This window comes from Aminobacter aminovorans (genome assembly GCF_900445235.1).
Taxonomy (GTDB): domain Bacteria; phylum Pseudomonadota; class Alphaproteobacteria; order Rhizobiales; family Rhizobiaceae; genus Aminobacter; species Aminobacter aminovorans.
The window spans coordinates 3319673-3433425 of sequence record NZ_UFSM01000001.1 but is presented as its reverse complement, the minus strand read 5'-3'; the positions used below and the strand labels follow the sequence as shown (position 1 = coordinate 3433425).

Here is a 113753-nt window from a genome sequence, read left to right as displayed (position 1 = left end):
TGCGCGAGCGCGACCAGTAATGGGCAATGCCGGTTTCGATGGTCAGGGCCAGCGCCTCGGCGTTCATGTGCGCGACCATCAGCAGCAGGCCATCGGCCGCATCGGTCACCACGGCGGTGACAAGGCCGTTGACGTCGAAACGCGGCGAGAACAACTCGCCCTCTTCGAGGGCGCGCTTGTCGTTGGAAGCTTCGGGAAACTGCAAGGTCATCGCCGGGGTCCTAAGTCGGGGCTCCGGCGAAGCGGGATCAGATCCCGCCGCCGCCGGCTCGCACCATGGTCACGAACCGGACCTGTTCTTCGGGGGTATCCCGGAAAACGCCGGTGAAAGTGGAGGTCAGGGTTGTCGAACCCTGCTTGCGGATGCCGCGCATGGCCATACACATATGCTCGGCCTCGATCATCACGGCGACACCGCGCGGATTTAGCACGTCCTGGATGACACCGGCAATCTGCGCCGTCATCGCTTCCTGCGTCTGCAGGCGGTGGGCGAAGATGTCGACGACGCGGGCGATCTTGGAAAGTCCGACAACCTTGCCATCCGGCAGATAGCCGACATGGGCCTTGCCGATGATCGGCACCATATGGTGCTCGCAATGGGAATGGAACTTGATGTCGCGAACGATGACCATATCGTCGTAGCCGGCTACTTCCTCGAACGTACGGCCAAGCTCGTCGGCCGGGCACATGTCGTAGCCATTGAACATTTCGCGGAAAGCCTTGGTCACGCGTTTGGGCGTGTCGATCAGGCCTTCGCGCTGTGGATCGTCGCCGGTCCAGCGCAGGAGGACCTTCACAGCGGCTTCGACCTCCGCTTCGGTCGGGCGGTCGGTCGCAGGCTTATCCATATAGGCTGATTGCGGCATCAGCTTCTTGGCAACGGCATCCATATCAGGCGTCTCCAGTAGTCCCTGTCAGAGCAGGGACGAGTTGAACGGACACAGCCACTTTAGGGACCACCGGAACGAGTGCCGTACCCAAAGCTGCTTATCTTGCTCTTCTCCCGATGTCTGTTCATCTGCCTTGTCGGGAGGCGAGCGCCCCCATTATATATGGGGGAAGACGACGATTGAAAGATGCGTCAGCGACAAGAGTTGTTCATCACATGCACTCAGAGTGAAAAAAGTTGATCGACGACATCTACAACACGAAAATTCTCGGTTTCGCCGGCAATATCGGCCGGCTCGGCCGGCTCGATCACCCCGATGCGACGGCCACGGCGCACTCGAAGTTGTGCGGGTCGACTGTCACGATCGACCTGGCGATGAAGGACGGCATCGTCACCGACTTCGCCCATGAGGTGAAAGCCTGCGCGCTGGGCCAGGCGTCATCGTCGATCATGGCCGAGCACGTCGTCGGTGCCAGCGCCGACGAATTGCGGGCCGTGCGTGACGCCATGCTGCGCATGCTAAAGGAAGGCGGGACGCCGCCGGAGGGCCGGTTCGGCGACCTGAAGTATCTCGAGCCGGTTCGCGACTACAAGGCGCGGCACGCCTCGACGATGCTGACTTTCGATGCCGTGGTCGATGCGATCGGTCAGATCGAGCGCAGGTAGGCGGCAGCGAGGCAATTGTCCAGGATATCAAGGCTTTCGGCGAACTCTGCCTTGATCCACTCAGCGAAACACTGCGCCGGCTCTGACAGCTTGGCCAGGTTCTTTGCCACCAGCCAGTAGCCTCCGCACACGACGTTGGTCTCGAACGGCTTGACCAGCGTTCCCGCCTGAAGCTCCTCATAGACCAGCAACAGGTCGCCAAGGGCGACGCCGTGGCCGAGCATCGCCGCCTGTTTCGACAATGCGGCATCCGCCAGTAATGGCCCTCGCTCCGGAACCGGAGCTTCGCCGGCACCCGCTGCTTCGAACCAGCGTGCCCAACCCTGACGATTTTCCTCATGCAGCAGCGTGTAGCGACGCAGATCGGCGGGGGATTGCAGGGGCGGGCCTGACGCCAGCAGCGCCGGTGACAAAACAGGTGAATCGACGACCATCCCCAACAGCTCCGACTCACTGCGTGGCCACGCGCTGTTGTGCGCGCTGAAGCGCAATGCGAGCTCGGCCTGGTCGCTGCGGAAGTCGATCAAACGCGGGTCGACATCGAGCGCGATTTCGATGTCGGGCCGCATCTCGCGAAACTTATTGAGACGCGGCAGAAGCCAGCTGGCGGCAAGCGCCGGTTCGGCGCTGACACTGACCATCGAAAGGGAGGGCCTTGTCGCCAGTTCAGAAAGCCGTCGGTCGATGTCGTCGAAGCTCTTGACCAGTTGTTGCAGCAGCTTCTGTCCCGGCTCGGTCAATTCGACGCGGCGGTGGTAGCGCACGAACAGCGGCTGGCGCAGGAAGCTCTCCAACTCGCGTATCTGGCGGCTGATGGCGGCCTGGGTGACGAACAGCTCGTCGGCTGCGCGGCTGAAACTCAGGTGCCGCCCGGCAGCCTCGAAACTTCTCAATGCCGTCAGCGGAAGCCGCCCGCGGTTCATTCGCATAATCTCAAGTTATCCAAACTGGACGTTATACTCGTTTGAAGGGGACGGCTAGAGGCGGTCTAATCCTCCCATCCAAGGAGGCAAGACCATGCCAACGCTCTTCAACGCATACGCCGAGATGTTCCGCATCGCGACCTTCCAGGCCGACCATGCCACCCAAAGAACAAAGCGCTGCGACGCCGACCGGCTTCAACTCGACGCTCCGCAACGGCGGTGCCCCCACCGCAGGACGAAGCTTGGCTGGCATGCGTGACACGGCGCCGCAGCGGCGAGGTCCTAGATGTCGAACATTGCGTCTGCATGGCGGAATGGACATCTATAGCGAATAGATTCCGATCCGGCGGAGATGATGGATCACGGACACGACCATCCACACGGCACAGCAGCGCGCAGCCGCAACTGGGCCGGACAGTGGCGCAAGACGCCGGGCCGACTGCTTGGTACATCCCTGGTCCGGCTCTACCAACTGACGCTTTCCGGCTTCATCGGCAATTCCTGCCGGCATATGCCGACCTGCTCGGAATATGCGCATGAGGCTATCGCGCGTCATGGCTTGTGGGCCGGTGGCTGGATGGGGCTGTTTCGCGTCCTGCGCTGCGGCCCATGGGGCACCCATGGCATCGACAGGGTGCCGGAGAGCCTTGGCGCAACTTATGTCTGGTACGTGCCGTGGCGCTATTGGCTGATCGGTCGCCGGCCATCGGGGCAATGAGCGGACGCGGTCCGTCTCGCCCAATGCGGCATATCAGTTAATGCCGATATTTTCCGGTTTACCGTTTGATCAGGCTAAGACAGCTCAGTCCAATTTGAGCCATATTCGAGACAATTGCCGTCCATAGTCCTTTGGCGCCAACCGACAGAGGATGTCATGACAGTGTTTGCTTCGTTTCGTCGATCTTCGATCTTCGCCATCTTTTCTTTGCTTGCCGCAACACCCTTTGCCCAGGCGCAGAGGGCCGCCAATGTTCCGGCACTTAAGCCGGTGTTCGAATGCACGCTGATCATCGATGCCCAGAGTGGCGCCACGCTGCGCCGAGACGGCACTTGCGACCGGCGTGTCAGCCCGGCATCGACCTTCAAGGTGCCGTTGGCGCTGATGGGCTACGATGCCGGCATCCTGACCGACGCGCACACGCCGCGCTGGGACTACAAGCCCGAGTTCAACGCCGTCAAGCGCGACCACAGGCCCGTCGACCCGACGATCTGGGAGAAGGATTCAGTCGTCTGGTATTCGCAGGAAATCACACGCAAGCTCGGCAACGAGCGTTTTGCCGGTTATGTCCAAGGCTTCGCCTATGGCAATGGCGACATTACGGGCAATCCGGGCAAGAAGGATGGTCTGACCCACTCCTGGCTGAGCTCGTCGCTGAAGATTTCCCCTGACGAGCAGGCCGCGTTCATCAAGCGTATTCTCGACCGCAAGCTGCCGCTTTCCACCAGGGCAAATGAGATGACCGGCGCGATCCTGCCGGCGTTCGACGCCGGCGACTGGAAGGTCCAGGGCAAGACCGGCACAGGTTGGTTGACCAACAAGGCCGGCGCCCAAAATCGCAACAGGCCGTTCGGCTGGTTCGTCGGCTGGGCCGAAAAGGACGGACGAAAGGTCATCTTTGCCCGGCTGTTCGTCAACGAGGGTAAGAGCCCGGTACTCCTCGGGCCCAAGGTACGCGCCAACTTCCTCGTCGACCTGCCGGGGCTGATTAAGCTAGCCAACTAGGCCCTACGCTGCTCTGATATGACAACAGCGGCGCTCGAAGCGCCGCTGTTTGGCTTTACGAGCCCGAAAACTCCCCCTAAAAGACCCCTCGCTGCCGGACGCTTCCGGTTTTTAACCACCCGCGCTCGTTTGCGGGACTGGATAGGAGAAGAGCTTTGTCGAATTCCGTTTCCCTGACATTTCCCGATGGTTCCGTCCGCGACTACGACGCGGCGATGACCGGTGCTGCACTCGCCGAGTCGATCTCGAAGTCGCTGGCCAAGAAGGCCGTGGCCTATGCCGTCGACGGCACCGTGCGCGACCTTTCCGACCCGCTCGGCAAGTCCGGCAAGGTCGAGATCGTGACCCGCGACGACCCGCGCGCGCTCGAGCTGATCCGCCACGACACCGCGCATGTGCTGGCGGAAGCCGTGCAGGAGCTGTGGCCCGGAACCCAGGTCACCATCGGCCCTGTCATTGACAACGGCTTTTATTACGATTTCGCCCGCAACGAGCCTTTCACGCCCGAGGATTTTCCGGCGATCGAAAAGAAGATGCGCGAGATCATCGGCCGCAACAAGCCGTTCACCAAACAGGTCTGGTCCCGCGACAAGGCCAAGCAGGTGTTCCGCGACAAGGGCGAGGCCTACAAGCTCGAACTGATCGATGCGATCCCTGAGGATCAGAACCTCAACATCTACGCCCAGGGCGATTGGTTCGATTTGTGCCGTGGCCCGCACATGGCCTCGACCGGCCAGATCGGCAGCGCCTTCAAGCTGATGAAGGTCGCCGGTGCCTATTGGCGTGGCGATTCCAACAACCCGATGCTGACGCGCATCTACGGCACGGCCTGGGCTGACCAGGCGCAGCTCGACCAGTATCTCCATATGCTGGAAGAGGCTGAGAAGCGCGACCACCGCCGCCTCGGCCGTGAGATGGACCTGTTCCACTTCCAGGAGGAAGGTCCGGGCGTCGTTTTCTGGCATGCCAAGGGCTGGAAGATGTTCCAGAACCTCGTCAGCTACATGCGCCGCCGGCTCGACCAGCAGGGCTATCAGGAGGTCAATGCGCCGCAGGTGCTCGACAAGAGCCTGTGGGAGACCTCGGGCCACTGGGGCTGGTATCGCGACGCGATGTTCAAGGTGACGGTTGCCGGTGACGACACCGACGACGACCGCGTTTTTGCGCTGAAGCCGATGAACTGCCCGGGCCACGTGCAGATATTCAAGCATGGGCTGAAGTCGTATCGCGACCTGCCGGTCAAGCTTGCCGAATTCGGCAATGTCCATCGCTATGAGCCGTCGGGCGCGCTGCACGGGCTGATGCGTGTGCGCGGCTTCACCCAGGACGACGCGCATATCTTCTGCACCGAGGAACAACTCGCCGCTGAGTGCCTGCGCATCAACGACCTGATCCTGTCGACCTATGCCGATTTCGGTTTCAACGAGATTTCGGTGAAGCTGTCGACAAGGCCCGACAAACGCGTCGGCTCCGACGAGGCATGGGATCACGCAGAAGAGATCATGGGCAACGTGCTCAAGACCATCGAAGCGCAGTCCGGCAACCGCATCAAGACGTCGATCAATCCGGGCGAGGGTGCCTTCTACGGCCCCAAGTTTGAATACGTCCTGCGTGATGCGATCGGCCGCGAATGGCAGTGCGGAACGACCCAGGTCGATTTCAACCTGCCCGAACGCTTCGGCGCCTTCTACATCGGCTCGGATTCCGAGAAGAAGCAGCCGGTCATGGTCCACCGCGCCATCTGTGGTTCGATGGAACGTTTCCTCGGCATCCTGATCGAGAACTATTCGGGCCACTTCCCGCTGTGGTTCGCGCCGCAGCAGGTGGTGGTGACGACGATCACCTCTGACGCCGACGACTATGCGCGTTCGGTCGCGGCCAAGCTCAAGGCTGCCGGCCTGTCGGCGGAGGTCGATCTGCGCAATGAGAAGATCAACTACAAGGTCCGCGAGCATTCGCTGGCCAAGGTCCCGGTCATTCTCGTCTGCGGAAAGCGCGAGGCTGAGGAGGCGACAGTCAATGTCCGCCGTCTCGGTTCGCGCGACCAGGTGTCGATGGGCCTCGACGAAGCCGTCGCAGCCCTCGTTGACGAGGCGATGACGCCGGACAGGCGCCGCGCGCTTACCGCCTGAGATAAACGGGCCTACAGCCTGAGACTAGCAAGAAGGGCGGCTCGATGCCGCCCTTTTCGGTTCAGAGGTCCGGAAGTCAGACGACTTGCTGAAGCCTAGTCGGCGCCTTCGTTGGGGTCGATCGCGGCATCTTCGGAGGCGACGACTTCGACGTCCTGGTTGCGGCCGGCAACGACGGTGAAGTCGCGCTGGTAGATGCGGTCGCGGTTCTTGGCGATGATGGTGTAGTCGCCTTCCGAGAGCACCATCGAGGCAAACGCGCCCACCGCTTCGCGCAGCGGGTCGCCGGATTCTGTCAGTACCGACCAGGATGTGTCGGCAATGGCCTCGCCGCCGGCTTCGCGCACCAGCTTGAAGGTCACGTCGGCGGCGCGGTGCTCGACCGTCGCTTCGGTCAGCTTGCCGGCTTCGACACGGATGTCGGAGCGGATGACGGCGTTGACGCTGCCATAGGTCGAGACGACGTGATAGGTGCCGGAATTGAGCCGTACCACCGAATTCGGCGCGACGTTGGGGATGATCAGCGCACGTTCGCCATCGCTGCCAGCGTCGGCCTCGAAGATCGAGAATTTGAGCTTGGCCGGCGGGATTCGAACGCCGCCGGAAAGGACAGCGTCGAGTTTGAGGCCGCCGGCATCGAGCACGAGGCTCTCGCGCTTGCCCTGCTTGCCGACGGTGATGCGCTTGGTGGCGCCGGCACGGCCGTAGGAGGCATGGACGAGGTAGCTGCCGGGCGGCAGTTGGAACATGCTGGTGCCGCCTTGGGCCGAGGCCACCAGAGGCAGCTTGCCGTCAGGTCCAGCCTCGGGGCTGAACACGCGCCAGACCAGGCCACGGCCGATGTCGCTGCCCTTGTCGGTCAGTTGCGCGGTCAGCGTGATTTCGCCAAGCGCACCCGTCGCCAGCGGCTCGTCGCCGCGCGGCGAGGCAAAACTCGATATGCCGGGAAGGCTCAGGCCATCGATGGCCGCGGCTCCGTCCTGCGCGAAAACGGCCGCAGGCTGCACTGTAAACAGCGCGGCAACCAGAATCGGCGCGAAAAAGCGGAAGCGTCCCCTAGACATCCCTTGTTTGAAGCCCAAGGCGGTGGCAATTTCAAGGCTATTCCGGCGCGATGGATTCTCAACCGCACTGCGCCGATGCCAGAGCAGCCACCATTTACGGACAGGCGCTTCAGCCCAACATTCAAGGAGTGCCCGCGCCGTGACATCGCCGATCATCGACTTCCTGCTCAACCGCAATTCCGCGCCGATCCCCGAACTGCGTGCACCGGCACCGTCCGACGCCGAGATCGCGATCATTCTGGCCGCCGCAAGCCGCGTGCCGGACCACGGCCGGCTGGAGCCCTGGCGCTTCATCCTCTATCGCGGCGATGCACGCATCGAGATCGGCCAGAAGCTGGCTGACTTGGCCGAGCGTCGGGAAGGGCCGCTGCCGGAAGGCCGGCGCAACCAGGAACTCGCCCGCTTTTCGCGCGCGCCGCTGGTCATCGGAGTCGTGTCGAGCCCCAAGGAGCATCCCAAGATCCCCGGGTGGGAAATGTTCCTGTCGGGTGGCATGGCCGCGATGAACCTGATCACTGCCGCCAACGCTCTGGGCTATGGCACCAACATGATCACCAACTGGTACTCGGATTGCGACGAGGGGCGGGCGCTGCTCGGGCTCGCGCCGCATGAGCGCGTCATTGGCTTCATCCACATCGGCTCTTATGACGGCGCCGGACAGGAGCGCCCGCGTCCTGACGTGGCGAAACTCACTTCCGACTATTCCGGGCCGTGGGAGGGCTAGCCCAGGTGTTCTACGAGCCGTCGAATGGCCACGGCCTGCCGCATGATCCATTCAAGGCGCTGGTGTCGCCGCGGCCGATAGGCTGGATTTCGACAATCGCGAAGGATGGGGCGGTCAACCTCGCCCCTTATTCGTTCTTCAATGCGCTGTCCGGCAAGCCGCCGCTGGTCTGGTTCTCCTCCGAGGGACAAAAGGACAGTGCAACCTTTGCCGGCGAAACCAGGGAGTTCGTCGCCAATCTCGTCGGGCGCGACCTTGCGGAGAAGATGAACAAGAGCTCGGTCAACGCGCCGCGCGGTGTCAACGAGTTCGACTATGCCGGGCTGACACCGGCGCCATCGCAGCTTGTCGCCCCGCCGCGCGTTGCTGAAGCGCCCGCGGCACTGGAATGCAAAGTCACCGAGATCTTCCGGCCCAAGGGCCTGAATGGCCAGGAGACCGGCGCCATCGTCGTCATAGGCGAGGTCGTCGGCATCCATATCGACGAAGCCTATCTGACCGACGGACTGTTCGATGTCGTCAGGGCCGGCAACGTCTCGCGCCTCGGCTACATGGATTATTCGACGATCGACGCTATCTTCTCGATGCGGCGGCCGCGGTGGGAAGACTGAGCCTCAGCCAATGACACCGGCGGCGCGCGCCCGGGCCAGCAGGCGCTGGGCGAGCCTCAGATGCGGCCTGTCGTACATCTTGCCGTTGATGCCGACCACGCCCGGATTGCCTGCCTCCTCGAAAGCGCTGACGACGGAAGCTGCACGGGTCACCGCCTCGGCGGTCGGCGTGAACGCCTCGTTGATGACCGCGACCTGGTCGGGGTGGATCGCCATCTTGGCGGTGAAGCCGTCACGTTCGGCGTCGAGGCACTCGGCGCGCAGGCCTTCGCCATCCCTGAAATTGACGAAGACGGTATCAATGGCGGCAACGTCGGCCGCTGCCGCACCCAGCACGGTCATGGCCCGCGCCAGTCGGAACACGTCGGTGTAGCGGCCGTCGCTGTCACGCGCTGCGCGCGCGCCGATGGCCGCCGAAAGGTCCTCCGCGCCCCAGGTCAGTCCGGCGACCCGGGCGCTCGCTCCGACGTAGCTTGCGGTCGCCAGCACGCCGCTTGCTGTTTCCGTGATGATCGGGATGATTCTGATGGCACCGTCCGGCAGGCCGTTTTCCGCCTCGTGCACACGAAGTTTGGTGGAGAGATGCTGGACGTCGGCGCCTGAATTCGATTTCGGCAGCATGATGCCGTCGGGTGCGATCGGCACGATCGCCCTGAGGTCGTCATCGGTGAGCCCGGTCGTGAGGTCGTTGACGCGAACGTAGATCGACGCTTGGGTCTCGTTGCGCTTGCTGGCGATGAAGTTGGCGGCGACGCCGCGCGCATGCGCCTTGTTGTCAGGTGAGACCGAATCCTCGAGATCGACGATGACGACGTCGGCGCCGGACGAAAAACCGCGTTCGAGCTTTTTTTCGGAATCGCCAGGAACGAACAGCAGCGAGCGCATCAGGCCGCCTTCTTCTTCATCATCGCCTGGCGCTGGCATTTGGCAACGAGCGCGCCGTCCTGATTATAGGCGCGATGCAGGAATTCGACGATCCCGCGATCGGTTTTCGATTTCGATTCGCGCACCGAAAGCACCTCCGTCTCGACGCGGATCGTGTCGCCGTGAAAGACCGGGTGCGGGAAGGTGGTCTCGGTCATGCCGAGATTGCCGATGGTGGTGCCGAGCGTGGTGTCGTGCACGGAAATGCCGATCATCAGGCCGAGCGTGAACAGCGAGTTGACCAGCGGCTTGCCCCATTCGCTCCGGGCGGCGAAATCGAAGTCGATATGCAGCGGCTGCGGGTTGAGCGTCATCGTCGAGAAGAACATGTTGTCGCTCTCGGTAACGGTCTTGGTAAGCTGATGCCGGATCACCTGGCCGACGACGAATTCTTCGAGATACAGTCCAGCCATCGGCAACTCCTCCTGTTGTGCGGATTTGATAGGCGCTGCCTCGCTGCCCGGCAAGCGGGTTAACGAACATGGTGAACCGTTCGTAAACCTTTTCTTCCTAGGGTCGTCACTGGGTTTGGGCGCTTGTGGCCAGGGGCGAAGAAGAGCGGATGGTCGTTTCGCATTTTCTGAAATGGATAGACACAGCCAAGGTGGGTGAACGGGCAGCCGCGGCTAGGGCCCTGGCGAGCGCCTATGTCAATCGCGAGATGCCGTTCGAAGATCGTTGTGCCGCCGAAGCGGCACTTACGCTGCTGCTCGATGATCCATCGTCGAAGGTGCGCCAGGCGTTGGCCGAGGCGCTTTCGATGAGCATCCACGCACCGCTCCAGATCATCGCAGCCTTGGCCGCCGACCAGCCGGACGTCGCGGGCGTGGTTCTTGCGCGTTCGCCCTTGCTGACCGACGCCGATCTCATCGACCGCGTCGCGTCGGGCTCAAGCGCCATCCAGAAACTCGTTGCCGACCGGTCGGTCGTGTCGATGTCGCTTTCGGCCGCGATCGCCGAAGTCGGCGAGGCGGAAGCCTGCGTCGTCCTCCTGCACAACTATGGCGCCGACATCGCCTCGTTGAGCTTCCGCCGCATGGCCGAGCGCTTTGGTCACGATCCCCGCGTGCGCGAAGCTCTGGTCGCCGATCCGCGCCTGCCGTCCGATTGCCGGCACCTGCTGCTGGTCAAGCTCGGCGAAGCCTTGAAGGCCTCGCCCTTTGTCATGGCATTGATGGGGGCCGCACGCGCCGAAAAGGTGACGCGCGACGCCTGCGTCAAGTCTTCGCTGACGCTGATCGAAGGTACCCGAGCCAACGAACATTTGGCGCTGGTAGAGCACCTCAGGCTGCGCGGTGACCTGACCGCGAGCTTCATCATCCGCATTCTTGCCCACGGCAAGGTCGATTTCTTCGGCGCGGCGCTGGTCGTCTTGACCGGTCGCGATGAGCCACGGGTGAGGGCGCTGCTGTCTGCCGGCCAGGATGTCGCGCTGACCGCCCTGTTCCGCTCCGCCGGCCTTGCCGATGCGACGCACGCGATCATCCTGCGGGCGCTGAAGATCTGGCGGGAGGTTGCCAATGGCCGCCGTGTTGCCGGCGCCCAGGAAGTCAGCTGGCTGATGCTCAAGGAACTGGGCGGCCAGGCAGCCGAAGGCGAGATGGCTGGGCTGGTGAAGTCGATCCACCTCGAAGCCCTGCGTGAAAACGCCCGCGGCCATGCTCTGGCGATAGCGGCAGCCTGAGGGGGGGCCGGTCTCGATCAAGAATTCGGATCAGATGTCGAGCGCGTCCGCAGTGGCGAATTCGGCGCGTTCCTGGATGAAGCGGAAGCGCAGCTCCGGCTTGGTGCCCATCAGCGCGTCGACGGCACTCTTGGTGTCATCTTCGCTCTCATTGACCTCGACACGCAGCAGCGTGCGCTTCTTCGGGTCCATCGTGGTTTCCTTGAGCTGCGCGGCCATCATCTCGCCAAGGCCCTTGAAGCGGCCGATCTCGATCTTGCCGCGCCCGGTGAATTCGCTCTTCAGCAACTCGTCCTTGTGGGCGTCGTCGCGGGCGTAAGCCACCTTGCCGCCTTGCCGGATCGAATAAAGCGGCGGCACCGCCATATAGAGGTGGCCGCCTCTAACGAGCGCCGGCATCTCCTGGTAGAAGAAGGTGATCAGCAGAGAGGCGATGTGGGCACCGTCGACGTCGGCGTCGGTCATGATGATGACGCGGTCGTAGCGAAGGTCTTCCTCACGGTATTTCGAGCGCGTACCGCAGCCGAGCGCCTGGATCAGGTCGCCGATCAGCTGGTTGGACGCCAGCTTGTCGTTGCCGGCGCTGGCAACGTTGAGAATCTTGCCGCGCAGCGGCAGGATCGCCTGCATCGAGCGGTCGCGTGCCTGCTTGGCCGAGCCACCTGCCGAGTCGCCCTCGACGATGAACAGTTCGGCACCTGCTGCCGCATTCTGCGTGCAGTCGGCCAGCTTGCCGGGAAGGCGCAGCTTGCGCACCGCGCTCTTGCGCGACACTTCCTTTTCCTGGCGGCGGCGCACACGCTCGTCGGCGCGGGCGATTACCCAGTCGAGCAGCTTGGAAGCTTCCTGTGGATTGTCGGCGAGCCAGTGATCAAACGGATCGCGGATCGCCGTTTCGACGATGCGCATCGCCTCGACGGTCGCCAGCTTGTCCTTGGTCTGGCCGACGAACTCCGGCTCGCGGATGAACACCGACAGCATGCCGGCAGCGGAGATCATCACGTCTTCGCTGGTGACGATCGAGGCGCGCTTGTTGCCGACGAGATCGGCATAGGCGCGCAGGCCGCGGGTCAGAATATTGCGGAAACCCATCTCATGGGTGCCGCCGTCACCGGTCGGGATGGTGTTGCAATAGGAATTGATGAAGCCGTCGCCGCCGAACCAGGTGACAGCCCATTCGACCGATCCGTGGCCGCTCTGCTTCTCGCTTTTGCCCGAGAAGATTTCGCGGGTGACCTGCATCTCGTTGCCGAGAGAGGCCTTGAGATAGTCGCCGAGACCGCCAGGGAAATGGAACACGGCCTTTGCAGGCGTTTCACCCTTTTCCTTGATGAGTGCCGGATCGCAGCTCCACCGGATTTCGACGCCGCCGAACAGATAGGCCTTGGAGCGCGCCATCTTGTAGATGCGGGCCGGCAGGAAATGCGCGCCCTTGCCGAAGATGTCGGGGTCGGGATGGAACCGCACTTTGGTGCCGCGCCTGTTTTGGACGTCGCCGAGGCTTTCCAGTCCGCCCTGCGGGACGCCGCGTGAAAAACGCTGACGGAACAGTTTGCGATTGCGCGCGACCTCGACTTCGAGCTGGTCGGAGAGCGCGTTGACGACGGAGACACCGACACCGTGCAGACCGCCCGAGGTCTCGTAGACCTTGGAGTCGAACTTGCCGCCGGCATGCAGCGTGGTCATGATGACCTCGAGCGCCGACTTGTTCTTGAACTTGGGGTGCGGATCGATCGGAATGCCGCGGCCGTTGTCGGTGACAGTGAGAAAACCCTCGGCGTCGAGCTCGACCTCGATAAAAGTCGCATGGCCGGCCACCGCCTCATCCATCGAGTTGTCGATGACTTCGGCGAAGAGATGGTGCAGCGCCTTTTCGTCGGTGCCGCCGATATACATACCTGGACGACGGCGGACGGGCTCCAGGCCTTCGAGAACCTCGATGTCGGACGCATTATAACTGTCGCTGGCGTCCTTTGTCGGAGCAGGCCGCTTCGCTGCCGCGGCCGCCGCGACCAGCGGGTCGACAGGGCGTGAAACGGGGCGCGCAGGCTGACTGCCGAGATTGCCGAAAAGGTCGCTGTTGTCGTCCATGCTCAATACGGTTTTTCCGCGCTGCGAATCACTTTGTCGAGTTTGCCAGTTTTGCCGGTCCGGCAACAGTTCCTGATCTGTTCGTACACTGCCAGTTCGATATGCCCGAATTGGCAGGGTTGGCGCAACCATTCGTAAACGCTATCCGAAGTCGCAGCGCTCAGGCGGCGATGGCGGCGGCTATGTAAGGTTGCGGCTAACCCGGAATGTCCAATATCTGCTGCCCGAACATTCGGACATCAGGAAGGCCGCGCCCCCGTGCTTGACTTCGGTTCCTTGTTGCTCGCCACGGCCCTGTCGGGTGCGTGTCTGAGCGGAACGCTCGTCGCGATCTGGCTGACGGCGCGTCAGTCCCGTTTCGTGCTCACGATGGCGGTGGGGATACTACTTCTCGTCAGCCATGTCATCGCCTTTTGGCTCTACGGCCAATATGCCTCGCCATGGCTTGGGCAGGGCATGCTGGCGCTGCTCGTCGCCGGCTTCTTCGTCGTCTTTACCTCCGCCGACCAGTATATCGAGCGTGGCTGGTCGAAACCGGCAGCCCTGCCAATTATCGCGATCATCGCCCTGACAGTCGTGGTCACCGCCGCCGGGTTCGACGGCGTCGGCTTCGTCATCGCCTATTCGGCAGTAACAGCCATCCTCGTCATGACCGCGACCGCGTTCTGGACAAGCACGGAGGTCGACCGCCGCGTGCTGGCCCCGGTCTCGCTGCTCACCGGCAGCAGCGCAATTTCCTTTGCCCTGTGTGCCTTCGTCATCGTGCAGCAGAAGCAGTGGGTGCTCGGCACGGTACCCAGGAACTGGGCCGAGGACGTCAACACGGTGGTCGTTGTTGCCTGCATGACGGCGCTTGGCGCGCTCACCATCTCGTTCCACCATTTGAGAACGCAAAGCAGGCTGACCGAGGAAACGCTTACCGACCCGCTGACGGGGCTGATGAACCGGCGCGCGCTCAGTTCCCTCCACGATGGCACCCGCTTCAGCCCTGGCATGGCACTGGCCATGGTCGACCTCGACCATTTCAAGCGCACCAACGACGTCTTCGGCCATGCCGTGGGCGACCGGGTGCTGCAGCGCTTTGCAGATGTCGTGCGGCGCCAGTCCCGGCACGGCGTCGAGGGCTTTCGCCTCGGCGGCGAGGAGTTCGCCATCGTCATGTCGGGAATGAGTGCGCTGGAGGTCTACGAGACACTGCGCAAGATCGGCGCGTCCTTTGGCGCCGAGGTCGTCGGCACCAAGCTTGGCCCGCTGAGGAGCACCGTCAGCGTCGGTGTCTGTTTCGGAGACGACGAGGCCAGAAGCCTGGAGCAACTGCTGCTCGGCGCCGACGCGGCTCTCTATGTGGCCAAGCGTGCAGGCCGCAACCGCGTCGCCACAGCCGAGACCGCCGACAACGGGGCCTACCGCGAGCCTGAGCTGCTGTTCGCCTGACCGAGTTGGCGACGCTTCGACCGCTTTACGATCTTGCAGATGCGAGTATATATTGTATCTTCCAGTAAGATTAGTGGTGATGGGTTTTTATTTATTGCGCACAATGGCATAGGAATTTTTATTGGTTTTCAATTGTTGCTTGTCGAGCCGGTAGAGTTGTCTTTGTGTATCTGTACGATGTAATTTGAGGGCCAGCTTGCACGTGGTACTAAAACGGCGAATCTGGCTGGCAATTATGCTGGCACCAGCAGCTGCACCAGTTCTTTACGGCGTCTGCATGCTTCTCGGCTCGGGCTATCCCTATTCCGGCCCCGGACACATGGAAAAGCATCTGCTCAGCATTCTGGTGCTGATGGTGATGAACTACCCCACAAGCATTGGCATCGGTATGCCGATCGTTGCTGTTCTTTACTTCAGACAAAAACTGACGGGGCTGAACTGCATCGCTTGGGCGCTGGTTGCGGGAGCGGCTGCCGGCGTCATTTTTCCCTGGGTCGTTGACCCAGCAGACCATGTGCCCGTGCTGTCGGTAAGTGTTGTGTTCTCCGCGATTTTCGCGGTGATAGGCGGTTTGACCGCATTGGTCTTTTGCCTGATCGCTGGCCTAGGAATAAGGCCGTCTCCGAGAGAAGCGTAGGGCACAGTCGCACAAACTAAATGCTATCGGCGGCGCCCGTGAGGTGCGCCGCCGAGGAAGGTGTTCGCCGGTCAGTTTACTCGGCGGCGCCGAGGTACTCGCTCAGCGGCGGGCAGGCGCAGACCAGGTTGCGGTCGCCCGCGACGTTGTCGATGCGCGACACCGGCGGCCAGTACTTGGCGACAGTGTCGGGATCGCCGCCGGGATAGGCCGCTTCCAGACGGGAGTAGGGATGCTTCCACTCGCCGGCCAGCGTCTCGGTCGCCGTGTGCGGCGCATTGACCAGCGGATTGTCGTCCTTCGGCCACTCGCCCTTTTCGACCTTTGCCGCTTCGTTGGCGATGGCGATCATCGCTTCGCAGAAACGGTCGATCTCGTGCTTCGGCTCGGACTCGGTCGGCTCGACCATCAGCGTCCCGGCCACCGGCCACGACATGGTCGGTGCATGGAAGCCGTAGTCGATCAGGCGCTTGGCGATGTCCTCGACCGATATGCCGGCACGCTCCTTGAGCACGCGGGTGTCGAGGATGCACTCATGCGCCACACGGCCGTTCTTGCCCTTGAACAGCACGGGATAGTGCGCCTCGAGTTTGCTGACGATGTAGTTTGCATTGAGGATCGCCGTTTCCGTCGCCTGCTTGAGGCCCGAAGCGCCCATCATCCGGATGTACATCCAGGTGATCGGCAGGATCGAGGCGCTGCCGAAGGGGGCCGCAGAGACAGCATGCGCGCTGCCGATTTCGACGTGGCCGGGCAGGAATGGCGCGAGGTGCGACTTGACGCCGATCGGGCCGATGCCGGGGCCGCCGCCGCCATGCGGAATGCAGAAGGTCTTGTGCAGGTTCATGTGGCAAACGTCGGCACCGATGTCAGCCGGCCGCGAAAGCGCGACCATAGCGTTCAGGTTGGCACCGTCGAAATAGACCTGGCCACCATGGGCATGCACGATCTCGCAGATGTCGCGTGCGCCTTCCTCGAACACGCCATGCGTCGACGGGTAGGTGAACATCAGCGCCGCGAGCTTGTCGGCGTGCTGCTCGGCCTTCACCTTGAGATCGGTGACGTCGATGTCGCCGTCTTCGAGGCAGTGCACGACTACCACGTCCATGCCGGCCATCGCCGCACTGGCCGGGTTGGTGCCATGCGCCGAGGACGGGATGAGGCAGATGTTGCGCTGCGTCTCGCCACGCGAATGGTGATAGCGGCGTATGGCGAGCAAGCCCGCATATTCACCCTGGCTGCCGGCATTCGGCTGCAGGCTGACCGCGTCGAAGCCGGTGATCTCGCACAGCCATGCCTCGAGGTCGTCGGTCATCGCGCGATAGCCGAGCGAATGGCTGGTCGGCGCGAACGGATGCAGGTTGGCGACCGACGGCCAACTGACCGGCATCATCTCGGCAGCTGCATTGAGCTTCATGGTGCAGGAGCCGAGCGGGATCATCGCGCGGTCGAGCGCCAGGTCCTTGTCAGCCAGCCTGCGCAGGAAACGCATCATGTCGGTTTCCGAGCGGTTCTGGTGGAACACCGGCTGCGTCAGGAAATCCTTGCCGCGCGGATTGCCCGGAAGTGAGCGCTTGGCTTCGGGTACGACCTTTGCGCCAAACAGGGCAGCGATTGCTTCGAGATCTGCAGCGGTCGAGGTCTCGTCGAAGGCGACCGAGACATGGTCGGCGTCGATGACACGCAGCAGGCGTCCGGTTTTCTCGGCCTCGGCGGCAAAGGTCTCTGCCTTGCCCTTGGCTGCGATGGTGACGGTGTCGAAGCGCTTGTCGCCAAGCACTGACAGGCCGGCGGCCTTCAGGCTCTCGGCAAGACGGCTGGCCAGCGCGTGGACCCGCTCGGCGATCGCCTGCAGGCCGACCGAGCCGTGCCAGATGGCATAGGATGCCGCCATGTTAGCGAGCAGGGCCTGTGCGGTGCAGATGTTCGACGTCGCCTTGTCACGGCGGATATGCTGCTCGCGGGTCTGCAGTGCGAGGCGGTAGCCGGGGCGACCCTTGCTGTCGACCGACTGGCCGACGAGGCGGCCCGGCATCAAGCGGGTCAGCTTGTCGGAGACGGCGCAGTAAGCTGCGTGCGGACCGCCAAAGCCCATCGGCACGCCAAAGCGCTGCATCGACCCTGCGGCGATGTCGGCGCCAAGGCTCGCAGGCGTATCGGTGACGGTCAGGCTGAGCGGATCCGAGACGAAGATGACGATGGCGCCGACGGCCTTGGCCTTCTCGATCGCCGCGGTGTGGTCGCCATAGACGCCGTTGGTGTCGGGCCAGGAAACGATCAGCGCTGCCGTGTTGTCGTCGATGGTCTCGCCGTCGATCTCGGTGCCAAGCGGCTCGGCGCGGGTACGAACGACGTCGAGGACCTGCGGATGTGCGGCACCGGCAATGGCGACGCGGCTGCGCTTGTCGCGGTGATGGCGCAGCGCGATGCCGACAGCTTCGGCAACGGCGGTTGCTTCGTCGAGCAGCGAGGCGGAGGCGACCGGCAGGCCGGTCAGTTCGGCGACCAGCGTCTGGAAGTGGAACAGGAGCTCCAGGCGGCCCTGGCTGATTTCGGCCTGGTAAGGCGTGTAAGCGGTGTACCAGGCCGGGTTCTCGAACAGGTTGCGCTGGATGACCGGAGGCACGTTGACGCCGTGATAGCCGGCACCAATGAAGCTCTTCAGCACCTTGTTGCGGCCCATCTTCTCGCCGAGCTCGGCAAGCGCTTCATGTTCGCTCGCCGGCGCCGGCAGGTTGAGCGGGCGGTCGAGCCGGATCGACTTCGGCACGGCCTGCGAAATCAGCGTTTCCACGGAGGGTACGCCGATGGCCGTGAGCATGGCGCGGGTTTGTTTTGGGCCAGGCCCGATGTGGCGGGCCGAAAAGGGATAGGGTGCGGTGGTCATCTCAGGCGATCCTGTCAACCGATATGGGCTTTGTAGCCCGCTTCATCCATAAGGCCGTCGAGCTGGCCCGCATTGGCGATCTTCATCTTCCAAAGCCAGCCGTCGCCGGTGGCAGCCGAATTGACGAGCGCCGGGTCGGATGAGAGCGTTGCATTGGCTTCGGTGATGTCGCCGTCGATCGGCGCATAGACGTCCGAGGCGGCCTTGACCGACTCGACGACCACGGCGACGTCGCCCTTGGCGAGCTTGCGGCCGGCTTCCGGCAGGTCGACGAAGACCAGGTCGCCAAGCTGTTCCTGGGCGTAGTCGGTAATGCCGACGGTAGCGATGTCGCCTTCAACGCGGATCCACTCGTGGTCTTCGGTGAAATAGGTCTTGGTCATGGAAATTATCCTTTGCGGTAGCGATGCTGCGTGAAGGGAAGAGAATGGACGTCGACGGGGACCTTGGTACCGCGGACGTCGGCGAAGACACGGGTGCCGGCCTTGGCCAGCGACGCGGAGACATAGCCCATGGCGACCGGGAAGCCGGCCGACGGGCCAAAGCCGCCCGAGGTGACGCGGCCGATCAGCTTGCCGTCGGCATCGAACAACTCAGCGCCGGCGCGCACCGGCTGGCGGCCTTCAGGCTTCAGGCCGACGCGCTTTTCAACAGCACCGTCGGCGAGGATCGCGGCAAGTGCCGCGCGGCCGATAAAGCCGCCGTCTGCGCGCAGGTCCTTGGGGATCGCCCACATCAGGCCGGCACTTGCAGGGTCGTTGTCGGGGGTGATGTCGTTGCCATGCAGGCAGAGCCCGGCTTCGAGGCGCAGGCTGTCGCGGGCGGCAAGGCCGATCCACATGGCGCGCTCGTCTGCCAGAATCTTGCCCAGCAGTTCGCGTGCGTCGGCCTCCGGCAGGCCGATCTCGAAACCGTCCTCTCCGGTGTAGCCCGAGCGGCTCATGAACCAGTTTGCGCGAGGTTCGAAGCCCTGCATGAAGAGCAGTTCATCGGTGGCGATACCGGCCTTGCCAAGCACTGCGGCTGCTTCCGGACCCTGGATCGCGATGAAAACGCGGTCGAGCGGCTCGATGGTCGCGTCGAAATCCGTGGCGAGCGCGCGCAGATGCGCCTCGTCGGTTACGGCGTTGCCGGCGTTGGCCACCACCATGAAGCGCTCATCGCCGAGGCGGGTGATGATCAGGTCGTCGATGATGCCGGCGGTCTCGGTCAGGAAGAAGGTGTACTTCGACTGCCTGATATCGAGCGCGCGCGCATCGAGCGGGCAGGCACGGTTGATGAGGTCGGCGGCCCCCGATCCCGTGACCAGGAACAGCTTCATATGGGAGATGTCGAACAGGCCGACATGCTCGCGGGTGTGAAGGTGCTCCTTCATCACGCCGGCGGGATAGGTCAGCGGCATGTTCCACCCGGCGAATGCGCCAAAGCGCGCGCCAGCAGCGGTATGCAGATCTGCAAGGGGTAGTCGATTTGTATGGTCGCCCGTCATGTCTTCTCCAGAGTCGCACGTGTCCAGCCGCTGTGGCGGCCATTCCGTGCCCCTCTGTCTGAAGCCTGAGAGACTCGCGCTCCGGAACTCTGTCGGCAGCGCTTACACCTTCGGCGCGGGACCAGGTCCCGACTTTCCAGAGTGTCCTTCCTGTTTACGGTTCTTTTGCCTGAGAGATTTCGGGCGATTTCCCCTTCGGCGTCAGCTTTCGCTGCTCTCTCCCGCAAACAGGTGGAGCCCGCAAAGGCCCCAGACGAGTCGTCAATATCCCACCGACGACACTTTGTCACCTGTCCGCGCAGTGCTTATTCACCGGATGGATAGTCCCAACCAATACTTCCGGGTGGTCCGCCTCAGGTCCCGGCACTTTGCAGCTTGCGGAGGTCGCGCTCGAGCTGGCCAATCAGATTGCCGGTCTGGCGGTGCAACCGTCGCAGTCGTTCCATCTGCAGCGAGACCGACGCAGCGGACAGGTCGTCTTCGTGCGGAGCGGGACCGACGCCGTGCAGGATCCAGGAAATGCTGGTGGCGAGTAGGCCTGCCAGCTTGGCTATGCGATGTGCGCCGGGCTCGGAGCGGTCGCGCTCCCAGGCGCTGATTGTGGCGGTCTTGACCCCAAGGCGCCAGGCAAGTTCGGAAGCGCTCAAGCCGCTCGCTTCGCGGGCCCGTGACAGGCGTCCGCCAATGGTGTCGAGATCGGGCGACTGTTCATAGATATTCGTGGTGTCGGACACCAGAAGGGCCTCCTGTCGTGTGTTGGATTGGGCCGCAAGCTGTCTGGCGGCAGGGGGGCGAGCATCGGCCAGCGAGCCCAGATGTGCAATCGCAAGATCCGGAAATTCGGCCAAGCTACTGAAAAGATGTGATCATAAATGGCGCTGACGGCTTTCGGTCAGATGCCGCCATACCAGTCGTAGCCGCGGTCTTCCCAATAGCCGCCCTTGCCGAGGCCCATCGCATCGAAGCCGTCGACCAGTTCGATCTTGTGGATGTATTTCGGCATCTTGTAGCCGAGCTGTCGTTCGACACGCACCCTAAGCGGTGCGCCGTTTTCGACCGGCAGCGGCATGCCGTTCATGCCATAGGCGAGGATCGTCTGCGGGTGTCGCGCGTCGACCAGGTCGATCGAGCCGTAATATTTGACTTCGCCCGACAAGCTGCGCTCGATCGTGTCGAGGCAGTGGAACACCACATAGCGTGCATTGGCCTTGACCACGGCGGCGTCGAGCACCAGCGCCATCGGCACGCCTGTCCATTTGGCGATGCAGCTCCAGCCCTCGACGCAATCATGGCGCGTGATCTGGGTGCGGGACGGCATGTTCATCAGTTGCTGGCGCGATATCGACAACGGCTTTTCGACCAGCCCTGTCACTTCCAGCCGCCAGTCGGCGAAATCGCCCGCCTGAAGGGCCTTGTAGACACCGTCATCGGGCGCGGTGATGCCGTTGGGACGTTGCGGCTGGCGAATGTCCGATTCGGTGAATTCCTGGGCCAGCGAGTCGCGGCCGGCGAGCAGCCGCTGGACGCGGTAGGTCAGGTCGTTGGCGCCCTCGAGGACATTGCGCACGCCATTGTCGCGATCGGCGAGAAAGTCGAAGGCGTCGCAACCTGAGAGCGCGAGCGTCGATGCACCGAGCGTAGCTGTGGTGAGGAAGCGCCGGCGGTTGAGCTGGAACTTGGGCATCTCAGGCGCTCCCTTCGCGAGGGTCGCCTTGCGGCGGATCGGTGCGATACCAGCCGGTGACGATCGAGCGCAGTTCGTTTATCGGGCCAGCCGCGAGGATCATCAGCATGTGGATGACGAAGAAGCCGACAAGCAGCACCATGGTGACGAAATGGATGGTGCGCGCGGTCTGGCGTCCTCCAAGCAGGTCGGCGAGGAAGGGCGCGGCCGCATTTATGCTTGGCGACATGGCGAGGCCGGTGATGATCATCAGCGGCAGAAGCACGAACAGCACGCCGCCATAAGCCAGCTTCTGCAGCGTGTTGTAGTCACGGCTATGGTGGAACCTCAGCCTGGCGTGGTCGGCGATGTCCTTGGGCAGCCGGCGCAGATCTTCGACGCTGGGTACCAGGTCGCGTCGCAGATGGCCGTTGAACAGGCTGGCGATGAGCCAGACGAGCAGCGTTCCTGAGAGCACCCAGGCGAAGAAGAAGTGTACGACGCGGCCGGTGGCGAGATCCTGGCCGGACGGAATCGTTGCCCATGCCGGAAAGGCGCGCGCGCTTGGATTGGCGGTCGGCCCCGACAGGCCAAGCACGCCCGTCGTGTCGAACCTGTTCCCGAGGAGTGTCGTGTAACCGACTGGACCCGTTGCACTATTTTCGGCGCCAATAACAAGGACGTCGTTGCTGAAAGCGAAGCCGGACTGCTTGCCGATGTAGAGCGCGGGGTGGGCGTTAAAGATCTGCAGGCCGCTCAGCAGGAGGAAAAACAGTGCCAGCGCCCAGATCCAGTGGGTAAGGCGCGTCCAGCGTGTCTGCCGGTAGACAAGCGCGCCGTTAGTGATCGACGCAGGCCCATCATCCGCCTGCTGCACTTTGCGTGCATGGCTTTCCATCTCGCCTGATCTCCCGTGGCATCGGCCATCGCGGGACGCCATTTTACGCCCCTTCGCTGAGGATTACGCTTGGGTGCCTGGAATTGTTTCGCTGCCGCGATGATATTCGCGTGAACCGCTTCAGCTTGCGAGCGAGACTACCAGGTTGACGGCGGCGGCGACGATGATGGTGTTGAAGAAGAACGACAGGACCGAATGGACCAGCGCTGCCTGGCGCATGTGCGTCGATGAGATGTTGGTATCGGCTGTCTGCGCCGTCATGCCGATGACCACGGCGAAATAGAGGAAGTCCCAGCCGCAGGGACGTTCGGTGCCGGGAAAGATCAGGCCGCCGACAGGTTTGCGGCTGCGTGTCGACGGGGTATCGGCCTTGCTATCGCCTTTCCAGTAGAGACGGGCGTAGTGCAGGGCCGCCATGGCGTGGATGGTCAGCCAGCCGAGCGGCAGCGACAGCAGCGAAAACGCCAGCCAATAGGGGTGCGGGACCTGCTTGGCGTTCATCAGGACGAACAGCGAGCCGACAGCCACCGCGACGATGCCGATGGTCACCAGGAAGATGATCCAGATCGGCTCATCGGCCTGCTGGGCGCGCCGGCTGAGGAAGTCCGCCGTCAGCCTCGGCATTTCACGCAGGACAAGCAGTATGTAAGTGGCGAAGAACGCATTGGCGGCGATGCTGTAGCTGAGCGGATGCTGGAACAGCTTTGCCACGGCGAGCGCAACGACCCCCACACCGACGCTTGCCAGGAAGATGAAGTGGCGGCCGAAAGGCTTCATGTCGCCTGCACCGACTTCACCGCGCGCCGCGCCATCTGGTCCAGGGCACCGAGAAAGCGCGACCGATCTTGGGGTGAGAAGGTGGCGTTGTAGCCCTTGCTCTCACCTGTCTCGCGCAGGTGCTGCTTGAGATCACGCATGGCGACCGCCATGCCGATTGTCTCCGGCGTGAACGGCTTGCCTGTCGGACCGAGCACATGGGCGCCGAGGGCTACGGTGCGCGCGGCAAGCGGAATGTCTGCCGTGATGACGATGTCGTTGGTGCGCGCGTTATCGACGATCCAGTCGTCGGCGGCATCGGCACCCTTTGACACCACGACATTGCGGATCATCGGATCGCGCGACGGGCGCAGGCCGCCGTTGGACACGAAGGTCACGACAAGATCCAGCCGTTCGGCGACCTTCACCACTTCGTCCTTCACCGGGCAGGCGTCGGCATCGACGTAGATGATCGGGGCGTTTTCGGTCATTTCAGGCGCTGTTCCGGGAAAGGATATCTTTGGCTATGGTCTGGTGCGTCGAACGGAGCCCGACCATGGCACATCTGATCAATCGCGAACAATGGGCTGAAATGCCCGATGTCTGGCACGGTGAATTCCAGGGCGCTGCCTACGGGGCGGACGTTTCTGTCGTGTTCTTCAGTAGTGACAAGGTCGGCGGCGGACCGAAACTTCACACGCATCCTTATCCGGAAGTCTTCATCGTCCGTGTCGGCCGGGCGTTGTTCACCGTTGGCGACGAGACGATCGAAGCGGAGGCGGGGCAAATCCTGGTCGCGCCGGCGAACACGCCGCACAAATTCGCCAATCTCGGGCCCGGACGGCTGGAAACGACCGACCTGCATGTCGCCGGCGCCTTCGACACGACCTGGCTGGAATGAACCCTTGAACCCGTCAGTCGTTAACGCGTGAGACTGGCCTGAGCATGTCGATATGCGGGATGTCGTCTTCCAGGTATTCCTCCGACACCGTATCGAAGCCGAACGACGCGTAGAATCGTTCGAGATGGCTCTGCGCCGACAAGGCAATCGGCCGGCCCGGGAACAGCCGCTCACAGGCGGCGATCGATTCCACCATCAGCTTGTCGCCGAGCCGCTTGCCGCGATGATCAGGCGAGACCACGACCCGGCCAATATAGGCCGGATCGTCATAGCCGGACGGGGCTATGATGCGCGTGCTTGCCAGCAACTCTTTGCCGGCGAGCAGCCTGAGGTGGAGCGCCTCAGGATCCTTGCCGTCCATTTCGGGGAAGGCGCATTTCTGCTCGACGACAAAGACGTCGAGCCGCATCTTCAGCATCGCATAGAGGTCGCGCGGGGACAGGTCGTCGAGCCCCCTGACGTCGACCTCATATGCGATCCCGCTCATCAGTAGACGACCACGCTGCGGATGCTTTCGCCCGCATGCATCAGGTCGAAGCCCTTGTTGATGTCTTCGAGCTTGAGCGTGTGCGTGATCATCGGGTCGATCAGGATCTTGCCCTCCATGTACCAGTCGACGATCTTCGGCACATCGGTGCGGCCACGCGCGCCGCCGAAGGCGGTGCCCTTCCAGGTCCGGCCGGTGACCAGCTGGAACGGACGGGTCGCGATCTCCTGGCCGGCACCGGCGACACCGATAACGATCGACTCGCCCCAGCCGCGATGGCTGGCTTCAAGTGCCTGGCGCATCACCTTGACGTTGCCGGTGCAGTCGAAGGTGTAGTCGGCACCACCGATCTGGTCGGCACCACGCTTGGTCATGTTGACGAGATAGGGAACGATGTCGCCCTCGACCTCCTTCGGATTGACGAAATGCGTCATGCCGAACTTTTCGCCCCAGGCCTTGCGGTCATTGTTGATGTCGACACCGATGATCATGTCGGCACCGGCAAGGCGCAGGCCCTGCAGCACGTTGAGGCCGATGCCGCCGAGGCCAAAGACGATGGCCGTCGAACCGATCTCGACTTTGGCGGTGTTGATCACGGCACCGATGCCGGTCGTCACGCCGCAGCCGATGTAGCAGATCTTGTCGAACGGGGCGTCCGGGTTGACCTTGGCCAGCGCGATCTCGGGCAGCACGGTGAAGTTCGAGAATGTCGAGCAGCCCATGTAATGGAAAATCTTGTCCTTGCCGATCGAGAAGCGGCTCGAACCATCAGGCATCAGGCCTTGGCCCTGCGTCGCGCGGATCGCGGTGCACAGATTGGTTTTCCGCGACAAACATGACGGGCATGAGCGGCATTCCGGCGTATAGAGCGGAATGACGTGGTCGCCCTTCTTCAGCGAGGTCACACCCTTGCCGACGTCGACGACGACACCGGCACCCTCATGGCCCAGAATGGCCGGGAAGATGCCTTCGGGGTCGGCACCCGACAAAGTGAACTCGTCAGTATGGCAGATGCCGGTCGCCTTGATCTCGACCAGCACCTCGCCCTCGCGCGGCCCTTCGAGGTCGACCTCCATGATCTCGAGTGGCTTTCCGGCTCCAACAGCTACGGCGGCGCGGGTTTTCATGGCGATGTTCCTTCAAGCAAACAGGGGGCAAATGTCGGCGGCAAGGTTTCAGGTTTTGCCAATGCATTCAACCGCCAAGGCGACGCACGGCGGTCGCAAAGCGGCGGTTGCGATGATACTCCACAAGCGGTTTCCAGCGCGACCCCTTGCGGGATGGACATGGTGGCTGGCGTGGCCGAACATGGCACCGAAATTTCCAGGTAAATGGCAGACGATTCGATGTCGAGTGACAGGCTCCCACGCGATCCCCTGAAGCGTGAAGCGCTCATAAGGGCTGAAAAGCCAGACACTTCCGAGCGGATGTTCATTCATCTGCGCGTTCACTCTGCCTATTCGCTGCTCGAAGGCGCCCTCAAGCTCGACAAGGTCGTCGCTCACGCTGCCAAGGACGAGGCGCCGGCCATCGCCGTTGCCGACACCAACAATCTGTTCGGGGCGCTCGAATTTGCCCAGAAGGCGACCAAGGACGGCGTGCAGCCATTGATCGCCTGCCAGGTCGACGTCGACTTCGCCGACGGCGGCGACAGCACCCAGCGCGGCCAGGGCTGGAAACAGGCACTCGACCTGTTTCCAGTCGTTCTGATTGCCGCGACCGAAACCGGCTATGCGAACCTCGTCAGGCTGGTCAGTCGGCTCTACCTCGAAACCCCGAACGGCGAGCCGGTTCATGCCAAGCTTGATTGGGTTGCCGGGCTGGCTGAAGGGATCATCTGCCTGACCGGTGGCCCGCGCGGTCCGATCGGTGCTGCGATCAAGAGCGACCACACGGCAATTGCCGAAAGCCGCCTGCTGACCATGAAACAGATGTTCGGCGACCGGCTTTACGTCGAACTCGAGCGTCTGGCCGGCTACGACCGGATGATCGAGGCGGCAACGATCGAGCTCGCCTATCGCCACTATCTGCCTCTGGTCGCCACCAACGAGGCGTTTTTCGCCAAGCGTGCCGACTTCGAGGCCCATGATGCGCTCATCGCCATTGCCGAGGGTTCGGTCGTCGCCGAGGACAATCGTCGCAGGTTGACGCCGGACAATTTCCTCAAGTCGCAGAAGGAGATGGGCGAGCTTTTTGCCGATCTGCCTGAAGCAATCGACAACACGGTCGAGATCGCCAGGCGCTGTTCCTACTACCCCAAGAACCGCAATCCGATCCTGCCACGCTTCACCGGTGGCGATATCGCTGATGCCGACGCGGCCGTTGCCGCCGAGGCTGCGGAACTGTCCCGTCAGGCCCGTGAAGGCCTTGCCATGCGGCTGGAGACGCGTGGCCTGTCGACGGGCTATACGCCCGAACAGTACCAGGAACGCCTGGAGTACGAGCTCGGCATCATCGAGCGCATGAAGTTCCCAGGCTACTTCCTGATCGTTGCCGACTTCATCAAATGGGGCAAGCAGCAAGGCATCCCGGTAGGACCCGGCCGTGGTTCGGGTGCCGGCTCGCTGGTGGCCTACGCGCTCACCATCACCGACGTCGACCCTCTGCGCTTCTCGCTACTGTTCGAGCGTTTTCTCAATCCCGACCGCGTGTCGATGCCCGACTTCGACATCGACTTCTGCCAGGATCGGCGCGAAGAGGTCATTCGCTACGTGCAGGGCAAATATGGCCGCGACCAGGTCGGCCAGATCATCACTTTTGGTACGCTGCAGGCCCGCGCGGTGTTGCGCGACGTCGGCCGCGTGCTGCAGATGCCTTACGGCCAGGTCGACAAGCTGTGCAAGATGGTGCCGCAGAACCCGGCCAATCCGGTGACGCTCGGACAGGCGATCGAGGGCGAACCGCGTTTTGCCGAAGAGGCCGAGCGCGAGCCTATCGTCCAGACGCTGCTCGACATGGCGCAGAAGCTCGAAGGCCTCTATCGCCACGCCTCGACGCACGCCGCTGGTATCGTCATCGGCGACCGTCCGCTGTCCGAACTCGTGCCGATGTATCGAGACCCGCGTTCCGACATGCCGGTCACCCAGTTCAACATGAAATATGTCGAACAGGCCGGTCTGGTGAAGTTCGACTTCCTTGGCCTGAAGACGCTGACCGTCCTGCAGAAGGCCGTTCATTTCATCAGCCGCCGCGGCGTCGACATCGATCTCGCATTGATCCCGCTCGACGATCCCTTGACCTATGCCATGCTGTCGCGCGGCGAGACCGTCGGCATCTTCCAGGTTGAAAGTGCCGGCATGCGCAAGGCGCTGATCGGCATGAAGCCTGACCAGGTCGAGGATATCATCGCGCTGGTGGCACTGTATCGCCCTGGTCCGATGGAGAACATCCCGACCTACAACGCCCGCAAGCATGGTGAGGAGGAGATCGCTTCGATCCATCCGATGATCGACTATCTGGTGAAGGAGACCCAAGGGGTTATCGTTTACCAGGAACAGGTCATGCAGATTGCGCAGGTGCTGTCGGGCTATTCGCTCGGTGAAGCCGATCTGCTGCGACGCGCCATGGGCAAGAAGATCCGCGCCGAGATGGACAAGCAGCGCGAGCGCTTTGTCACTGGCGCCATGGACAAGAAGGTCAGCAAGCCGCAGGCCAATGCGATCTTCGATCTGCTCGCCAAATTCGCCGACTACGGCTTCAACAAGTCGCACGCCGCAGCCTACGCTATCGTGTCCTACCAGACGGCATATCTGAAGGCGCATTACCCGGTCGAGTTCCTCGCGGCCTCGATGACCTACGATATGTCCAATACGGACAAGCTGAACGATTTCCGTCAGGACGCCATGCGCCTTGGCATCGATGTCGTGCCGCCATCGGTCATGACGAGTTTCCGTGACTTCGAGGTCGGTGAAAAGAAGATCTTCTACTCGCTTGCGGCGATCAAGGGCGTGGGCGAGGCCGCGGTGCAGCACATCGTTGCCAAGCGCGAGGAAAAGCCGTTTGCCAGCCTCGCCGACTTCTGCGAGCGCATCGATCCGAAGCTTGTCGGCAAGCGTGTCTTTGAAAGCCTGATCATGGCCGGCGCGCTCGACTGTTTCGGTCACGAGCGCGCAGCGATGATGGCGGGCATAGAGCGGATGATGGGCCTTGCTTCGCGTGCCCATGAGAACGCCACGCTCGGCCAGTCCGACATCTTCGGCAGTGCTGCTTCAGGACAGGCGCCGTCGCTGCATCTTCCGGTCGCCGATGCGTGGCTTCCCGCCGACCGGCTCCATCGCGAGTTCCAGGTCGTCGGCTTTTATCTCTCGGCGCATCCGCTCGACGAATACAAGGCAGCGCTCGAAAAGATGCGTGTCCAGAACTGGGGTGACTTTGCCGCTGCCGTGAAACGTGGTGCGACTGCCGGCCGTCTGGCCGGCACCGTCACCACCAAGCAGGAGCGCAAGACCAAGACCGGCAACAAGATGGGCATCGTCCAGTTCTCGGATGTTTCAGGCCAGTATGAAGCGGTGATGTTCTCGGAGACGCTGGCGCAGTACCGTGACTTGTGCGAGCCCGGCAAATCCGTGGTCGTCACCGTCGCCGCCGAGGATCGCCCGGAAGGCGTGAGCCTGCGCATTCAGACGGTGCAGTCGCTCGAGGACGAAGCGAGCCGGGTGCAGAAGACGTTGCGCATCTTCGTGCGCGACGCAGCGCCCCTCAACATGCTGTCCAACCAGCTGACCGTGCGCGGCGAAGGCGAGGTCAGCTTCATCGTGCTCAAGGGCGAGGCCGAGGGCGAGATCGAAATCGAGCTGCGTGAGCGCTATCGCATCACGCCGTCGATCGCGTCGGCCATGCGGGCAGTGCCGGGGGTGGTCGAGGTCGAACTGGTTTAGCCGGTCAGATTGTCTTCGCTGTCGGTCACCTCTTCTTTCCCGCCGGCTCGTTCCGGCAGGCCTGCGCCGCTCCATAAGCATGACCCGCTCGCGTTCGTTCTGCGTTAGCGCAGTTGCTCGTTCGAACTCGCCAAGTGCCGCCGCGAAGCGGTCGAGTTTCATCAGCAGGTCGGCACGCACGCTTGGCAGCAGGTGATGGTTGCGCAGGGCTGGTTCGTGCATCAGTTGGTCGGCGAGCTCCAGTCCCGCTGCTGGACCGAATGCCATCGCCAGTGCCATGGCCCGGTTCAGTTCGATCACGGGCGAGGGCGCGAGTGCTGAAAGTGCCGCGTAGAGAGCAGCTATGCGCGGCCAGTCAGTCTGTTCGGCCGTGCGCGCCCGGCCGTGGCAGGCGGCGATTGCCGCCTGGAGCGTGTACGGCCCTCGGCGGTGCAGGGTTTCTGCCTTGGCAAGCGCTGCAAGACCACATTTGATCAGCAGATGGTCCCAGCGGGACCGCCGATCAGCCTCAAGGTGAGTGCTGCACGTGCGTCGGCCGAAAGCACCGGATGACAGGACACGAACATCAGCCCGAGCATGTCGTCGCCCATCCCTTGGTACGGCGACAATTGTCGATGGCCGGCGCTTGGCCGGGGCGATCAGCCAGGCGCCGGGTTTGTTCGGAATGCCGGAAGCGGACCAGTTGAGCAGTGCCGCGATGAGAGCATTCTGGGCGAACTCTTCCGCCAGGTCGACGCTGCGGGTGAAGCGGGTCAATGCCGCTACGATCCGTGCCCGCTCCATGCGGAACACGGTCACGATGGCCCTTGCGTCGCGCGGCTTCTCGCGACGCTGTCATGACGGACAATGTCGGTCGACATCGCCATGGAGGGCCGGCTGTCGTTCGCGGCAATCTATTTCTTGTCTTGCGCGACGCCCATTTCGCGGAAGCGCTCAATGCCTGCGCTTGGCTCGAAATCCGCGAGATCGACCATCTGGCGCACCTCGATCTGGCCGTTCTCGATCTGCGGGTTGGGAAACCGGTGGCCCATTCCCGGCGGACAGGAAAAAACCAAGGACGAATTCGCCAGGCTCTTCGCCGCATCCGGCTTCAGGCTGACAAGAGTGATCGAGGCCGGCCCTCGTATGAGTATCATAGAAGGCGAGCCGGCCTGACCCCTGCGGATACTTCGAGCCTGAACCGCAACAAGCAACTTCGCTTGACTTGGCATTGATAAGACTAAATCCTGTATGCCAGCGGAAACGAGGCTGCGGTCAACATGAAGGCCCTGTTGCGAGGTGTCTGCGTTGCGGCTGTGCTGTTGGGAGGTAGCCTCCAGGCACATTCTGCCGATCTCGTTGTGGCCATGCCCAATTGGCCATCCGGCCAGGCATCCGCCAACATCATCAAGGTCGCACTTGAGAAGTCGCTCAAGATCGAGGTCGAGGTCGAGGAAATGGGAACCTTGATCGCCTTCACCGGCCTGGATTCAGGCAAGGTCGATATTCACCCCGAGGTTTGGCGACCGAACCTCGACTCGCTGGTGCAGAAATATGTCACCGAACGCGGCACCGTTCACCTGAGCCCGCGCGGCGTGTCGGCGACGCAAGGGTTATGCGTCACCCAAAAGACCTATGACGACTATGGCATTCACGAGGTCGCCGACCTTACGGACCCGTTGAAAACCAAGGTGTTCGACACCGATGGCGACGGTAAGGGCGAGATCTGGATCGGTGCCCAGGGCTGGTCGTCGACCGACATCGAGCGCATCCGCGCCAAGAGCTATGGCTACGCGGCAACGATGACGCTGCTCGAAATGCCGGAGGAGGTCGGCATGTCGGCGGTGGATGCTGCAGTGGCGACCGACAAGCCGATCGTTTTTTACTGTTACAGTCCGCATCACGTGTTTGAGCTGCATCAGATCAAGCAACTGAGCGAACCGTCTTTCGATAGCGCAAAGTGGAATGTCATCTTACCCGCGGATGATCCGATGTGGCTGTCGAAGTCCGATGCGCCCGTAGCCTGGAAACCATCGAGTTTCAGCGTCGCTTATGCAACGTCGCTGTCCAAGCGTTTGCCGCAAGTGGCCAGATTTCTCGACAATATAGATTTCAGCGCCGACGAAGTGACGGCCATGGGCTACGCGCTCGAGGTCGAAAGGCAGGATCCGGCGAAGTTTGCGGAGCAATGGGTGGCGAGCCACGAAGACCGTGTGAAAGCTTGGATGAAGTGACGCCCGCGAGGGCTGGAAAGGGGTAGTGCGCATGGCAGGGACGGCGCGTCCACGCAGATGGTTCGGTTGGGTCGCCCTCTTTTTCATGGCTGCAGGGCTCGGAGCAGCACTGGCGCAGGTCGGCCCGACAACACAGATCTTCGATCCCAAGACCCATAAATGGATCAACTACGATCGCAAGAAGGCACGCCAGTATTACGCCGCTCACGGCCAGGTGCCAGACGCGTTCCGCCGCCAGATCGTAACGTTCCGCACCGCCGAGAAGCCGGGCACCATCATCATCGACGGTAACCAGCACTTCCTCTATCTAGTCTTGCCCGGTCTCAGGGCCGTGCGATACGGCATTGGGGTCGGTCGCGACGGTTTTGGTTGGGCCGGGATCGTGCGTGTCGGGCGCATGGCCGAATGGCCGACCTGGACGCCGCCAGCCGAAATGGTGGCGCGCGATCCGAACGCGGCCAAATTTGCTGGCGGCATGCCTGGCGGCCCCGACAATCCGCTCGGCGCGCGTGCGCTTTATCTCTACCAGGGCGACCAGGATACGATTTATCGCATCCATGGCACACCGGAGCCGTGGACGATCGGCCTCGACGTGTCGTCCGGCTGCATCCGCATGAACAATGACGACATCGTCGACCTGCATGCCCAGGTTCAGGTTGGCGCCAAGGTGGTGGTGCTTATGCAGGGGGCTGCGCTCTACAAGGGGGTATGAGCGTTGCCGTTTGAGAATGACAAACGCGTCCAACGAGGGGGATATGATGCGAAAAGCTTATCTCTGCGGAACTGGTTTGCTTGCGGGCCTTGCTGTCGCTGGCTGTTCCTCCACCGCGCCTGAACCGCAAGACATGGCACGGACCACGGTGCAGACGGCGCCCGCCGACCTGCAGCTTACCTGTGCCAGTGCGGCGGCAACGTCCGCCGGCGTCGAAGCCGACAAGGTGCTGCCGGTCGGCTCGTCGCAGTTGGACGCGACTAGGTATCAGGTCGATCTCAATGCATCTGGCCAACGCTATGTTTGCGTTGTCGACAATGTAGGCAATGTGACCTCGGTGCAGAAAGCGGCTTGATAAACGAGCCAGCTTGGACACGACGGAACTTGGGTCTTCCATCGACGACAGCAAGGCAGACGGGCGTTGCCAGCGGACGCACCCGCCGGGCGAACGCTGCCCCTCAATCGTCCAGCGCCTCTGGCGGATGCGCGTTGCGGCCCTTGCCGAACGTGTAACCGGTCTCGACGGCGTTTTTGCCAAACTTGCCGCGCAGCACGTCGATGGCGCCTTCAGCCAGTGCGCGCTTGTGCGACTGGGTATCGACGAGATCGGGCGGATCGGCACGTTCGTCGTCGGACAGGTCGCTGACGCCGATGCCGAGCAGACGATACTTCGTACCGTCGGTCTCCTTCGACAGCAACTGCATGCCGGTCTGGAAGATACGGTCGGCAAGTCGCGTCGGATCGGCAAGGCGGCGGTTGCGTGTCCTGATCTTGAAATCCTGGGTCTTGAGCTTGAGCACGACGGTGCGTCCGGCAATGTTGGCCTTCTTCAGCCGGGTCGAGACCTTTTCCGACAGCGCCCGCAGCACCGGTACCAACTCTGCCGATGAGGCGAGATCTGTATCGAAGGTGGTCTCCGCCGACACGCTCTTGGCTTCCTGGTCGGGCGAAACCTGGCGGTCATCCTGGGCACGTGACAGGTGGTAGAGGCGGCTGCCCATCGTGCCGTAGCGGCGCATCAGATCGCCGCGTTCCATGCGCTGCAACTGGCCGATGCTGCGGATGCCGTCGCTTTCGAGTGTCGCGGCAAAGGCTTTGCCGACGCCCCAGATCATCGTCACCGGCTGCGGCGCCAGGAACGCAAGCGCTTCAGCCCCGCCGATGACCGCAAAGCCGCGCGGCTTGCGGAGGTCTGAGGCGACCTTGGCCAAGAACTTGCAGTAGGACAGCCCGGCGGAGACGGTGATGCCGATCTCCTTCTCGACGGTGGCGGCAAATCGCGCGAGCACTAGCGCCGGTGGCAGGCCATGCAGGCGCTCGGTGCCGTCCAGGTCGAGAAAGGCCTCGTCGATCGACAGTGGTTCAACCAGCGGCGTCAGCGCCTGCATCATCGAGCGCACCTCACGCCCGACGCGGACATATTTTTCCATGTCGGGGCTGATCACGACCGCCTCGGGGCAAGCCTCCAGCGCCTTGAACATCGGCATTGCCGAGCGCACGCCATGAATGCGGGCGATGTAGCAAGCCGTCGAAACCACGCCGCGCTTGCCGCCGCCAATGATGACCGGCTTGTCTTTCAGTTCTGGGTTGTCGCGCTTTTCCACCGCCGCATAGAAGGCATCGCAGTCGATATGGGCGAGGTGCAGTTGGTAGAGCTCGGGATGGCGCAACAGGCGAGGGCTGCCGCAGGCATGGCAGCGCGGTCCCGACCCACGCTGAAGGGCCAGGCAGTCGCGGCAAAAACCGTGGCTGGGATCGTTGACAGGCATCGCCTTCGCTGCGAACATAAAGAGAACAAGCGCGATTTTATGTCAGCAGCCCCGTCGGGACAAGGCTGCGCTGCGGAGCTACGCCATGACTGATGCCATTTCGCCGCTGACGCCGGATCTGTGGCCACATTTCGAGGATTTGTTCGGCAAGCAGGGTGCCTGCTATGGCTGCTGGTGCACCTATTTCAGGCTGCCGCCGGCGATCAGGCGGGACAGCAACCGAGAGAGCAACAAGGATCACATAAAGGCGCGAATCGCGGCTGGGCCGCCGCCCGGCTTGCTGGCCTTTTCGGATGGTCAGGCGGTCGGCTGGATGCAGATCGGCCCACGCGCCGACGTGCCAGAGTTCAACAATGCGGGCAGGGGCTCTGCGCCACTTGCGGCGCAGGACGCCGGTGACCCTGCCGTCTGGGCCATCTCCTGCTTCTTCATCCGCGGCAACGTGCGCGGACTGGGAATGACGCACCGGCTTGTCGAAGCAGGGATCGCATATGCGCGCCAGGCGGGTGCGCGCGTGCTCGAGGCCTGCCCGATCGACAAGTCGAATGGAAAACACCCGGCCAGCCTCTTTGTCGGCTCGACGCGGGTGTTCGACAAGGTAGGGTTTACGCGCGTCATCGAGCGCAAACCCGGCCGGCCGCTGATGCGCCTCGAGCTTTGAGGCCTGGCTGCCCCATACGTCGCCGCGCTAGCCGGAAAAGCCGCCGGCTTCGAGAAACGCCACTTCCTGTTCGGTCGATTCGCGCCCCAGGATGAAGTTGCGGTGCGGAAAACGGCCGAAACGGGCGACGATGTCACGATGGCCGATGGCGTGCTTGAGATAGTCGCCACCAAGCGCGGTCGAGCGTTGGAGCGGGATGTCGTGGTCGGCCAGCGTCTCGGAATGCGAGAAAGGCAGATAGAAGAAAACCCTGATCGGTCCTTCCGTCGCCATGTCGTGGCCGTCGGCGACGGCCTGGCGCGCGAAATGGCGGGCGAGCGGATCGGTCGCATACATGTGGCCGCTGCCGCGGAAGCAATTGCGCGGAAACTGGTCGAGCAGGATCATCAAGGCCAGCGCGCCCTCGGCGTCGTTTGCCCAGGCATCGCACTGGCGCTTGGCAGCGGCCATGTGCAGGTCGCCGAAGCGGTCGCGAAAGCTGTCATCGAACATGACATCCTTGCGGAACCAGCTCTCGGGTCCGGCCTCGCGCCAGAAGGCTGCGACCTCGGTTGCACGCTGCCTGTCCACCATGATCAATTCCTCTCGATCTGTTCCGTTGTCGTACCACGCGCCTTTTCTGGGCGCGCAAAGGGCGCTGCAGCGCCTGGAGTTTGTGAATGATCCTTTCCGAGAAACAAATTCGATTTTCGGGGGTTATTCACCTGGAATGGCCTTCCTGGCGATCGCATCCGCCGCCTCTTCGTTGAGGGCCTTGGCGGTACGCCGTGGCGGTGTCAGCGGTGTCGGCACCGGCCCGGCGATATTGCCTTGCAGGAAGTCGCCGCCGGCGTGGATGTCGCCGGCGAATTGCATTTCCAGCCGCGCGGCGTCGCGACGGCGGACTTCTTCGATCACCTCGGCGACGTCGTCCGGGTCTTCACCGAGCTTTTCGAGCGTGGCGCCGCCAAAGACGATCGCCGATTCGAACGTCTCGCGCAGTTGGTAGTCGACGCCGGCGCGAATGAGTTTCATCGCGGTGCCGCGGTCATAGGCACGCGCCAGAACCGGCACCAGCGGAAACTCGGCGGCGAGGTTTTGGGCAATGCGGACAGCAACGTCTTCCTTGTCGACGCAGATCAGCACGGCGCGCGCGCGGCCGGCACCAGCCGCATGCAGGATGTCGAGGCGGGTGCCGTCGCCATAATAGATCTTGAAGCCGAAATCGGCCGCCGCCTGGATCATCTCGACGTCATTGTCGATGATCGAGACGTCGACGCCGCGCAGCAGCAAGGGCTGGCTGGCGATCTGTCCGAACCGGCCAAAGCCGATGACCAGCACCGTGCCGCTGAGTTCTGCCGCGACGTCGACGTCTTCGAGGGACTGCTCGACCTGGGGGGTGAAGCGGCGCAGCACCATGATCGCCAGCGGGGTGAGTACCATCGAGATGATGATGATGGCAGTCAGGATCGCGTTGGCCTCACCGTCGATGATGCCGACGGCTAGGGCAGAGGAATAGAGCACGAAGGCGAATTCGCCGCCTTGCGCCATGATGACGGCGCGTTCCAGCGCCTCGCGATGACCCGACTTCAGGAAACGTGCAACGGCATAGATGCCGATGCCTTTCATCAGCATGTAGACCACGACGTAGAAGGCGATCATCTGCCAGTTGGCGAGCACGACCGTCAGGTCGAGCGACATGCCGACCGCGATGAAGAACATGCCGAGCAGGATGCCGCGGAAGGGCTCGACGTCGGCTTCGAGCTGATGCCGGAAGGTCGATTCGGACAGCAGCACGCCGGCCAGGAAGGCGCCCATTGCCATCGAGAGACCGCCGAGCTGCATCGCGAGCGCGGCCCCCAGCACGACAAGCAGGGCAGCTGCGGTCATGACTTCGCGAGCGCGCGAATCGGCAAGGACGCGAAACAGCGGGTTGAGCAGATAGCGGCCGGCAATGACCAGGCCGGTGATCGATGCCATGCCGATTCCGATATCGGTCAGCCGCCCGGCCCAGCCCGTGCCGGCATCGGTGGCGGCGACAGGGGCCAGGAAAGCAACCAGTGCCAGCAAAGGCACGATGGCGAGGTCCTCAAGCAACAGGATCGAAACCATGCGCTGGCCCTTGGGCGTCGACATCTCGCCGCGTTCGTCAAGCAGTTGCATGACGATTGCGGTCGAGGTCAGCACGAAGCCGGCACCGGCGACAAAGGATTGCGAAACCAGAAAGCCTCCCGCCAGACCGACCAGGGTCAAAAGCAGTGCGCAGACGCCGACCTGAAGTGCGCCAAGGCCGAAGATTTCGCGCCGCAGGCCCCAGAGCCGCGACGGCTGCATCTCGAGGCCGATGATGAACAGGAACATCACCACACCGAGCTCGGCGACATGCAGGATGGTTTCGGCTTCCGAGAAGATGCCGATGCCGAACGGGCCGATGATCACGCCGGCGCTGAGATAGCCCAGAATGGAACCGAGACCGAGGCGCTTGAAGATGGGGACCGCAACCACGCCCGCGGCCAGCAGCGCCACCACTGGAATCAGATCGACACCCGCTGTCTCTGCTGCCATGCGCCTTGTCGATCCTTGCTTGCGCGGCGGACGCCGCTTGGTGGGAAAGTGCCAAGATAGGTGCTTCGAACGCTGCCGAACAGCCCGAGCTGCCTGTCGAAACATCTTGCCACAACATTGTCGCCGAATCGGTATGCCAATGCCTCTGGCCCCACAACCTGCCATTGCGTGTGACATGGCTTGACGCTAAGGCGGGCGTGGTTTCGACCAGCGTGGGGTTGAACTGCCGCCGGCGCTTTTTTGCCGGCTACGAGGAGAAGACTGACATGAAAAATATGCTGTTTGCCGTGCTCGGCGTCGCCGCACTTGGCCTCTCGGCCTGCTCGAAGGCGCCGGAATGCACCGCCGAGGTTCTGACCAAGAAGAGCCAGGAAGTTGCGACCGCGCTGCAGGAAGCCATCACCAAGGACCCGGCCAAGGCAGCCGAGCTGTCCACGAAGGTGCAGGAAGTTGCCTCCAAATACACCGGGGCGACGACTTCTGAAGAGGCCTGCAAGGCCTATGACGACCTGCTGACGGCCATCAAGGGCTGATTCTTCAACGCTTGAACGAAAAGGGCGGCACCACAGGTGTCGCCCTTTTTATTTGCGGGAATGAAGAATCAGTTCTTGGCGATGGCGCCGACGGCCGTGCCATCGACACGCGACAGTTTCATCCCGATGACCGGCACCAACTGCTTGTCGACGCGCACCGAGACGGTGACGTGCATCAGATTGTCGTCTGGCATGCGCGCCTGCATGACACCGTTGAGCTGGTTGCGGTTGAGCGACAGGATGACCTTGCGTCCGTCGACGACACTGCCAGAGATGATGTCGAGGCCTTTACCTTCGGACCCGTCGAGGAACTTGCCTCGGTAGCCGCTGCGGCCCTTCTGCTCGATCGTTGCCGACATCTTCTGAGTGAAGACGCCGACGCGGCAGCCGCCGTCGAGCGACATGCCGACCTTGCCATCGGGAGTCGAGCCGGTGAAATTGCAGGTGAACTTGGTGCCCTTGTACTTTCCGGCGACGATTTCGCCCGGGCCGACCCATTCGCCTTCGACCGTCTTGAAGAACTTCTTGTCGCGCTCGGCTCCCTTGACCGTGTCGGCATGCGCGACGGAAGGCAGTGCCATGGCCACGGCAGGCAGGACAGCGGACAACAACAAGCGCTTCATGGGCACACCCGACAGCAGGAAACTGGAACGATTAGCTGAAAGGACCATGACCAAGAATGGTTAATGCTTCGTCTATTTGGCCTTTTCTGCAGCCTTGTCTTTGGTGGCGAAGGTGGTGAGTGCGGTGAGGAAATCGCCCATGCCTGGACGCTTGACGGCAGCGAAGGGCAGCGGGCGCGCCGTCTCCATCGCCGCGATGCCGATGCGGGCCGTCATCATGCCGTTGACCACGCCTTCTCCGAGCTTGGCAGACACTTTGGCGGCAAGGCCATGGCCGACAAGCTGCTGAACGAAACTGTCGCCTACGGCGATCGATCCGGTGACAGCGAGATGGGCAAGGGCCGAGCGGGCGAGGCGGAAGAAGCCGAGCGTACCTGGCCTGCCACCGTAAAGTTCGGACAGGCGCCGGATCAGGCGACCGGCTTCGAACATGACATAGGCGATGTCGACGAGCGCGCGCGGGCTGACCGCCGTCACCAGCGACACGCGTTTGGCGGCGTCCAGGATGAGGATCTTCGCCCGCGCGTCGAGAGGTGCCAGTATCTCGGCTTCGGCGAGCCGCACGAGGTCGGCGCCGTCGATCACCTCGCCGCGCAAATCGGCGAGCGCACGTCGACCCACGGCCGTTTCAGGCTTCGTCGCCAGAAGGTTCGACAATTCGTCGACGACGTTGCGGGCAGCGCCGGGGTCGTTGCGCGCGATGGCGTCATTGGCCCGACCGCGCAGGCGTTCGACCGAAGCCAGCCGGAACACCGCCAGAATTTCGCGCAAGAGGATGACGACGAGCGCTGATGCCGCGATGACGGCGGCACCCACCGCCAACCAGCCGAGCCAGTCGGCGCGCGTAAACAGATCGCGGATCAGCTTGTCGGTCCAGAGCCCGACACCGAGCGAGATCAGGATGCCGAATGCTGTCAGGAAGATCGCGCCGATGCGCGAGCTGCGTTTGGACGCGGTTGCCGGTGGCGGTTCTGCGGCGGCAATGTCGGCTTCCTCGAAGACATCGAACGCGGCCGGTGTCACGACAGCGGTTTCGGCCGCCAAAGCGCGCGGCTTGCGCGGTGGCGCCAAGGAAGGTGTTTGAGCAGCCGCCATCTCTTGCGTTGCCGGTTCCGGTTCGATGCGAAAGGCGGCGGGCTTTCTGGGAGCGCTCATGCGAGATGGTCTCCGATGAGGAATTGCAGGGCGCGGTCGAGCCGGATGTGCGGCAGGGATAGCGTCGCCCCTTCTGCGGTGCGCTCCAGCCTGGGTGGGCGGAAGCGCACGAAACGGATCGTCGGATCGGTGGAATCCTGGCGGTGATTGGTGCCGAAATCCTGAAAGACGACATCGGCTTTCTCCGGTAAGTCGCCGGGAAATATCGCAGTTTCGCTGTTGCCATCGAAACGTTCCTTGCCGATCGTCTCGCCTTCGATCGGTGTTCCGATGATGACGGGCAGGGTGTCGCGGCCCTGCTTGACGGTGCCTTCGCGGGTGGCGCGTACGGCGGCAAGCGCCAGCACGTCGACCTTCGCGCCTGAGAGATTGGCCCGCGCAACGGCGCGGTCGGCAAGCCGCCGCACGATAGACTGCAGCCTGTCATGGCTCTCGTGGTGGAGATGATCGGCCTTGGTTGCAGCGACCAGGATGCGGTCGATACGTCGGGAAAACAGGTCGGTCAGGAGATTGCCCCGTCCCGGGCGGAAGCAGGCGAGGATTTCCGTCACCGCGCGCTCGAGGTCGGCAATGGCGCCGGGGCCGGCATTCAGCGCCTGCATCGCATCGATCAGCACGATCTGGCGGTCGAGGCGTGCGATGTGCTCGCGAAAGAACGGTTTCACCACATGCGTCTTATAGGCCTCGTAGCGCCGCTCCATCATCGCATGCAGCGATCCTGGCCGCGCGCGCTGGCTGAGACCAGGAAGCGGTGCGAATGTCAGCGCCGGCGATCCCTCGAGGTCGCCAGGCATCAGGAAACGTCCGGGCGGCAGCGTCGACAAGGCGCGCTCGTCGTCCTTGCAGGCTTTGAGATAGGCAGCGAAGCTCTCGAACAGCCGCCGCGCGGTCATCTCGTCGGCATCCGCCTCGGGCTTTACTGTGGCGGCAAGCTCGCGCCAGGCTTCCGACAGATCGGCGCGAACCGGCAGGCGCGCGAGCTCGAAAGCCTCGCTGGAGAAGTCGTCGTAACTCTTGCCGAGCAGCGGCAGGTCGAGCAGCCATTCGCCCGGATAATCGACGAGGTCGACCGACAGTCTTCCTGCTGAAAACATGCGGTTCCAGCCCGAAGCGGACTCGAATTCTATGGTCAGCCTGAGTTCCGAGATGGCGCGGGTGGAGTCAGGCCAGATGCGATGGCCGACGAGGGCGGCGACATGATCTTCGTACTGGAAGCGCGGCACGGCGTCGTCGGGCTGTTCCTCGAGGAAAGCCCGCGATATGCGCCCCGATTTCTGCGCCTCAAACAGCGGCAGCCGGCCGCCATGGATCAGATTGTGCACGAAGGACGTGATGAAAACGGTCTTGCCGGCCCGCGACAAGCCGGTCACGCCCAGCCGCAGTGACGGCGAGAAAAGCCCAGCGGCACGGCCGGAAAATGTATCGAGCGCAATGCGCGCCTCATCGGTAAAGCTGGTCAGAGACGCCAATCGTCGATCCCCTGCGGTCGCGCCGGATATAGGTGCCGGTGCAGGGATTTGAAATGGTGGCCGGCTTCAAAGATCGGCAGGCGTCAGAAACGCCTCGAGATAGCCATGGCCGAGTTCGGCGCCGGAAAGCTCGCCTTCGAAGCGGATCACGGCGAGGCCCGAGGTCGGGAAGCCGGTCTGCAGCGTATGTAGCGCCGCCTGGTCGCCGTCGCCTGAAACAGCCATGGCGAGGTCTTCCATCATCGGGTTGTGGCCAATGACCAGGATCGAGCCATGCCGGCCATTCTCGCGTATCTTGTCGAAGTAGCCGGCGGCATCGGCGCTGTAGAGATCGTCGGTGAAGACGACCCGACCGGTGTCCGTATGGCCTGCCAGGCCTTCCAGGGTTTCGCGGGCCCGCCGGGCATTGGAGCAGAGCGTGAGTTCCGGCACATAGCCGTTGGCGCGCATCGCCGTGCCGGTCGCTTCCGCATCCGCAATGCCGGTGGCGTCGAGCGGCCGGTCGAAATCCCTGACGCCGGGCAGGGCCCATCCGGCCTTGGCGTGTCGTAGAAGGTAGAGCTTGCCCAAATGTTGCTCCTGGAAGCCCGATCTGGCGACGAGCCTGCGCCAACTGTCCCCTCAGGATGTAGCCAAGCGTCGGGCGCCTTGCAACCGGACGGTGCCGTTGCGCGTTCCTTGGCAGAGAGTTGCGCTCTTGCCACGTCCGAATCACGACGTTGTGGGCGGCGCAAACTTTTCGATGAATACGCTTGTGTGGGGCTTGGCCCGCGAATATATAGGCGCCAAAACGGGGTTGTCGGGTGAGTCGAATGAACGATACCGTTACTCTTGGCTACGTGCCCTCCGATGAGGAGCCGTTCATGAACGAGCGGCAAAAGTCTTACTTCAGAGCTAAGTTGGTTGCCTGGAAGAACGACATCCTCCGCGAAGCTCGCGAAACCCTCGAAATACTTCAGCAGGAAAACGCCAACCATCCGGATCTTGCCGATCGCGCATCGTCCGAGACCGACCGTGCCATTGAACTCAGGGCACGCGACCGTCAACGGAAGTTGATCTCCAAGATCGACTCGGCCCTGCAGAGGATTGACGAGGGTACCTACGGTTATTGCGAGGAGACGGGTGAACCGATTTCGCTGAAGCGACTGGACGCACGTCCGATCGCTACGCTGTCGATTGAGGCTCAGGAGCGTCACGAGCGCCGCGAAAAAGTCTATCGCGACGACTGATCGCGGAACGGCAAAAACAAAAAAAGGCGGCTTCGGCCGCCTTTTTTCTTGTCCGCACGCTGGATCGTCGAGCGAGCTTACCGCTTGTGACTCGTAAGTTCGCCAAGCAGCTTCGCCATTTCGTCATCGAGCGACGGATCGACAGCCTTTGCCGGTTTGGCCTGCGGCTTGTCGTCGAGCGAAACCTCAAGCTCCTTCATCAACGTGTCATCGATGAGGTCGCGCGGCGATGGTGAAGCGACGGGCGCGGGTGCAGGTCGCGCAGGAGCCGAATAGCTTGGCGCAACATAGGTTTTCGGATCCGGGCTGTTCGCGATCAGCGGCGCCGAAGCCAAGGGCATCTTGGGTGGTGCCGGGCGTGGCTGGATCGGCGCTGGTGCTGGCTGCTGCTGTTGCGGCCTGGCAGTTGCCGGCGCTGCCGGGCGAGGGACCGGCTGCTGTGGGGCCTGCTGCGGGCGAGGCGCCTGGGGCGCTTGCTGCACCGCTTCCGTGCCGGTCAATGCCGGGCGGCGCGGTGCGGTCATGCGTATGTCGGTTTCCACCACGACGTCGGTCGGCCCGCCGATCAGCAGCAGATGTTCGATGTCGTCGCGGCGCACCAGTACGAGCCGCCGCTGGCTGTCGATCGCAGTCGCGTCCATGACGGCGAGGCGCGTCTTCCTGTTTCTGCCGCCTGCAACGAAGGTGCCGAAGGTCAGGCTGCGGACCAGCTTGACGATGACGAGCACGATGACCAGCAGCACAAGGGCGGCAAAAGTCCACAGCACCGCCGCCGTATATCCAGGTCCTGCTACGTTATCGAGCCATTCAAACATGTCTTACCCCCGTCGCCGCGCCCGGGCGACACTAACGCCTAGCTGTCGCGCACGGCAAGTTGCCATTCGTGCAATACAGGCGCGATTGACGCTAAGCGCATGATCTTGCCCCGGGCTTGCACCGCCTTTTTGTGGCTAGGCCTTTTCCCGGTAAGGAGAATGTGATTCAACCGCTCCGGTAAGAGGGAGCCGGAGAGACTCGCAAGGGCATGGCCAAGGAAACGCGCAACGACTTCTATCCGGTTCCGATCGTGGATCAGGCAGCGCGCCCCGATGCCATCACCCGGCTGATCATCTTCATCGTCGTCTTGACCGGATCGGCGATCATCTTTGGCCTCTTTCGCGAACGCCTCGGCGATCCGTTCCTGGTGGGCATGCTTGGGGTGCTTGCGATGATCGGCGTCGGTTATCTCTTCGCCACCGCCATCGGCTTCGTCCAGATGGCGCCGCGCTCGCCGGCCGATGGCCTTTCCAAGGCCTTTGTCGACTCGATGTCACAAGGCTTGCTCCTTACCGACGTCAAAGGCCGCGTCGTCTACGCCAACCGCGCCTATGCCGACATGACCGGTGCAACGACGGCTTCGGACCTGAAAACGGTCGAGGGCCTGTTGTCGGATGTGCCCGAAGCGTCATCGACGATCACGCAGCTGGCATCCGGCTTGCGTGACGGCGAGGCCAACGATGGCGAGTTCCGCCTTGCCCAATCCATTCGTCCGGGGGCAGCACCCGGCGCGCGCTGGTACCGCGTGCGGGCCCGCGCCTTCAACGTACCCAGCCAGCGTCAGCCGCTGAATGCCTGGCAACTTGCCGACATTTCTCCTGAAAGAGCCGAGCAGGAGCGGTTTTTCCTCGACCTGCAGCAGGCCATCGATCACCTCGATCACGCCCCGGCCGGTTTCTTCTCCGCCGATCAGGAAGGCCGCATCACCTATGTCAATGCGACGCTGGCCGAATGGCTCGGCATCGACCTGGCAAGCTTCACGCCCGGTGCCATCACCCTGGATGAGGTCGTCGCCGGCGACGGCATGGCGCTCGTCCGCTCGGTCAAGGCCGATCCGGGAACCACGCGCAACGCCGTCATCGATCTCGATCTGGCGACCATCGCCGGCGAGGCGTTGCCGGTACGCTTCATGCATCGCGTCTCGGCGAGCCGCGAAGGCATCAACGGGCCGACGCGCACGATCGTGCTCAACCGCACCCAAGGCGAGGATTCGTCGGCGCAGTTGCGTGCTTCGGAGGTTCGCTTCACGCGCTTCTTCAATTCGACGCCGATGGCTATTGCCGGCGTCGATCACAATGGCCGGATCCTGCGCACCAACGCGCCGTTCCTGTCGCTGTTTTCGTCTGTCGTCGACCGGGATGCCGTCGACCGCAAGGTCCGTCTCGATACCGTCATCCACGATCGTGACCGCGCAGCGTTCGCAGCCGCTCTCGAGAGGGCACATCAGCGCCAGGCCGACATTGCGCCCATCGACACCGTAATGCCCGACAATGAGGAGCGCCACATGCGCTTCTACGTCAATGCGGTTGCCGACGGGTCGGATGCCGAGGGCGCCGAAGAGGCGGCAATCGTCTATGCGGTCGAGACCACTGAGCAGAAGGCGCTCGAAAACCAGATGGCGCAGAGCCAGAAGATGCAGGCGGTGGGACAGCTCGCCGGCGGCATCGCACATGACTTCAACAACGTGCTGACCGCCATCATCATGGCGTCTGACCTGCTGCTGACCAATCATCGTCCGTCGGACCCGTCCTTCCCCGACATCATGAACATCAAGCAGAACGCCAACCGCGCCGCCTCTCTGGTCAGGCAGTTACTGGCGTTCTCGCGCAAGCAGACGCTGCGTCCCGAGGTGCTGAGCCTCACCGACGTGCTCGCCGATCTGCGCACGCTGGTGGCGCGCCTCGTCGGCAACAGCATCAAGCTCAAGATCGATCATGGCCGCGATCTGTGGCCGGTTCGGGCCGATATCGGCCAGTTCGAGCAGGTGGTTGTCAACCTCGCCGTCAATGCGCGCGACGCGATGCCTGACGGCGGCGATCTGATGATCCGCACCAAGAACGTGCCTGCCGAGGAGTGCAAGGCCTATGGCTATCGTGAGATGGTGCCTGCCGACTATGTCGTGGTCGAAGTCGAGGACACCGGCAGCGGCATCGCGCCGGAGGTGCTGAAGAAGATATTCGAGCCGTTCTTCACCACCAAGGAGGTCGGCAAGGGCACCGGCCTGGGTCTGTCGATGGTCTATGGCATCATCAAGCAGACCGGTGGTTTCATTTATTGCGACTCCGAGGTCGGCAAGGGGACCGTGTTCCGCATCTTCCTGCCGCGCCACGTCGCCAGGCCGGTACAGGCGGAAGAGGCCAGGTCCGACGGTGAGGTTGCAGCGCCAGTGGCCGCCAAGCAGCCGGAGGCGGCACAAGCCAATGTCGCCAAGGACCTTTCCGGTTCGGCAACCGTGCTTCTGGTCGAGGATGAGGATGCCGTGCGCATGGGCGGGGTGAGGGCGCTGACCTCGCGCGGCTACACCGTGCACGAGGCGTCGTCGGGCGTCGAGGCGCTCGAGATATTCGACGAGCTCAAGGGCCAGATCGATATCGTCGTGTCGGATGTGGTGATGCCCGAGATGGATGGGCCGACACTGCTTGGCGAGCTGCGCAAGCGTCAGCCCGACATCCGCTTCGTCTTTGTCTCCGGTTATGCCGAAGACGCCTTTGCCAAGAACCTGCCGGCAGATGCGCAGTTCGGCTTCCTGCCCAAGCCGTTCTCACTCAAGCAACTGGCGACGGTCGTCAAAGAAGTGCTCGAGGGCTAGGCATCGTGTTCTAGCCGGTTTCAGTCTGCCCGATAATTCTATTAGCTTTCCCGTATGTGCTGATCATGCCATCATGCGGGTGAGCGTCGTCGGGGGTGACAGATGCAGACAACGCCGCACAACGAGGCGAAACGAGGCGACTACGCCGAAACCGTTCTATTGCCGGGCGATCCGCAGCGCACCGAATGGATTGCCGCCACCTTCCTAGAGAACGCCCGCTGCGTGAACCGGGTGCGTGGCGCATTGGCATATACCGGCCGCTATCGTGGCCATCCGATCAGCCTGCATACGACCGGCATAGGTGCGCCTTCGCTGGCCATCTATGCCCATGAGTTGCTCGAGACATATGGCGCCAAGACGCTTATCAGGGTCGGCACTTGTGGCGGCCTGGCCGAGCACGTCAAGCTGCGCAGCCTGGTCATTTCGCAATCGTCAAGCGGTGACAGCGCCATCAATCGCCAGCTTTTTGGTGTCTACGACTACGCGCCCAGCGCCGATTTCGAGCTGTTATGCCGCGCAGCCCAACGGGCGGGCGAACTCGGGCTTGATCATCACGTCGGCCAGACGGCCTCGAGTGACGTTTTCTATCACCCCGATGTTCTCGGGCGCTTTGCCGGGCTGCGTGCCCATGGCGCGCTGGCTGTCGATATGGAGACCAACGCGCTGTACACGGTCGCCGCCCGTTTCGGCGCGAAGGCGCTGTCGATCTGTACGGTGGTCGACAGCCTGGTCAACGGCGAGGATACGGATTCGACGGAGCGCCAGGACCTGTTCGCCGACATGGTCCGGCTTGCCCTCGACGTTGCGACCAGCTCTGCGCCGGCTGGGACTGCGCATGGCTTACCCCTGAGGTAGCGTAGTCATGCGGCTGTGCTAACCTGATAACGGCCCCTGTGAGTCGGCCGTTTTCCCGCGTTTCAGATCGATGGTTGGACCTCCGGCAGTGCCGGCAAGTTCCGCGCAAGCTGCGATCCATACCTCGTATCGGGCGTTCTGGTCTGTGTTCGTTGCGTCTCGGCAATCGACAAGGGAACAGCCAAGTGGAACAGTTTGTCGAGGAAAGCATGAAGAGGCGTCTGACCGAGCCGGTCGACATACTCACAGCGGTCAGCATCCTGAAGTCATATGGATATCTGGATGACGAGCTGATCATCGCCATCACCAGGATATTCTACGTCGATTTGGACACGCTCAACGAAGTTGTACGCACCGCCTGAGGTCGGTGCCGGCACTACGTCGCCGACTTGTCATATTGCGATGCAGCATGGATGGCCTTGCATTTTCCTTCCAAATCATCCATATGCGGCGTCATAGGCGCTTGGGCCGGGCTTACGGCTTTCTCCTCAGAGAGACTGGTTGCGTCTGTTTTTACCCTTTCCGGCAACGGGAGGGGTGGAATAGACCCGCGGCATGAGGCCAGCGGGCACGACAGCGCAGCCGAGCGGACGGTCGTCCGCCGCCTTGTCGTTTCACGAGAGATTCCGGCCGGCAGGTTGCGCCCTGCCGCCATTGTTGTTTGTGGCGGAAAGCCGTCACACGAAAGAAGAAGATATTGACGAATGAAACCAATGCGGAGCTGAACGGCTTCGCCAAACTCGGCATTACCGGTGCGCTGCTCAAGGCCACCCAGATGGCCGGATTCAACGAGCCCAAGCCGATCCAGGTCGAGTCGATCCCGGCGCAGCTGGCTGGCCGCGACATTCTTGGAATCGCCCAGACTGGTTCCGGCAAGACTGCGGCGTTCTCGCTGCCGATCCTGTCCAAGATCATGGCGCTCGGCACCAAGCGCCGGCCCAAGACCGCACGCGCGCTGATCCTGGCGCCGACGCGTGAACTCGCCGTGCAGATCGAAGACACCATCAAGGTGCTCGCCAAGGGTGCGCATGTCTCGACCGCGCTGGTTCTCGGCGGCGTGTCACGTTTCTCGCAGGTCAAGAAGATCGCTCCGGGCGTCGATGTGTTGATTGCCACGCCCGGCCGACTGACCGATCTCGTCCGCGAAGGCGACCTCGTGCTGGCCGATACAGAGTGGCTCGTCCTCGACGAAGCCGATCGTATGCTCGACATGGGCTTCATCAATGACGTCAAGCGCATCGCCAAGGCGACTTCGCGCAACCGTCAGACCGCGCTGTTTTCGGCGACCATGCCGCAGGAGATCGCGGAACTGGCGCAGGGCCTGCTCAAGGATCCGATCCGCGTCGAGGTTGCACCGCAGAGCACCACGGCAGCCGAAATCCGCCAGAGCATCATCCTTGCCCGGACCAAGCAGAAGCGTCAGATCCTGGCAAAGATGCTGGCCGACGATGCCATGACGTCGGTCCTGGTCTTCGCCCGCACCAAGCATGGCGCCGACCGCGTCGTGAAGGATTTGGACCGCGACGGCTTTCCGGCCGCCGTCATCCACGGCAACAAGTCGCAGAACGCGCGCCAGGCGGCACTCAACGGCTTCCGCGCCGGCAAGGTCCGCATCCTAGTCGCCACCGATATCGCGGCACGCGGCATCGACGTCCCAGGCATCAGCCATGTCGTGAACTTCGACCTGCCGGATGAGGCTGAAAGCTACGTCCATCGCATCGGCCGCACTGGCCGCAACGGCGCCAACGGCATCGCGGTCACGCTGGTTGACCCCTCGGAAAACTCCAAGCTGCGGCAGGTCGAGCGCATCATCCGCATGAAGCTGACGATCGACGCCGACCATCTTGGTGAACCCGATCCGGCGCGTCCGGCCGGCGAGCCGCGCGGTTTCGCGCCGGCCAACGATCGTGGTGAGCGCGAGGAGCGCCGGCCCAACGGTCAGCGTCCGCGTGGCAACAACAGCGGCAAGCCAAAGGGCGATCGGCCGCATGGAAATGCGCCCAAGGCCGGCAAGCGTCGCTTCGGCGCGCGCAAGCCGAATACGCGCGCAGCGTAAGCTGTGCAGCAGATCGGGCCGGATTGGTCCATTTGCTACATGGCATGAATAGGTTAGGGCGGTCGGGGCGGTGCTTCGGCCGCCCTTTCGTTTGAGGGATGGAATGGCCGGAATAGCGACGCTCGCAATCGCTTATGTGCTGTCCCAGTTCTATCGCTCGTTCCTGGCGGTGCTGACGCCGGCACTCACTGCTGAGCTCGGCGCCACCAAGGCCCAGCTGTCTTTCGCCTCGGGCGCGTTCTTCATCACCTTTGCCCTGGCGCAATTTGCCATCGGCGTTTCGCTCGACCGCTTCGGCCCACGACGCACCGCCTCGACGCTGCTTCTGTTTGGCGGCGGTGGCGGCGCCTTCGTCTTTGCCTCTGCAACGGCTCCCTGGATGGTCATCGCAGCCATGGCGATGATCGGCATCGGCTGCGCGCCGGTGCTGATGTCGTCGCTGTTCATCTTCGCGCGCATATTTTCCATCGCCCGTTTTGCCGTGCTCGCGTCGTGGATGGTGGCTTTCGGCACCGCCGGTAACGTCATCGGCGCGGCACCGCTGGCACAGGCGGCCGAGGCGTTCGGCTGGCGGCCGGTCATGGCCGGCCTCGGCGTCATCACCATTGCAGCTGCACTTGCCGTGCTCGTCATGGTGCGCGATCCGAAGTCGCCGGAGGGCATGGAACAGGGCAATGTCGGCTTTGCAGGCTATCTCGAATTGCTGCGGATGCGGGTTCTATGGCCGATCATTCCTCTGACCGCCATAAACTATGCCCCAACGACAGGCATCAGAGGCCTCTGGTCGGGCCCTTATCTTGTCGATGTCTACGGTGCCGACGCGCTGCTGATCGGGCAGGTGACGTTCTTCATGGCGCTCGCCATGGTTGCCGGCGCCTTTGTCTATGGCCCGCTCGACACCATGTTTCGCACCCGGAAATGGGTTGCGGTTGTCGGCAATACTATCGGCCTCGCGGCGATCCTCTATCTCGCGCTGAATGTCGTCTCAGGCATAAGCACCGTCACCGTCATCTTTGTCATCATCGGTGTGACCGGCGGCAGTTACGGCCTGCTGATGGCGCATGCGCGTGCATTCCTGCCGGCGCAGCTGATCGGGCGCGGGGTTACGCTGATGAACTTCTTCTCCATCGGCGGTGTCGGCTTGATGCAGTTTGCGACGGGCGCCGTCGTCACTGCAAATATGGCGCCGGGCGAACCAACGGCAGCCTATTCGGCATTGTTTTGGTTCTACGTGCTGATGCTCGGGGCCGCGATTTTCATCTACCTCTGGGCGCGCGATGCAAAACCAGAGCCTTTGGCCATCACCGCGGCTCAGTCGAAGCTCGAGCGCCTGAGGTAGATCATTGGCTCTGCCTTCCACCGCGTGGCAACGCGAAGCGCCTTTTCACGCAGCGGTCGCGGCAGCAGGAACAACAGCTTCATCGCCCAGGTCAGGCGGCGCGGGAAGGTGACCTCGAAACCGCTCTTGCGTATTGCCTTGCAGATACGCTCGGCGGCAGCTTCGACCGGCATCATTGCCGGCATGTAATAGGCACTCTTTTCGGTCAGCGGCGTGTCGATGAAGCCGGGATTCATGATCTGCGTGCGGATGTTCATCTTGTCGAAGTCGAACTTCAGCGCCTCGGCGATGAGGTTGACGGCTGCCTTTGTGGCGCCATAGGCAGCTGTCGTCGGCCAGCCGAAATAACAACTGATCGAGCCCATGAACACGATATGTCCGCGACCGCGATTGCGCATCCGCTCGATCACCGGAACCAGGCCATTGAGGACGCCGAAGACGTTGACGGCAAAGCTCTGGCGGAAGGCTTCCATGCGCAGGTTCTCGCCCGTCACGGGCATGTAGGATCCGGCATTGAAGATCGCGAGCACGATCGGGCCGGCCTGCTCTTCGATCGCGGCGACCGCGGCAGCCATTCCAGCCTCGTCGGTGACATCGGATGGAAACGCCAGCACCTTGCCGGCCATGCTGCGAGTTTCCTCGATCAACGTGTCGATCGGATCGTTGGCCCGGACGGTGACGGCAACCGTGTAGCCTTCTTTTGCCAGCAAGCGGGCCACGCTGCGGCCAATACCGGTGCTGCCGCCGGTAATCCACGCGACCCCGTGTTCCGGGTCGGCCCGGTATGTGCTCACTTCTAACCTCTGGGCAGGAGTTATTGCGTAGCTCTAGCGGGGTGGCATGCATATGGAAAGGCTGTTTTAGGAAGTGCCATGTTGATGGTGTGTCGGCCGGTCGGGCAGGGATCTTGCGCGCGTTGACGCACAGATGCGACTGGTCCAGAGAATTTCATCCCTTGAAAGCGCGGGCTCACATTTCTAGGGTTCTCAGGCGAATTAGGAAGGAATCTTCATGCGCTCGGTGATCGATGCCATCGGCAATACGCCTCTCATCCGCCTCAAGCGGGCCTCGGAGGAAACCGGCTGCGAGATACTTGGCAAGGCCGAGTTCATGAACCCGGGGCAATCGGTCAAGGATCGCGCCGGTCTGTTCATCATTCGCGATGCGGAAAAGCGCGGTCTGCTGCGGCCAGGCGGGGTCATCGTCGAGGGTACGGCCGGCAATACGGGCATCGGCCTGACGGTTGTCGCCAAGGCGCTCGGCTACCGCACCGTCATCGTCATTCCCGACACGCAGAGCCAGGAGAAGAAGGACGCGCTGCGACTGCTCGGCGCCGAACTCATCGAAGTCCCGGCCGTTCCCTACAAGAACCCGAACAACTACGTGAAGGTTTCCGGTCGCCTGGCCGAGCAACTGGCGAAAACCGAGCCGAACGGCGCCATCTGGGCCAATCAGTTCGATAACGTCGCCAACCGCGAAGGCCATATCCGCACCACGGCCGAGGAAATCTGGCAGCAGACCGGCGGCAAGGTTGACGGTTTCGTTTCGGCCGTCGGCACCGGCGGCACGCTTGCGGGCGTAGCGATCGGGCTGAAGGCAAAGAGTGCTGCCGTGAAGATCGCAATCGCCGACCCTCTCGGGGCAGCACTCTACAGCTACTACACCTCGGGCGAATTGAAAGCCGAAGGCAGTTCGATCACCGAAGGCATCGGCCAGGGCCGGATCACCGCCAATCTGGAAGATTTCACACCGGATTTTTCGTACCAGATCCCCGACGAGGAAGCATTGCCGATCGTCTTCGGGCTGATCCAGGAAGAGGGTATCTGCGTTGGCGGCTCGACCGGCATCAACATTGCCGGCGCGATCCGGCTGGCACGACAGCTCGGCCCAGGGCACACCATCGTGACGGTCCTTGCTGATTTCGGCACGCGCTACCAGTCCAAGCTGTTCAATCCTGATTTCCTGCGTAGCAAGAGCCTGCCGGTGCCCGATTGGATGGAGACCGAGCCCAACATTTCGGTGCCGTTCGAGCAGGTGGCGTGATGGCATTTTCGACCGAGGCGGTCTTTCGCGACGATTCCTATCTGCGCGAGACCGAGGCCAATGTCGTCGGCATCAACGAACGCGGCGGCATCATTCTCGACCGGACGATCTTTTATGCCACTTCGGGCGGCCAGCCGGGCGACACCGGTATCCTGGTCCGCGCCGACGGCAGTCGCATTGCCGTTGCGGCCACGATCACAGGCGAAAGCAAGGACGAGATCATCCATGTGCCGGCGCTGGAACAGGCGGTACCCGACGTCGGCGAGCGCCTGAGACTGGCGATCGACTGGCCGCGCCGACTGCTTTTGATGCGCATGCACGCGGCCTGCCATCTGCTGACGGTGGTTTGTCCGTACCCCATCACCGGCGCGTCGGTCGGCGAGGACGATTCGCGCGTCGATTTCGACATTCCTGACGCAGGATTCACCAAGGAAGACGTGACGGCCAGGCTGATGGAGTTGGTCCGCGCCAACCATCCGATTTATGCGAGCTGGATTTCCGACGCCGAGCTTGCCGCCAATCCGACGCTGGTGAAGTCGAAAAACGTGCGCCCGCCATCCGGCACCGGCAAGATCAGGCTCGTCTGCATCGGCGAAAATGCCTCGATCGACAGCCAGCCCTGCGGCGGAACCCATGTCGCCAGCACCGCCGAAATCGGCGAGATCCATATCGGCAAGATCGAAAAGAAGGGGCGGGAGAACCGCCGCTTCCGCATCCGCTTCGGCGCGATGCCCGCCAACTGAACCTGGAGACGTTGCCATGAGTGACAAGAGCGCTTTCGTCATCGATGCGGATTGGCTGGAAAAACGGCTGGGCACGCCCGGCTTGTCGATCGTCGACGCGTCCTGGTACATGCCGGCACAGAAACGCGACCCGCGCGCCGAATATGACGCCGCCCACATTCCCGGCGCCGTGTTCTTTGACCAGGACCTGGTCGTCGATCCGGACTCGGCCCTGCCGCACACGCTGCCCTCGCCGTCGCTGTTTGCCCGCTTCGCCGGCTCAATGGGCATTTCGGCCGACGATACCATCGTCATCTATGACGGTCCGGGCTTTCAGACAGCGCCACGCGTCTGGTGGATGTTCCGCATCATGGGCGTGTTTCAGGTCTACATTCTCGATGGCGGCTTCGACCGCTGGAAGGCGTCTGGGCGCCCGGTGACTGCCGAGCCAACCAAGACCGCGCCCGGCGTGTTCCACGTCGACTACGACGCATCGAAGGTCGTTTCGCTGGCCGAGATGCGCAAGATCGTTGCATCAGGCAGCGCCCAGATCGCCGATGCCCGTTCCGCCGGGCGGTTCGAGGGCGCCGATCCGGAGCCGCGCGCTGGCCTGCGTTCCGGCCACATGCCGGGCGCGCGCAGTGTGCCTTCGGTGACGCTGTCGGAGAATGGCGAGCTTCTGCCGCTCGACCGCCTGAAGGCAACGCTCGAGGCGGCGGGGCTCGATCTGTCGAAGCCTGTCGTCACTTCCTGCGGCTCGGGTGTTACCGCTGCTGTCATCACCCTTGCGCTGCAATCGCTCGGGCATGGCGACGTCAGGCTTTACGATGGTTCCTGGACCGAATGGGGCGGCATGTCCGACACGCCTGTTGTGACGGGGAAAGCGTGAGCATGGCCGTCGACCGCAGCGAGAACATCGAGGTGACGGTCACCTTTCTGGAAATGCATGTCCCGCCGGCTTACAGGCCGCCGCTGCCGGTCAATCGCCAGATCGCTCTCCTCAGGACGCGCGAGATCCCGCTGCATTTCTACCGCTACCTTGCCGACCGGGTTGGTCGCAAATGGCATTGGGTCAACAGTCTGAGGCTCAATGACGAAGAACTTGCCGCCGGTCTGCATCGCGAGGACCGCGACATCCGGGTGCTTTATCTCGATGGCGCGCCGGCGGGCTTCATGGACATCAAGCCGCATTTGCCCGACGAGGTCGAACTCGCCTATTTCGGCATGATGGAGCACGCCACCGGGCAAGGTATTGGCCGCTGGTTCCTGGGGGCTGCGATCGGAGCAGCGTGGTCCTACAGGCCACAAAAGGTGACGGTGCAGACCTGCACGCTCGACCATCCCGCAGCCCTGCCGCTGTACCAGAAAATGGGTTTCACGCCGGTCGCGCAGAAAACCGAGACAGTTCGGACGATGACCTTCGCCGAACGTTCGGCAAGCGTGATGCGGCCGTGATGGCGCACAACATCGGCTGAACCGCCCGTTCATCGCTGCTTCAGGTCGGTTCTGGCATTTTCCGCGCATCAGATCCGACCGGACGGTCGAAATATGCAAGGAGATTGAGGATGTTGAACCGCCGTACGCTAGCCGCCGCGCTGATCGCCGTGCTTGCTGCGCCTTCGCTCGCTGCCGCGCAGGCGACGACGCCGTCTGCGTCGCAGATCGAACGCCAGCTTCAGGCGGCGCCGACGATGAAGCTCAAGCCCAACCAGCGCGTCACCGTACGTGAATTCAAGCGCCGGCCCGACCTGCGCCGCATGGCCCCGTCGATCGATATCCAGTCGATCAACTTCGCCTTCGGCTCGGCCGAGGTGCCTTATTCGCAATATGGCAAGGTCGAGAACATCGCCAACGCGCTGGACCGCATCCTGCGCCGCGACCCCGATGCGCGCGTGCTGATCGAGGGCCATACCGATGCCGTCGGTTCGTTTCAGTCGAACCAGGCCTTGTCGGAGCGCCGCGCCGCCTCGCTGAAGCAGACCCTGGTGCGTGAGTTCGGCATCCCGCGCTATGCGCTGGAAACAGTCGGTTATGGCGAAGAATTCCTGCTGGTGCCGACCCAGAACGAGAACTGGCGCAACCGCCGCGTCACGCTGCGCCGCTACGACGCATTCATCCGCTAGCTTCGAGCGCAGTACCCGTCAAAAGAGAGCCCGGCTTGCGAGAGCCGGGCTTTATTTGCATTCTTCGATGTAGTATACAGTATACCAAATCGGAGACGGAAGATGACGATCAGAGTGGTGATGGCCGGCGCCACCGGCTGGGTTGGCAAGGCGCTTGTACCGGCAATTCAGGGGCAGAACGACATGCGGCTCGTCGGTGCGGTCGCGCGCAGAGCTGCCGGCCATGACGTCGGTGTGGCAACGGGTGGCCAGCCGAGCGGCCAGATGATCAGTGCCTCTCTTGGCGAGGCCTTGGCGGCACCCTGCGACGTGGTCGTCGACTACACTAAACCGGTAGCCGTCAGGGATCATGCCATGCTCGCCATATCGCGCGGCTGCCACGTCGTCATCGGCACATCAGGACTGAGGGCTGCCGACTACCGCGAGATCAATGCGGCGTCCCGCGCCAATGGCGTCGGCGTCGTTGCCGCCGGGAACTATTCCATCACGGCTACCTTGATGAAGAGGTTTGCGCTGATGGCGGCGCAATATGTGCCCGACGTCGAAATCATCGACTATGCCAGTGCGAGAAAGGCCGATGCGCCCTCGGGCACCGCGCTCGAGTTGGCCGAAACGCTGTCCGAGATTCGCGGCGCACCGACTGCCTTGCCGACCTCCGAGATTTACGGCCATCCGGAGGCCCGCGGCGCGACGCTGGGCGAGGGCACGGCAGTGCAGGTCCATTCGCTGCGCCTGCCTTCCTATCAACTGTCCTGCGAAGCCGTTTTCGGTCTGCCTGAGGAGCGGCTGACCATCCGCCACGATGCCGGCACTTCGGCAGTGCCTTACGTCGCCGGCACCCTGCTTGCCGTTCGCCGGGTGCGCGAATTCACCGGCCTGGTCAGGGTGCTCGACGCGCTGATGGACGAAACGCTGTCTGTTTAGGAACAGGTGGACGTAGGAAATCGGGTGGGCGCATGCCTGCGCTCGCCATAGCTTGCGACAATCGATCAACGAGGGATTGTCGTTATGAGCATCATTTTCCATGGCCTGCCCACAGAGGCGGTGCGGGCACTCCAGCAGGGCGGCGCCGACGCCTATGGCATGAAGCCAGAGCGCAGGGTCTCCGATGGCGACGGCGTGCCGTGCCGTCATTGTCTGACCAATGTCGCTGCCGGAAAGGGTTATCTCATTCTTGCCTACAGGCCGTTTCCGGCAGTTCAGCCTTATGCCGAAACCGGGCCGATCTTTCTGCATGCCGAAGAATGCCCGCGCGCGCCAGAAGCGGCAGAATTGCCTGAACTGTTCACCCGGACCAGGGACTACATCCTGCGCGGCTACAGCGCCGACGATCGTATCGTCTATGGCACGGGGGCGGTGACGCCGACGCCCGAAATCCGTGAGCGCGCCGAAACGCTGCTCCAGCGGCCTGACGTGGCTTACGTGCACATGCGCTCGGCAAAGAACAATTGCTACCAGTGCCGGATCGAACTGGACCAAGCCGGCAAATCGAGTGGCGCTGCTATCTGATTGAACTGCAAACAAAAAACCCGCCGCATCGCTGCGGCGGGTTGGGGCCGTTTGCCTGAAACGGTCTCAGTTGAACTTGTACTTCGCACCCACGCGGACAGTGTGGAAGGCGGGAACCGTTTCCCACATGCCGCCGCTGTCATAGTCCTGACCTTCATACTTCGAGTAGCGATACTCGAGGTTGACAGACATGTTGTTGGTGACAGCCGTTTCGAGACCGCCACCGACCGAGAAGCCGCCGACGCTCCAGTCTCTGGTTTCCGACAGGCCGCCGAAGCTGACTTCTTCCTTCACATGCTGCCAGCTGTAGCCGCCCAGCACATAGGCAAGCGTCGACTCGTTCAGCTTGGCACCGACACGGGCCAGAATGTCGAAACCATAATCTGCCTTGCCTTCGTACTTGGGGCCGCCAAGAGCCGACATGTCGAACAGCTGCGTGGTCATTCCGGAGTAACGACCGTCGACCATGATGCCGACGACCCAGTTGCCGTTCAGTTCGTGGTCGTAGCCCACGCTCAGCTCGCCGAAGGCGCCTTCGCCGCCGATACCATTGAACGAGGCCGCACCGCCGCCAAGGTTGATCTCGTCGGTAATGGCGCCTGCGCCGAGCGCGCCGCCGACGTAAAAGCCGGTCCAGCTATAGGCGGGTGCTGCGAATGACGTGCCGCCGCCATTCTGACCGCCGAAGCGGTAGTTGGCGCCGACATGGAAGGTGTGGGTGGTCGGCGCGACGTTGAGCAGGCCGGTGCCGCCCAGGTCGACGACAGTGTCATTGCCATAGTTGGCGTAGCGATATTCGGACTTGAGGGTCCAGTTGCCGCTGACCACGGTTTCAAGGCCGACGCCGAGCACATAGCCGCTTCGGCTTTCGTCGAACTCGAAAGGCGTGCCGACGATCGAGCCGTCGAGCTTGAACTGCTGCCAGCTGTAACCGCCGAGCACATAGCCAAGCGTCGTCGGCGTCAGAAGATAGCCGGCGCGTGCGGCGACATCGAAGCCGTAGGTGTTGTTGAGCGTTGCGTCGGCAAAACCGCCATCAGCCTCGAGCGAAAGGCCGATATTGCCGAAATGGCCATCGGCAAATGCGCCGAGCAGGAACCGGTCCGACACCATGTAGTCGTAGCCGACCGTCACTTCACCGAAGACGCCGCCGCCACCGAGGTCGGGCAGGCCGATGCGCTCCGGACCGTTTGGATTTGCAATCTCCAGGCCATGCTTGACGGCACCGACGCCGCCACCGAAGCCGACATAGACACCGCTCCAGTTGAAGCCTGCCGCCGGTGCTTCCGCCACTGAATCAGCGGCAAAGGATGCCGAGTTGATTGCAACGGCCGACACAGCGCCAAGCAACAGCGCCTGCCAAGTCTTACCAAATGTCATAATTTACTACCCCAACCTTACCCAATGTCGCCTTGATAGCACGCCCAGGTTGCTTGCAGTGCAACTAAAATGTCACACCCACAGGCAATTTAGCTTCCCAGCATGAACGTCTGGACCAGGAATTGTCCTCATGCACCAATGGCTTGGCAGCAAAACTTGCTGTTGTACGGCGGCCTTTGTCGCCGAAAGCCAACGCCGCTGCCCGGCTTGTCCGGGAAGAGGGGATTTCCAAGGTCTTGCGAACGTCCATATTGCGGCCCCAGGCAGTCATGGCACGCTTGCGTTGCGTTTGATGCAGCGAAGATGTCACGTGCGGGTAAATCCGTGCCGACGCGCAGACTATTTTTGGTAGTATCCTGCGGAGGCGGTGCGGGCGAGGGCTCTACGGGCGAGAAAAAGCCCGCCGCATCGCTGCGGCGGGCGCTTGATTCCTTCCCGAAAGAATCAGGCGGCCAGAGCCGACTTGGCTTCGGTCATCTCGTAGCCGAGCGCTTCGGCGACGGCGCGATTGGTAATCCGGCCACGGTGGACGTTGAGGCCGTTGCGCAGATGCGGTTCATCGGCCAATGCCTTGAGGCCGCGGTCGGCAAGCGCCAGGCCATAGTGCAGCGTGGCGTTGTTGAGTGCGTGCGCCGACGTGACCGGCACAGCTCCCGGCATGTTGGCGACGCAATAGTGGATGATGCCGTTGACCTCGTAGGTCGGATCGGCATGAGTGGTGGCTTGCGAGGTTTCGAAGCAACCGCCCTGGTCGATGGCGACATCGACAAGGACCGCGCCCTTCTTCATGCCTGACAGCATTTCGCGGCTGACCAGCTTGGGCGCGGCAGCGCCTGGAATGAGCACGGCACCGATGATGAGGTCGGCCGAGAAGCATTCTTCTTCTAGAGCCTCGACCGTCGAATAGCGCGTGTGGACCCGGCCGGCGAACAGATCGTCGAGCTGGCGCAGGCGCGGAATCGAGCGGTCGATGATGCTGACGTCGGCGCCGAGCCCGGCCGCCATCCGTGCGGCATGCAGACCGACGACGCCGCCGCCGATGACCGCGACCTTGCCCGGCAGCACGCCCGGCACGCCGCCGAGCAGCACGCCGCGGCCGCCATGAGCCTTCTGCAGCGCCGTCGCACCCGCCTGGATTGCCAGGCGCCCGGCAACCTCGGACATCGGCGCCAGCAGCGGCAGCCCGCCGCGCTCATCGGTCACCGTCTCATAGGCGACTGCGGTGACGCCAGAGCCAAGCAATCCCTTGGTCTGTTCCAGATCGGGTGCAAGATGCAGATATGTATAGAGGATCTGGCCGTCGCGCAGTTGTGCCCATTCCCTGGGTTGCGGTTCCTTGACCTTCACGATCATGTCGGAGCGGGTAAAGACCTCCTCGGCGGTTTTGGCTATCTGGGCACCGGCGGCGCGATATGCATTGTCGTCGGCGCCAATTCCTGAGCCGGCGCCGGTTTCGACCAAGACCTCGTGGCCGTGGGCGACATATTCGCGAACCGAACCGGGCGTCAGACCGACACGGTACTCATGATTCTTGATTTCCTTGGGACAACCTACGCGCATCTTCCTGCTCCTCCGCAGCCATTTTGGCCATCTCTCCCTAATGACGAAGTCAATCACGAATCGTTCCGAATATGTTTGCGAAAACGGTTGCGCCACCATGGGTTGTTCGATAATTTTTGCGCCTATCCTCTGTATTATCGAAGGAAATTCGAAGAATGCCGTTGGACAGGATCGATATCGCCATTCTGGACGCACTTCAGAAGGATGGGCGGATGCCCAACGCGGCGTTGGCCGAAAAGATCGGGCTGTCGCAGTCGGCGTGCTCGCGGCGCCTCGACAATCTCGAGAAGTCGGGCATCATCAGTGGCTATCACGCCCGTCTCTCGAATGTCGCGCTCGGTCACCAGATGACGGTGATCGTCCACATTTCGCTGTCGGGGCAATTCGAGAAGACGCTTTCGGATTTCGAGGTCGCGGTGAAGCGTTGTCCCAACATCCTGTCATGCCATCTGATGTCGGGTGAGTATGATTACATCCTTCGCATCGCGGCCCGCGATCTGCCCGACTACGAGCGCATCCACAAGGAGTGGCTGTCGGCGATGCCGCATGTCACCAAGATCAATTCATCCTTCGCCCTGCGCGAGATCGTCGATCGCACCGTTATGGGAATAAGGCCGGATCTGCTCTGAGCAGAAACAAACCAGGCCGAAATGGGCGGCATCGCGCTGGACCAATCCATTCCCCGAGTGATGTCGCGAGGCTGTCATACGAGTCGGCTGGACTCGTGTGAATTTTGGCGCGACATTTGATCTTTGGGACGCCGGCTAAATACTGTCAGTTCATTTCCTGGAGAATGAAAATGTCCAACGTGAATCAACCTGTTTCTCGTCGTTCTTTCCTAGCGGGATCGGCTGCAGCGGGTGCACTTGTGATGCTCCATCCCTTTTCGGCACGCGCCCAGGCAAATCAGGCGCATCTCCGCATCATGGAAACCACCGACCTGCACGTCCATGTGTTTCCCTATGACTACTATGCCGACAAGCCGAACGACACGATGGGCGTTGCACGCACGGCTTCGATCATCGACGCCATCCGCGCTGAAGCCGCCAACTCGATCCTGGTCGACAATGGCGATTTCCTGCAGGGCAATCCGATGGGCGACTACATGGCCTATCAGCGCGGCATGAAGGATGGCGACGTCCATCCAATCATCAAGGCGATGAACACGCTGGGCTATGATTGCTCGACGCTGGGCAACCACGAGTTCAACTATGGCCTCGACTACATGTTCAAGGTCCTCGCCGGCGCAAACTTCCCCGTCGTCTGCTCCAACCTGACAAAGGGCGAACTGGCGGCTGACGCGACCAAGGACGAGTTGTTCCTCAAGCCCTATGTGATCCTCGACAAGAAGGTGAAGGATGGCTCAGGCGCCGAGCATCCGATCCGCATCGGCCTGATCGGCTTCGTGCCGCCCCAGGTGATGACCTGGGATTCGCGCCATTTGCACGGCAAGGCGATGACCCGCGACATCGTCAAGGCAGCCCAGGCCTGGGTGCCTGAGATCCGCGAGCAGGGCGCCGACATCGTCATCGCGCTCTCGCACTCCGGCATGGGAACGCCGCAGGCCGCCGAAAATCTCGAAAACGCCTCCATCCTGCTTGCCGGCGTCGACGGTATCGATGCGATCGTCACCGGTCACAGCCATCTCGACTTTCCCGGACCGAAGTTCGACAAGGTGGAGGGCCTCGACAACGCCAAGGGTACGATCAACGGCAAGCCGGGTGTGATGGGCGGCTTCTGGGGCTCGCATCTCGGCCTGATCGACCTGTTGCTCGAGCGCGATGGCAATGCCTGGAAAGTGGTCAGCTCGACCAGCGAGGCGCGTCCGATCTCCAAGCGCGTCGACAAGAAGGTGGTGCCGACGGTGGAGAGCAAGCCCGCGGTCGAGGCAGCCGCGAAGGAGGAGCATGAAGCGACGCTCGCCTATGTGCGCACGCCCGTCGGCAAGACGTCGGCGCCGCTCTATTCCTATTTCGCGCTGGTTGCCGACGACCCCTCGGTCCAGATCGTGAGCCAGGCACAGATCTGGTACATCAAGGACATGCTCAAGGACACCGAGCATAAGGAGCTGCCGGTTCTCTCGGCCGCGGCTCCTTTCAAGTCGGGCGGGCGTGGCGGGCCGGACTACTACACCGACGTTCCGGCCGGCGCCGTCGCGATCAAGAACGTCGCCGACCTCTATCTTTACCCCAATACGGTGCAGGCGGTGGCGGTGACCGGCGCCCAGGTCAAGGAATGGCTGGAGATGTCGGCCGGCATCTTCAACAAGATTGAACCAGGCAAGGCCGACCAGGTGCTGATCAATCCCGACTTCCCGTCCTACAATTTCGACGTCATTGACGGCGTGACCTACAAGATCGATCTGGCGCAGCCGCCAAAATACGATCCGAAGGGTGCGGTACTGGAAGCGAGCTCCAATCGCATCGTCGATCTGATGTTCGAGGGCAAGCCTATCGATCCCGCAGCGAAATTCGTTGTTGCGTCGAACAACTACCGCGCTGGCGGCGGGGGCAACTTCCCCGAGATCAATGCGTCGAAGCTTGTCTTCGAGGCGCCCGACACCAACCGCGACGTGATCGTGCGCTACATCGTCGACCAGGGCACGATCAATCCGTCGGCCGATTCCAACTGGTCGTTTGCCCCGGTGGCGGGGGCCTCTGTGATTTTCGAAACCGGGCCCAAGGCCAAGGACCACATATCAGAGGTCAAGGCGGTCAAGATCGAGCCGGCGGGCGACGGTGCTGAGGGTTTCGCGAAGTATCGCATCACGCTTTGAGATTTGGCGGATCGGGAAGGCGGCCGGAGGGATCCGGCCGCCCTTTCGTTTGCACAAGGGCCGGTCAGTTGGCCCGGCGTTCGATCGCCGGCATGACCAGATCCAGTGCATCGGTGGAAATGCCGCCCGAATAGCCAGCCGGCAGCGTCTCGATCATGGCGGGATCATCGATGCCGTCAGAAAATCCGCCGCCGTCATAGGGCCCGAACAAGTAGACATTGGTGCCGGCGTTTTCCATCCGGTCGAGCAAACGATTCGGCCAACCCCATAGCCAGGGGGCAATGTTGATTGGAATGCCCAGTGTCGTGCCCCTGCAGTCCTCCGGCACGTAGCCGCTCCAGCCTAGTCCTGCGTAGCGCAGCAAGCAGCGCGTCAGCGATTTCTTGCTGAGCGTACGCATGCCGGGCAGGGTGGCCTTGATTGCCTGCAACGGCCTGTCGCCGCCAACTACGGTCAAAGCTGCCTGGCGTTCCGGGGGCAAGGCCGAAAGAAAGGTCGCCATTGCCTCGCCGTCCTTGGCGTCGTTACTTTTGACGTTGATGTGGAAGCGCCGATCAGGGAATTGCTCCATCACCTCGTCGAGCGAGGGCATCAGGCCGACGCCTTGGCCGCGAAAGGGATAGGTCTTGCCGCCGTCGGCGGTGTAGCCGTAGCCGACGTCAAGCTTCTTGAGGTCTGACATCGAATGGCTGCGCGTCTCGCCGCTGCCTTCGGTACGGCAGTCCACCGTCCAGTCGTGGAATACCGCGAACTTGCCGTCGGTGGTGGCATGCACATCGAGTTCCAGCACGTCGGCGCCGCGCGCGAAGGCGGCGTCCATCGAGCGTATCGTGTTTTCGAGATAATCGTGCCGTGCTGGAAGCATGCGCCCGGCGGTGCAGGTCTCACCGGTCAGCCCGGTGCGGTCGTATTCCTGCGCCAGCCCGCGATGGGCAAGGACGACCGGCTTGCCGCCAGGACGGTTGGAAAGCAACGACGCGTTGTTGATGTAGACTGCTCCGGCAAGGGCGAGCGTTGAAAGAAGAAAAAGGCTGCGTTTGCGCATGACTTGATTCGCTCCGACGCTGTGTGCGGAGCCAGATTCAGCAACGGTTCGGCTTTTTAGCGGCACAAAACAAGCAACAATAAGTTATGGTCCGCCGACCTCCAGTGTCCGGCAGGTCTGCATCATTGTGAATCGAGATTATCAGGCCTTATATACAACCTGCCTGACGTCGATATATTCGGCGCGGAAGCCGGCTTCGCAATAATGGAGATAGAACTCCCAGAGCTTTTTGAAGCGGTCGTCGAAGCCGAGCGGCACGATACGCTCCCAGGACGACCAGAAACGCGTTCGCCACTCGGCCAGCGTCCGGGCGTAGTCCTGCGGAAAGACTCGCTCGCGCAGATAGTCCAGGCCATGGTCTGCGCCGAGTGACTTGAGCAGCGTCGGCGTCGGCAACATGCCGCCGGGAAAGACGTAGCGTTGGATGAAGTCGGGCCGCTTGCGGTAGACGGGATAGGCCGCCTCGTTGATGGTGATGATCTGCAGGCCCGCAGTGCCGCCCGACGGCAGGCACTGCTTCATCTTGGCAAAGAACGCCGGCCAGTATTTTTCGCCCACAGCCTCGAACATCTCGATCGAGGCGATGCGATCGTAGCGGCCGGTCTCGTCGCGATAATCCTGCAACTTGAGCTCGACCTTGTCGGAAAGCCCGGCATTGTGGATGCGTTTCTGGGCGAAATCGAACTGCTCGCGGCTGATCGTCAGTCCGGTCACCTTGCAGCCGATCTCGCGCGCCGCAAACTCGGCAAAGCCGCCCCAGCCGCAGCCGATCTCCAGCACATGATCGTTCGGTCCGATGCCGGTGTCGCGTGCCAACGCCCGGTACTTTTCGGTCTGCGCGCCGGCGAGGTCGTTGGCGCCGGTTGCATAAAGCCCTGACGAGTAGGTCATGCTCGGATCGAGCCACTGGCTGTAGAAGGCATTGCCGAGGTCATAATGGGCGGAAATGTTGCGCTTGGAGCCGGTACGGGTATTGTCGTTGAGCCAGTGACGAATGCGCTGGATGGTGGAAAGCAGCCAGTTGGCACCCCCGGCAACACCTTCGCCGGCTTCGCTATTGACCACGAACAGTTCAAGGAAGCTGGTGACGTCAGGACTGTCCCAGTCGCCATCGATGTAGGATTCCGCGACGCCGATGGTTCCGCCGCTGAAAGCGCGCGAAGGCAGTTTCCAATTGTGAAGAACAATCTCTGCCTCTGGTCCCGGCGCCTTGCCGCCAACCAGGATGCTGCGTCCGTCCGGCATCTTCACCTTCAGCGAACCGCGAGGCAGGTGCAGCGCCGCCGACAGCGCCATGCGCACGCGTGCAGGCAAACCTCGGGCAATATCCGCGACGTTGCCTTCGTGAAGCTTCGTCACGCCGTGATTCGTGAAACCATCCGAGTTCCGCGGGGCCATCTCGACGTCCCAATTTTGCTGCCCGGTACGGCGTGTCGGGCCTGTTGCTCCAAGCTTGTGCACCGCTGCATTTGTCTGGTCGGATACGCGCCGCCGAACGCATCTCCGGTCAGTTCGCGATCGACTTGGCTCGGAGACGCCAAGCATTCCGCGCGCTGCGGTGAATCTGCCGTGATCTTCACCGTCAAAATCTCGAACTTCAAGTGACATCTGGCAAGCGCTGATATGCCAGACGTGGTCCTGAGAATTGGCCGAATGCAATCCGGTTGTCGCTTTGATTTTCTTTGTTATTAGATATTGCTAATGGTCTAGGGTGAAGCTGTGGCGCGCATCGTTTCCCGGATTTCAGCGCCACCCCGGGAGGGCATCAAATTCGCTACGTCATCGCGATAATGTGCGTCGCCTTGTTCCTCATCTGGGACATTCTGTACAACCACGGCGATGCCACTGCCAAAGCTGTACGCGAAGTGCATCGCATCGTCAGGATGGTCACGGACTGACGGATCTGCCGCGCCATCCGCGCTGCTGCGTTTTGCCCGATTGACGCCGGCCAAAAGCCGACCCAAAAGGCGCCAGCGAAGGCAGCAGAAGGAGTCGCGGCTTGATCCGGCACATCGTGTTTTTCAGTGCGCGGCAGAAACAGGACGTCGAGATGATCCGTGAGGAATTGTCGGCGCTTGGCAATATTCCGCACGCGACGGTCTTCGAAGTGACTGTCAACACCAAGGTCGACTGGTACTCCGACGAGATCGACATCGTCGTCTATGCCGAGTTCGCCGATCAGGCTGCGCTTGCCGCTTACAAGGCCCATCCGCTTTATGATCGGACGACGCAACGCGTGCGTCCGATGCGAGAACTGCGCTTCTCGGCGGATGTTGTCGCCGCGTAGCAAAAAACGCGCCCCGGGAGAGCCCGAAGCGCGTTCCTGAATTTCCAGAAATTATGCCTTCTTGGCGCGGCCGCGTGTCTTGGCCGGTGCAGCCACTGTCTTCGACGACGCAGCACCAGCCTTGCGGCCGAGGCCGAGCGACTTGGCCAGTTGCGAGCGCGCCGCGGCATAGTTCGGCGCAACCATCGGATAATCGGCCGGCAGGCCCCATTTGGCGCGGTATTCCTCAGGCGTCAGGCCGAAATGCACCGAGAGATGGCGCTTCAAAGACTTGAACTTCTTCCCGTCCTCCAGGCAGACGATGTAGTCAGGATGGACTGAGCGCTTCGGGTTCACCGCTGGCTGCTGGGCTTCGGCTGGCTCTTCGGCCGGCTGGTCGAGCGACAGGATCGACGCGTTGATGCTGGCGATCAACTCTGGCAGGCCAGTTGCAGGAACCTTGTTGTTCTCTACATAGGCGCTGACGATATGGGCAGTCAGTCCTAGGATGTCGATCTTGCTATCACTCGTCATCGGCCGTCTCTCCGGGCAGTATTAAAAGCAAACTATGAGTCTAACCATTTGCCGAGCCGTATATCGGTGCAAATGGGTTCGGACGGCAAGCAAAATAATCTCACAAATTGAAGACCCCGACCGGCGAATGCTGATCGGGGTCTTTTAGATCAGAGAAATGGAAGCTTAGAAAAAGCCCTTGCGCTGCCACCAACCGCCTTTTTTCGGCTTGGCATCGCCGGATGCAGCTTCTTCGGCCTCAACAACCGAAGTGACCACCGGTGTTTCAGGCGCGACCGGAGTTGCGGCCGGGGCTTCGGAAACGACGTCGTCCTCGGCCGGAGCGGCGGCGGCCTTGCGGCGTGGCGCACGCGGTTTTGCCGCCTTCTTGCCGGGCTTGGCTTCGGCTTCAGGTGCAGCGGCCTCGGCAACAACCTCGGCGGCGGGAGCCTCTGCAACTGCTTCAGCTTCGGCCTCTGCCTTCTTGGCCTTGGCCGAACGGCGCAGCGCCTTCTTCGGCTTGGCTTCGACGACAGCTTCCGGCTCGTCGGCGTCCACTTCGACCGTCACCACATCAGTGGTCACGACCTCGCTTGCAGCGGTCTCGGCGACGGCAGTGTCGTCGGCTGCGACCTGTTCGCTGCCTTCAGCCGACTGCTCTTCGTCTTCCTTGCGGTTGCGCTTGCCGCCCCGCTTGCCGCGACGCCGCTTCTTGGCTGCGGCATCTTCGGCCGCGGTCGCGTCGACGGCTGCGATTTCACCGGCTTCCTCGGAAACAACGGCTTCAGCGGCGACGTCCTCTTCGCCATCTTCGGCTTCGTTGGCCTCGCCGGCGACGACGGCACCTTCCTGCGGAGCGCCGTGCTCGCGGTCACGATCGCGGCCGCCACGGCGGCGCCGGCGCTTGCGGCGCTTGCGGTCATGCTGCTCACCGCCTTCGGCTGCAGCAGCCGGCTGTGGCGCACGCGCAGGCTGTGCCTCTACAACGACCGCCTCTTCTTCCTCTTCGACGATCTCGTCTTCGATTTCCTCAGGCTCTTCATAGGCCGGAGCCGCGACGGGCAGGGCGAAGTTCGCCGGCTTCTCGGCAATGGCGCCGCGGAAGATGGCATGGTTCTGCGAGCCGACGCTGTCGTCGGCCTCGAGCGTGATCGTCACCCCGAAGCGGTTTTCGAGATCGACCAGCGTTGAGCGCTTGTGGTTGAGCACGTAGAGCGCGGTCGCCACCGGCGTCTTGACGGTGATGTGGCTGCGCGAGTCCTTGAGCAGGAACTCTTCGATGGCGCGCACGACCTGGAGTGCCACCGAGGAGTCCGAACGGACATGGCCGGTGCCGCCGCAATGCGGGCAGGGCTTCATCGTCGATTCGAGCACGCTGGCGCGGATGCGCTGGCGCGACATCTCCATCAGGCCGAAATGCGAGATACGGCCGACCTGGATGCGGGCGCGGTCGTTCTTCAGGCAATCCTTGAGCTTCTTTTCGACCGCACGGTTGTTGCGGTTCTCCTCCATGTCGATGAAGTCGATGACGATCAGGCCGGCGAGGTCGCGTAGCCTGAGCTGGCGAGCGACTTCCTCGGCGGCTTCAAGGTTGGTGTGTAGTGCCGTCTCCTCGATCGAATGCTCCTTGGTGGAGCGCCCGGAGTTGACGTCGATGGCCACCAGCGCTTCGGTCTGGTTGATGATGATGTAACCGCCCGACTTCAGCGTCACCTGCGGCTGGACCATGCGCTCGAGCTGCGATTCGATGCCGCTGCGCACGAAAATTGGTGTGATGTCGCGGTAAGGCTGGACCACCTTGGCATGGCTGGGCATCAGCATGCGCATGAAGTCCTTGGCTTCGCGGTAGCCGTCTTCGCCAGCGACGAGAACCTCGTCGATGTCCTTGTTGTAGAGGTCGCGCACCGATCGCTTGATCAGGCTGCCTTCCTCATAGACCAAGGCTGGAGCCGTCGACTGCAGCGTCAGGCTGCGGACGTTCTCCCACAGGCGCATCAGATACTCGTAGTCGCGCTTGATCTCGGCCTTGGTACGGCTCTCACCTGCGGTGCGCAGGATGACGCCCATGCCCTTCGGCACTTCCAGATCGGCAACGACTTCCTTCAGGCGCTTGCGGTCCTGGGCATTGGTGATCTTGCGCGAAATGCCGCCGCCGCGCGCCGTATTGGGCATCAGCACCGAATAGCGGCCGGCGAGCGACAGATAGGTGGTAAGAGCAGCGCCCTTGTTGCCGCGCTCTTCCTTGACCACCTGGACCAGGAGAATCTGGCGGCGCTTGATGACTTCCTGGATCTTGTAGTGGCGGCGAACGGGCTTGCGGCGGTTGCGCACCTCTTCGAGCGCGTCTTCGGCGCCGACCGACTCGATCTCGTGGTCGTCGTGGTGGGTCGAATGCACTTCCTCGATCACGCCGCCGTTGTCGTTTTCGATGACCGTCGGCTTAGGTGCCCGTTCGGACACGACGTCGGCATCGACCGATGCGGCGATCGACGTCGGCTCGCGCTCGTCGGAACCACCATTGCCTTCATCGACAGCGGAAGCATCGGCATTGGCATCGGAAGCGTCGCTTGCGGCACTCGATTCGCCGTCATCCTCGGAGGACGCATTGTCGTCGTCGCTCGCACCCTCGGGCTTGTTCTCGTCGTTGCGGCCACGGTTCTTGCCGCCGCGCCGCCTGCGGCGGCCACGGTTGCGATCCTGGCTCTTGCTGTCGTCGCCGTCGTTGTCTTCGTCTTCTTCGTCCTCGGCTTCTTCCGCTTCGGCGCGCAGCAGCGCCTGCCGATCGGCGACCGGGATCTGGTAATAATCGGGATGGATTTCGCTGAAGGCGAGGAAGCCGTGACGGTTCCCGCCATACTCGACAAAGGCAGCCTGAAGAGACGGCTCAACCCGCGTTACGCGGGCGAGGTAGATGTTTCCTTTGAGCTGCTTCTTGTCCTGTGATTCGAAATCAAATTCTTCAATACGGTTACCGCGAACTACGACAACTCGTGTTTCCTCCGGGTGGGAGGCGTCTATCAGCATCTTGTTGGGCATTATTTGTCCTCCCGGCAGCCGTCAGCTGCGGCCTGCGGGAACTCGTCCGCCGCCGTGGGTTTGCTGATGAGTGGGTGCCGGATGATTTTGCGCCCGCCGGTCGCAGCCAAAACGCCATGGCGGTGCCGCCCGCTGCCGTGATGGCGCGGTTACCTGCGGACCTGTCCATGATTGCGTCTGTGGCCAATGCGTGACCTTGCGGAACCTTGTTTCAAATCTAAGCCCGGGAATCCGGACCAGTTACTTTGCTCTTACAGAGCCGGCGCGGAGATAGTGTCCGGCCGTTTTTCTCACGCAGTCGCTACCCCGCCACGGGCCGCGCCTGCGAATCTCGTCGCGATCACTGAAACTGTCTCTGTAGCGAGGCGGGCCATCGCTCGTCGCGTGGTTCCCTAGCGGAAGGCGCTGAGGGCGCGGGCCCTGGATTGCAGTGATCCAATGTCGCTTTTATGATTTGGCGAGGTTGAGCGCAACCCCGATTTCCGACGCCGGCAAAGGCGGGCGCGACAACGCTTTGGGGGAGTATTCCGACAAAGACTCGGTTAACCTTCTCTGGTTACCACTCGTTAATCGAGGGGGCCGCGTATTCGGCCTGCGATTGGTAGCGGCGTGCAATGACTGCACGCCTGCTTTTTGGAGCGGCAAGACTGAGATGTGGGCTGCGGTATTGACTGGCAAGAGCTTCCCGTTTGGGAGCATCCAGCCCGGCGGCGCGGTACGCCGTGCGGTGTTCGCGCTCTTGGCGTTCCTCACGGTCCTTGTCGGCATCGATTGCCAGCCGGTTCGCGCCGCCGAGACGATCAGGACGATCGACTACAAGATGGCAGGCGACGCGACTCATATGCGCATCGTCATGAATTTCGATCGCGAACCCGAGCCGAAGTGGTTCCTGCTGCGCAGCCCGCATCGTCTTGTCGTAGATCTGCCTGACGCCACCCTTGCGATCGACGCCAAGGACCTCAAGCCGCGCGGCCTGATCAAGAGCGTACGTTATGGCCCATCGGGCGAGGGGGCGTCGCGGCTGATCGTGACGTCGAAGGGGCCGTTCAACGTCGAGAAGGTCGATATCCTGAAAAATGAAGACGGGTCCGGTTATCGCCTTGTCGCCGACATTGCCGCTGCCTCCGAGCGTGAGTTCGATGCGGCGCTCGCCATTCAGGCAGAGACGACCGGCTCGACGACGCCCAAGACCGACAGGCTCGGCAAGATCGCACATCGCGGCGACCGCCCGTTCACGATCGTGCTCGATCCAGGTCATGGCGGCATCGACGGTGGCGCCGAAGGTCTGAACGGCACGGTCGAAAAGACCGTGACGCTGGCCTTCGCCAAGGAGTTGCAGGCAAAGCTTGCGTCCAACAACGCCTACAAGGTCGTCCTGACTCGCGAGGGCGATGAGTTTCTCCGCCTGGACGACCGTGTCCGCATCGCCCGCCAGCAGGAAGCCGACCTGTTCATTTCGATTCATGCCGATACGATCAGGCTCAAAGGTATCCGTGGTGCTACCGTCTACACCGTGTCGGACAAGGCTTCAGATGCCGATGCGCAGGCACTGGCCGATCGTGAAAATCTTTCCGATCAGCTGGCCGGTGTCGATGTCGCCGAAGAAGACCATGCGGTCTCTGACATTCTTGTCGATCTGATCCGGCGCGAGACGCACGGCTTTTCGACCCGTTTCGCGCGCTCGCTGGTCGGCGAGCTGTCGCCGACTGTCGGCATGATCAACAACCCGCATCGTTCGGCCGGCTTCCGGGTACTCAAGGCGCCTGATGTGCCGTCGGTCCTGGTCGAACTCGGCTATCTCTCCAATCCTCAGGACGAAGAGCAGCTTCGCAGTGCCGATTGGCGCGAGAAGGCGGCGGCGAGCATTTCCAAGGCCGTCGCAGCCTTTGTTGCCGAAAGGGGCGCTACCGGCGGCTGAGACGGGATTGCTCTGGCCTGCAGATGGCATTGCCGGCGGGTCACGGAACGGGCATTTGTGGTGTTTTAGGTCAGAATCTTTGGCGCTGGCGGGCTGTTGCCGTATTTTGTCCACAAGCGCGCGACATGGGTGGCCGATTGCGGACCGGGACAATACCTGCAGCTTGCGATGATGGCGGGTTGGTTTAGGGAATCCCCGGACGTTGTACTGGAGCGGGCATGATTCGTCTTATCGGCTATTTCTTCGGCATCGGCACGACGCTTGCGCTCGTTGTCGCGGCTGGCGTGGCGCTCTATCTCGGCCAGCTGACCAAGGAACTCCCCGACTACGAGGTGCTTGCCAAATACGAGCCGCCGGTGACGACGCGTGTCCACGCTTCCGACGGCGCGCTGATGGGCGAATTCGCACGCGAGCGCCGGCTCTATCTGCCGATCCAGGCCGTGCCCGATCGCGTCAAGGCAGCCTTTCTGTCGGCCGAAGATAAGAACTTCTACAATCACCCCGGCATCGACGTGACCGGCCTCGGCCGCGCCGTGCTGACCAACTTCCAGAATTTCGGTTCCGGCCGCCGGCAGGTCGGTGCGTCGACCATCACCCAGCAGGTCGCCAAGAACTTCCTTCTGAGCTCCGACCAGACCTATGAGCGCAAGATCAAGGAAATGGTTCTGGCCTTCCGCATCGAGCAGGCCTACTCGAAGGACCGCATCCTCGAACTCTACGTCAACGAGATCTTCTTCGGCCTCGGCGCCTATGGCATTGCCGGTGCCGCGCTGACCTATTTCGACAAATCGGTCAACGAACTGACCGTCGCTGAAGCTGCCTATCTCGCCGCGCTGCCGAAAGGCCCGTCGAACTATCACCCGTTCAAATATGCCGATCGTGCCATAGAGCGTCGCAACTGGGTGATCGACCAGATGGTCACCAATGGCTATGTGTCGCGCGATGAAGGCGACAAGGCCAAGGCCTCGCCGCTCGGCGTGACTCCGCGCCGCACCGGCACCTATGTGTTCGCGGGTGAGTACTTCACCGAAGAAGTGCGCCGCGAACTGATCGCACGCTATGGCCAGGACGCGCTTTACGAGGGCGGCCTGTCGGTCCGCACCACGCTCGACCCGAAGCTTCAGGCCATGGCGCGAAAGGCCATGCAGTCGGGCCTGGAGAAGTACGATCGCCTGCGCGGCTATCGCGGCCCGGTCAAGAACATCGACATCTCGGGCGACTGGGGCACGGCGCTCGGCGAGGTCAAGGCGCTGGACGACATTCCCGAATGGCGTCTCGCCGTCGTGCTCGACAGCTCCAAGACCGGCCTCGAGATCGGCCTTCAGCCTAAGCGCGAGATTTCCGGCGCGCTGTCCAAGGACCGCGAGACGAGCACAGTGTCGAAGGACGACATGAGCTTTGCCATGCGCTATGTCGCCGACGGCAAGCGCGTGAAGGCCAATTCTCCGTCCGAAGTGCTGAAATCCGGCGACGTGATCTATGTCGAGAAGAACGAAGGCGACAGCTATGCGCTGCGCCAGGTGCCTGAAGTGTCGGGCGGCCTCGTCGCCATGGATCCGCACACCGGCCGCGTGCTAGCCATGGTCGGCGGCTTCTCCTATTCGCAGTCCGAGTTCAACCGCGCGACCCAGGCGATGCGCCAGCCAGGTTCGGCCTTCAAGCCATTCGTTTATGCGGCAGCACTCGACAACGGCTACACGCCGGCCTCGGTGATCATGGACGGCCCGATCACCATTCAGTCGGGCAACACCACCTGGACGCCGAAGAACTATGACGGCAAGGCTGCCGGTCCCTCGACCCTGCGCGCCGGCATCGAGCGCTCGCGCAACCTGATGACTGTGCGCCTTGCCAACGACATGGGCATGAAGACGGTCGCCGAATATGCCGAGCGCTTCGGTGTCTACGACAAGCTGGCGCCTTATCTGCCGATGGCGCTGGGCGCGGGCGAGACCACCGTCATGCGTATGGTCTCGGCCTATGCCGTGATGGCCAATGGCGGCCGCCAGATCAAGCCGTCGCTGATCGACCGCATCCAGGATCGCTACGGCAAGACGGTATTCAAGCATGACGAACGTGGCTGCGAAGGCTGCGTCGCCACCGAATGGGCCAATCAGCCCGAGCCGGAGCTGGTCGACAATTCCGAGCAGGTGCTGGACCCGATGACCGCCTACCAGATTACCTCTATGCTGGAAGGCGTCGTGCTGCGCGGCACGGCGACCACGCTGCTGTCGCTCAACCGGCCGATTGCCGGCAAGACCGGAACGACCAACGACGAGAAAGACGCCTGGTTCGTAGGCTACACGCCCAACCTCGTTGTCGGCTTGTACATGGGCTACGACAAGCCCCAGGGGCTCGGCAAAGGCACGACCGGCGGCGGTCTCGCTGCACCGGTGTTCAAGGATTTTATGACGGTGGCACTCGAAGGTACGCCCAAGAGCGACTTCGTCGTACCGGCCGGCATGAAGCTGATCTCGATCGACCGCAAGACCGGCATGCAGGCAGCCGAAGGCGCGCCGGGTACGATCATGGAAGCCTTCAAGCCAGGCACCGGCCCTGCCGACAGCTACTGGGTCATCGGCATGGGTGAGGACGGCACCAATGGCTACGGTGAAGCCCTGTCGCCGCAGGCCAGCAAAGCCATCAGCGAAGGTGGCGGCGGCCTCTACTAGGATCGCTGATCGGCCGGCATTCGCCGGAACGTCGATTGAACTGACGAATGCGCGCGGCCTAGCCGCGCGCATTTTTGTTTGCGCATGTCAGTCTCGACTGCTTGAAAATACCCAAATAGTTATATAGCCTTTTGGTTATTGAAATGGCCGCCCGTGATTGCGTCATGGGGTGGGCATGAAACAGCCGGTGACGGCGCGACAGTCGAAATTTCAGCGAGGAGAAGATGATGCAGAAGATCAGCCCATTCCTTTGGTTCGACGACCAGGCCGAAGAGGCGGTGACGTTTTACGTTTCGGTGTTCAAGAATTCTAGGATAGGCAAGGTGACCCGCTATGGCGAGGCGGGACCAGGGCCTGCCGGCAGCGTCATGGTCGCCGAGTTCGAGCTCGAAGGGCTGCATTTCACGGCCTTGAACGGCGGTCCGATGTTCAAGTTCACCGAAGCGATTTCGATGAGCATCGACTGCACGGATCAGCCCGAGGTCGACCACTTCTGGAACAAGCTGTCCGAGGGCGGCCAACCAGGCCAGTGCGGCTGGCTGAAGGACAAGTTCGGGCTTTCATGGCAGGTCGTCCCCGAGGCACTGCCGCGGTTGCTTGGCGATGCCGATGGCGCCAAGGCCGGCCGGGTCATGCAGGCGATGCTGCAGATGACCAAGATCGACGTCGCCAGGCTTGAAGCTGCTTATGCCGGCTAGGCGTATGGGCAGGCCGGAAGGCGCCGGCCCATTTTGCTTTACAGGGGGCGGCCTCATCCCTATGTTCCGCGCGGATTCAACAACCGCCTTCGGGCGCGAAACAAGCAAAAAGAAGCAATCTCCATGCGCGCGGAAACGCAGAACATCGTCGACGAAATCAGGCAGGCCATAAGCCTGCTGAGGAGGCATCTTTGACTGGGATCAGGCGATAAAGCGGCTTGATTACCTGAATATGCGGGCAGAGGACGGCAACCTCTGGAACGACCCGCAGGAAGCCCAGAAGCTGATGCGCGAGCGCCAGTCGCTCGATGACAGCATCAATGCGATCAAGGGCCTGAGCCAGGCGCTGGACGACAATATCGGCCTGATCGAGATGGGCGAGGAAGAAGGCGACGCTGACATCATCAGCGAGGCCGAAACCGCCATTCGTTCGCTGGCCGGCGAGATCCGGGCGCGCCAGATCGAGTCGCTGCTGTCGGGCGAAGCCGACCAGAACGACACCTATCTCGAAGTCCACGCCGGTGCTGGTGGCACCGAGAGCCAGGACTGGGCCAACATGCTGCTGCGCATGTACACCCGCTGGGCCGAACGCCGTCGCTTCAAGGTCGAGGTTCTGGAAGTCCATGATGGCGAAGAAGCCGGCATCAAGTCTGCCACGCTGCTGATCAAGGGCCACAATGCCTATGGCTGGCTGAAGACGGAATCGGGCGTTCATCGCCTGGTCCGCATTTCGCCCTATGACAGCAATGCGCGTCGCCACACCTCGTTCTCCAGCATCTGGGTCTATCCAGTGGTCGACGATTCGATCGAGATAGACGTCTCGGAATCGGATGTGCGCATCGACACCTACCGTTCGTCGGGCGCTGGCGGCCAGCACGTCAACACCACCGACTCGGCGGTGCGCATCACGCACATCGCCACCGGCATTGCCGTAGCCTGTCAGGCCGAGCGCTCGCAGCACAAGAACAAGGCCAAGGCCTGGGAAATGCTGCGCTCGCGCCTCTACGAGGAAGAGCTGAAAAAGCGTGAGGCCGTCGCCAACGCGACGGAATCGGCCAAGACCGACATCGGCTGGGGTCACCAGATCCGCTCCTACGTGCTCCAGCCCTACCAGTTGGTGAAGGATCTGCGCACCGGCGTCGAAAGCACCAGCCCGTCCGACGTTCTCGACGGTGACCTCGACGACTTCATGGAAGCGTCGCTGTCGCAACGCATCGAAGGCGGGGCAGGGCAGGCGGTCGCCGACCTCGACTAGCGTTTTCTGGCGCCCGGTCGTCGCGAAAGCGTGATGACCGGGCTGCCTGTCGCTGGAACATTTCAGGTAAGATTTCGTTAAGCGTGCGGGAGCAGGATTCGCTTGGGAGGTAATCTCAGGGGATGACGCTATGCGTCCAGGAAACCTCCGCCTGCGCCGATATGCCCTTGCAGTGTCTGCGCTCGTGCTGATTTCGATCAGCGCACCGCCCGCCTTTTCCCATGATGCGCCCAAAGGCTGGACCTATCCTTTCTCTTGCTGTTCCGGCTATGACTGCCGCGAGGTGCCCAAGAAGGCGATAAGCGAGCGGCCACAAGGCTATGTCATCGAGGGCACTGGCGAGGTGGTAACCTACCAGGATGCACGGATCCACGAATCGCCTGATGGCCAATATCATTGGTGCTCCGTCGCGGGTGCCGATGACAGCAAAACCATCTGCCTGTTCGTGCCGCCGAAGTCCTACTGACAATCCTGACAGCCGTTCTGCTGACACCAGCGTGTCAGCAGCGTCTCGCTATGGTGCGCCGTCGCAGGAAAGCGACCCAAAACGACATGCGAGGAATACCAGGATGGTGATCAAGGGCAGCTGTCACTGCAAGGCGACTATGTTTGAGGTAACGGAGGTGCCAGAGACGGTGACCTTCTGCACCTGCACGTTTTGCTCCAAGCGTGGTGCGCTTTGGGCCTATTACGTGCCTGCCCAGTTCAAGCTGACCAGTCCGCCCGAAAACGTCTCGATCTACGCGCGCGATGCGAGCGTGGTGAAGCATGGTTTCTGCGCTATCTGCGGCTGCGGTACCTTCACCGAGACGCCTGACTGGTCGACCGGCGAAGCCGACTTCGACAATCCCAAGGTCAGCGTCAATGCGCGCCTTTTCGATGATTTCGACCTCGATCGGATCGAAGTCGTCGTGCTCGACGGCAAGAACCTCTGGTAGCCGACCAATTTGTCCTGCAGTCAGGTCCGGGTTTGCCCATTTGCCACTGCTTCCGTTCCGTTTTTCGCCGTATTTCATGCTACAAGGCCGGTGAAGGGCTTTGCGCGAAACGCCCGGCGCGTTTTCGCGGTACGGAGAGGGACATATCCTTATGAAGAAGACAGTGATTTTCGCGCTGGCTGGCAGCATGCTTGTCGGTGCGTGCACGACCGATCCTTATACCGGTCAGCAGAAGGTTTCGAACGCCGCTGCAGGTGCTGGTATCGGTGCACTCGCCGGCGCCGGCCTTGGTCTGCTCGCCGGCGGCAATGACCGCCGCAACGCGCTGATCGGCGCTGGTGTCGGCGCACTCGCCGGTGGTCTCGCCGGCGGCTACATGGACCGGCAGGAATCCGAATTGCGTGCCCAACTGCAGGGCAGCGGCGTCAGCGTCACCCGCGCCGGCGACCAGATCATCCTGAACATGCCGTCGAACATCACCTTTGCCACCGACCAGGACGCGGTGAAGGCCGGCTTCTACAACACGCTGAACTCGGTGGCGCTGGTGCTCAAGAAGTTCAATCAGACCACCGTCGACGTGTTCGGTCACACCGATTCGACCGGCGGCGACCAGCACAATTTCGACCTGTCGCAGCGTCGCGCGTTGTCGGTCGCCAACTACCTCGGTGCCCAGGGCGTCGATTCGCGCCGTTTTGCCGTCACCGGTTTCGGTGCGACCCGTCCGATTGCGTCCAACGCCACTGCGGAAGGCCGCGCACAGAACCGCCGCGTCGAAATCCAGCTGTCGCCGCTCACCTGAACTGCAGACGGACAGGCAAGCTCACGAAACACGGCCCCCTTTGCGGGGCCGTTTTTCATAGGCCGCGTGAATGGTCGCGAGAAGGCCAAGCTGTCCGCTTCTGTACGAAATCAGGGAATGCTGGCGCCAAAAGAAAATGGCCCCGATCAGGGGCCATTTCGCTGGATTGTCCGATCGCTCAGACGTTTGTGGTGATGAGCATGAAGGCTGGCATGTCGTCGCCGAAGCCGACGGTGCGGTCATCGTCTTCCTCGCGCTGATGGCGGCGGTTGCCGCGGTGATCGTCGCGGCGCGGCCTGTCTTCATGTTCGCGCTGCTTGCGATCGGAATTGCCGTTTCGGATCGCATCCTTGCGTTCGCGGCGCTCGTTGATGTCGGAGACGACGTTGTCGACGGGCGCCTCGGCTGCCACGACGGCGGCGGCCTGTGTAACTGGTGCTTCTTCACGCGGCTTGCGGTCGCGTTCGCGACCTGGCTTTTCCTTGCCGGCGCGACGTGGCGCGCCACGGCCGCGGCGCGGCGCTTCGTCGTCGCCTTCGCTGGCAACGACCGTCGACAGGTCGCCGTCGTGCCATTCCACCTCCAAGCCGGTCAGTCGCTGGATAGCGTCGACATATTTGGTGTCGGACTTGGTAACAATGGTGAAAGCCTTACCCAGGCGCCCGGCTCGACCGGTGCGGCCAATGCGGTGGACATAGTCCTCTGCGTGGATTGGCACGTCGTAGTTGAAGACGTGGCTGACTTCTGGAATGTCCAGACCACGCGCTGCGACGTCAGAGGCAACAAGCAGCTTCAGCTTGCCGTCACGGAAGCCTGCAAGCATCGCCATGCGGGCGCGCTGGTCCATATCGCCGTGCAGTGCGCCGGCATCATAATCGTGCTTGACCAGCGAACGAAACAGCTCCGAAACGTCGACCTTCCGGTTGCAGAAGATGATCGCGTTCTTGATTGCATCGCCTTCGGCGTCGATCAGCTTGCGCAGCGTTTCGCGCTTGTCCCATGGCTTGGGGCCCGATTTGACGAGGCGCTGCGTGATGTTGGTGCTGGTCGACGCAGCCTTCGAAACCTCGACACGGATAGGCGCGTGCAGGAACTGCTCAGTCAGCTTTGTGATCTCCGGCGGCATCGTCGCCGAGAAGAACAGCGTCTGACGCGTGAAAGGGATCAGCTTGCAGATGCGCTCGATGTCGGGGATGAAGCCCATGTCGAGCATGCGGTCGGCTTCGTCGATGACAAGGATCTCGACGCCGGTCAGCAAAAGCTTGCCGCGCTCGAAATGGTCGAGCATGCGGCCGGGCGTGGCGATCAGGACGTCGGCACCGCGCTCGAGCTTCTTTTCCTGCTCGTCGAACGACACGCCGCCGATCAGCAGGGAAATGTTGAGCCGGTGGTTTTTGCCATATTTGACGAAGTTTTCCTCGACCTGCGCTGCGAGCTCGCGCGTCGGCTCGAGGATCAGCGTCCGCGGCATGCGTGCCCGGGCACGGCCCTTTTCAAGGCGCGTCAGCATTGGCAGCACGAAGGATGCCGTCTTGCCGGTACCCGTCTGGGCGATGCCTAGCACGTCCTTGCCCTGCAGTGCGTGCGGGATCGCACCTGCCTGGATCGGCGTGGGCTGGGTGTAGCCCGCGTCGGTGACTGCGGAAAGGACCTTCGGCGAAAGGCCGAGGTCTGCGAAGGTCAACGCTTCTGGAGCGGTCTGAGTGTCTTCGGACAAGTTTGTTGGCTGTCTTTGCTCGTTCAAGGGCGCGGCACACTGGCCACGACAGGCGCAAACCGCCTGCAATATGCCGCAACGCGATAGGCGTAAGTGCGCGATTTGTCAACTCAAACTGGCACATACGCGGCGATTGCAGCTGATTACTTCCAGCTGTGGCCTAATGGTCAGTATTTAAATTGCTCGGCCAGGATGCGTTCGCTCCAGGAATGGCCGGGGTCGAACAGCAGGGTTGCGGTGTGCGTTGCGGATTCCCGGACCTCGACTGACACCACCGACTTGACCTCGGTATGGTCGGCAACTGCGTTCACTGGCCGCTTCTGCTCTTCCAATATGTCGAATCGGACCACAGCCGTCTTGGGCAGCAACGCGCCGCGCCAGCGCCGCGGCCTGAACGGGCTGACCGGGGTCAAGGCCAGCAATGGCGCGTCGAGCGGCAGGATCGGGCCGTGAGCCGACAGATTGTAGGCTGTCGATCCGGCCGGAGTCGCAACCATGACACCGTCGCATATCAATTCGTCGAGCCTGACCTTGCCGTCGACCGAAATGCGCAGGCGAGCCGCTTGGTAGGATTGGCGCAGCAGCGATACCTCGTTGATCGCCAGCGCCTCCCTTGGCGTGCCTGTGTCGTCAATGGTCACCATTTCAAGCGGCCGGATGGTTTCGGCAACCGCAGCGGCGAGGCGCTCGGGCAGGGCGCCTTCTCGGTATTCGTTCATCAGGAATCCGACCGTGCCGCGGTTCATGCCGTAGACGCGCTTGCCGGTGCTCATCGTCTCACGAAGCGTCTGCAGAAGAAAACCGTCGCCGCCGAGCGCCACGACGATGTCGGCCTGCTCGTACGGCATCTGGCCATAGCGCTGGGAAAGCCGCTTGGCCGCGGCATCCGCCTCCACTGTTCCGGAGGATGCGAACGAAAATGTCAGCGTCTTGGCGTCCATGTGCTCCCTGCCGGCGGTCCAAACGCCAGTGCCGGCCGCCGGCAACGGGGTAGCATGAGGTTTTGCTGAAGCAAAGGGAGCGGCATGGCCAGCACGCGTTGCCCGGACAGGCTGCCTCAGCCAGCAGCTGCGCGAATGATCGTGCATATGCCGCTTCGCACGACCTCGTTGGTCGTCACTTGCCCTGGCTGGATGTTGAACACGGCATTGACCAGCGTGCCGCCACCCTGGCTTCGGGCAACAACCCGCAGTGTTTGCGGCCGCCCGCTGCCGGATGTTTCCTGGTGGGCGTCGATGGCACCGAGGTTCTTGTCGACGGTGATGCCGGAAAAGCCTTCGGCGGCGACGGCCTGCGCCAAGCGCTTCAGCGCCTCTGCCTGCTTGACCTTGGGAAACGACTGCGAGCTCTTGTAAGATACCGCCGTGACCAGCGGAATGCCGCTGACCTTGAAGTTTTTCTCGCAGGTCTGCGCCTCGGCGAGCGAAATGCCTGTCAGGGTGAAGATGGACGCCAGCAAGGTGTGTTTTAGCATTTGCTACTCCAGGGCAGCGTGTTTTCTGTTCGGGCACATAATCGGATGTCGGGGTTGCTGAGGTCAAGTAGGCGGCTCGATGGGTGATAGCCGGTGATTAGGCTGTATTACATTAGAGAATGCTTGCAATCGCGTGTGACGACGGCATGACAACTCAGTTCGGAAACATTAAGCTTCAAACACTATGCATCCTTTGCAAGAGCCGGATCGGAATGAGCAAGGGGCGTCGCTGTGTGGAAGATCGCGTTCAAGGCAAGCCTGGTCACCATCGCCATTATCCTCGTGACCCAGGTCGTTTCGTTTTCGATCCGTCATTCGGCCGGCCAGTCTTTCACGGCATTCGTCTTCGCGATGAACTCCATCCTGCCGGTAATGACTGCGTTTCCTGCGGCCTTCCTGATCTTCTGGCAGAACGAAAAACTCAGCCGTGCGCTTGCCGAGCTGTCGGAAGCCCACATCAAGCTGAAGGCAAGAGCGACTCACGACCACATGACCGGGCTGCTGAACCGCGAGGCATTTTTCGAGAAATCGAAGCAAGCCAGGCGAAAATGCGATTCCGGCGCCCTGCTTGTGATCGACGCCGACAACTTCAAGAGCATCAATGACACCTTTGGCCACCTTGTCGGCGACGAGGCGCTCAAGCTGATCTCTAAGGCCTTGCGTGCGGCGATCCGCGAAAACGATCTGGTCGGGCGTGTCGGCGGCGAGGAGTTTTGCGTCTTCCTGCCAACCACAAATCAGGATGAGGCGGCTGCTATCGCCGAGCGCATCCGCGTCGAGGTCGAACGGCTTGCATTCTATCCGGTGGAAGGCCGTCCGCATCGCCTCACGGTCAGCATCGGTGCGGTGGCGTCAGCCGGACAGCCGACATCGCAACTCATGCGCCTTGCCGACCGCTGCCTCTATGAAGCCAAGGAGCAGGGGCGCAATCGCGTGGTGTTTGCAAGGTCCGCGATACCGGCCGTCTGACGCCGTCTTGCGGCTGCCAGCCGTCAGCCGATACCGGTGACGTAGTGCAGGTAGATGGCGAGAACGATGAAGCCGATGATCGTGGCGATGCCGGTCCAGTCGACCCGCGCCTCTTTCATCTGCCGGAAAAGCTTGAGCAACAACAGCCACGCGACGATCACCACCACGGCAATAATCACGAACCTGATCATCCATCACCTCCAGCGCGGGCGTTCAAGCTAGCCTGCGATCTGGATATAGTGGGCAGATGGCTTGAGTTTTAGGGCACTGGGGCTATGCGCATCTGGGGATGCCGTGAAGCTCGCCCGAAATTGTCTTTACTGCGCCGCAAAATATGCTAACCGGAGCAAATTGCCCTTGTAGCTCAGCTGGTAGAGCAGCGGTTTTGTAAACCGAAGGTCGCGGGTTCGATTCCTGCCGGGGGCACCAGCCCTTCCTATTCAGCCGCTTCCGCATCGGTCTTGCCAACGGCGTCCTGGCATATGTCGCACCATTCCGCGCCGACGATAGCCGCCATCCGTTCAACCCCGATTCGCACTGCGGCGTTTGTGGCGCCTGCCGCTGGCACGACTTCGTCATAGGCGCGCAGCGAGACGTCGCAATAGACCATGAGAGGTGTTGCCAGGCCGAAGGGGCAGACGCCGCCGACCGGATGGCCAGTGAGTTCCGCTACCTGCTCGACGTCGAGCATGCGTGGCTTGGCGCCGAAGGCATCGCGGCATTTGCGATTGTCGATGCGGGCATCGCCACGCGCGACAACCAGGATCACCCGCTCGCCGACACGCATACAGATGGTCTTGGCGATCTGCGCTGGCTCGACGCCATGCGCCTCGGCAGCAAGTGCCACCGTCGCCGAGCTTGTCTGTGTCTCGATGACCTCGATGTCGGGGGCGTGTTCGGCGAAGAAGGCTTTGACTGACTGCAGGCTCATGATCGTTCCAGCGATGGTCATTGCGGATGAGGCTCGTGACTTCAGCCGTTGTCGCGCCGCTGTCAAGCAAGGGCGATGGCGCATGTGGATTGTTGTCTCGACCAACAACGAAAAAAGACGTCAGAGCACATGAACCTTTTGGATGCTGGCCGCGACTGACTGGCATGAGGCGGATGAACGCCTCCCAGATCAACCGAAGGAGAGCACCATGTCTTTCAAGAGCAAGATGATTTCGGGACTTATCGCTGCCACCGTCGTCGCGACCGGCCTCATGGGGACCGTTCAGCAGTCGTCCGCCGGCGGCCTGACAAGAGCTGAAGCGGCAGCGCTTGCCGGTGCCGGCGGCTTCATCGCCGGTGCGATCATCGCCGGCGGCCATCGCCCGGCGCCTGCGCCATATTATGACGCCTACTATCCGGTCGACCCCTATGACAGCCACGTCCAGCGCTGCTTCGCACGCTACCGCAGCTATGATCCACGCACCGACACATATGTCGGTTATGACGGTCGCCTGCGTTACTGCCGCCTGTAGTCGAGACCCGAGCGACAATGTGGGAGAGGGGGCAACTCTTCTCCCATATGCCGTTTCAGAGGTCCGGCACCGTGCCTTCGGGGGAGCCCCCGATCATCCTTGTCAGTTCTGCTGCGGCGTCGCGGACGATCGGGCCGATTTCGCCGAGACGTTCCGATGTCACGCGCACTGTCGGTCCGGAAACCGAAACGCCGCCAATGGGTTCGCCGAACTCGTTGAATACGGCGGCGGCGATGCAGCGCATGCCGGGGTAACGCTCTTCGTCGTCGACCGACCAGCCGCGGATGCGGATCTGCTCGAGATCGCGGGCAAGCAACGCCGGTTCCGACAGCGTCCTTTCCGTATAGGCGTCGAGCCCGGCCTTGCGGACGATGGCGTTGACCCGCTCGCGGTCGAGATGGGCAAGCACTGCCTTGCCGATGCCGGATGCATGGAACGGGCTGCGCGTGCCCGGCCGGAAGAAGGCGCGGATTGCCTGATGTGTCTCGACCTGGCTGACGAAGACCACGCAATCGTCTTCGGCGACGCCGAGATTGGCGGTCTCGCCGGTCTTTTCCATCAGTTCCTGCATAACAGTCCGTGCGCGGTCGACGAGCTTGCGTCGGCGCAGGAATGCTGCCCCCATGCGATAGGTCTCGACCCCGATAGACCAGAGCTGGCCGTCGCTTTCGAACTCGACCATGCCGTGGTTCTGCAAGGTGGTCAGCATGCGATAGGCAGTCGCCGCCGCCAGATCGGAGGCCGCGGAAATTTCGCTCAGCGACAACCCGTCACCGTGCGCGACGATGGCAAGGATGCGCAGTGCCCGGTCGAGTGACTGCACCGATCCGGCATCCGGTGCCGGCTGGAATGCACGGGGCCGTCCACGCTGTCGTTTTTCCATCGCTGCCATGTCGTCGCTCCCATTACCTTTAAAAAACTTTTTCATCCAAAATCAAAAGCGATGCAACGAAAAATGAAAAGCGACATAAAATCAGATGATAAGCGTGCATTCATGTGAATGAAAAAATATTTTGAAAAAATTGCAAAATGCGCCCTCCGATGACACCATCAGCCAACATCAGTTTCCAGTTGGAGGTAAGACCATGGCCAGGATGCGCGCTGTCGATGCAGCGGTCCTCGTTCTTGAGAAGGAAGGCATCTCCTGTGCCTTCGGTGTGCCGGGTGCGGCCATCAACCCATTCTATTCGGCGCTGAAGGCGCGCGGTACCGTCCGTCACGTGCTTGCCCGTCACGTCGAAGGCGCATCGCACATGGCCGAAGGCTATACCCGCGCCAAGGCCGGCAATATCGGTCTGTGCATCGGCACGTCGGGTCCTGCCGGCACCGACATGATCACCGGCCTGTATTCGGCATCCGCCGACTCGATCCCGATCCTCTGCATCACCGGTCAGGCGCCGCGCGCCCGGCTGAACAAGGAAGATTTCCAGGCCGTCGACATCGCCGCGATCGCTGCGCCGGTCACCAAGTGGGCCGTCACCGTCATGGAACCTTACCTGGTTCCGATGACGCTGCAGAAGGCGTTCCATTTGATGCGCTCGGGGCGTCCGGGTCCTGTCCTGGTCGACCTGCCTGTCGACGTCCAACTCGCCGAGATCGAATTCGACATCGACGCTTATGAGCCGCTCGCGGTCCACAAGCCGGCGATGACGCGGGCCCAGGCCGAGAAGGCGCTGGCGATGCTGAACGAGGCGGAGAGGCCGCTGATCGTTGCCGGCGGCGGCGTCATCAATGCCGATGCCTCGGACCTGCTCATCGAGTTCGCCGAAATCACCGGCGTTCCGGTCGTTCCCACCCTGATGGGCTGGGGTTCGATCCCCGACGACCATCGCCTGATGGCCGGCATGTGCGGCCTGCAGACGTCGCACCGCTACGGCAATGCGACAATGCTGGCCTCGGACTTCGTTCTTGGTGTCGGCAACCGCTGGGCCAACCGCCATACCGGATCGGTCGACAAGTACACTGAAGGCCGCAAGTTCATCCACATCGACATCGAGCCGACCCAGATTGGTCGCGTCTTTGCACCTGATCTCGGCGTGACCTCGGATGCTGGTGCTGCCTTGAAGATCCTTCTCGACGTCGCCACCGAGTGGAAGACGGCGGGCAAGCTGCGCGACTGGTCCGGCTGGGCCAAGGAATGCCAGGGCCGCAAGAAGACGATGAAGCGCAAGACGCATTTCGAGCAGGTGCCGCTCAAGCCGCAGCGCGTCTATGAGGAGATGAACAGGGCGTTTGGCCGCGACACCACCTATGTCACCACTATCGGCCTGTCGCAGATCGCCGGCGCGCAGTTCTTGCACGTCTACAAGCCGCGCAACTGGATCAATTGCGGCCAGGCCGGCCCGCTCGGCTGGACGCTACCGGCAGCGCTCGGCGTTCGCGCCGCCGATCCGGACCGCGACATCGTTGCCCTGTCGGGCGACTATGACTTCCAGTTCATGATCGAGGAACTGGCTGTCGGCGCGCAGCACAAGCTGCCCTACATCCACGTCGTCGTGAACAACGCCTATCTCGGCCTGATCCGCCAGGCGCAGCGCGGCTTCCAGATGGACTTCGAGGTCAGCCTGTCGTTCGAAAACATCAACCGTTCCGGCGACCCGGAAGCAGGTTATGGTGTCGACCATGTAGCGGTTGCCGAGGCCATGGGCTGCAAGGCGGTCCGCGTGCGCAAGCCGGAGGAGTTCGCCGCTGCCTTCAAGCAGGCCAAGCAGCTCATGAAGGAGCATCAGGTGCCCGTCGTTCTCGAGTTCATCCTCGAGCGTGTCACCAACATCTCCATGGGCGTTGAGATCGACAATGTCGTCGAGTTCGAAGAGCTTGCCGAGAGCAACGAAGACGCACCGACTGCAATCATGCTGCTCGACTGATATTTCGAGGAAACAACAATGCCCAAGTTTTCAGCCAACCTGTCGATGCTCTTTGGCGAGCATGACTTTCTCGACCGCTTCGATGCCGCAGCACGTGCCGGCTTCAAGGGTGTCGAGTACATCGCGCCCTACGATCACGCGCCTGACGTTGTTGCGGCGCGCCTCAAGAAGAACGGCCTGACCCAGGCGCTGTTCAACCTGCCGCCCGGCGACTGGGCGGCAGGCGAGCGCGGCATCGCCGTGCTGCCGGACCGTATCCACGAGTTCCGCCAAGGCGTTGCCAAGGCAATCACCTATGCGCATGCGGTCGGCTGCGAACAGGTGAACTGCCTGGCCGGCATAGCACCCGCCGGCAACGCCCGCGACGTGCTGGAAAACGTGTTCGTCGAAAACCTCGCCTTCGCGGCCGAGAAGTTGAAGACGGCCGGCATTCGCCTGCTGATCGAGCCGATCAACACCAGGGACATTCCCGGTTTCTTCCTCAACAACACCAAGCAGGCGCTCGCCATCATCCACAGGGTCGGGTCGGACAATCTCTTCCTGCAATACGACATCTATCACATGCAGATCATGGAGGGCGATCTCGCCCGCACCATCGAGGCCAATCTTGCCCGTATCGCGCATGTGCAACTGGCTGATAACCCCGGCCGTCACGAGCCGGGCACGGGCGAGATCAACTACCCGTTCCTCTACGAACACCTCGACCGCATTGGCTACGACGGTTGGGTCGGTGCCGAATATAAGCCCAAGGCCGGAACGGTCGAAGGCTTGGGCTGGTTCGCTGGATTTGCCGACAAGGGCAGCGCCGCTGCCTGAGCACGCGGCCACTGGAATTAAAGGAATACGAACATGGAAAAGATTGGATTTGTCGGCCTGGGCATCATGGGCGCGCCAATGGCGGGCCATCTGCTCGATGCCGGCTATGAGGTCACCGCCAGCGATCATCGCGGCGCGCTGCCGGCTGACCTGGTTGGCAAGGGGCTGAAGTCGGTCACCGGGCACCAGGCCTTGGCCAGGGCTTGTGACATCATTATCCTGATGGTGCCTGATACGCCGCAGGTTGCCGACGTTCTGTTTGGTGAAAATGGTGTATCTTCAGGCCTTTCCAAGGGCAAGCTCGTGATCGACATGAGCTCGATCTCGCCGATCGAGACCAAGGAATTCGCCAAGAAGATCAATGCGCAAGGTTGCGACTATCTCGACGCACCGGTCTCGGGCGGCGAGGTCGGCGCCAAGGCTGCGTCGCTGACGATCATGGTCGGCGGCGAGGACAAGCCGTTCGACCGTGCCCGTCCGGTGTTCGAGAAGATGGGCAAGAATATCACGCTTGTCGGCCCCAACGGCGTCGGCCAGACCACCAAGGTCGCCAACCAGATCGTCGTCGCCCTTACGATCGAGGCGGTGGCCGAAGCGCTGGTGTTCGCCTCCAAGGCGGGTGCTGATCCGGCCAAGGTTCGTCAGGCGCTGATGGGCGGCCTGGCCGCCTCGCGCATTCTTGAGGTTCACGGCGATCGAATGGTCAAGCGTACCTTTGCGCCGGGTTTCCGCATCGAGCTCCACCAGAAGGATCTCAACCTGGCGCTTCAGGGCGCCAAGGCGCTCGGCGTGTCTTTGCCCAACACCTCGATGACACAGGAGCTGTTCAACTCCTGTGCGGCCAATGGAGGGGCCAAGGAAGACCATTCGGCGCTGGTGCGGGCGCTCGAGCGCATGGCCAATTTCGAAGTCGGCTCGGAAGCAGCCGACACCAAAGGCAAGGCGGCATAGGTGGGGAAGCCACGGCGCAACGTTCCCTCGCCGTGATCGTCCCAGCACTGTCGAGGACCGGGCTCCAGCGGTGACGCTGGTGCCCGTTCCGCGTTTCCGAAGGCTTCACCTGCTTCCGAGAACCCACCATGTCGCGCCGGCGTCGCTTGAAACGACGATGGCGCTGGTGCCGGTGGCAGCGACCATCCGGTTGGGCGCCTGCGCGTCCAATGCCAGGTGAAGGACGTAGCCGGCAGCGTCAGGACCTTCGCCCACTGCATTGAAGTCCGGCGTCGCCTCGGTGGGGCGCAACAGTCCACGCTCCGGTACAAATGCGTAGATCGTGCTATCGGAGGCCAATTCCATTGTCGTGACCGGCTGGCCGGCCAGGAGGGGCTGTTGCCAGCTCCCGGCGCCATCGCGGCTCACCATCAACCCGTCTTCGGTCGCCGCGCAGATCATAGGGGGGGGGCGGGCGAGACCGCCAGATCGATCATTCCCGAATCGTCCGACTTGATGAAGCCGAGATCCTTTGGATGGCCGCTGGCGAACAGGATCTTGGCGTCGGTCGGGTGCGGCGTGAAGCACATGAAATCGTCCTGGCTCTCCGAGGTCGGCGTCACCGAGCCATCAGGCGCCGCCTTCATCGGGCCGTGATGGGTGGCAATCAGCGCGCTTGACCCATCGGCGCGGTCGAAGGCGAGGCCATGGATATGCGTCTTGCCGGCCAGATCAGTGACGCTTACACCTTGCGCTACTGCGGGCAGGGCGGTGCCCAGCGCGAGAAAGGCTGACAGAAGGCGAAAATCTGGGTGCGGCAGGCCATGGCGAAACTCCGTTGCGCCATGGAAATTACGGCTTCCGTCAGGTGGGAAGGTCAAGGGGCGGACCGCAAATCGCAGCAGCTGCAATTGAAGGCCGTTACGGTCACCCAAACATTGTCAGCGTAGGAACTTCCTTGCCGCATAAAGCGACACGGCCGCTGCGTTCGAAACGTTGAGCGAGTGGATGACACCCGGCATGTCGAGGCGGGCAAGTGCCGTCACGGTTTCGCGCGTCTTCTGGCGCAGGCCCTTGCCCTCGGCGCCGAGCACCAAAGCGACCCTGTCGCCGGCAAACGTGTTTTCGAGTTCCGCCGGGCCTTCCGAATCAAGCCCGATTGTCTGGAAGCCGGCCTCGTGCAGCACGCCGAGCGCGTCGGCGAGATTGCGCACCTCGATCATGTCGATGTGCTCGAGCGCACCGGATGCCGATTTGGCCAGCACACCACTTTCGTGCGGACTGTGGCGCTGCGTGGTGATCAGCGCGCCGGCGCCGAAAGCCACGGCAGAGCGGATGATCGCTCCGACATTGTGCGGGTCGGTCACCTGGTCGAGCACGATAATCAACGGCGAATCGCCAAGCGCCGACAGTGCCTTGGCCTTCAGCGGCTCGGCCTCGATCAGGACGCCCTGGTGGACTGCGTCGGTGCCGGTGATCTTGTCGATGTCCTTCGGCTCGACCAGTTCCGTGGCGAAGGGCAGGGCACTGACGTGGGCAATCTCCAGCCGCTCGGCTGCGTTGCGCGTCACCAGCATGCGGCTGATCTTGCGGCGTGGATTGTCGAGTGCCGCGCGCACCGTGTGCAGGCCATAAAGCCGCACCAGGCCCTCAGGAGCGTTGTCGCCCGGAGGCAGCGGACGCTTGGGCCTGAAGGCGGGTGCCCCGCTGCTTTTCTGGTCGCGGAAGGTGCGACGCAGCTTGGCGTAGTGGCTGTCTTTGGGCGTTCCGGGCTTTTTCGTATCATTCATGCGCCTGCTATAGCCGCCACGCCTGGCTTTGGATACGGCCCGTTAGTCGGCGCTTTGAATAATCCGCATGAAAACGCACCATGTCCGGTTGACAGGCCAAAACCTTGTCGCCATAAGCCCACCCAGATTTCGGGGCAGGGCGCTTCGCCACGAACCGGGATCGGAAATGCCTCGTAGCATGGCTCCGGCAAAGCAGTTGGAGGAGTGCCCGAGTGGTTAAAGGGGACGGACTGTAAATCCGTTAGCTCAGCTTACGTTGGTTCGAATCCAACCTCCTCCACCACTGCCGGCCGGGAAGCCATAAATGCGGACTTCGAAAGGTGATATCATCTTTGCGAGGACAGCGCGGCAAGGTAAATACCAGGGCGTGCTTCGCTCCTGAACAGGCGCGTGGCGCTCAGGGCGCGGGTATAGCTCAATGGTAGAGCAGCAGCCTTCCAAGCTGAATACGCGGGTTCGATTCCCGCTACCCGCTCCAAGGCTTTTCTCCGCGGCAAGAAGCCTTTTATTTGCATCCCTTTGCCCCCATATGTGCGTCCTGCACTGAAAGAGCAGCACTGCTTTTGGCCTCGACTTGGTCGTTTGGGCAAAAGGCGCTTGTCTTTTTCGGCCTTTATCGGTAATCGCCCCGCATCCGACCGGAACCAAGGTCCCGATGCTCAAGGAAAGAGACAATGGCAAAAGGTAAATTCGAGCGTAATAAGCCTCATGTGAACATCGGCACGATTGGTCACGTTGACCACGGCAAGACGTCGCTGACGGCGGCGATCACGAAGTATTTCGGCGAGTTCAAGGCCTACGACCAGATCGACGCAGCGCCTGAAGAGAAGGCCCGCGGCATCACCATTTCGACGGCGCACGTCGAATATGAGACGCCTGCTCGTCACTACGCCCACGTCGACTGCCCCGGCCACGCCGACTACGTCAAGAACATGATCACCGGTGCTGCCCAGATGGACGGCGCGATCCTGGTCGTGTCGGCTGCTGACGGCCCGATGCCGCAGACCCGCGAGCACATTCTGCTCGCCCGTCAGGTTGGCGTTCCGGCCCTGGTGGTGTTCCTGAACAAGGTCGACCTGGTCGACGACGCCGAGCTGCTCGAACTGGTCGAGCTCGAAGTTCGCGAGCTGCTGTCGAAGTACGAGTATCCGGGCGACGACATTCCGATGATCAAGGGTTCGGCTGTTGCTGCGCTCAACGATTCGGACAAGAAGATCGGCGAAGACGCGATCCGCGAGCTGATGGCTGCCGTCGACGCCTACATCCCGACGCCTGAGCGTCCGATCGACCGTCCGTTCCTGATGCCGATCGAAGACGTGTTCTCGATCTCGGGTCGCGGCACTGTGGTCACCGGTCGCGTCGAGCGCGGCATCGTCAAGGTTGGCGAAGAAGTCGAGATCGTCGGCATCAAGGCAACCTCGAAGACGACGGTTACCGGCGTTGAAATGTTCCGCAAGCTGCTCGATCAGGGCCAGGCTGGCGACAACATCGGCGCGCTGATCCGCGGCGTTGGCCGTGAAGACGTCGAGCGCGGCCAGGTGCTGTGCAAGCCGGGTTCGGTGAAGCCGCACAAGAAGTTCGTGGCTGAAGCCTACATCCTGACCAAGGAAGAGGGTGGCCGTCACACGCCGTTCTTCACCAACTACCGTCCGCAGTTCTACTTCCGCACGACCGACGTGACCGGCATCGTGTCGCTGCCGGAAGGCACCGAGATGGTCATGCCCGGCGACAACATCACCGTCGACGTCGAGCTGATCGTGCCGATCGCCATGGAAGAGAAGCTCCGCTTCGCTATCCGTGAAGGTGGCCGTACCGTCGGCGCCGGCATCGTCGCTTCGATCAAAGAATAATCGACGTCCTTTCGTCGAATGCATCAAGGGCGGCCTTCGGGCCGCCCTTTTTGTTTGAGCAGCATTGCACGTCGCCGATCCCGCACTACTATCTCCGCAAAAGGGGCGGTTGGGGGATCTGCCATGGGGGAGGCAATGCGCGCGCTGTGGCGAGGAGTTCTCCTGCCACTTGTCATCGCTACCGCATTTGCTCTTTTGCTGCCTTGGTCGGCCGAAGCAACCAAGAGCAAGCCGCCGGAGAATGATGGACCGCCGATGCGGTTTGTCGTCGTGCGCAGCACTTCGCCGGGCTGTGAACCCTTGTGCCCGGAATGGACTTCGGCCGAGGGCGCGATCACCCAGTCGACGCCCGCCGCCTTAAAGAAGTTTCTCAAGAAGCTCGGCGACAAGCGGCTGCCTGTCATCGTGACCTCGCCAGGCGGCCGGGTTGAAGCAGCCTTGGAATTGGGCCGCATCCTGCGTGCCCGAAAACTCGACATCGGCGTCGGGCTGACGCGCTTTGTCGAATGCGCCCCTGAGCAGAAGGGTTGCCAGCTCGATCCGGCCAGAAAAGGTATCTATCGGGGGGCGCTGTACTCGGCTGGAGCCTATTGTGCTTCCGCCTGCTCGATGATGTTCGCCGGCGGCGTGCGCAGGCACGTCGGGCAATGGGCCTATATGGGAGTCCATCAGGTGACGTCTTACGTGACGCAGCAGAAGATCACCTATCGCGAGACCTATCGGGTCGTCAAAGGCAAGAGAAAGACCCTCAGTCGCAAGGTCGTCCGGCGCAAGACGGTGGGTAGCTACACCACCACCAAGATGGGAAAGGCGTTCAACGCCAGGATGGTGGCCTATCTCAAGGAGATGGGGGTCAAGCAGACAATGTACGATGTCGGGCAAAGCACGCCCGCCGCCGAGATGCGCCAACTGACACCCGTCGAGATGCTCAATATGAACCTGATAACCAGCCTGGATGCGACCGACGTGCTGGTCAGCATCGAGGTCTGCAAGAGCGCCACTCCTGCCGGCAATTGCTCCCTGGCGCCTGAAATCAAGCCGCAGCCGGGCTCATATCCCAAGCATGTCGTGCCCGAAGATGGCGGCATGTGGTTCGTGGTCGTTCGCTCCAGCGAAGCTGGTTGCGAACCGAATTGTCCCGAATGGATTTCGGCTGAAGGCGACATTGATGCAAAAGCGCTGTCGCGGCTTGAGGTGACGCTCAAGGCGCTGGGCGGGCGAAAGCTTCCCTTGGTGGTGTCCTCCAGAGGCGGTGACGTCGAGACGGCGATGGCAATGGGCAGGATGATCCGTAAGGCGCGTTTGGACGTTGCTGTTGGGGGCACGATATTTGGCGGCTGCCAGCCGCGCGATGAGGGCTGCAAGGCTCCAGGCAAGTCGCCGTTATTCGGCAATGCAGTTTCTTACGAAGGGCTGTGCTTGAACGATTGCACCCTTCTGCTGGCGGCGGGTAAGACGAGGCTGGTTGGCTATGGTGCTCGATTTGGCTGGTATCTGAGAGCCAAGCCGCCCGCATCCGTACTTGCGGCGTATCTTGACGAAATGGGGGTGCAAGCTCATTCGTTCGACGACGCCGCCCCCATCAAGGTCGTCTATACCGATCAGACAAGGCTCAAGGCGGCTGGCCTTCTGACCCGGAATGGTTCGGTGGATCTGCTGATAGATGGCGGTGTTTGCCGGCTGATCCCCATTCCCGCCAATTGCAGGCTTGCCATTCAAGGTGAGTTTGCGCGGAAACAGTAAGGCGTTCCCGCGCCCAACCGCCGTTTCATCGCCAGCACCAGGCCAAGGCTTGGCAATTGCAGGCTTCCATGCCGCGGTCGCTCTCCCCATATGCCATTCAACGCGAATGGAGGAAGACGATGCAAAAAGACGTGCCGACATTGTTCGACTGGGCTGGCGGAGCTGCGGCGCTCAATCGGCTGACGGAGGTGTTTTACGACAAGGTTCTCGCGGATCCGCTGCTCGAGCCGGTATTCCGCAACATGTCCGCCGATCATCCCGCACATGTCGCTGCATTCATTGGCGAAGTGTTCGGCGGGCCGAAGGACTACAGCGAGGCCCATGGCGGCCATCCCGCGATGATCAGTCACCACCTCAACCGGCACCTGAGCGAAGCGCAGCGCCGGCAGTGGATCGCGCTGTTGCTCGATGCCGCCGACGAGGTGGGGCTGCCCGACGATCCTGAGTTTCGCTCGGCATTGGTCGCTTATCTCGAATGGGGCACGCGGCTGGCCAAGCTGAATTCACAGGACGGTGCCGCGCCCGCGCTGCACGAGCCGATGCCTCGCTGGGGCTGGGGTGTTCCGGGCGGGCCTTACGTGCCATCAACCAAGTCTTGATCTGAAGTCTGGGCCTGCCCAGGCCATGCCCCACCCCCAAAAACCGCCGCAATCTCGCGGAATTTGTCCTGGGAACAGGGGAAGCGTTGCATGCTGATCGCGCATCTGCCGGCCGGTTTCATCTTGGGGATGCTGGCTCGGAATGTGAGCGGCAATGCCCGCGCAATCATGCCGGCGGCGCTTCTGGGCAGCGTCGCGCCCGACCTCGACATGTTCTATTTCTATCTGGTCGACGGCCAGCAGACGCACCACCACAGCTATGTGACACACTGGCCGCTATTTTGGCTCTGGCTTGGATGTGTCGTGATGCCGCTGGTCGGGAGGTTATGGCCACGGTTCGCAAAGGCCGGCTTGGTGTTCTTCGTCGCGGCCATGCTCCACATGATGCTCGGTTCGATCGCCGCGCCGATGCTGTGGCTGATGCCGTTCAGCGACTTCTCGGTTGAGCTTGTCACCATTCCGGCGCGCTATCCGCACTGGGTGCTGAGCTTTGTCCTGCACTGGATTTTCGCGCTCGAGATCACCATCTGTGCATGGGCAGCGTTCCTGGCCGTCAGACAGCTTCGGCAGCGCAGACTGGGTGAAAGCCGTGCGTGAGGGCTGCTTGCTGCTGATCCCTAGCTGCACGTCTCTATCTGTACGCCGGCACAAAGTCCTGGCTTCGGCTGGGCGAGGGCGCCTGTGTTGCGCCTGACGAATTCCGGCTGTGAATGTTTCCGACATCACGCATTGCGCTCTTTACAGACGGCGAGGAAATCCTTAGGAAGCCCGTGCTGCGCAGATGATGCGCGGCGAGATGCACGGGCATAGCTCAGTTGGTAGAGCGGCGGTCTCCAAAACCGCAGGTCGTAGGTTCGAGCCCTGCTGCCCGTGCCAGTCTTGCCAGAATTCGCTAATTCAGGCATAAGGACTTCAATAGCCGGAACGGAACGACTGGATGGTTCCGACGCGGCGTTTAAACGTAAAGCTTGTTCCTGCCACTTGCGTGGAGAGAGAATCGGTTTTATGTAAGCGAAACAGACACGCGGCGCGTGGAGCTGGGGATCCGGCTTTACGCGTCCGAATTGCATGGGCGAAATGTTGCGCTGATTCGGTGCGAATATCGGCCGTGTGATGGCATCTCCCGGTCACGGGATCATCCAGAAGTCCGGTCAACGGACGTTGAGAGCAGAGCGGCACATGGCGAAAACCACGAACCCCTTCACCTTTCTGCAGCAGGTAAGGTCGGAAACGGCGAAGGTGACGTGGCCATCACGGCGCGAGACGATGATCTCCACGGTCATGGTTCTCGGCTTTGCAATTATTGCGATGATTTTCTTTTTTGCCGCTGACCAGCTGATGGCATTCGCCGTCGAGCAGATCTTGGGCATGGGCCGTTAAGGCTGCGAATACGGAGAATTCCTGAGATGACTGCGCGCTGGTACATCGTCCACGCCTATTCGAACTTCGAAAAGAAGGTCGCCGAGGACATCGAGCACAAGGCCAAGCAGAAGGGCCTGAGCGAGCAGATCGAGCAGATCGTCGTTCCGACCGAGAAGGTTGTTGAGGTTCGTCGCGGCCGCAAGGTCGATGCCGAGCGCAAGTTCTTCCCGGGCTATGTGTTGCTGAAGGCCCATCTGACCGACGCGGTCTTCTCGCTTGTGAAGAATACGCCGAAGGTCACTGGTTTCCTTGGTGATTCCAAGCCTGTGCCAATCACGGAAGCTGAGGCTCAGCGCATCCTGAACCAGGTCCAGGAAGGCGTCGAGCGTCCCAAGCCGTCGGTCACGTTCGAGATCGGCGAAGCGGTTCGCGTTTCCGACGGTCCGTTCGCGTCGTTCAACGGCTTCGTCCAGGAAGTGGACGAGGAGCGAGCGCGCCTCAAGGTGGAAGTTTCGATCTTCGGGCGCGCCGTGCCTGTCGATCTCGAATTCGGTCAGGTCGAAAAGGGCTGATCGAACGCCCGTCACCGGTTTCGGTGGTGGGCAGTGTCGGGCGCAGGCCTGGCGCAAGCATGGTGGGAGAAGAGGCGGCTTAGCCGGTTGTCTTTTTCGCACCACCGAACTGCAACCGCCGGTCATCCGGCATAAAACGAAAGCAGGAAAGAGATGGCTAAGAAAATAGCGGGCCAGCTCAAGCTCCAGGTTTCCGCGGGTTCGGCGACGCCGTCGCCCCCGATCGGCCCGGCGCTTGGTCAGCGTGGCATCAACATCATGGAGTTCTGCAAGGCGTTCAACGCGCAGACCCAGGAGCTCGAGAAGGGATCCCCGATCCCGGTCGTGATCACCTATTACCAGGACAAGTCGTTCACCTTCGTCATGAAGACGCCGCCGGTGGCCTACTTCCTGAAGAAGGCTGCCAACCTCAAGTCGGGTTCAAAGGAGCCGGGCAAGATCAAGGCTGGCGAGATCAGCAGCGCCAAGGTGCGCGAGATCGCCGAAGTCAAGATGAAGGACCTGAACGCGAACGACATCGACGCCGCCATCAAGATGGTCGAAGGCTCGGCTCGTTCCATGGGCCTGGAAGTGGTGGGCTGAGATCATGGCTAAGATTGCAAAGCGCGTTTCCAAGTCCCGCGAAGGCATCGATGTGAACAAGGCTTACGGCCTTGGTGAAGCCATCGAGCTTTTGAAGGCCCGCTCGTCGGTCAAGTTCGACGAGACCATCGAAGTCGCCATGAACCTCGGCGTCGACCCGCGCCACGCTGACCAGATGGTCCGCGGCGTGGTCAACCTGCCGAACGGCACGGGCCGTACTGTCCGCGTCGCTGTGTTCGCACGTGATGCCAAGGCTGACGAAGCCCGCGCCGCCGGCGCTGACATCGTCGGTGCGGAAGATCTCGTCGATATCGTCCAGAAGGGTCAGATCGACTTCGATCGCTGCATCGCCACCCCTGACATGATGCCGCTGGTCGGTCGTCTCGGTAAGGTGCTCGGCCCGCGCGGCATGATGCCGAACCCGAAGGTTGGCACCGTGACCACCGACGTCGCTGCAGCCGTAAAGGCTTCGAAGGGCGGCGCCGTCGAGTTCCGCGTCGAGAAGGCCGGCATCATCCACGCCGGCGTGGGCAAGGTCTCGTTCGACGTCAAGGCGCTGGAAGAAAACGTCCGCGCCTTCGCTGACGCGGTCAACAAGGCGAAGCCCGCAGGCGCCAAGGGCGTCTACGTCAAGAAGGTGTCCGTCACCTCGACGATGGGGCCTGGCCTTAAGGTCGACCTCGGCACGCTCGCCGCGTCCTGATGATTGGAATCGGGATCAGCCGGCAACGGCTGGATCCTGAAAACTATTCCGGGCCTCCGGGCCCGGATTTTCGGAAGCTGGCAACAGCTTTCGAAAATCCTGTCCGAGATTGCAGGCGGTCCAGGCGACCCTTGGTCCTTAATTCGAATGGGCCTGCATGAGACGGGTGAAGACCAGACAACGGAGCTTCCGCTCCAATGAAAGGTTCGAACCGTGTTTGCCTTTTGTCTGCGCATCGCGCCGGGCCGCAAGCCCGTCAGGTGTGGCGAAAGGGGGCAGGATCCTCGAGCGCCGTTCGGGTGATCTGGAATTTCTGGATTGGCCGCCCGGCAAAAGGCAACCCGACCGCTCACCCCGCAAATGGGAGGCGGTCAACTGGAGATAGGCAGTGGACAGAGCGGAAAAACGCGAACTCGTCACGGGCCTGAATGACGCGTTCTCGAACGCAGGTTCAGTCGTCGTGGCCCACTATGCCGGTATCACCGTCGCGCAAATGAACGATCTTCGCGTGAAGATGCGTCAGGCCGGCGGCACCGTCAAAGTCGCGAAGAACCGTCTCGCCAAAATCGCTCTTCAGGGCACGGAATCCGAAAACATCATCGATCTGTTCAAGGGACAGACGCTGGTTGCTTATTCGGAAGATCCGATTGCAGCGCCGAAGGTCGCGTCCGAATTCGCCAAGACCAATGACAAGCTTGTCATCCTTGGTGGTTCGATGGGCACGACCTTGCTCAACGCCGATGGTGTGAAGGCTCTCGCCTCGCTCCCGTCGCTCGACGAGCTGCGTGCAAAGCTGGTTGGCATGATCGCCACCCCGGCTACCCGGATCGCCCAGATCGTCAATGCGCCGGCGGCTTCGGTCGCGCGCGTCATTGGCGCTTATGCCCGGAAGGACGAGGCGGCATGAGGCCGTTCCTCGCTATCATCAACTCACGTTCGAACTGATTGAAGGAATAGAAAAATGGCTGATCTCGCAAAGATCGTTGACGACCTGTCGGCCCTGACCGTCCTCGAGGCGGCTGAGCTGTCGAAGCTCCTCGAAGAGAAGTGGGGCGTTTCGGCTGCAGCTCCTGTGGCTGTTGCTGCTGCTGGCGGCGGCGCTGCTGCTGCTCCGGTCGAAGAGAAGACCGAGTTCGATGTCATCCTGGCAGCTGCCGGCGACAAGAAGATCGAAGTCATCAAGGAAGTCCGCGCCATCACCGGCCTGGGCCTCAAGGAAGCCAAGGACCTCGTCGAAGGCGCTCCGAAGCCCGTCAAGGAAGGCGTTTCGAAGGCTGACGCCGAGAAGCTCAAGGCTCAGCTGGAAGCAGCTGGCGCCAAGATCGAGCTTAAGTAAGCTCACGGTTTCGGTGGGCGGCGCATTTGCCGCCCACCGGCTCCCGTGACCCGGGGGATTGTGTGGGGAACCTATTTCCTGATGGCCGCAAGCGGCTTTCAGGAAACGGGTTTTCGCCCGTTTTGGATAGGCCGCCGCCGAGGCGGCGCGAATGCAAGGTGAGCATTAGCGACGCTCACCCCAAGAAAGGCAGCAAGGAGCGACGATGGCCCAGGTCCAGACTTTCAATGGCCGCAGACGCGTACGCAAGTTCTTCGGAAAGATCCCGGAAGTTGCGGAGATGCCGAACCTCATCGAGGTTCAGAAGGCATCCTACGACCAGTTCCTCATGGTGGACGAGCCCAAGGGCGGCCGTCCCGATGAAGGACTGCAGGCCGTTTTCAAGTCGGTCTTCCCGATTTCTGATTTCTCCGGCGCGTCGATGCTGGAATTCGTCAAGTATGAGTTCGAAGCACCGAAGTTCGACGTCGACGAATGCCGTCAGCGCGATCTGACATTCGCTGCGCCGCTCAAGGTGACGCTGCGCCTCATCGTGTTCGATATTGACGAGGATACCGGCGCGAAGTCGATCAAGGACATCAAGGAGCAGGACGTCTACATGGGCGACATGCCGCTCATGACGTCCAACGGCACCTTCATCGTCAACGGCACCGAACGCGTCATCGTCTCGCAGATGCACCGTTCGCCTGGCGTCTTCTTCGATCACGACAAGGGCAAGTCGCACTCGTCGGGCAAGCTTCTGTTTGCCGCGCGCGTCATCCCTTATCGCGGTTCGTGGCTCGACATCGAGTTCGACAGCAAGGACATCGTCCACGCCCGTATCGACCGTCGCCGCAAGATCCCGGTGACGTCGCTGCTGATGGCGCTCGGCATGGACGGCGAAGAGATTCTGTCGACCTTCTACAACAAGATCACCTACAAGAAGTCGGGCGACCACTGGCGCATTCCGTTCTCGGTAGACCGTTTCCGCGGCCTCAAGGCTGTCGGCGACCTGGTCGACGCCGACACTGGCGAGATCGTTGTCGAAGCCGGCAAGAAGATCACCGCACGTCAGGCCAAGCAGCTTGCCGAAAAGGGCCTCAAGGCGATCAAGGCGACCGAAGACGATCTCTTCGGCAGCTACCTCGCCGAGGACATCGTCAATTACGCTACCGGTGAGATCTTCCTCGAAGCCGGCGACGAGATCGACGAAAAGACCCTGAAGGTCCTGCTCGCGGCTGGCGAGGAAGAGATCAAGATCCTCGACATCGATCACATCAATGTCGGCGGCTACATCCGCAACACGCTGACAGTCGACAAGAACGAAAGCCGCCAGGACGCGCTGTTCGACATCTATCGTGTCATGCGTCCGGGCGAGCCGCCCACCATCGACACCGCGGAAGCGATGTTCAACTCGCTGTTCTTCGACAGCGAGCGCTACGACCTGTCGGCTGTCGGCCGCGTCAAGATGAACATGCGTCTCGAGCTCGACGCTGAAGACACCGTCCGTGTCCTGCGCAAGGATGACATCCTTGCCGTGGTCAGGACGCTTGTCGAACTGCGCGACGGCAAGGGCGAAATCGACGACATCGACAATCTTGGCAACCGCCGTGTCCGTTCGGTCGGCGAGCTGATGGAAAATCAGTACCGCGTCGGTCTGCTCCGCATGGAGCGCGCGATCAAGGAACGTATGTCCTCGATCGAAATCGACACGGTCATGCCGCAGGATCTGATCAACGCCAAGCCGGCGGCTGCCGCCGTGCGCGAGTTCTTCGGTTCCTCGCAGCTGTCGCAGTTCATGGATCAGACCAACCCGCTCAGCGAGATCACCCACAAGCGTCGTCTTTCGGCGCTTGGACCCGGTGGTCTGACCCGCGAGCGTGCTGGCTTCGAAGTCCGCGACGTGCATCCGACCCACTACGGCCGTATCTGCCCGATTGAGACGCCGGAAGGACCGAATATCGGTCTGATCAACTCGCTGGCTACCTTCGCACGCGTCAACAAGTACGGCTTCATCGAGAGCCCGTACCGCAAGATCGTCGATGGCACGCTGACCAATGAGGTCGTTTATCTCTCGGCTATGGAAGAGGCCAAGCACTTCGTTGCGCAGGCCAACGCCGAGCTCGACAAGGATGGCCACTTCGTCGACGAGTTCGTCATTTGCCGTAACGCCGGCGAAGTGATGATGGCGCCGCGCGAAAACGTCGACCTTATGGACGTTTCGCCGAAGCAGATGGTGTCGGTCGCCGCAGCGCTGATCCCGTTCCTGGAAAACGACGACGCCAACCGCGCTCTGATGGGCTCGAACATGCAGCGTCAGGCCGTGCCGCTGGTGCGCGCCGAGGCTCCGTTCGTCGGTACCGGCATGGAACCGATCGTTGCCCGTGACTCTGGCGCTGCCATCGGCGCCCGCCGCGGCGGCATCGTCGACCAGGTCGACGCGACCCGTATCGTTATCCGTGCGACCGAAGATCTCGACCCGGGCAAATCCGGCGTCGACATCTACCGTCTGATGAAGTTCCAGCGTTCGAACCAGAACACCTGCATCAACCAGCGTCCGCTGGTTCGCATGGGCGACCGGGTCAACAAGGGCGACATCATCGCTGACGGTCCGTCGACCGAGCTCGGCGATCTGGCTCTCGGCCGTAACGTGCTCGTCGCGTTCATGCCGTGGAACGGCTACAACTACGAGGACTCGATCCTGCTCTCCGAGCGCATCGTGGCCGACGACGTCTTCACCTCGATCCACATCGAGGAGTTCGAGGTCATGGCGCGCGATACGAAGCTCGGACCTGAGGAAATCACCCGCGACATTCCGAACGTTTCGGAAGAAGCGCTGAAGAACCTCGACGAAGCCGGTATCGTCTACATCGGTGCGGAAGTTGCACCGGGCGACATCCTGGTCGGCAAGATCACGCCGAAGGGCGAAAGCCCGATGACGCCGGAAGAGAAGCTTCTGCGCGCCATCTTTGGTGAAAAGGCCTCCGACGTCCGTGACACCTCCATGCGCATGCCGCCCGGAACCTTCGGCACCGTTGTCGAAGTGCGCGTCTTCAACCGCCACGGCGTGGAGAAGGACGAACGCGCCATGGCGATCGAGCGCGAGGAAATCGAGCGTCTCGCCAAGGACCGTGACGACGAGCAGGCGATCCTCGATCGCAACGTCTACAGCCGTCTGAGCGACATGCTCATCGGCAAGGACGCGATCGCCGGACCGAAGGGCTTCAAGAAGGGCTCGACCGTCGCCAAGGAGACGCTGGACGACTATCCGCGTTCGCAGTGGTGGCAGTTCGCCGTCGAAGACGAGAAGATGCAGGGTGAGCTTGAAGCTCTGCGCGGCCAGTACGACGACTCCAAGAAGCAGCTCGAGCAGCGCTTCATGGACAAGGTCGAGAAGGTGCAGCGCGGCGACGAGATGCCGCCCGGCGTGATGAAGATGGTCAAGGTCTTCGTTGCGGTGAAGCGCAAGATGCAGCCCGGCGACAAGATGGCCGGCCGTCACGGCAACAAGGGTGTCGTGTCGCGTATCGTTCCGGTCGAGGACATGCCGTTCCTCGAAGACGGCACGCATGCTGATATCGTGCTCAACCCGCTCGGCGTGCCTTCGCGCATGAATGTCGGCCAGATTCTGGAAACGCATCTGGGCTGGGCATGCGCAGGCATGGGCAAGAAGATCGGTGAACTGATCGAGGCGTACAAGTCTGGTGGCGATATCAAGCCGCTGCGCGAGACGCTCGAGAGCTTCATTCCAGCCAATGACCGCAACGAGCCGGTCCGCGATTACGACGACGAAAGCATCATTCGCCTCAGCGAGCAGATGAAGCGTGGCGTCTCGATTGCGACCCCGGTGTTCGACGGCGCGCATGAAGCCGACATCAACATCATGTTGGAGCAGGCGGGTCTTCACACTTCCGGCCAGTCGCAGTTGTACGATGGCCGTACGGGTGAGCCGTTCGACCGCAAGGTGACCATGGGCTATATCTACATGCTCAAGCTTCATCACCTGGTCGACGACAAGATCCACGCCCGTTCGATCGGACCGTACTCGCTCGTTACCCAGCAGCCGCTGGGCGGCAAGGCGCAGTTCGGTGGCCAGCGCTTCGGCGAAATGGAGGTCTGGGCGCTCGAGGCTTACGGCGCCGCCTACACGCTGCAGGAAATGCTGACCGTGAAGTCGGACGACGTGGCGGGCCGTACCAAGGTCTACGAGGCCATCGTGCGCGGCGACGACACGTTCGAAGCGGGCATCCCCGAGAGCTTCAACGTTCTCGTCAAGGAAATGCGTTCGCTGGGCCTCAATGTCGAGCTTGAGAACACCAAGGTCGACGAAAACCACCGGCTGCCAAACGCTGCCGAGTAAGCACTAAAGGCGCGCCGCGGGGTTTTCCCGCGGCGTCGCCGCTGAGCACGATCCCCAAGGTTGGGTACTGATCGCGCTCTTCGATGAGAATTCTTCGGCGATGGCCGAAAGCAGGCGGGCGCTCTGGCCCGCACAAGATGAAAGGGGCTTTCGTGGCCCCGAAAAGGAGAACGGCATGAACCAAGAGGTCATGAATCTCTTCAACCCCCAGGCGCCTGCGCAGGTGTTCGATTCCATCCGGATTTCGCTCGCCAGCCCTGAGAAGATTCTGTCCTGGTCGTTCGGCGAAATCAAAAAGCCGGAGACGATCAACTACCGCACCTTCAAGCCGGAGCGTGACGGGCTGTTCTGCGCCCGTATCTTTGGCCCGATCAAGGACTACGAGTGCCTGTGCGGCAAGTACAAGCGCATGAAGTACAAGGGCGTCATCTGCGAAAAGTGCGGCGTGGAAGTGACGCTGTCGCGGGTTCGCCGCGAGCGCATGGGCCACATCGAGCTCGCAGCGCCCGTCGCCCACATCTGGTTCCTGAAGTCGCTGCCCAGCCGCATCGGCACGCTGCTCGACATGACGCTCAAGGATATTGAGCGCGTCCTGTATTTCGAGAACTACATCGTCACCGAGCCGGGCCTGACCGCGCTCAAGGAGCACCAGCTCCTTGGCGAGGAAGAGTACCAGATCGCCGTCGACGAATATGGCGAGGACAGCTTCACCGCCATGATCGGCGCTGAGGCCATTCACGACCTGCTCGCCTCGATGGATCTCGAGAAGATCGCTGGCGATCTGCGTTCGGAACTGGCCACGACGACGTCGGAACTGAAGCAGAAGAAGTATCTCAAGCGCCTCAAGGTGGTTGAGAACTTCATGGAATCGGGCAACCGTCCCGAGTGGATGATCATGAAGGTCGTGCCGGTGATCCCACCGGACCTGCGTCCGCTGGTCCCGCTGGATGGCGGCCGCTTTGCGACCTCCGACCTGAACGATCTCTATCGCCGCGTCATCAACCGTAACAACCGCTTGAAGCGCCTGATCGAGCTCCGCGCGCCGGGGATCATCATCCGCAACGAGAAGCGCATGCTGCAGGAGGCCGTCGACGCACTGTTTGACAACGGCCGCCGTGGCCGCGTCATCACCGGTGCCAACAAGCGTCCGCTGAAGTCGCTGTCCGACATGCTCAAGGGCAAGCAGGGCCGCTTCCGTCAGAACCTGCTCGGCAAGCGCGTCGACTATTCCGGCCGTTCGGTCATCGTGACCGGTCCGGAGCTCAAGCTGCACCAGTGCGGCCTGCCGAAGAAGATGGCGCTCGAGCTGTTCAAGCCGTTCATCTACGCCCGCCTCGACGCCAAGGGTTATTCCTCGACCGTCAAGCAGGCCAAGAAGCTGGTCGAGAAGGAAAAGCCGGAAGTCTGGGATATCCTCGACGAGGTCATCCGCGAGCATCCAGTTCTGCTCAACCGCGCACCGACGCTGCACCGCCTGGGCATCCAGGCCTTCGAGCCCACTCTGATCGAAGGCAAGGCCATCCAGCTGCATCCGCTCGTCTGCACGGCCTTCAACGCTGACTTCGACGGCGACCAGATGGCCGTCCACGTTCCGCTGTCGCTCGAGGCTCAGCTCGAAGCGCGCGTGCTGATGATGTCGACCAACAACATCCTGCACCCGGCTTCCGGCGCGCCGATCATCGTGCCGTCGCAGGACATGGTTCTCGGTCTCTACTATCTCTCGATCGTCAACCAGAACGAGCCGGGCGAGGGCATGGTGTTTGCCGACATGGGCGAGCTTCAGCATGCGCTTGAGACCAAGGCGGTCACGCTGCACGCCAAGATCAAGGGTCGTTTCCGCACGGTCGACGCCGAAGGCAATGTCGTGTCCAAGATCCACGACACGACGCCTGGCCGCATGATCATCGGCGAACTGCTGCCGAAGAACGTCAACGTGCCGTACGACACCGCAAACCAGGAGATGACCAAGAAGAACATCTCCAAGATGATCGACACCGTCTACCGCCACTGCGGTCAGAAAGAGACGGTCATCTTCTGCGATCGCATCATGGCTCTCGGCTTCGCTCATGCCTGCCGCGCCGGCATTTCGTTCGGCAAGGACGACATGCTGATCCCGGATACCAAGGAAAAGCTGGTCGCCGACACCGAGGCTTTGGCCAAGGAATACGAGCAGCAGTACAATGACGGCCTGATCACCCAGGGCGAGAAGTACAACAAGGTCGTCGACGCCTGGGCCAAGTGCTCGGAAAAGGTCGCCGACGAAATGATGGCCCGCATCAAGGCGGTGGAGTTCGAGGACAACGGCCGTCAGAAGCCGATGAACTCGATCTACATGATGTCGCACTCCGGTGCGCGTGGTTCGCCCACCCAGATGCGCCAGCTCGCCGGCATGCGCGGCCTGATGGCCAAGCCGTCGGGTGAAATCATCGAGACGCCGATCATTTCCAACTTCAAGGAAGGTCTGACGGTTCTCGAGTACTTCAACTCGACCCACGGTGCCCGTAAGGGTCTCGCGGATACCGCTCTGAAGACGGCTAACTCCGGCTACCTGACCCGTCGTCTCGTCGACGTGGCGCAGGACTGCATCGTCAATTCGGTTGATTGCGGCACCGACAAGGGCCTCACCATGCAGCCGATCGTCGATGCCGGCCAGGTTGTCGCTTCGCTCGGCCTGCGTATCCTCGGCCGTACGTCGCTGGACGACATCAACCACCCGGTATCAGGCGATCTGCTGGTCAAGGGCGGTACTCTGATGGACGAACGCGACATCGAGGTCATCGAGAAGGCTGGCGTCCAGTCGGTCCGCATCCGTTCGGCCCTGACCTGCGAAGTCAAGGTCGGCGTCTGCGCGGTCTGCTACGGTCGCGATCTGGCACGCGGTACCCCTGTCAACCAGGGCGAAGCTGTCGGCGTCATTGCCGCGCAGTCGATCGGCGAGCCGGGCACGCAGCTCACCATGCGTACCTTCCACATGGGCGGCACCGCGCAGGTGGTGGACAGCTCGTTCCTTGAAGCCTCGTATGAGGGCAAGGTCGAGATCCGCAACCGCAATGTGGTTCGCAACTCCGACGGCAACCTCGTCGTGATGGGCCGCAACATGGCGATCCTGATCCTCGACGAAGCCGGCAAGGAGCGTGCCACGCACCGCGTCACCTATGGTTCGCGTATCTTCGTGGACGATGGCGACAAGGTGAAGCGCGGCCAGCGTATCGCCGAGTGGGACCCCTACACCCGTCCGATCCTCACCGAAATCGAAGGCCGAGTGGCGTTCGAGGATCTGGTCGACGGCATTTCCGTTCAGGAAACGGCCGACGAGTCGACCGGCATCACCAAGCGTGAGGTCATCGACTGGCGTTCGACCCCACGTGGCAACGATCTGAAGCCGGCGATGGTGGTTCAGGACGCCAAGGGCAAGGTCGGCAAGCTGTCGAAGGGTGGCGATGCCCGCTTCCTGCTCTCGGTCGAGGCCATTCTTTCGGTCGAGCCGGGTGCTCAGGTTCGCCCTGGCGACGTTTTGGCGCGTATCCCGATGGAAAGCGCGAAGACCAAGGACATCACCGGCGGTCTGCCGCGTGTTGCCGAGCTCTTCGAAGCCCGCCGCCCGAAGGATCACGCCATCATCGCCGAGATCGACGGTACCGTCCGCTTCGGCCGCGACTACAAGAACAAGCGCCGCATCATCATCGAGCCGCATGACTCGACGCTTGAACCGGTCGAATACCTCATCCCGAAGGGCAAGCCGTTCCATCTTCAGGACGGTGACGCCATCGAAAAGGGCGACTACATCCTCGACGGCAACCCGGCGCCGCACGACATTCTGGCAATCAAGGGCGTGGAGGCTCTCGCTTCCTACCTCGTCAACGAAATCCAGGAAGTCTACCGACTGCAGGGCGTGTCGATCAACGACAAGCACATCGAGGTCATCGTTCGTCAGATGCTGCAGAAGGTCGAGATCACCGCACAGGGCGACTCGATCTACATCCCAGGAGATCATGTCGACGTCATCGAGTTCGACGAGATCAACGATCGCCTGATCGAGGAAGGCAAGAAGCCTGCCGAAGGTCAGCCGGTCCTGCTCGGTATCACCAAGGCATCGCTGCAGACGCCGTCCTTCATCTCGGCCGCTTCCTTCCAGGAAACGACCAGGGTGCTGACGGAAGCTGCGGTCGCCGGCAAGACCGACATGCTGCAGGGTCTCAAGGAAAACGTCATCGTCGGCCGCCTCATCCCGGCCGGCACGGGCGGCATGATGAGCCAGATCCGGCGCATCGCCACCTCGCGCGACGAACTGATTCTCGACGAGCGCCGCAAGCTCTCGGGTGCGGAGATCGCCGAGCCGATCCTGACCGACATGGTCAACGCTGCTCAGTAAGAGCGTCGTTGCAAGGAACTGGAAAAGGGGGCTTCGGCCCCCTTTTTTCATTTCGGTGACGCCCAGGCTTCATGCCGCTGTCAAATGCCGCCGCTAGCAATACTGCTTCAACGCACATGCCAGGTGGCCGTCATCATGAAAACCGTCTTCTCCGCTCTCGCCGCCCTGCTGGCGTCGGCTGCTATGCCCGCTTATGCAGAGGAAGCCGTGCCGTTCAAAGCGTCATTGCTCGGTCAGGTCGTTCTGCCGACCGGGCTGAAGATCGCGGGCACCGAGTTCGGCGGCATTTCCGGCCTCGACTACGACGCTGCGAGGGGGCTGTTCTACGCAATTTCGGACGACCGTTCGGAGCGCGCGCCGGCGCGTCTCTACACGCTCAAGCTTGCCATCGACAGTAAGGGCGTGCACGGCGTCGACATCGTTTCAAGTGCGGAATTGCGTAATGCCGAAGGTGCCGCCTTCGCCAAGAAGGACGTCGACCCCGAGGCGATCCGCTTCGACGCCGCGGCCAACCGCATCTTCTGGTCGAGCGAGGGTGATGCTGCCGGCCGGCCGGCGATCTATGAAGCAAAGCCCGACGGCAGCCACGTCAGAAGCTTCGCCATTCCCGAAACCTATCTGCCAGATGCCGACAAGACGCGCGGCGTGCGTGGCAACCTTTCGTTTGAAAGCCTCGCCATTTCGCCGGACGGCAAGACCCTTTGGGCGGGGACCGAGAACGCCCTGGCGCAGGACGGCGAAAAGGCGACGCTGGAGGCCGGCAGCCCGTCGCGCATCATCGGCTTCGATATCGCCAGCGGCACCGCTAAAGCCGAGCACGTCTATGACAACGGACCGATCTTCACCAAGGCGACCCAGGACCCGTTCTACAATGACAACGGTCTGTCCGAATTCATGTTCTTCGGACCCGGCGAGCTTTTGACGATCGAACGTTCCTTCGCGCTCGGCATCGGCAGCGAGATCAATTTCTACCTGGCGAGCTTCTCCGGCGCGACGGACGTCAATGGTTCTGCGTCGATCAAGGAAGTTGCGGCAAAGGCGATGTCCAAGCGCAAGGTACTGAAGATAGGTGAGGGGGACTTTGGTCTCGACATCGACAACATAGAGTCGGTCACGTGGGGACCGGAAGTGGACGGCCAACGCACTTTGGTCATTGCCTCCGATAACAACTTCAGCCCGGAACAGTTCACCCAGTTTGTCGTGTTGAAACTGGACGCCGCCACGAATTGAGTGGTCTGGGCCGATTGGCCTTTACGTGCCGATCCTTCCCTCGGAGCCGTCGGAGTGATCCGAAGGCCCTTTTTACAAGGTTTTGCTAATGTATTGAGGCGGTTTGACATCGCGAACTTACGAAAATAGCCTCCTCCTTGAAGTGCATCAGCCCTGAGAGGAGTGCCCGATGACCGACGTCCCCTCCGACGCGAAAGGACAGGGGGTATCGGTAGAGCCGAGCCTCCATCGCGTGATGGGCCCATGGCTGCTGCTGCTTTTCATCGTCGGCGATATATTGGGTACCGGCATCTATGCGTTGACCGGCCAGGTAGCCAAGCAGGTCGGCGGCGTGGTCTGGCTGCCGTTCCTCGTCGCCTTCATCGTCGCCGTCATCACGGCCTTCAGCTATCTCGAACTGGTCACCAAATATCCAAAGGCGGCGGGTGCGGCTCTTTATGCCCACAAGGCCTTCGGCATCCATTTCATCACCTTCATCGTGGCTTTCGCCGTGATGTGCTCGGGCATCACCTCGGCGTCGACGGCGTCGCGCGCCTTTGCCGCCAATCTTTCAGGAGCTTTCGATCTCGGACTTACCGGCACATATGGCATCACGCTCATCGGCCTGGTGTTCATGGCGATTGTCGCAGCTGTGAATTTCCGCGGCGTCGGCGAAAGCGTCAAGGCCAATGTGGTGTTGACCTGCGTCGAGTTCACTGGCCTGATGATCATCATCGTGATCGGCCTCTGGGCGATCGGCGCGGGCGAGGGCGATGTCTCGCGCATCACCCAGTTCCATTCGGCACCCGACCGCAGCGCCTTCTGGTCGGTGATCGCGGCGACCACGCTGGCCTTCTTCGCCATGGTCGGCTTCGAGGATTCGGTCAACATGGCCGAGGAGTGCAAGGATCCGACGCGCATTTTTCCGAAGGTTCTGCTGACCGGCTTGCTGATCACCGGCGTGATCTACGTTCTCGTGTCGATCTCGGCGATCACCCTGGTGCCGCCGGAACAGTTGGGCGAGGGCGAGACGCCGCTGCTCAAGGTCGTCCAGGCCGGCGCGCCGAACTTCCCGGTCGAAATCTTCGGCTTCATCACCATGTTCGCCGTCGCCAACAGCGCGCTCATCAACATGCTGATGGCGAGCCGGCTTGTCTATGGCATGAGCCGCGAACACGTGTTGCCGGAACTGCTCGGCAAGGTTCATGCTTCGCGCCGCACGCCCTATATCGCGATCGGCTTCACCACCTTGCTCGCCTTCGCGCTGATTACCTTTGTCGGCGAGGTTCCGGCACTCGGCGGCACGACGGCGCTGCTCTTGCTGTGCGTCTTCACCGTGGTCAACATAGCCGTGCTGGTGCTGCGCAAGGACACGGTCGGGCACGACCATTTCCGTACGCCGACGCTGTTGCCGATCCTGGGGGCGGTGGCTTGCGCCTTCTTCGCCGGTCCCTGGACCGGGCGCGATCCCGTTCAATACAAGATCGCCGGTATCCTGATCGGCATCGGCGTGGTGTTGTGGTTCGTCACCGTGCTGGTCAATCGCGCCACCGGCCAGAAGCCCGCCCAACCTGAAATGGCCGACATCGGCGGGGCAGGGCCGGTCAATTGACCGCTCTCTATATAGAGGTGAGATGTGCCGCGGTCAGAACGGCTCGTTGAAGGTGACGATCGAGACCTCGCCTTCGAGCGCGCCCTGATAGGCGGAGATGTGCGGCTCGTCGTCGGGTTCGCCCTGCATGTCGCCGATCTGGTCGAGTTCGGCTTCGGCGTAACCTTCCTTGGCCAGCGCGTCGAGCGCCGAGCGCACGGCGCTGTCGTCGTCGGGCGCAACCAGCATGATGTGCACGCCCTCCGGCTTGCCACCCTTCTTGCGCCAGACTCGGCCGGTGATGATCGTCACGGGCCGTTCGTCGTTGTCGTTCATGGTGATTCCCTGGAATTAGATTCGTTTGCGGGGGATTCGGCCCCGGTTTCCCCGATTTTCGCACGAAGGCGGGGTGCAAGACAGGACAAACAGCCTTATAAATTGGCTTCGAACCCATGCTGCAGCGCAATATAGTTGCTGCAACCCCGCCAAGCCGCCCGAAGCCCCGGTTTCGTTAAGGTTTTTAAGGGGACGGGCTTGACGGTAGGCGGTCATGCGAGTAGATACCGCCTCGTCTGAGCCGATGTGAGGTTGGCTTTTCCGAAGCGACGTGCTTTGGAGTTCACCTCAAACAGGGTTCGTTTTTTACGAGCGAGAAGACATTTCCGGCGTGCATGAAGCGGATTCGCTTCCTCTGCCTTTGTTCGGGCAAGACCGTAAAACGCGGTTTGGGGCCCGAATTCGCGTATGGATTTTGCGCTTGAAGCCGCCCCGAACGGGCTTGAGACACGGAATTGAGAGACAAGAGGGTTTAATGCCTACCGTCAACCAGCTGATCCGCAAGCCGCGCATTGCGCCGGTGAAGCGCAACAAGGTTCCGGCCATGCAGGCCAACCCGCAGAAGCGGGGCGTTTGCACGCGCGTCTATACGACGACGCCGAAGAAGCCGAACTCGGCTCTGCGTAAGGTCGCAAAGATTCGCCTGACCAACGGCTTTGAAGTGATCGGCTACATCCCCGGCGAAGGCCATAACCTTCAGGAGCACTCCGTGGTCATGATCCGCGGCGGCCGCGTGAAGGACCTTCCGGGTGTGCGCTATCACATCATCCGCGGCGTGCTCGACACGCAGGGCGTGAAGAACCGCAAGCAGCGCCGTTCGAAGTACGGTGCGAAGCGTCCGAAGTAATTCGGGTTCTGCAATTTAGGCGCTGCGCGAGGTTCTCCGCGTAATAGAGCGTCGGCCAAGTTTGAGAGACAAGAACCATGTCACGTCGTCACAGTGCAGATAAGCGCGAAATCAACCCGGATCCCAAGTTCGGCGATCTGGTTGTCACCAAGTTCATGAATGCCGTCATGTATGACGGCAAGAAGTCGATCGCCGAAACGATCGTCTACGGTGCGCTTGATCAGGTTCAGGCCAAGACCAAGCAGGAGCCGGTCACCGTCTTCCATCAGGCGCTCGACAATGTCGCGCCGCACGTGGAAGTGCGTTCGCGTCGCGTTGGCGGCGCCACCTACCAGGTTCCGGTCGATGTGCGCCCCGAGCGCCGTCAGGCTCTCGCCATTCGCTGGCTGATTACTGCCGCCCGCAACCGTAACGAGACCACCATGGTCGACCGCCTCTCGGGCGAGCTGATGGATGCGGCTAACAACCGCGGCACCGCTGTCAAGAAGCGTGAAGACACCCACAAGATGGCGGAAGCCAACCGCGCCTTCGCGCACTACCGCTGGTAATAGCGCGACCGAACGACTGAGAGGCACCTCCCATGGCCCGCGAATACAAGATCGAAGACTACCGCAATTTCGGTATCATGGCGCATATCGACGCCGGCAAGACCACGACCACCGAGCGCATCCTTTATTACACGGGCAAGTCGCACAAGATCGGCGAAGTCCATGACGGCGCTGCCACCATGGATTGGATGGAGCAGGAGCAGGAACGCGGCATCACGATCACGTCCGCTGCGACCACGACTTTCTGGAAGGGCCGTGACGGCCAGCAGCGCCGCTTCAACATCATCGACACCCCCGGCCACGTCGACTTCACCATTGAAGTCGAGCGTTCGCTGCGCGTTCTCGACGGCGCAATCGCGCTGCTCGATGCCAACGCTGGTGTCGAACCGCAGACCGAGACCGTGTGGCGCCAGGCGGACAAGTATCATGTCCCGCGCATGATCTTCTGCAACAAGATGGACAAGATTGGCGCCGACTTCTATCGCTCGTACGACATGATCAAGTCGCGCCTCGGCGCCACTGCCGTTGCCGTCCAGCTGCCGATCGGCGCTGAATCGGAGTTCAAGGGCGTCGTCGATCTGATCGAGATGAACGCGCTGGTTTGGCGCGACGAGAGCCTGGGCGCTGCCTGGGACGTCGTTGAGATCCCGGACGACCTGAAGGAAAAGGCCGCCGAGTTCCGCGACAAGATGATCGAGTCCGCCGTCGAAATGGACGAGACGGCTCTTGAGAACTACCTTGAAGGCAAGATGCCTTCGAACGACGAACTGCGCGCGCTGATCCGCAAGGGCACCATCGCCGTCAAGTTCTTCCCGATGTTCTGTGGCTCGGCCTTCAAGAACAAGGGCGTGCAGCCGCTTCTCGACGGCGTCGTCGAGTTCCTGCCGTCGCCGCTCGACGTTCCTGCGATCAAGGGCATCGATGCCAAGACCGAAGCTGAGATCGAGCGCCACGCCGACGACAGCGAGCCGCTGTCGATGCTGGCCTTCAAGATCATGAACGATCCCTTCGTCGGTTCGCTGACCTTCTGCCGCATCTACTCGGGCAAGGTGGTCAAGGGCGCTTCGCTCGAAAACACCGTCAAGGGCAAGAAAGAGCGCCTCGGTCGTATGCTGCAGATGCACTCGAACTCGCGCTCCGACATCGAAGAGGCTTTCGCTGGCGACATCGTCGCTCTGGCCGGCCTCAAGGAAACGACCACCGGCGACACGCTCTGCGATCCGCTGCACCCGGTCATCCTCGAGCGCATGGAATTCCCCGAGCCGGTCATCCAGATCGCCATCGAGCCGAAGACCAAGGGCGACCAGGAAAAGATGGGCCTCGCGCTCAACCGCCTGGCTGCTGAAGATCCTTCGTTCCGCGTCAAGTCGGATGAAGAGTCGGGTCAGACCATCATCTCCGGCATGGGCGAGTTGCACCTCGACATCATCGTCGATCGCATGCGTCGCGAGTTCAAGGTCGAGGCTAATGTCGGCGCTCCGCAGGTTGCGTATCGCGAGACGATCACCCGCACCCACGAGCAGGACTACACCCACAAGAAGCAGTCGGGTGGTACCGGCCAGTTCGCTCGCGTCAAGCTGGTGTTCGAGCCGAACCCCGAGGGCGAAGATTTCGTCTTCGAATCGAAGATCGTCGGCGGTGCTGTTCCGAAGGAATACATTCCGGGTGTCGACAAGGGCCTCCGCAGCGTTCTTTCGTCGGGTCCTTTCGCAGGCTTCCCAATGATCGGCGTCAAGGCGACGCTCATCGACGGCGCTTACCACGATGTCGACTCCTCGGTGCTGGCCTTCGAAATCGCCGGTCGCGCCGCCCTTCGCGAAGCCGCTCCGAAGCTGGGTGTTCAGCTGCTCGAGCCGATCATGAAGGTCGAAGTCGTGACGCCGGAAGACTATGTCGGCAACGTCATTGGCGACTTGAACAGCCGTCGTGGCCAGATCCAAGGCCAGGAAAGCCGCGGCATTGCCGTCGTCGTCAACGCGATGGTGCCGCTGGCCAACATGTTCAAGTACGTGGATAGCTTGCGCTCGATGTCACAGGGCCGCGCCCAGTACACGATGCAGTTCGACCACTACGAGGCGGTTCCGACCGCGGTCGCTCAGGAAGTTCAAAAGAAATACGCGTAATTCCAACGAATTGCAGCGTTTTATTAATTCAACGCCCTTATCGGGCTAGCAAGAATGGAGACCTCACATGGCAAAAGGTAAATTCGAGCGTAATAAGCCTCATGTGAACATCGGCACGATTG

The 113753-nt window shown here is 62.0% G+C and carries 106 protein-coding genes, 4 tRNA genes and 1 riboswitch (2 of these 111 running past the window's edge); of the genes, 68 read left to right on the top strand and 42 right to left on the bottom strand.

Annotation, left to right across the window (positions count from 1 at the left end; all coding sequences use genetic code 11):
- Positions 1-211: the start of a phosphoribosyl-AMP cyclohydrolase gene (gene hisI / locus DY201_RS16900; protein ID WP_115732191.1), read on the bottom strand. The gene continues 245 nt to the left of window position 1, outside the view; the window shows 211 of its 456 coding nt (coding positions 1-211); the start codon lies at positions 209-211; the stop codon falls past the left edge of the window.
- Between the two features lie 37 nt (positions 212-248).
- Positions 249-890, bottom strand: a complete 642-nt coding sequence (folE, locus tag DY201_RS16895) for a GTP cyclohydrolase I FolE (protein WP_115732190.1) — start codon at positions 888-890, stop codon at positions 249-251.
- Between the two features lie 236 nt (positions 891-1126).
- Between folE and DY201_RS16890 the strand changes: the two genes are divergently transcribed.
- Positions 1127-1555 carry an iron-sulfur cluster assembly scaffold protein gene (locus tag DY201_RS16890; RefSeq protein WP_115732189.1) on the top strand — a complete coding sequence of 143 codons (429 nt, stop codon included), beginning with the start codon at positions 1127-1129 and terminating at the stop codon, positions 1553-1555.
- On the opposite strand, the gene DY201_RS16885 is transcribed toward DY201_RS16890, so the two are convergent.
- Positions 1537-2478 carry a LysR substrate-binding domain-containing protein gene (locus tag DY201_RS16885; RefSeq protein WP_115732188.1) on the bottom strand — a complete coding sequence of 314 codons (942 nt, stop codon included), beginning with the start codon at positions 2476-2478 and terminating at the stop codon, positions 1537-1539. The genes DY201_RS16890 and DY201_RS16885 overlap by 19 nt on opposite strands.
- Before the next feature lie 94 nt (positions 2479-2572).
- On the opposite strand from DY201_RS16885, the gene DY201_RS29090 reads away from it, so the two are divergent.
- From DY201_RS29090 to thrS, 4 genes are all read left to right on the top strand, one after another.
- Positions 2573-2737 carry a hypothetical protein gene (locus DY201_RS29090; protein WP_165915954.1) on the top strand — a complete coding sequence of 55 codons (165 nt, stop codon included), beginning with the start codon at positions 2573-2575 and terminating at the stop codon, positions 2735-2737.
- Between the two features lie 96 nt (positions 2738-2833).
- Positions 2834-3196 carry a membrane protein insertion efficiency factor YidD gene (gene yidD, locus DY201_RS16880; protein ID WP_165915955.1) on the top strand — a complete coding sequence of 121 codons (363 nt, stop codon included), beginning with the start codon at positions 2834-2836 and terminating at the stop codon, positions 3194-3196.
- 156 nt (positions 3197-3352) lie between these two features.
- Positions 3353-4201, top strand: coding sequence for a class D beta-lactamase (blaOXA, locus tag DY201_RS16875; protein ID WP_115732186.1), 849 nt, complete (start codon positions 3353-3355; stop codon positions 4199-4201).
- 155 nt (positions 4202-4356) lie between these two features.
- Complete coding sequence (gene thrS / locus DY201_RS16870) at positions 4357-6333, top strand: threonine--tRNA ligase (RefSeq protein ID WP_115732185.1); 1977 nt, start codon at positions 4357-4359, stop codon at positions 6331-6333.
- A 95-nt stretch (positions 6334-6428) separates the two neighbouring features.
- Here the strand turns inward: thrS and DY201_RS16865 are convergent, their stop codons facing one another.
- Entirely contained in the window at positions 6429-7397 is a 969-nt protein-coding gene (locus DY201_RS16865) for a hypothetical protein (RefSeq protein ID WP_115732184.1), read from the bottom strand.
- 139 nt (positions 7398-7536) lie between these two features.
- Here DY201_RS16865 and DY201_RS16860 point away from each other — a divergent pair, with 139 nt between their 5' ends.
- Positions 7537-8121 carry a nitroreductase family protein gene (locus tag DY201_RS16860; protein ID WP_115732183.1) on the top strand — a complete coding sequence of 195 codons (585 nt, stop codon included), beginning with the start codon at positions 7537-7539 and terminating at the stop codon, positions 8119-8121.
- A 5-nt stretch (positions 8122-8126) separates the two neighbouring features.
- Positions 8127-8732 carry a flavin reductase family protein gene (locus tag DY201_RS16855; RefSeq protein ID WP_115732182.1) on the top strand — a complete coding sequence of 202 codons (606 nt, stop codon included), beginning with the start codon at positions 8127-8129 and terminating at the stop codon, positions 8730-8732.
- Positions 8733-8735: 3 nt separating this feature from the next.
- On the opposite strand, the gene DY201_RS16850 is transcribed toward DY201_RS16855, so the two are convergent.
- Together DY201_RS16850 and DY201_RS16845 are read right to left on the bottom strand one after the other, a co-directional pair.
- Entirely contained in the window at positions 8736-9617 is an 882-nt protein-coding gene (locus tag DY201_RS16850; RefSeq protein ID WP_115732181.1) for an HpcH/HpaI aldolase/citrate lyase family protein, read from the bottom strand.
- Positions 9617-10069, bottom strand: coding sequence for a MaoC family dehydratase (locus DY201_RS16845; RefSeq protein ID WP_115732180.1), 453 nt, complete (start codon positions 10067-10069; stop codon positions 9617-9619). The genes DY201_RS16850 and DY201_RS16845 overlap by 1 nt, the downstream gene beginning before the upstream one ends.
- A gap of 149 nt (positions 10070-10218) precedes the next feature.
- Between DY201_RS16845 and DY201_RS16840 the strand changes: the two genes are divergently transcribed.
- Positions 10219-11340, top strand: a complete 1122-nt coding sequence (locus DY201_RS16840) for a DUF2336 domain-containing protein (protein WP_115732179.1) — start codon at positions 10219-10221, stop codon at positions 11338-11340.
- Between the two features lie 30 nt (positions 11341-11370).
- Here the strand turns inward: DY201_RS16840 and parE are convergent, their stop codons facing one another.
- Positions 11371-13431, bottom strand: a complete 2061-nt coding sequence (gene parE, locus DY201_RS16835; protein ID WP_115732178.1) for a DNA topoisomerase IV subunit B — start codon at positions 13429-13431, stop codon at positions 11371-11373.
- 258 nt (positions 13432-13689) lie between these two features.
- On the opposite strand from parE, the gene DY201_RS16830 reads away from it, so the two are divergent.
- Together DY201_RS16830 and DY201_RS16825 are read left to right on the top strand one after the other, a co-directional pair.
- Positions 13690-14865: a GGDEF domain-containing protein gene (locus tag DY201_RS16830; RefSeq protein ID WP_115732177.1), complete on the top strand. Its 1176-nt coding sequence runs from the start codon at positions 13690-13692 to the stop codon at positions 14863-14865.
- 196 nt (positions 14866-15061) lie between these two features.
- Positions 15062-15502, top strand: coding sequence for a hypothetical protein (locus DY201_RS16825; RefSeq protein WP_131922366.1), 441 nt, complete (start codon positions 15062-15064; stop codon positions 15500-15502).
- Between the two features lie 76 nt (positions 15503-15578).
- Here the strand turns inward: DY201_RS16825 and gcvP are convergent, their stop codons facing one another.
- From gcvP to DY201_RS16785, 8 genes are all read right to left on the bottom strand, one after another.
- Positions 15579-18389 (bottom strand): aminomethyl-transferring glycine dehydrogenase, encoded by a 2811-nt coding sequence (gene gcvP, locus DY201_RS16820; protein WP_115732175.1) that lies wholly within the window; start codon positions 18387-18389, stop codon positions 15579-15581.
- 14 nt (positions 18390-18403) lie between these two features.
- Positions 18404-18772 carry a glycine cleavage system protein GcvH gene (gene gcvH / locus DY201_RS16815; protein ID WP_115732174.1) on the bottom strand — a complete coding sequence of 123 codons (369 nt, stop codon included), beginning with the start codon at positions 18770-18772 and terminating at the stop codon, positions 18404-18406.
- A gap of 5 nt (positions 18773-18777) precedes the next feature.
- Positions 18778-19878: a glycine cleavage system aminomethyltransferase GcvT gene (gene gcvT, locus DY201_RS16810; RefSeq protein ID WP_115732173.1), complete on the bottom strand. Its 1101-nt coding sequence runs from the start codon at positions 19876-19878 to the stop codon at positions 18778-18780.
- Positions 19879-20025: 147 nt separating this feature from the next.
- Positions 20026-20112: riboswitch (glycine riboswitch) on the bottom strand.
- 119 nt (positions 20113-20231) lie between these two features.
- Positions 20232-20612 carry a helix-turn-helix domain-containing protein gene (locus DY201_RS16805; protein ID WP_115733838.1) on the bottom strand — a complete coding sequence of 127 codons (381 nt, stop codon included), beginning with the start codon at positions 20610-20612 and terminating at the stop codon, positions 20232-20234.
- Positions 20613-20770: 158 nt separating this feature from the next.
- Positions 20771-21562, bottom strand: coding sequence for a molybdopterin-binding protein (locus DY201_RS16800; RefSeq protein WP_115732172.1), 792 nt, complete (start codon positions 21560-21562; stop codon positions 20771-20773).
- A gap of 1 nt (position 21563) precedes the next feature.
- Positions 21564-22439 (bottom strand): cytochrome b/b6 domain-containing protein, encoded by an 876-nt coding sequence (locus DY201_RS16795; RefSeq protein WP_115732171.1) that lies wholly within the window; start codon positions 22437-22439, stop codon positions 21564-21566.
- Positions 22440-22559: 120 nt separating this feature from the next.
- Positions 22560-23216, bottom strand: a complete 657-nt coding sequence (locus DY201_RS16790; RefSeq protein WP_115732170.1) for a DUF1345 domain-containing protein — start codon at positions 23214-23216, stop codon at positions 22560-22562.
- Positions 23213-23686 carry a YaiI/YqxD family protein gene (locus DY201_RS16785; RefSeq protein WP_115732169.1) on the bottom strand — a complete coding sequence of 158 codons (474 nt, stop codon included), beginning with the start codon at positions 23684-23686 and terminating at the stop codon, positions 23213-23215. The genes DY201_RS16790 and DY201_RS16785 overlap by 4 nt, the downstream gene beginning before the upstream one ends.
- Before the next feature lie 65 nt (positions 23687-23751).
- Here DY201_RS16785 and DY201_RS16780 point away from each other — a divergent pair, with 65 nt between their 5' ends.
- Positions 23752-24096, top strand: coding sequence for a cupin domain-containing protein (locus tag DY201_RS16780; protein ID WP_115733837.1), 345 nt, complete (start codon positions 23752-23754; stop codon positions 24094-24096).
- Positions 24097-24109: 13 nt separating this feature from the next.
- Here DY201_RS16780 and DY201_RS16775 read toward each other — a convergent pair whose 3' ends face one another.
- Both DY201_RS16775 and DY201_RS16770 read right to left on the bottom strand, forming a co-directional pair.
- A complete protein-coding gene (locus DY201_RS16775; protein ID WP_115732168.1) occupies positions 24110-24583 on the bottom strand; it encodes a GNAT family N-acetyltransferase in 474 nt (157 codons plus the stop codon).
- Positions 24583-25710 carry an S-(hydroxymethyl)glutathione dehydrogenase/class III alcohol dehydrogenase gene (locus DY201_RS16770; RefSeq protein ID WP_115732167.1) on the bottom strand — a complete coding sequence of 376 codons (1128 nt, stop codon included), beginning with the start codon at positions 25708-25710 and terminating at the stop codon, positions 24583-24585. Before DY201_RS16770 ends, DY201_RS16775 begins: the two co-directional genes overlap by 1 nt.
- 300 nt (positions 25711-26010) lie before the next feature.
- Here DY201_RS16770 and dnaE point away from each other — a divergent pair, with 300 nt between their 5' ends.
- From dnaE to DY201_RS16740, 5 genes are all read left to right on the top strand, one after another.
- Positions 26011-29460 (top strand): DNA polymerase III subunit alpha, encoded by a 3450-nt coding sequence (gene dnaE / locus DY201_RS16765; protein WP_172582959.1) that lies wholly within the window; start codon positions 26011-26013, stop codon positions 29458-29460.
- A gap of 846 nt (positions 29461-30306) precedes the next feature.
- A complete protein-coding gene (locus DY201_RS29085; protein ID WP_165915956.1) occupies positions 30307-30615 on the top strand; it encodes a hypothetical protein in 309 nt (102 codons plus the stop codon).
- Positions 30616-30719: 104 nt separating this feature from the next.
- A complete protein-coding gene (locus DY201_RS16750; RefSeq protein WP_115732166.1) occupies positions 30720-31673 on the top strand; it encodes an ABC transporter substrate-binding protein in 954 nt (317 codons plus the stop codon).
- An 85-nt stretch (positions 31674-31758) separates the two neighbouring features.
- Complete coding sequence (locus DY201_RS16745) at positions 31759-32385, top strand: L,D-transpeptidase (protein ID WP_245432021.1); 627 nt, start codon at positions 31759-31761, stop codon at positions 32383-32385.
- Positions 32386-32518: 133 nt separating this feature from the next.
- Positions 32519-32740 carry a hypothetical protein gene (locus DY201_RS16740; RefSeq protein ID WP_245432020.1) on the top strand — a complete coding sequence of 74 codons (222 nt, stop codon included), beginning with the start codon at positions 32519-32521 and terminating at the stop codon, positions 32738-32740.
- 103 nt (positions 32741-32843) lie between these two features.
- On the opposite strand, the gene DY201_RS16735 is transcribed toward DY201_RS16740, so the two are convergent.
- Positions 32844-34172, bottom strand: a complete 1329-nt coding sequence (locus tag DY201_RS16735; RefSeq protein ID WP_115732164.1) for a DNA polymerase IV — start codon at positions 34170-34172, stop codon at positions 32844-32846.
- A gap of 67 nt (positions 34173-34239) precedes the next feature.
- Here DY201_RS16735 and DY201_RS16730 point away from each other — a divergent pair, with 67 nt between their 5' ends.
- Positions 34240-34815, top strand: coding sequence for a GNAT family N-acetyltransferase (locus DY201_RS16730; RefSeq protein WP_115732163.1), 576 nt, complete (start codon positions 34240-34242; stop codon positions 34813-34815).
- A 27-nt stretch (positions 34816-34842) separates the two neighbouring features.
- On the opposite strand, the gene DY201_RS16725 is transcribed toward DY201_RS16730, so the two are convergent.
- Together DY201_RS16725 and DY201_RS16720 are read right to left on the bottom strand one after the other, a co-directional pair.
- A complete protein-coding gene (locus DY201_RS16725) occupies positions 34843-35388 on the bottom strand; it encodes a DUF924 family protein (RefSeq protein WP_115732162.1) in 546 nt (181 codons plus the stop codon).
- Between the two features lie 123 nt (positions 35389-35511).
- Positions 35512-37359, bottom strand: coding sequence for a monovalent cation:proton antiporter-2 (CPA2) family protein (locus DY201_RS16720; RefSeq protein WP_115732161.1), 1848 nt, complete (start codon positions 37357-37359; stop codon positions 35512-35514).
- Positions 37360-37625: 266 nt separating this feature from the next.
- On the opposite strand from DY201_RS16720, the gene DY201_RS16715 reads away from it, so the two are divergent.
- On the top strand, positions 37626-37892 hold the full coding sequence (locus tag DY201_RS16715; RefSeq protein ID WP_115733834.1) for a hypothetical protein: 267 nt from the start codon (positions 37626-37628) through the stop codon (positions 37890-37892).
- 68 nt (positions 37893-37960) lie between these two features.
- On the opposite strand, the gene DY201_RS16710 is transcribed toward DY201_RS16715, so the two are convergent.
- From DY201_RS16710 to DY201_RS16695, 4 genes are all read right to left on the bottom strand, one after another.
- Positions 37961-38473, bottom strand: a complete 513-nt coding sequence (locus DY201_RS16710; protein ID WP_245432134.1) for a hypothetical protein — start codon at positions 38471-38473, stop codon at positions 37961-37963.
- 114 nt (positions 38474-38587) lie between these two features.
- Entirely contained in the window at positions 38588-39670 is a 1083-nt protein-coding gene (locus tag DY201_RS16705) for a YcjF family protein (RefSeq protein WP_115732159.1), read from the bottom strand.
- Positions 39667-41139 (bottom strand): YcjX family GTP-binding protein, encoded by a 1473-nt coding sequence (locus DY201_RS16700; protein WP_115732158.1) that lies wholly within the window; start codon positions 41137-41139, stop codon positions 39667-39669. The genes DY201_RS16705 and DY201_RS16700 overlap by 4 nt, the downstream gene beginning before the upstream one ends.
- A 66-nt stretch (positions 41140-41205) precedes the next feature.
- Positions 41206-41709 carry a SixA phosphatase family protein gene (locus tag DY201_RS16695; protein ID WP_115732157.1) on the bottom strand — a complete coding sequence of 168 codons (504 nt, stop codon included), beginning with the start codon at positions 41707-41709 and terminating at the stop codon, positions 41206-41208.
- 242 nt (positions 41710-41951) lie between these two features.
- Here DY201_RS16695 and dksA point away from each other — a divergent pair, with 242 nt between their 5' ends.
- Positions 41952-42368 carry an RNA polymerase-binding protein DksA gene (dksA, locus tag DY201_RS16690; RefSeq protein ID WP_067961780.1) on the top strand — a complete coding sequence of 139 codons (417 nt, stop codon included), beginning with the start codon at positions 41952-41954 and terminating at the stop codon, positions 42366-42368.
- 77 nt (positions 42369-42445) lie between these two features.
- Here dksA and DY201_RS16685 read toward each other — a convergent pair whose 3' ends face one another.
- The gene (locus tag DY201_RS16685) at positions 42446-43183 is read right to left on the bottom strand and encodes a flagellar biosynthetic protein FliO (protein ID WP_115732156.1); all 738 of its coding nucleotides are present in this window, start codon (positions 43181-43183) and stop codon (positions 42446-42448) included.
- A gap of 209 nt (positions 43184-43392) precedes the next feature.
- Between DY201_RS16685 and cckA the strand changes: the two genes are divergently transcribed.
- From cckA to DY201_RS16665, 5 genes are all read left to right on the top strand, one after another.
- Positions 43393-45993 (top strand): cell cycle histidine kinase CckA, encoded by a 2601-nt coding sequence (gene cckA, locus DY201_RS16680; protein ID WP_115732155.1) that lies wholly within the window; start codon positions 43393-43395, stop codon positions 45991-45993.
- A gap of 102 nt (positions 45994-46095) precedes the next feature.
- Positions 46096-46848, top strand: coding sequence for a purine-nucleoside phosphorylase (gene deoD / locus DY201_RS16675; RefSeq protein ID WP_115732154.1), 753 nt, complete (start codon positions 46096-46098; stop codon positions 46846-46848).
- Positions 46849-47057: 209 nt separating this feature from the next.
- Positions 47058-47210, top strand: coding sequence for a hypothetical protein (locus DY201_RS29080; protein WP_165915934.1), 153 nt, complete (start codon positions 47058-47060; stop codon positions 47208-47210).
- Between the two features lie 335 nt (positions 47211-47545).
- Positions 47546-48904, top strand: a complete 1359-nt coding sequence (locus DY201_RS16670) for a DEAD/DEAH box helicase (RefSeq protein ID WP_165915957.1) — start codon at positions 47546-47548, stop codon at positions 48902-48904.
- Between the two features lie 103 nt (positions 48905-49007).
- A complete protein-coding gene (locus DY201_RS16665) occupies positions 49008-50243 on the top strand; it encodes an MFS transporter (protein ID WP_115732153.1) in 1236 nt (411 codons plus the stop codon).
- On the opposite strand, the gene DY201_RS16660 is transcribed toward DY201_RS16665, so the two are convergent.
- Positions 50216-51037, bottom strand: coding sequence for an SDR family NAD(P)-dependent oxidoreductase (locus DY201_RS16660; RefSeq protein ID WP_115732152.1), 822 nt, complete (start codon positions 51035-51037; stop codon positions 50216-50218). The genes DY201_RS16665 and DY201_RS16660 overlap by 28 nt on opposite strands.
- Positions 51038-51254: 217 nt before the next feature.
- On the opposite strand from DY201_RS16660, the gene DY201_RS16655 reads away from it, so the two are divergent.
- The 7 genes from DY201_RS16655 (at position 51255) to DY201_RS16625 (ending at position 56640) form a co-directional block, all read left to right on the top strand.
- On the top strand, positions 51255-52286 hold the full coding sequence (locus DY201_RS16655; RefSeq protein WP_115732151.1) for a cysteine synthase A: 1032 nt from the start codon (positions 51255-51257) through the stop codon (positions 52284-52286).
- Positions 52286-53029: an alanyl-tRNA editing protein gene (locus DY201_RS16650; protein ID WP_115732150.1), complete on the top strand. Its 744-nt coding sequence runs from the start codon at positions 52286-52288 to the stop codon at positions 53027-53029. The genes DY201_RS16655 and DY201_RS16650 overlap by 1 nt, the downstream gene beginning before the upstream one ends.
- 16 nt (positions 53030-53045) lie before the next feature.
- Positions 53046-53897 (top strand): 3-mercaptopyruvate sulfurtransferase, encoded by an 852-nt coding sequence (gene sseA, locus DY201_RS16645; protein ID WP_115732149.1) that lies wholly within the window; start codon positions 53046-53048, stop codon positions 53895-53897.
- Between the two features lie 2 nt (positions 53898-53899).
- Positions 53900-54463 (top strand): GNAT family N-acetyltransferase, encoded by a 564-nt coding sequence (locus DY201_RS16640; RefSeq protein WP_115732148.1) that lies wholly within the window; start codon positions 53900-53902, stop codon positions 54461-54463.
- Between the two features lie 110 nt (positions 54464-54573).
- Entirely contained in the window at positions 54574-55131 is a 558-nt protein-coding gene (locus DY201_RS16635; RefSeq protein ID WP_115732147.1) for an OmpA family protein, read from the top strand.
- A 102-nt stretch (positions 55132-55233) separates the two neighbouring features.
- On the top strand, positions 55234-56055 hold the full coding sequence (gene dapB / locus DY201_RS16630; RefSeq protein ID WP_115732146.1) for a 4-hydroxy-tetrahydrodipicolinate reductase: 822 nt from the start codon (positions 55234-55236) through the stop codon (positions 56053-56055).
- Positions 56056-56139: 84 nt separating this feature from the next.
- On the top strand, positions 56140-56640 hold the full coding sequence (locus DY201_RS16625; protein ID WP_115732145.1) for a DUF1203 domain-containing protein: 501 nt from the start codon (positions 56140-56142) through the stop codon (positions 56638-56640).
- A 66-nt stretch (positions 56641-56706) separates the two neighbouring features.
- Here DY201_RS16625 and DY201_RS16620 read toward each other — a convergent pair whose 3' ends face one another.
- Together DY201_RS16620 and ald are read right to left on the bottom strand one after the other, a co-directional pair.
- Entirely contained in the window at positions 56707-58020 is a 1314-nt protein-coding gene (locus DY201_RS16620; RefSeq protein WP_115732144.1) for an outer membrane protein, read from the bottom strand.
- Positions 58021-58464: 444 nt separating this feature from the next.
- Positions 58465-59580 (bottom strand): alanine dehydrogenase, encoded by a 1116-nt coding sequence (gene ald / locus DY201_RS16615; protein WP_115732143.1) that lies wholly within the window; start codon positions 59578-59580, stop codon positions 58465-58467.
- Positions 59581-59735: 155 nt separating this feature from the next.
- Between ald and DY201_RS16610 the strand changes: the two genes are divergently transcribed.
- Positions 59736-60209: an Lrp/AsnC family transcriptional regulator gene (locus tag DY201_RS16610; protein WP_115732142.1), complete on the top strand. Its 474-nt coding sequence runs from the start codon at positions 59736-59738 to the stop codon at positions 60207-60209.
- A gap of 170 nt (positions 60210-60379) precedes the next feature.
- A complete protein-coding gene (locus DY201_RS16605) occupies positions 60380-62356 on the top strand; it encodes a bifunctional 2',3'-cyclic-nucleotide 2'-phosphodiesterase/3'-nucleotidase (protein ID WP_115732141.1) in 1977 nt (658 codons plus the stop codon).
- Positions 62357-62420: 64 nt separating this feature from the next.
- Here the strand turns inward: DY201_RS16605 and DY201_RS16600 are convergent, their stop codons facing one another.
- Both DY201_RS16600 and DY201_RS16595 read right to left on the bottom strand, forming a co-directional pair.
- Positions 62421-63401: a glycerophosphodiester phosphodiesterase family protein gene (locus DY201_RS16600; protein ID WP_115732140.1), complete on the bottom strand. Its 981-nt coding sequence runs from the start codon at positions 63399-63401 to the stop codon at positions 62421-62423.
- A 141-nt stretch (positions 63402-63542) separates the two neighbouring features.
- A complete protein-coding gene (locus DY201_RS16595) occupies positions 63543-64799 on the bottom strand; it encodes an SAM-dependent methyltransferase (RefSeq protein ID WP_115732139.1) in 1257 nt (418 codons plus the stop codon).
- Between the two features lie 601 nt (positions 64800-65400).
- On the opposite strand from DY201_RS16595, the gene DY201_RS16590 reads away from it, so the two are divergent.
- Positions 65401-65688, top strand: a complete 288-nt coding sequence (locus tag DY201_RS16590; RefSeq protein WP_115732138.1) for a Dabb family protein — start codon at positions 65401-65403, stop codon at positions 65686-65688.
- A gap of 51 nt (positions 65689-65739) precedes the next feature.
- On the opposite strand, the gene DY201_RS16585 is transcribed toward DY201_RS16590, so the two are convergent.
- Positions 65740-66201, bottom strand: coding sequence for a Ros/MucR family transcriptional regulator (locus DY201_RS16585; RefSeq protein ID WP_115732137.1), 462 nt, complete (start codon positions 66199-66201; stop codon positions 65740-65742).
- Between the two features lie 165 nt (positions 66202-66366).
- Complete coding sequence (locus tag DY201_RS16580) at positions 66367-69216, bottom strand: Rne/Rng family ribonuclease (protein ID WP_115732136.1); 2850 nt, start codon at positions 69214-69216, stop codon at positions 66367-66369.
- Between the two features lie 652 nt (positions 69217-69868).
- On the opposite strand from DY201_RS16580, the gene DY201_RS16575 reads away from it, so the two are divergent.
- The 7 genes from DY201_RS16575 to DY201_RS16545 all read left to right on the top strand — a co-directional run bounded on the left by DY201_RS16575 (position 69869) and on the right by DY201_RS16545 (position 77493).
- The gene (locus DY201_RS16575) at positions 69869-71134 is read left to right on the top strand and encodes an N-acetylmuramoyl-L-alanine amidase (RefSeq protein WP_115732135.1); all 1266 of its coding nucleotides are present in this window, start codon (positions 69869-69871) and stop codon (positions 71132-71134) included.
- Between the two features lie 218 nt (positions 71135-71352).
- Positions 71353-73803, top strand: a complete 2451-nt coding sequence (locus DY201_RS16570; RefSeq protein ID WP_115732134.1) for a penicillin-binding protein 1A — start codon at positions 71353-71355, stop codon at positions 73801-73803.
- Positions 73804-74030: 227 nt separating this feature from the next.
- The gene (locus DY201_RS16565; RefSeq protein ID WP_115733832.1) at positions 74031-74501 is read left to right on the top strand and encodes a VOC family protein; all 471 of its coding nucleotides are present in this window, start codon (positions 74031-74033) and stop codon (positions 74499-74501) included.
- Between the two features lie 123 nt (positions 74502-74624).
- A protein-coding gene (prfB, locus tag DY201_RS16560) for a peptide chain release factor 2 (RefSeq protein ID WP_115732133.1) occupies positions 74625-75756 on the top strand; the annotation gives its coding sequence in 2 pieces (ribosomal slippage) (positions 74625-74690 and positions 74692-75756; 1131 coding nt in all).
- Positions 75757-75886: 130 nt separating this feature from the next.
- Complete coding sequence (locus tag DY201_RS16555) at positions 75887-76222, top strand: cupin domain-containing protein (protein WP_115732132.1); 336 nt, start codon at positions 75887-75889, stop codon at positions 76220-76222.
- 103 nt (positions 76223-76325) lie between these two features.
- The gene (locus DY201_RS16550; RefSeq protein ID WP_115732131.1) at positions 76326-76694 is read left to right on the top strand and encodes a GFA family protein; all 369 of its coding nucleotides are present in this window, start codon (positions 76326-76328) and stop codon (positions 76692-76694) included.
- A gap of 151 nt (positions 76695-76845) precedes the next feature.
- Entirely contained in the window at positions 76846-77493 is a 648-nt protein-coding gene (locus tag DY201_RS16545) for a YiaD family glycine zipper/OmpA-like lipoprotein (protein ID WP_115732130.1), read from the top strand.
- 178 nt (positions 77494-77671) lie between these two features.
- Here the strand turns inward: DY201_RS16545 and DY201_RS16540 are convergent, their stop codons facing one another.
- The 3 genes from DY201_RS16540 to DY201_RS16530 all read right to left on the bottom strand — a co-directional run bounded on the left by DY201_RS16540 (position 77672) and on the right by DY201_RS16530 (position 80684).
- Positions 77672-79210, bottom strand: a complete 1539-nt coding sequence (locus DY201_RS16540) for a DEAD/DEAH box helicase (protein ID WP_165915958.1) — start codon at positions 79208-79210, stop codon at positions 77672-77674.
- Between the two features lie 167 nt (positions 79211-79377).
- Positions 79378-80151 (bottom strand): NAD kinase, encoded by a 774-nt coding sequence (locus DY201_RS16535; RefSeq protein WP_115732128.1) that lies wholly within the window; start codon positions 80149-80151, stop codon positions 79378-79380.
- Positions 80152-80267: 116 nt separating this feature from the next.
- The gene (locus DY201_RS16530) at positions 80268-80684 is read right to left on the bottom strand and encodes a hypothetical protein (protein ID WP_115732127.1); all 417 of its coding nucleotides are present in this window, start codon (positions 80682-80684) and stop codon (positions 80268-80270) included.
- A 231-nt stretch (positions 80685-80915) separates the two neighbouring features.
- On the opposite strand from DY201_RS16530, the gene DY201_RS16525 reads away from it, so the two are divergent.
- Positions 80916-81653, top strand: coding sequence for a GGDEF domain-containing protein (locus DY201_RS16525; protein ID WP_115732126.1), 738 nt, complete (start codon positions 80916-80918; stop codon positions 81651-81653).
- Positions 81654-81676: 23 nt separating this feature from the next.
- Here DY201_RS16525 and DY201_RS29075 read toward each other — a convergent pair whose 3' ends face one another.
- Positions 81677-81844: a hypothetical protein gene (locus DY201_RS29075; protein ID WP_165915959.1), complete on the bottom strand. Its 168-nt coding sequence runs from the start codon at positions 81842-81844 to the stop codon at positions 81677-81679.
- A gap of 162 nt (positions 81845-82006) precedes the next feature.
- On the opposite strand from DY201_RS29075, the gene DY201_RS16520 reads away from it, so the two are divergent.
- Positions 82007-82082, top strand: a tRNA-Thr gene (locus DY201_RS16520).
- Positions 82083-82089: 7 nt separating this feature from the next.
- On the opposite strand, the gene DY201_RS16515 is transcribed toward DY201_RS16520, so the two are convergent.
- Positions 82090-82584, bottom strand: a complete 495-nt coding sequence (locus DY201_RS16515) for a YbaK/EbsC family protein (RefSeq protein ID WP_115732125.1) — start codon at positions 82582-82584, stop codon at positions 82090-82092.
- Positions 82585-82792: 208 nt separating this feature from the next.
- On the opposite strand from DY201_RS16515, the gene DY201_RS16510 reads away from it, so the two are divergent.
- Complete coding sequence (locus DY201_RS16510; protein ID WP_115733831.1) at positions 82793-83116, top strand: BA14K family protein; 324 nt, start codon at positions 82793-82795, stop codon at positions 83114-83116.
- A 55-nt stretch (positions 83117-83171) separates the two neighbouring features.
- On the opposite strand, the gene bhcR is transcribed toward DY201_RS16510, so the two are convergent.
- The gene (bhcR, locus tag DY201_RS16505) at positions 83172-84008 is read right to left on the bottom strand and encodes an HTH-type transcriptional regulator BhcR (protein WP_115732124.1); all 837 of its coding nucleotides are present in this window, start codon (positions 84006-84008) and stop codon (positions 83172-83174) included.
- A gap of 193 nt (positions 84009-84201) precedes the next feature.
- On the opposite strand from bhcR, the gene gcl reads away from it, so the two are divergent.
- From gcl to DY201_RS16490, 3 genes are read left to right on the top strand one after another with little or no spacing between them, the layout of a single operon-like run.
- Complete coding sequence (gene gcl / locus DY201_RS16500; protein WP_115732123.1) at positions 84202-85983, top strand: glyoxylate carboligase; 1782 nt, start codon at positions 84202-84204, stop codon at positions 85981-85983.
- Between the two features lie 18 nt (positions 85984-86001).
- Positions 86002-86799 (top strand): 2-oxo-tetronate isomerase, encoded by a 798-nt coding sequence (otnI, locus tag DY201_RS16495; protein ID WP_115732122.1) that lies wholly within the window; start codon positions 86002-86004, stop codon positions 86797-86799.
- A gap of 33 nt (positions 86800-86832) precedes the next feature.
- A complete protein-coding gene (locus tag DY201_RS16490; protein ID WP_115732121.1) occupies positions 86833-87750 on the top strand; it encodes a 2-hydroxy-3-oxopropionate reductase in 918 nt (305 codons plus the stop codon).
- Between the two features lie 105 nt (positions 87751-87855).
- Here DY201_RS16490 and DY201_RS16485 read toward each other — a convergent pair whose 3' ends face one another.
- The 3 genes from DY201_RS16485 to DY201_RS16475 form a co-directional block, all read right to left on the bottom strand.
- A complete protein-coding gene (locus tag DY201_RS16485) occupies positions 87856-88095 on the bottom strand; it encodes a hypothetical protein (protein ID WP_131922368.1) in 240 nt (79 codons plus the stop codon).
- A gap of 92 nt (positions 88096-88187) precedes the next feature.
- Entirely contained in the window at positions 88188-88610 is a 423-nt protein-coding gene (locus tag DY201_RS16480) for a hypothetical protein (RefSeq protein ID WP_131922370.1), read from the bottom strand.
- A 60-nt stretch (positions 88611-88670) separates the two neighbouring features.
- Complete coding sequence (locus DY201_RS16475) at positions 88671-89519, bottom strand: TrmH family RNA methyltransferase (RefSeq protein ID WP_115732118.1); 849 nt, start codon at positions 89517-89519, stop codon at positions 88671-88673.
- Between the two features lie 198 nt (positions 89520-89717).
- Between DY201_RS16475 and DY201_RS16470 the strand changes: the two genes are divergently transcribed.
- The 17 genes from DY201_RS16470 to DY201_RS16390 all read left to right on the top strand — a co-directional run bounded on the left by DY201_RS16470 (position 89718) and on the right by DY201_RS16390 (position 109798).
- Positions 89718-89802, top strand: a tRNA-Tyr gene (locus tag DY201_RS16470).
- 121 nt (positions 89803-89923) lie between these two features.
- Positions 89924-89997 (top strand) — tRNA-Gly (locus DY201_RS16465).
- Positions 89998-90193: 196 nt separating this feature from the next.
- Positions 90194-91369, top strand: a complete 1176-nt coding sequence (tuf, locus tag DY201_RS16460; protein ID WP_115732107.1) for an elongation factor Tu — start codon at positions 90194-90196, stop codon at positions 91367-91369.
- 135 nt (positions 91370-91504) lie between these two features.
- The gene (locus DY201_RS16455; protein ID WP_131922529.1) at positions 91505-93112 is read left to right on the top strand and encodes a hypothetical protein; all 1608 of its coding nucleotides are present in this window, start codon (positions 91505-91507) and stop codon (positions 93110-93112) included.
- A 119-nt stretch (positions 93113-93231) separates the two neighbouring features.
- Positions 93232-93711, top strand: coding sequence for a group II truncated hemoglobin (locus DY201_RS16450; RefSeq protein WP_115732116.1), 480 nt, complete (start codon positions 93232-93234; stop codon positions 93709-93711).
- Positions 93712-93801: 90 nt separating this feature from the next.
- A complete protein-coding gene (locus DY201_RS16445) occupies positions 93802-94308 on the top strand; it encodes a metal-dependent hydrolase (RefSeq protein WP_115732115.1) in 507 nt (168 codons plus the stop codon).
- Between the two features lie 203 nt (positions 94309-94511).
- Positions 94512-94587, top strand: a tRNA-Trp gene (locus tag DY201_RS16440).
- A 303-nt stretch (positions 94588-94890) separates the two neighbouring features.
- Positions 94891-95091, top strand: a complete 201-nt coding sequence (secE, locus tag DY201_RS16435; protein ID WP_067966516.1) for a preprotein translocase subunit SecE — start codon at positions 94891-94893, stop codon at positions 95089-95091.
- Between the two features lie 26 nt (positions 95092-95117).
- Positions 95118-95645, top strand: a complete 528-nt coding sequence (nusG, locus tag DY201_RS16430; RefSeq protein WP_115732114.1) for a transcription termination/antitermination protein NusG — start codon at positions 95118-95120, stop codon at positions 95643-95645.
- Positions 95646-95798: 153 nt separating this feature from the next.
- The gene (gene rplK, locus DY201_RS16425) at positions 95799-96227 is read left to right on the top strand and encodes a 50S ribosomal protein L11 (RefSeq protein ID WP_115732113.1); all 429 of its coding nucleotides are present in this window, start codon (positions 95799-95801) and stop codon (positions 96225-96227) included.
- 4 nt (positions 96228-96231) lie between these two features.
- The gene (rplA, locus tag DY201_RS16420; RefSeq protein WP_115732112.1) at positions 96232-96930 is read left to right on the top strand and encodes a 50S ribosomal protein L1; all 699 of its coding nucleotides are present in this window, start codon (positions 96232-96234) and stop codon (positions 96928-96930) included.
- A gap of 388 nt (positions 96931-97318) precedes the next feature.
- A complete protein-coding gene (gene rplJ / locus DY201_RS16415) occupies positions 97319-97837 on the top strand; it encodes a 50S ribosomal protein L10 (RefSeq protein ID WP_067961867.1) in 519 nt (172 codons plus the stop codon).
- 54 nt (positions 97838-97891) lie between these two features.
- Complete coding sequence (rplL, locus tag DY201_RS16410) at positions 97892-98266, top strand: 50S ribosomal protein L7/L12 (protein WP_067961869.1); 375 nt, start codon at positions 97892-97894, stop codon at positions 98264-98266.
- Between the two features lie 205 nt (positions 98267-98471).
- Positions 98472-102605, top strand: a complete 4134-nt coding sequence (gene rpoB / locus DY201_RS16405; protein WP_115732111.1) for a DNA-directed RNA polymerase subunit beta — start codon at positions 98472-98474, stop codon at positions 102603-102605.
- 175 nt (positions 102606-102780) lie between these two features.
- Positions 102781-106977, top strand: coding sequence for a DNA-directed RNA polymerase subunit beta' (gene rpoC / locus DY201_RS16400; protein WP_115733830.1), 4197 nt, complete (start codon positions 102781-102783; stop codon positions 106975-106977).
- A gap of 135 nt (positions 106978-107112) precedes the next feature.
- Positions 107113-108207: an esterase-like activity of phytase family protein gene (locus tag DY201_RS16395; RefSeq protein WP_115733829.1), complete on the top strand. Its 1095-nt coding sequence runs from the start codon at positions 107113-107115 to the stop codon at positions 108205-108207.
- Between the two features lie 169 nt (positions 108208-108376).
- On the top strand, positions 108377-109798 hold the full coding sequence (locus DY201_RS16390; RefSeq protein ID WP_115732110.1) for an APC family permease: 1422 nt from the start codon (positions 108377-108379) through the stop codon (positions 109796-109798).
- 33 nt (positions 109799-109831) lie between these two features.
- On the opposite strand, the gene DY201_RS16385 is transcribed toward DY201_RS16390, so the two are convergent.
- Entirely contained in the window at positions 109832-110113 is a 282-nt protein-coding gene (locus tag DY201_RS16385) for a transcriptional regulator (protein ID WP_115732109.1), read from the bottom strand.
- 475 nt (positions 110114-110588) lie between these two features.
- Between DY201_RS16385 and rpsL the strand changes: the two genes are divergently transcribed.
- The 4 genes from rpsL to tuf (DY201_RS16365) form a co-directional block, all read left to right on the top strand.
- The gene (gene rpsL, locus DY201_RS16380) at positions 110589-110960 is read left to right on the top strand and encodes a 30S ribosomal protein S12 (RefSeq protein WP_008837709.1); all 372 of its coding nucleotides are present in this window, start codon (positions 110589-110591) and stop codon (positions 110958-110960) included.
- 77 nt (positions 110961-111037) lie between these two features.
- The gene (gene rpsG, locus DY201_RS16375; protein ID WP_067961877.1) at positions 111038-111508 is read left to right on the top strand and encodes a 30S ribosomal protein S7; all 471 of its coding nucleotides are present in this window, start codon (positions 111038-111040) and stop codon (positions 111506-111508) included.
- A gap of 32 nt (positions 111509-111540) precedes the next feature.
- The gene (fusA, locus tag DY201_RS16370; RefSeq protein WP_115732108.1) at positions 111541-113631 is read left to right on the top strand and encodes an elongation factor G; all 2091 of its coding nucleotides are present in this window, start codon (positions 111541-111543) and stop codon (positions 113629-113631) included.
- A gap of 67 nt (positions 113632-113698) precedes the next feature.
- On the top strand, positions 113699-113753 hold the 5' portion of the coding sequence (tuf, locus tag DY201_RS16365) for an elongation factor Tu (protein ID WP_115732107.1). It continues 1121 nt past the right edge of the window; 55 of the gene's 1176 nt are visible here — the first part of the coding sequence; its start codon is at positions 113699-113701; the stop codon falls past the right edge of the window.

What these genes read in the sequence shown, in the direction of transcription:
- DY201_RS16770 (WP_115732167.1), bottom strand. Translation starts at nt 25,710, where the DNA reads ATGAAAACCCGCGCCGCCGTAGCTGTTGGAGCCGGAAAGCCACTCGAG.
- DY201_RS16570 (WP_115732134.1), top strand. Translation starts at nt 71,353, where the DNA reads ATGATTCGTCTTATCGGCTATTTCTTCGGCATCGGCACGACGCTTGCG.
- blaOXA (WP_115732186.1), top strand. Translation starts at nt 3,353, where the DNA reads ATGACAGTGTTTGCTTCGTTTCGTCGATCTTCGATCTTCGCCATCTTT.
- rplA (WP_115732112.1), top strand. Translation starts at nt 96,232, where the DNA reads ATGGCTAAGATTGCAAAGCGCGTTTCCAAGTCCCGCGAAGGCATCGAT.
- DY201_RS16390 (WP_115732110.1), top strand. Translation starts at nt 108,377, where the DNA reads ATGACCGACGTCCCCTCCGACGCGAAAGGACAGGGGGTATCGGTAGAG.
- sseA (WP_115732149.1), top strand. Translation starts at nt 53,046, where the DNA reads ATGAGTGACAAGAGCGCTTTCGTCATCGATGCGGATTGGCTGGAAAAA.
- DY201_RS16785 (WP_115732169.1), bottom strand. Translation starts at nt 23,686, where the DNA reads ATGACCGAAAACGCCCCGATCATCTACGTCGATGCCGACGCCTGCCCG.
- DY201_RS16610 (WP_115732142.1), top strand. Translation starts at nt 59,736, where the DNA reads ATGCCGTTGGACAGGATCGATATCGCCATTCTGGACGCACTTCAGAAG.
- gcl (WP_115732123.1), top strand. Translation starts at nt 84,202, where the DNA reads ATGGCCAGGATGCGCGCTGTCGATGCAGCGGTCCTCGTTCTTGAGAAG.
- gcvT (WP_115732173.1), bottom strand. Translation starts at nt 19,878, where the DNA reads ATGACGGGCGACCATACAAATCGACTACCCCTTGCAGATCTGCATACC.
- DY201_RS16750 (WP_115732166.1), top strand. Translation starts at nt 30,720, where the DNA reads ATGAAGGCCCTGTTGCGAGGTGTCTGCGTTGCGGCTGTGCTGTTGGGA.
- DY201_RS29085 (WP_165915956.1), top strand. Translation starts at nt 30,307, where the DNA reads ATGTCGGTCGACATCGCCATGGAGGGCCGGCTGTCGTTCGCGGCAATC.
- DY201_RS16620 (WP_115732144.1), bottom strand. Translation starts at nt 58,020, where the DNA reads ATGACATTTGGTAAGACTTGGCAGGCGCTGTTGCTTGGCGCTGTGTCG.
- rpsG (WP_067961877.1), top strand. Translation starts at nt 111,038, where the DNA reads ATGTCACGTCGTCACAGTGCAGATAAGCGCGAAATCAACCCGGATCCC.
- rplK (WP_115732113.1), top strand. Translation starts at nt 95,799, where the DNA reads ATGGCTAAGAAAATAGCGGGCCAGCTCAAGCTCCAGGTTTCCGCGGGT.
- DY201_RS16545 (WP_115732130.1), top strand. Translation starts at nt 76,846, where the DNA reads ATGAAGAAGACAGTGATTTTCGCGCTGGCTGGCAGCATGCTTGTCGGT.
- DY201_RS16485 (WP_131922368.1), bottom strand. Translation starts at nt 88,095, where the DNA reads ATGGAATTGGCCTCCGATAGCACGATCTACGCATTTGTACCGGAGCGT.
- DY201_RS16595 (WP_115732139.1), bottom strand. Translation starts at nt 64,799, where the DNA reads ATGGCCCCGCGGAACTCGGATGGTTTCACGAATCACGGCGTGACGAAG.
- DY201_RS16885 (WP_115732188.1), bottom strand. Translation starts at nt 2,478, where the DNA reads ATGAACCGCGGGCGGCTTCCGCTGACGGCATTGAGAAGTTTCGAGGCT.
- DY201_RS16735 (WP_115732164.1), bottom strand. Translation starts at nt 34,172, where the DNA reads ATGTTCGCAGCGAAGGCGATGCCTGTCAACGATCCCAGCCACGGTTTT.
- rpoB (WP_115732111.1), top strand. Translation starts at nt 98,472, where the DNA reads ATGGCCCAGGTCCAGACTTTCAATGGCCGCAGACGCGTACGCAAGTTC.
- rplL (WP_067961869.1), top strand. Translation starts at nt 97,892, where the DNA reads ATGGCTGATCTCGCAAAGATCGTTGACGACCTGTCGGCCCTGACCGTC.
- DY201_RS16850 (WP_115732181.1), bottom strand. Translation starts at nt 9,617, where the DNA reads ATGCGCTCGCTGCTGTTCGTTCCTGGCGATTCCGAAAAAAAGCTCGAA.
- DY201_RS16385 (WP_115732109.1), bottom strand. Translation starts at nt 110,113, where the DNA reads ATGAACGACAACGACGAACGGCCCGTGACGATCATCACCGGCCGAGTC.
- DY201_RS16635 (WP_115732147.1), top strand. Translation starts at nt 54,574, where the DNA reads ATGTTGAACCGCCGTACGCTAGCCGCCGCGCTGATCGCCGTGCTTGCT.
- DY201_RS16840 (WP_115732179.1), top strand. Translation starts at nt 10,219, where the DNA reads ATGGTCGTTTCGCATTTTCTGAAATGGATAGACACAGCCAAGGTGGGT.
- yidD (WP_165915955.1), top strand. Translation starts at nt 2,834, where the DNA reads ATGGATCACGGACACGACCATCCACACGGCACAGCAGCGCGCAGCCGC.
- DY201_RS29090 (WP_165915954.1), top strand. Translation starts at nt 2,573, where the DNA reads ATGCCAACGCTCTTCAACGCATACGCCGAGATGTTCCGCATCGCGACC.
- DY201_RS16530 (WP_115732127.1), bottom strand. Translation starts at nt 80,684, where the DNA reads ATGCTAAAACACACCTTGCTGGCGTCCATCTTCACCCTGACAGGCATT.
- parE (WP_115732178.1), bottom strand. Translation starts at nt 13,431, where the DNA reads ATGGACGACAACAGCGACCTTTTCGGCAATCTCGGCAGTCAGCCTGCG.
- DY201_RS16795 (WP_115732171.1), bottom strand. Translation starts at nt 22,439, where the DNA reads ATGGAAAGCCATGCACGCAAAGTGCAGCAGGCGGATGATGGGCCTGCG.
- otnI (WP_115732122.1), top strand. Translation starts at nt 86,002, where the DNA reads ATGCCCAAGTTTTCAGCCAACCTGTCGATGCTCTTTGGCGAGCATGAC.
- rpoC (WP_115733830.1), top strand. Translation starts at nt 102,781, where the DNA reads ATGAACCAAGAGGTCATGAATCTCTTCAACCCCCAGGCGCCTGCGCAG.
- DY201_RS16640 (WP_115732148.1), top strand. Translation starts at nt 53,900, where the DNA reads ATGGCCGTCGACCGCAGCGAGAACATCGAGGTGACGGTCACCTTTCTG.
- DY201_RS16475 (WP_115732118.1), bottom strand. Translation starts at nt 89,519, where the DNA reads ATGAATGATACGAAAAAGCCCGGAACGCCCAAAGACAGCCACTACGCC.
- DY201_RS16665 (WP_115732153.1), top strand. Translation starts at nt 49,008, where the DNA reads ATGGCCGGAATAGCGACGCTCGCAATCGCTTATGTGCTGTCCCAGTTC.
- DY201_RS16490 (WP_115732121.1), top strand. Translation starts at nt 86,833, where the DNA reads ATGGAAAAGATTGGATTTGTCGGCCTGGGCATCATGGGCGCGCCAATG.
- DY201_RS16580 (WP_115732136.1), bottom strand. Translation starts at nt 69,216, where the DNA reads ATGCCCAACAAGATGCTGATAGACGCCTCCCACCCGGAGGAAACACGA.
- DY201_RS16845 (WP_115732180.1), bottom strand. Translation starts at nt 10,069, where the DNA reads ATGGCTGGACTGTATCTCGAAGAATTCGTCGTCGGCCAGGTGATCCGG.
- dnaE (WP_172582959.1), top strand. Translation starts at nt 26,011, where the DNA reads ATGTTCATTCATCTGCGCGTTCACTCTGCCTATTCGCTGCTCGAAGGC.
- folE (WP_115732190.1), bottom strand. Translation starts at nt 890, where the DNA reads ATGGATGCCGTTGCCAAGAAGCTGATGCCGCAATCAGCCTATATGGAT.
- DY201_RS16710 (WP_245432134.1), bottom strand. Translation starts at nt 38,473, where the DNA reads ATGGCACTGCCTTCCGTCGCGCATGCCGACACGGTCAAGGGAGCCGAG.
- DY201_RS16555 (WP_115732132.1), top strand. Translation starts at nt 75,887, where the DNA reads ATGCGTCCAGGAAACCTCCGCCTGCGCCGATATGCCCTTGCAGTGTCT.
- DY201_RS16800 (WP_115732172.1), bottom strand. Translation starts at nt 21,562, where the DNA reads ATGCCCAAGTTCCAGCTCAACCGCCGGCGCTTCCTCACCACAGCTACG.
- DY201_RS16565 (WP_115733832.1), top strand. Translation starts at nt 74,031, where the DNA reads ATGCAGAAGATCAGCCCATTCCTTTGGTTCGACGACCAGGCCGAAGAG.
- DY201_RS16450 (WP_115732116.1), top strand. Translation starts at nt 93,232, where the DNA reads ATGCAAAAAGACGTGCCGACATTGTTCGACTGGGCTGGCGGAGCTGCG.
- gcvH (WP_115732174.1), bottom strand. Translation starts at nt 18,772, where the DNA reads ATGACCAAGACCTATTTCACCGAAGACCACGAGTGGATCCGCGTTGAA.
- DY201_RS29080 (WP_165915934.1), top strand. Translation starts at nt 47,058, where the DNA reads ATGAAGAGGCGTCTGACCGAGCCGGTCGACATACTCACAGCGGTCAGC.
- DY201_RS16790 (WP_115732170.1), bottom strand. Translation starts at nt 23,216, where the DNA reads ATGAAGCCTTTCGGCCGCCACTTCATCTTCCTGGCAAGCGTCGGTGTG.
- DY201_RS29075 (WP_165915959.1), bottom strand. Translation starts at nt 81,844, where the DNA reads ATGATCAGGTTCGTGATTATTGCCGTGGTGGTGATCGTCGCGTGGCTG.
- DY201_RS16515 (WP_115732125.1), bottom strand. Translation starts at nt 82,584, where the DNA reads ATGAGCCTGCAGTCAGTCAAAGCCTTCTTCGCCGAACACGCCCCCGAC.
- DY201_RS16730 (WP_115732163.1), top strand. Translation starts at nt 34,240, where the DNA reads ATGACTGATGCCATTTCGCCGCTGACGCCGGATCTGTGGCCACATTTC.
- DY201_RS16865 (WP_115732184.1), bottom strand. Translation starts at nt 7,397, where the DNA reads ATGTCTAGGGGACGCTTCCGCTTTTTCGCGCCGATTCTGGTTGCCGCG.
- tuf (WP_115732107.1), top strand. Translation starts at nt 90,194, where the DNA reads ATGGCAAAAGGTAAATTCGAGCGTAATAAGCCTCATGTGAACATCGGC.
- DY201_RS16625 (WP_115732145.1), top strand. Translation starts at nt 56,140, where the DNA reads ATGAGCATCATTTTCCATGGCCTGCCCACAGAGGCGGTGCGGGCACTC.
- bhcR (WP_115732124.1), bottom strand. Translation starts at nt 84,008, where the DNA reads ATGGCAGCGATGGAAAAACGACAGCGTGGACGGCCCCGTGCATTCCAG.
- secE (WP_067966516.1), top strand. Translation starts at nt 94,891, where the DNA reads ATGGCGAAAACCACGAACCCCTTCACCTTTCTGCAGCAGGTAAGGTCG.
- DY201_RS16780 (WP_115733837.1), top strand. Translation starts at nt 23,752, where the DNA reads ATGGCACATCTGATCAATCGCGAACAATGGGCTGAAATGCCCGATGTC.
- deoD (WP_115732154.1), top strand. Translation starts at nt 46,096, where the DNA reads ATGCAGACAACGCCGCACAACGAGGCGAAACGAGGCGACTACGCCGAA.
- DY201_RS16575 (WP_115732135.1), top strand. Translation starts at nt 69,869, where the DNA reads ATGTGGGCTGCGGTATTGACTGGCAAGAGCTTCCCGTTTGGGAGCATC.
- DY201_RS16445 (WP_115732115.1), top strand. Translation starts at nt 93,802, where the DNA reads ATGCTGATCGCGCATCTGCCGGCCGGTTTCATCTTGGGGATGCTGGCT.
- DY201_RS16720 (WP_115732161.1), bottom strand. Translation starts at nt 37,359, where the DNA reads ATGGCAGCAGAGACAGCGGGTGTCGATCTGATTCCAGTGGTGGCGCTG.
- DY201_RS16745 (WP_245432021.1), top strand. Translation starts at nt 31,759, where the DNA reads ATGGCTGCAGGGCTCGGAGCAGCACTGGCGCAGGTCGGCCCGACAACA.
- DY201_RS16585 (WP_115732137.1), bottom strand. Translation starts at nt 66,201, where the DNA reads ATGACGAGTGATAGCAAGATCGACATCCTAGGACTGACTGCCCATATC.
- DY201_RS16600 (WP_115732140.1), bottom strand. Translation starts at nt 63,401, where the DNA reads ATGCGCAAACGCAGCCTTTTTCTTCTTTCAACGCTCGCCCTTGCCGGA.
- DY201_RS16455 (WP_131922529.1), top strand. Translation starts at nt 91,505, where the DNA reads ATGCGCGCGCTGTGGCGAGGAGTTCTCCTGCCACTTGTCATCGCTACC.
- DY201_RS16725 (WP_115732162.1), bottom strand. Translation starts at nt 35,388, where the DNA reads ATGGTGGACAGGCAGCGTGCAACCGAGGTCGCAGCCTTCTGGCGCGAG.
- DY201_RS16650 (WP_115732150.1), top strand. Translation starts at nt 52,286, where the DNA reads ATGGCATTTTCGACCGAGGCGGTCTTTCGCGACGATTCCTATCTGCGC.
- DY201_RS16740 (WP_245432020.1), top strand. Translation starts at nt 32,519, where the DNA reads ATGGCACGGACCACGGTGCAGACGGCGCCCGCCGACCTGCAGCTTACC.
- DY201_RS16655 (WP_115732151.1), top strand. Translation starts at nt 51,255, where the DNA reads ATGCGCTCGGTGATCGATGCCATCGGCAATACGCCTCTCATCCGCCTC.
- DY201_RS16510 (WP_115733831.1), top strand. Translation starts at nt 82,793, where the DNA reads ATGTCTTTCAAGAGCAAGATGATTTCGGGACTTATCGCTGCCACCGTC.
- DY201_RS16550 (WP_115732131.1), top strand. Translation starts at nt 76,326, where the DNA reads ATGGTGATCAAGGGCAGCTGTCACTGCAAGGCGACTATGTTTGAGGTA.
- dapB (WP_115732146.1), top strand. Translation starts at nt 55,234, where the DNA reads ATGACGATCAGAGTGGTGATGGCCGGCGCCACCGGCTGGGTTGGCAAG.
- DY201_RS16535 (WP_115732128.1), bottom strand. Translation starts at nt 80,151, where the DNA reads ATGGACGCCAAGACGCTGACATTTTCGTTCGCATCCTCCGGAACAGTG.
- rpsL (WP_008837709.1), top strand. Translation starts at nt 110,589, where the DNA reads ATGCCTACCGTCAACCAGCTGATCCGCAAGCCGCGCATTGCGCCGGTG.
- cckA (WP_115732155.1), top strand. Translation starts at nt 43,393, where the DNA reads ATGGCCAAGGAAACGCGCAACGACTTCTATCCGGTTCCGATCGTGGAT.
- DY201_RS16705 (WP_115732159.1), bottom strand. Translation starts at nt 39,670, where the DNA reads ATGAGCGCTCCCAGAAAGCCCGCCGCCTTTCGCATCGAACCGGAACCG.
- fusA (WP_115732108.1), top strand. Translation starts at nt 111,541, where the DNA reads ATGGCCCGCGAATACAAGATCGAAGACTACCGCAATTTCGGTATCATG.
- gcvP (WP_115732175.1), bottom strand. Translation starts at nt 18,389, where the DNA reads ATGACCACCGCACCCTATCCCTTTTCGGCCCGCCACATCGGGCCTGGC.
- DY201_RS16685 (WP_115732156.1), bottom strand. Translation starts at nt 43,183, where the DNA reads ATGTTTGAATGGCTCGATAACGTAGCAGGACCTGGATATACGGCGGCG.
- DY201_RS16605 (WP_115732141.1), top strand. Translation starts at nt 60,380, where the DNA reads ATGTCCAACGTGAATCAACCTGTTTCTCGTCGTTCTTTCCTAGCGGGA.
- ald (WP_115732143.1), bottom strand. Translation starts at nt 59,580, where the DNA reads ATGCGCGTAGGTTGTCCCAAGGAAATCAAGAATCATGAGTACCGTGTC.
- DY201_RS16775 (WP_115732168.1), bottom strand. Translation starts at nt 24,583, where the DNA reads ATGAGCGGGATCGCATATGAGGTCGACGTCAGGGGGCTCGACGACCTG.
- DY201_RS16715 (WP_115733834.1), top strand. Translation starts at nt 37,626, where the DNA reads ATGAAAAATATGCTGTTTGCCGTGCTCGGCGTCGCCGCACTTGGCCTC.
- nusG (WP_115732114.1), top strand. Translation starts at nt 95,118, where the DNA reads ATGACTGCGCGCTGGTACATCGTCCACGCCTATTCGAACTTCGAAAAG.
- dksA (WP_067961780.1), top strand. Translation starts at nt 41,952, where the DNA reads ATGAACGATACCGTTACTCTTGGCTACGTGCCCTCCGATGAGGAGCCG.
- DY201_RS16395 (WP_115733829.1), top strand. Translation starts at nt 107,113, where the DNA reads ATGAAAACCGTCTTCTCCGCTCTCGCCGCCCTGCTGGCGTCGGCTGCT.